We start from the raw sequence: 115,343 nt of genomic DNA, 5'->3' as shown, positions 1-115,343 counted from the left end.
TTGTGTTTAACTGAAGTTCATACATTTCATTGAAAGCTCTCGCAACAAGAACACATATAGCCGCACTTGAAGAAAGACCGCTCTTAATAGGAAGATCCATCTCGTCGATATGAATTCTTAATCCTTTTACCCTGTAATGGTCTATAACATAAGATGCGACTCCTGCAACATACGAAAAAAATCCACCTTCCTGTGCTGTTTCTCTAAGCTTTTTTGAATCCATCTCACACTCAAATGATTCATTTTTAAAGCTTGCAAGTTCGCTTTCAACTATAAATTTATCTGCCATTGAAACAGTTGCGTAAATTCCCTGTTCAACTCCCGTAACTATTGCATGTCCCGGCACAATTGCAGAATTCATAACTCTATGAAGACTTGCCCAGTCACTGTGTTCCCCAAAAAGGCATAATCTGCCCGGTACAAATAACTTTAATGTTTTCTCCATTTTTTTCTCCATTATAATTAATCTGTTTTAATACATTAGATTATTTTAACTCAAATGGAAAATTTACGCAACAAAAAACACCTGACAGTTATATAAAATAACCATCAGGCATTAACCATCCCTTTAGATTGTCTTCTTAAAATACTCTATTGTAGGAACAAGACCTTCTCTTAACGAAATCTTAGGTGCCCATCCGTTAAGCTCTCTTCCTGCAACTGTTATATCAGGCTTTCTCTGTGTAGGATCATCCTTTGGTAAATCCATGCATACAAGCTTTGATTTTGTGTCTACCATCTCAAGTACGATTTCTGCAAGTTCACGGATTGTGAATTCTCCAGGATTACCAAGATTTACAGGTCCTAAGAAATCTTCTCTTGACGCCATCATTCTTACAATACCTTCAATAAGGTCGTCAACATAACAGAATGAACGTGTCTGTGAACCATCACCGTATATAGTAATATCCTCTCCTTTAAGTGCCTGAATAATGAAATTAGAAACCACTCGGCCATCTTTAGGATCCATCATAGGTCCGTATGTGTTAAATATTCTTATAACCTTGATTCTTGTTCCGAATTCCCTGTTATAATCGAAACAGAGTGTTTCCGCAACTCTCTTTCCTTCATCATAACATGAACGGATACCGATTGGATTAACATTTCCTCTGTATGTCTCAACCTGTGGATGTACGAAAGGATCTCCATAAACCTCACTTGTTGAGAACTGCATAATCTTTGCATTATTCTTTGTTGCAAGTTCAAGCATATTAAGAATACCAAGTACACATGTTTTAGTTGTATATGTTGGTGACTTCTGATAATGTGGAGGGCTTGCAGGGCATGCAAGATTGTAAATCTCATCAAGATTGTCTATATCAAGCGGCTCAATTATATTATGGTTGATAAATTCAAACTCAGGATTATCCATAAGTTCTTCAACATTTACCATACGGCCTGTGTAAAGGTTGTCAACACAGATTACATGGTTGCCTTCTTTTATAAGTCTTTTACAGAGGTTAGAGCCTAAGAATCCCGCTCCGCCTGTAACTAATATTCTTTTCATTTTAATCTCCATCCCAAAATTGCAGCTGCCATAAAGCAGCCGCATTTTGTAATATTATTATTTATTTAACTTGCTGCTGACACCAATCTGGTAATATTCAAATCCTTTATCAGAAAGGCTGTGTGCATCAAACTGGTTACGTCCGTCAAATATAACAGGATTTTTAAGTCTCTTCTTGATTTCAATGAAATCCGGCTGTCTGAACTCTTTCCATTCTGTTACAAGAATCATTGCATCTGCATCTACAAGTACAGTATACTTGCTGTCACAGTATTCAACATTCTTATTATCTTTAAGGTAGCATACTCTTGCTTCTTTTTCTGCCTTAGGGTCATAAGCCTTAACTTTTGCACCACGCTTTGTAAGTTCATTGATGATTGTGATGGCTGCTGCCTGTCTCATATCATCTGTATCAGGCTTAAATGCAAGTCCCCATATTGCAAATGTCTTTCCTGTAAGGTCTTCGCCGAAACGCTCTACAACCTTTCTTGGAATTACATGCTTCTGTTCAAAGTTTACTTCCTCTACAGCATTAAGAATCTTTGTTGTATAGCCAAAATCCTTGCTTGTCTTAATAAGTGCCTGAACATCTTTAGGGAAGCAGCTTCCGCCGTATCCACAGCCTGGATAAATGAATGAATAACCAATTCTCTTATCTGAACCAATACCAAGACGAACCTTGTTAACGTCAGCTCCAACTCTCTCACAGATATTTGAAATCTCATTCATGAATGAAATCTTTGTTGCAAGCATTGCATTAGCTGTATACTTTGTCATCTCTGCACTTGCAATATCCATAAAAATAATATTTTCATTGTTACGTACAAGTGGAAGATAAAGTTCTTTCATTACCTTTGCTGCATTATCATTATCTGTACCAATAACAATTCTGTCAGGTCTCTGGCAGTCAGAAATAGCTGTACCTTCTTTTAAGAATTCAGGATTAGAGATAACATCAAATGTAAGACTGCTTCCTCTCTTGTCAAGTTCTTCCTGAACCTTTGCACGTACCTTCTGTGCTGTACCAACAGGAACTGTTGATTTATCTATAATATACATATGATGATCCATGTACTGTCCTATGCTTTCCGCAACGCCTAATACATAATGTAAATCTGCACTTCCGTCTTCACCCATAGGTGTACCAACTGCTATAAAACATATATCTGAATCAGCAAGTGCCTGATGAATCTTTGTTGTGAACTTTAAAGTTCCCGCCTTAAAGTTGTTCATAACAAGATCTTCAAGTCCCGGTTCGTAAATCGGAATTTCTCCATTCTTTAATGCGTTAATCTTTTCTTCATTAACATCAACGCACCATACGTTATTTCCTAAGTCCGAAAGACAAGCTCCTGTTACAAGGCCAACATATCCTGTTCCTACAACTGCTATCTTCATCATATACCTCTTTTCTTAAAGTTATATTTATTAATAAAAAACCACTTGAATTATTTTATCAAAATAAAATTAATTCTTCAACACTTTTATCAAATTTTATCGAGTTTTTTTGTTAAACTTATACAAATAGCTTTTGATAAAGTAGTTTAAACTTTTAATTATTTCTTGTTAATCCCATATTATCGTAAAGCCATTGTGTCACAGGCTCATCATATATTTCTACAACTTCTGTCGATAATCCGTCATCGCTGTTATATTTTACGAGAAGACATCTGAAATTTCCCAGATGCTGCATATTGTGATATACCCACGTCCTTCTGTCATATTCTGCATTATATTGAACAAATTTATTATAATTCAATGCGGCACATATATATCCAAACGCTTTATTATCATCAACCTGAATCACAACATCACAATTATTTTCAACTGCTATCCGCCCTGCTTCTCTTGCATTTTCAATCAGGTCATCTGACTGTTGTAAATTTATAACTTCTGAATTATACAAAACACTGTCTTCTGAGATAATTTCTTTTATTATTATATTACTCTTTATGACCATTACTGCAAGAAAACATAATACCATAACTATACATCCCGCATATGTCTTTTTTCTGTTCCACACAGATTCATCATAACATGAGCACAAAAATACGACTAATGCAATCATGTACGGAACAAACAACAGCATCCTAAGCTGGCCATATAAAAGTGTTCCCGGCATATAATCTTCCATTTTATCAAGTGACAGTATAGCAATAAATCCAAAAAAGGCAAACGCTGTCATTATAAGTGGCTTAAATGCACCTCTGTATATGCATATCCATACAATCACAAGCATTACAATAATCCATACCGCCCCTATGGTCACTGGTGTAAACCAGCCTGCTATTTCATTAAAATCTGCAATATTTTCTCTTAAAACTTCAAGACTTACCGCAGCATTATAAGCAGGATGAAGATTATAATCAGGATTATTTACATAAAACATTTTTATAAAGTACCCTGTAATAAATCCAAGCACATTACCGGCTATCAGCCCCGGAAAACGCTTTTTAATAAAATCTTTATCAATTTTATTATATAAAACCATTGCAAGATATGACATTCCTGCAATTGCAACAACTGTATTTGTTATAATGTACCCAAGATATATGCAATATGATGCTATGAGATATTTATACCATTTACCTTCTTCATTTATAAGCACACCACCTATTACTCCAAATATAAATCCTCCAACGAACGCCCTTGGAATAGATGTAAGCACATCCCAGTCATAACTCATAGCACCATATACAAACAATATAATATAAGCTGCAACCATTCTGTTATTTTCAAGGCTTTTTATACCCAGATATAAAAATGGCAGTGTTGTAAAAATTAATGTTGAAACGGGAAGTGCCACTTTAAGCGGTATATGAAGAAAATAAAACGGTACTGCCAGCAGTGATTCAATCATGCTTCCATATGACTGTCCAAAAAAACATGGCTCATGAAAATCAAAATGAGCAAACGAAACAGTTCCGTACCACATCAATGCCTGGTCATCATCAACATAATAAAATGAATATTTAAAAAGAATAACACCCCTATATACCATTACCATTAGTAACAGCATATAAAATATAGTCTTTTCGATTTTAATCTGTTTGTCTTTCATTAATATCTCCAAAAGAAATCCTCTACCTTTGATTATTACAAAAGCAGAGGATTCGCACATCTATATATTTATTTATATATAACAAGTTTTCTTATAAGGAAATTCCATATAAAAACAATACCTGTAGCTGCAATCTTACTTAATGTCTTGCCTAACGAACTGTCAAATCCCATCACAGTAACAAAAAGATACATGAGAATGAGGTTAAATAGCAATCCTATTGCACTTACAACAAATACAAGAAAAGCCTCTTTTGCTTTCTTATCTTTATACGTATTGTTATCTTTAAATGTTGTTATTCTTCCTAATATCCAGTTGGCTGTCGTTGAAAATATAAATGCAATTACTGTTGAAACAAAATAATTTATCTGCAATACATTTGCAAATATAAAGAACATCACCCACTCAACTATTGCAGCAACACCGCCAACAAAGAAATAAGATATAAATTGTTTTATGTTAGCTTTATTTAATAACTTCATTATTTTCTATATCTCCAAATGCAGTAAATAGCTCTTACGCCATCGCTGAAGCCAATCTTCTTACCTTCTTCATTTGTTCTTGGATAATATGAAATAGGTACTTCTTTAAATCTTACATTCATTTTTGCTACTTTGGCTGTAATTTCAGGCTCAAAACCAAATCTCTTTTCCTGAATATCAACAGACTGAATAATCTCACGTTTAAATGCCTTATAACATGTCTCCATATCTGTACATTTAAGATGTGTGAAAAGATTTGATAATTTTGTAAGAAACCAGTTCGCCATTCTGTTAGCAAGATAACCTTTCATCTTAGATTCTTTAAATCTTGAACCATATACTACATCAGCTTCATCATTAAATATAGGATTTACAACCTGTGGATATTCCATTGGATCGTATTCAAGGTCAGCATCCTGAATAATCACAACGTCACCTGTAGCAGCCGCAAAGCCAGTCTTTAAAGCTCCACCCTTACCCTGATTAACTTCATGATAAACAATCTTGCTTACAAGAGGTTTTACATCTCTTTCAAGAACTGTTCTTGTTCCATCTTTTGAACAGTCATCTACTACGATGATTTCTTTGTTAGGAACAGGTGATTCCAACACCTTTTTCACAAGGTCAAGTATACTGTTTTCTTCGTTATAGCAAGGAATCACTATAGACAATGTTTTTTCATTCATGTTACTCATTTTTTCTTTACCTTTCTGATTTCTAACTTTGTTATTTCTTAATATTTATTACTTATTTTACTGGTACATATTCATGCCATGTATCTGTTCCCATATCATAATAATATACTTTTAAACTTACATTTGTACCCTCTATCCAATCTGTAGCATACTTATGAATATTTTTTACATCATCGGCATTGTTTAATACCCAGCCTATCGGGAACTGACCTGAGTAACCATTCAAATTCTTAATATCATACTTTTCACATATTTCCCATGCAAAATGTTGATAACTAATCCATGAATATTTCTCTCCATAATAAGTATGTGAATCTGGTTTAGTATCTATAATATACATAGCTTCGCAATCATCAGGTGGAGCAGAAACAGTACTTATCTGTCTTTCTTCTTCAGAAATATTCCAATCTGACTGAATTCCTACAGTATTGCTGTTGCTATACCATATTAATGCAGATAAAACAAGAGGTATTGCCACTGCAAAGCCCTTTTTCCATTCAAATCCACTGCATATTTTATAACCATTAACCGCAATAACTATGGCAACTGGTATTGTCAAAAAGAAATTATATCGTACAACTGCTCTTATTGCCGAAGCACCCGGAAACAATTTATAAACGAAAAGCCAAAGTGAAGCACCATTTGATTGAACCAACAGTAAAAATGAAACAAACACAGCATATATAAGTGAAACTCGAAGCGTCATATCCTGATTATCATAAACACCCGTCTTTTCAATAAGGCTGTATTTCTGCTTTAAATATTTTCTTCTGATATAGAAGAACAAAAATACCAGAAGTCCCATTACTATAATAGAAAAGCCTACATAGAGCTCCCACACAAACATTCCTTTTGTTTCATATCGTCCGTTAAGGTTCATTTTTTCCATAAGCCAGCCAAGCATTCTGTTTCCTGTCGAAACATTAAAGAAATCAATAAGTTCAGGAAGCTGACTTACAATTTCACCATATGTTCTTTTTCCGAACATTTTACTGACTGGAATATAAAGTTTGAAAAAAGGAATTACTATACATATAGCATATATACAATATGCCACAACCTCTTTCCAGCATGTTTTTATATATTCAAAGACAACCTTTAAAACACGATTTTTATTTGAATATGATACAATAAGATATGTTAATATCAATGTAACAAAAAATAATGCTGTAAAAAATGCTGTATACCAGCTTGTGTACATGATAAGTGCATACGTTGTAATTGAAAGAACTGCATACAGGATTCTCTTTTTATTTGATTCAAATTTTTCAAAAAATGAATATATAAATATAATTAAAATAGGTATAAGACTTATAGCCATTAACTGTGTATGCCCGATTCTGACATAATAAGCACTTGAATAAGAAAAAATAACAACTCCTACAAGACTCCAGAAACTATCAATCTTAAATTTTCTTTTAAGCAGATAATAAAATGTATAACTGCCAAAAATATGAAATGCTATAAGAACTATTTTATTTGCAAGGAACATATTCATCCCAAATGCTCTCAGAATACTGTACGGAATAGCAAATCCGACAAGCATATCCGTAAAAGCAACAGTGTCCGGCATCGGGTAAAATATATTTACTACACTAAATGATTCTTTACCGGTAAATGCATGAAACCAGTGTTCCACCAAAAGGTTATTCAATCTTGAATCGTTTGTTTCACCAATTAAAGCATCGCTAAACAAAACTTTTGCAAAAAACAAATACTCGAGTCCTGCTATAATCGCCAAAACAACAACTGTACTTATAATTTTTGCCAGCCTGTTTGACTTTTCAGTTGTTTCCATTACTATATTCTCCTTATTTTTCAATCGACAAAACATTGTCGATTATAAACGAATTGTCTTAATACGTCAACAGCTTAAAAACATTACAGGTATTCATTCTTTCCTTCTTCGCGAAGTTTTGCAAGAATTTTCTTAATTTCACCAGCATGTTCTTTATCACATACAAGAGTTGCATCATCTGTATCAACAACAACTATATCTTCAAGACCAACAACCGCAATAAGCTTGTCTTTTGCTTCTATAACACAATTTTTTGATGACACAGACACCACATTACCGTTTATAACATTACCATTTTCATCATTTTTCTTAATTCTTCCGACTGCAAGCCATGAACCGACATCATCCCATCCGAAATCTCCCGGTATACTGTAAATATTTTCCGCATTTTCCATGATTCCATAATCTACTGATTCTGAACGCATTGCAGTAAATGTATCTTTTAATACAGATTCGTAATCTGCTGTTCCTATCGAATTCTTTATAACAACAAGTCCTTCATATATATCCTGCATATATTTCTTGAAATTATCTAATATTGTTGACACTTTCCAAACAAACATACCGCTGTTCCATAAATATTCACCTGATGCAAGGTATTGTTTTGCAAGTTCAATATCAGGCTTTTCAACGAACTGTTTTACCGCATTGGCAGTGCCCAGCTTAGTCTCTTTGTCGTAATGAATATATCCATATCCCGTTTCCGGATAATTAGGTGTAATTCCGACTGTAACAAGATTTTCACCCTGCTGTGCAACTTCAGCTGCACGACTTAATGTATCTGCAAAAACCTCATTATTCTTGATAAGATGGTCAGAAGGAAGCACTATCATGACAGCATCATCATACTTTGTGTTGATATGAACAGCCCCGAGTCCTATACAAGGTGCTGTATTTCTTCCTATAGGCTCACACAGAATATTTTCTTCTGGAATTCCCGGTAACTGATCCAAAACAAGATTCTTATATAAACTGTTAGTTGCAATATATACGTCTTCAAGCTCAACAAGCGGACGAATACGTTCCACAGTGAGCTGTATCATTGTCTTTCCATCGTCTGTAAGTGATAAAAACTGTTTTGGAAGAGAAATACGACTCTTTGGCCAAAATCTCTCCCCTTTGCCTCCTGCCATAATCAAAGCTGTCTTTTTCATATCGGAATATCCTTTCTTATACATTCATTAGTCTTTTTTACCAAAAGCCCACAATTTGTTCATAAAGAAATTTATCGGAATATTAATTATAAGATTAATTATCGGTGCTAACATTTTATTGATGCCGATTACACGTACCCATAAAACAAGCAGAATATTATTAAGTATTATTCCCGTAAAACCATAAGAAACATATGTCTTTAACAGAGCTTTCCATATACTTCTTTGTTCACCCTCGTTAAGCTTGAACACATACTTGTTGTTCCAGTAAAATGACCACAATACACTGAGAAGAAATGAAATAATGTTTGCAATTATGTAGTCAGTTGACGGAAATAAATTTAACTTTAAAAATATCTGCAGTGAAAGTGCATACAGGCAATACGAAACAATGGTATTTGACACACCTACAAGCCCAAATTTAATAAACTCGCTAAATGTATTTCTAACCTGTTGTGTCATCTCTTTTCTCATCAGCTTAAACAGCAGTCCAAGAAAAAAGAAGGCGATTTTTTCTACCAGGCCATATAACTTTTTCCCCATACTTCACCATATCTTTCCCGGTATTTATTATTTAAACCATTTGTCAAGGCTTGCGATGCCTTCCCATTTCTGGTCTTTATCAGAAATATTAAGCTCAGTCTTATCATCGATAGGCCATTCTATGCCAATCTCAGGGTCATTCCACGCAAGACCGCCCTCATCGTTAGGATGATAAAAGTCTGTGCACTTATATGCAAACTCTGCCTCATCACTGAGAACTACAAATCCGTGTGCAAATCCCGGTGATATATAAAACTGCTTTTTATTCTCTGCTGAAAGTTCTACGCCGAACCATTTTCCGAATGTCTTAGAACCTTTACGAATATCAACGGCAACATCGAAAACCTTTCCTCTTATACATCTTACAAGTTTTCCCTGCGGATGGTTAATCTGGAAATGAAGTCCTCTGAGTACATTTTTTGTGCTCATTGACTGGTTATCCTGAACGAATACCATATCAAGTCCCGCTTCCTTAAAATCATTCTGATTATATGTCTCCATAAAATATCCTCTTTTGTCACCAAACACTGTCGGCTCAATAACATATAATCCTTCAATATCACAAGTTGAAACTTTAATCTTGCCCATAACCGGCTCCTTTCAAATACTTACGAATTCTGACTCATCAGAATATCAACATATCTCTTTGTTGCATCCTGCCATGATGGTAATTTGTTAAATCCATTTTCGGTGAGTTTGTCTTTATTAAGTCTGCTGTTGTAAGGTCTCTTTGCCTTAGTAGGAAATTCTGTTGCCGCAACAGGTGTCACATCAACATCCATTCCCGCACACTTGAATATTTCACATGCAAAATCATACCAGCTGCAAAGTCCTTCATTTGTCGCATGATAGTTTCCATACTTTTCACTTTCAATCATGTCACAGAGCAAGACTGCAAGGTCTGCTGTATATGTAGGCGAACCAATCTGATCATTAACAACCTTTACAGCACCTCTCTCTTTTCCGAGTTTTAACATTGTCTTTATAAAATTATTTCCGTTTACACCAAAAACCCATGCAATACGCACAATAAAGAACTTTGAGACATTTTCCCTTACAGCAAGCTCGCCCTCGTACTTTGTCTGTCCGTATACGTTAAGAGGTTTTGTTACGGCATCGTCAGGTTCCCAAGGTCTTGTGCCTTCGCCGTCAAATATATAATCTGTGCTTATATACATCATCTTACAATCAAGTTTTTTGCAGACCTTAGCGATATTTTCCGTTCCATATGCGTTAACTTTTCTGCATATTTCTTCATTATCCTCCGCCTTATCAACAGCGGTATATGCGGCACAGTGAATAACAGCATCCGGTGCAGCATCTGTTATAACTTTCTCAACAGCCACCGCATCTGTTATGTCCATATCGTCAACATCAACACCTATAGGTGTATGTCCACGTTTTTTTAATTCATTAACAACGTCAAAACCAAGTTGTCCTTTAACTCCCGTAACCAAAACTTTCATTTCTGAATTCCTTTCTGCTGCAACAAATCAATCGGTTTAATTACTTTTCAAATTTGTGTGCTCTGTCGCCGTACATATTCTGATAGTAATTCTGGTAGTCACCTGAAATAATGTGTTCCCACCAGTCTCTGTGCTCAAGATACCATTTAACAGTCTTCTTTATACCGTCATCAAACTTAGTCTGAGGAAGCCAGCCTAATTCATTGTGCATCTTAGTAGGGTCTATGGCATATCTTCTGTCATGTCCCGGTCTATCAGTAACGTAAGTAATCATCTCTTCGCCCTTGCCAAGTTCTGCAAGTACAGTCTTAACAACCTGAAGATTTGTTCTCTCGTTATGTCCACCGATATTGTATACTTCACCGACTTTTCCGTTTCTGATAATCAAATCAATAGCACTGCAGTGATCCTCTACATAAAGCCAGTCACGTACATTTTCACCCTTACCATATACAGGTACAGGTTTGTCATTAAGTACGTTTGCAATCATTAATGGAATAAGCTTCTCAGGAAAATGATATGGACCATAGTTATTTGAACATCTTGAAATAGTTGTAGGAATCCCGAATGTTCTGTGGTAAGCCATTACAAGCAAATCTGCACTTGCCTTAGAAGCCGAATACGGGCTTGATGTGTGGATTGGTGTCTCCTCTGTGAAGAAGAGGTCAGGTCTGTCTAACGGAAGGTCTCCATACACTTCATCAGTTGATACCTGATGATATCTCTTGATTCCGTACTTTCTGCAAGCATCAAGAAGAACACCTGTACCAATTACATTTGTCTGTAAGAATATTCCCGGATTGTCAATTGAACGGTCAACATGGCTTTCTGCAGCAAAATTCACAACAACGTCAGGCTTTTCTTCTTCAAAGAGTGCATAAACTGCATCTCTGTCAGCTATATCAGCCTTTACAAATTTGAAATTCTTATTATCCATTACATCTGCAAGAGTTTCCATGTTTCCTGCATATGTAAGCTTATCAAGACAAATAATAAAATCTTCAGGATGCTTTTCAAGCATATAATGAACAAAATTTCCACCTATAAATCCTGCTCCTCCAGTAACGATAATTTTCATAATAAATCTCCTTATTCTGCATTTATTGTATTAATACTTAATCTTTCCTTCTGCAACTTTCTGTAAATGCTTGCCATATGGTGACTTTCCATACTTAACAGCATGCTTTTCGAGCTGTTCCTTTGTAATCCAGCCATTCTTGTATGCAATTTCCTCAATAGCAGAAATCTGTATTCCCTGTCTGTTTTCTATAACCTTAATAAATTCTGTTGCCTCAGAAAGAGCATCCATAGTTCCTGTGTCAAGCCATGCATAGCCTCTTCCGAGAGTTACAACATCAAGTTTGCCTTTTTCAAGATAAATCTTATTCAAATCCGTTATCTCAAGTTCACCTCTTGCAGACGGCTTAATCTGTTTTGCATATTCAACAACATTTTTGTCATAAAAATAAAGTCCAGTAACACAGTAGTTTGACTTTGGATGTTCAGGCTTTTCTTCAATTGATATCGCCTTACCATTCTCATCAAACTCTACAATACCGAATCTTTCCGGATCATCAACGTAATATCCAAAAACAGTAGCTCCGTCAGCCTTTGCTGCCGCATCTCTTAAATGCTGTCCCAGACCACTTCCATAGAATATGTTATCGCCCAAAACCATGGCACAAGAATCCCCATCTATGAATTCTTCTCCAAGTATAAATGCCTGAGCAAGTCCATCCGGTGATGGCTGTACCTTATAAGATAATTTAAGTCCAAGCTCGCTTCCATCCCCAAAAAGTCTTTCAAAGTTAGGTAAGTCCTGAGGTGTAGAAATAATAAGTATCTCTCTTATTCCTGCCATCATAAGTACAGACAATGGATAAAAAATCATAGGCTTATCATATACAGGTAATAACTGCTTACTTGTAACCATTGTGAGAGGATATAATCTTGTTCCGCTTCCTCCAGCTAAAATAATCCCTTTCATTTGCTCCTCCTTTCAGACGCTTTACGCCTGATATGTTATTCCTTTTTCTTTTTTGAATGCTATTTTATATGCATCTTTACAACCACGTTTTTTCTGAATATCCTTACTTCTAATTCCGTCAATATACTGTCTTATAAAATACATAAAAAACAGCTTTTTATTGAAATTCTTATATAAAAACAACAATTTGTTTCTGTATACATGATACGTAAAGAACGGAGACCATTCTGTGCTGCTTCCCGTATGAATATGTCTTACGATTGAATCCGGACAGTACATAATCTTTCCTCCACCGGCTTTCATTCTAAAAGACAAATCCGTATCTTCATAATACATGAAAAACTGTTCGTCAAAACCTCCGCATGCGTCAAAATCTTTCTTTCTCATAATTATAGACGCTCCGCAGCCATTTGTAAGCTCGTAAGTCTTTGAATATTCTTCACCGTCAGGCTTGCAAAAACCTATATCGTAACCATTGTATACATCATCAAAACCGGAACCCGCATTCTGAATCAATGTAACTTTAAGTCTGTTGACATCTTCCTGCGATAACTCTATTTTTATAACTCCGTTGTCATCGGCCTTGTATTCTTTACCATTTGCAATTATCGCATCGGTTTCGTTATTCCATGTGATTGTCTTAAATAAAAACGTGTGTGCCTTGTCCTTGTCCAATAAAGGCAACTGAACCTTTGTGTGTCCGAAGCAGACAAGCTTTTCTTTTTCGCAGAGACAATTCTCAATAAATTTCCCGTCGGCATATTGGTCATGTTCGTTTATCCTAACAGTTCTTTCAAGCTCAATCTTGTCTGATGTCTTAAAAGTAAACGGAATATAATCATAAAAGAATAACAGCTTTGAATTTGCCATAACACAATCTTTTCTGTCTCTTATAAAATGATAAAGATTTTCAAGCCACATCTCATCTACTGCTGTATCATTGTTCAAAAATACTATATATTCACTGTCGGAATATTTTACTCCAAAGTTATTTCCACCAGCAAATCCACGGTTTACATCAGACTTAACTATTTTTACCGGAATGTATTCGTCGAAATGTCTGCTTTCAAGATATTCAATTGAATCATCAGTTGAAGCATTATCTACTACTACTATCTGGAATGTAAAATCACTGTGTTTCAACTTAATTAATGATTCAAATAAATTGTCAATGTACTTTTTACTGTTATAATTAATAATAACAACCGACACATCATAATTTGTATTCATCGAATATTCTCCTGTTGGCATCATAGAATTTTTCTATGGAATAATTATTTGCAAGTTCAACTGACTTTTCAGCAAATTTCTTTCTCAAATTATCATCTTCTATAAGCTTCTTTGTATTATTAACGCACTCTTCTTCTGTATCCCATCTGAAGCCGTTTACTCCCTCGCTTACAGTCTCTTTCTGACCGCCCTTGTTAATTACAACAGGTACTGCTCCAAAACTCATTGCCTCTACTGTAGTAATTCCAAAATGCTCCATTTTCTCAGGTTCTTTGTCTTCATCAACTCCATAACCTGTTCCATGCCAGAATATCTTAGCCTGTCCATACAATTCCATAAGTTCATCATGGCTGCATGCAAGGTGGATGAATACATTATCAACTTTTGCAGCCTCTTCTCTGACTTTCTGAAGATATTCCTGATCTGCCTTATCATCCGATACCACTCCACAAAGATGATATTCATAATCTTTAAACACATCCTGATTATTTACAAAAAACTGTACCATTTCAAGCTGTTTCTTACTGTGGGCAGAAACAAAGAAACGTCCTACGCTTATAATAATATTTTTCTTTTTTGACTCATCATATCTGCCTGCAATCTCATTTTCACTGAATACTGGTGGATATACAACGTGATTCTTTGAACTCTCTCCCCAATATTCTGACTGCCATCTGTTTGTGAACTTTGAATTACTTATATATACATCATAACTTCTGTAATATAACTCATCCAGAAATGCACCAAATAGCTTATGAAAAATTGTCTTATTTAATTCCCATCTGTATCTGAGCGGTGGGAACATTACTTCATATACATTTTTCTTAGCTTTACCAATATGCTTACTTAAAAACATAAAATTAATGAACAAGTCATATTCCTTTGTAACCTTTTCAAGTGCTTTCTTATTCTCAAGATACTCTTTGTGGTTACGCACATACTGGAGTAAATCCAATTTTCTTATTTTTGTATTTTTAAGATTAAGACTGAACTGTTCATTTAAATCTTCTATAGTCACAAAATCTGGTGAATTTACATCAAACACCTCATTACTGTATACAAGAATGTCAATGTCAACATCGTAATTATAATACTCTTCCATGAACTGACATAAATATCCCATATGTTTCTCTCCGCCACCTCTTGTAGCTACATATGGATTCAAAATTGCAACCTTTTTTCTGTTTGACATAACTGTCCTCATTTCTTTCAACTTTATACCAATTTATTATTTTACATCTCTATGATTTTTTTTGCAATATAATTTATATAATGTATTAATCAAAGGCTTAGAAATAAATGCTTTTCTAAAATTAATATCTTCCGTCTGCTCATTAATCATTTGTTTTTGTTCATTAATCTTGTTCTCCAGCTTCTCTTTTTCATGTTTTGCAATATCCTGTTCTTCAACAATTGAATTTTTCAAATCGCCAGCAAGAGCATCAAGGACATCATATTCCATTTCTATTACAAGCTTATCATAATGATTCTTTGATAATTTAAAATGTATCTGACTGTCATCATTTTCAAAATAATAAAAGTCATTATTATTAAACATTGCATTGGAAGAGTCAAATTCAAGCTTTTCCTCTGTATCACCGATTATGCCGACTGCTTTTACAAGCCTTATTCCACACTTACAGTTTTCAGGATCAAATCTCAATTTTACAGCATTATTTATATCATACAATTCAAAAATATATTTATCTTTATCTGCATGTATCTCCCACCTTTTGCACTCTTCATACATATTTTTGCCATAATCCAAAAAAGCCTGTGCATAAATATAATCCTGATATTCCCTTATATAATCCTCTGTTTTATCAGGCTTTATATTTGATATAACATATACATACTGATAAACTTCACCATACTTTCTTGTCTTTAACATCTCAGCTATCATCGATGCCACATCATCATAACTGTTTTTAAATTCATTCTTACCAACTTGTGTATATGTCGCATATCTCTTATCTATATAAAGACCACATTTATCAACAAACTCATCAAGAGATTCTTTTGTATAAAAATGAACATGCGTATTGTCCATTATTCCAGTTGAAGTATACTCAAATCTATTTTTTAATAAATTAATTATAACTGAATTATGGGCAATATTCGGTACAGAAATACACATTTTCCCACCATCTTTAAGCATTTTTGCCGCAGCCTTTACAACTTTTTCCGCCTGTGTAAGATGCTCAAGTACATCTGCAAACAGGATATAATCAAATTTTATTCCAGAAAACTTTTTAGTCCATTCATAATCCTGAATATCACCAATAACATAATCTTCTGCGTCTTTTGCTGCTATCAAGCCAGCTTCTTCATCAAGCTCAACAATATATACTTTACAATTTTTTTCATTTTTAAGATATCTGGTAAGTCTTCCACTTGCCGGACCAAACTCAAGCACCACCGAATTTTCTTTAATATTATCAATAAATATTGTCATAGTATTATTAAATGAAAAATCAATTTCTGTTGCATACTTCAACGTCTTAGTCTCCTTTCAAAAGCTGATATACTGCCGCCTAGTTCCATTCATGAGGTAAAATCTCAATTCCCTCCGCAATGTATCCCATTTTAACAAACACTTCTTTATATTTTGTTCTGTAATCAAATGGTACTGATGCTGTCTGGTCATAAACTGCCACATCAAAATAATATCCACCGCCTACAAGATTAAAATTATCGTATGTTAAAGTAACTGAATTGTATCCTTTTTCCCATGGAACATCAATCTTATCAAGAAGAGTATTAAGACCGCACACATACAGATTATCAAGACGTAGAAGTGCAATGCCGACAACCGGCTTCTTAATAGTTGTATCATTGACAAAATACGTAAGTGTAAGCTTTACTTTCTCTCCATGTTCTATCTCTGTTATTTCTTCACCTTTTTCATTTTCAATCTTTAATGAGACAACTTCTGCAATCTCAACCGATGACTCAAGATTCCTGTCAGTTTTCTTTTCATTTTCGCTATTACTATTTTCGTCTTCAGGCTGTTTTTCATCCTGCTCATTAGCCGCATCAAGCATCTTGAGATAATCAAGATACTTGTCAGTAACTAAATCCACATCACCGTCGGCTTCAAGATGTCCCTCATTTATCCAGATTGCTCTGTTACAGAATCTCTTGATTGAATTAACATCATGACTTACATAAAGTATTGTTATTCCTTTTTCTTTAAATTCAAGGAACTTATCCATACATTTAAGCTGGAATCTGACATCACCTACTGCCAACGCCTCATCTACAATAAGAATATCTGGCTCTACATTAATCGCAACAGCAAATGCCAGTCTGACAAACATACCACTTGAGTATGTTTTTACAGGCTGGTTAATATATTCTCCAATATCAGCAAATTTTACAATATCATCGACACGCTTTTCCATTTCCTCATGGCTGAAACCAAGAATAGTACCATTTAAGAAAATATTTTCCATTCCTGTATATTCGCCGTTAAAGCCCGCCCCGAGTTCAAGAAGTGCCGACACTTTTCCATTTATTTTAAGACTCCCCTCCGAAGGTGTTAAAACTTCTGTAAGAATCTTCAAAAGTGTAGACTTACCCGAACCATTCTTTCCTACAAATCCGACTGTCTCACCAGGTTTAATCTTAAAACTTAAATCTTTTAAGGCATAGAAATCCTTATGATAACATTTTTTCACGGGAGACAATGCCTCCTTTAATCTGTCAGAAGGCTTGTCATACAGTTTGTAAACCTTGCTGAGATTTTCTACTTCTATACTATAATCCATACTTTTCACCTGCATATTTAATATATTTCTCTTTGAACATTACATAACATCTGCAAAATGCGGTTTCATTTTAGTGAAAACCGTTCTTCCTATAATAAACATAATTATTACAACAGCCCAGAAATACACTGTCTGCAACGGATGTTCCCAAAATCCAATATGGCGGATAAGAGAATCCCTGTATCCTTCAACAATATAATACATTGGATTAATTTTAAGAATTGGTCTCATAAACGCTGGATACTGTGATTCAGAAAGCATAATCGGAATAACCCACATTGCATACTGCATTATAATTCCCACTATCTGTGCCATATCCCTGAAAAATACATTTATCGCACTTGTCAGATAAACCAGTGCAACCGAAAAACAGAACACACCGATTGAATAATATATCATCTGGAAAGCATATGGTGTTGGAATCTTTCCATACACAATATAAATGGCAAGTACGAGTACAATAAAGAAACAATGCACAAAGGCTGCCGATACAATCTTTATAAGTGGGATTATATCTATGTTAAACTTCATTTTCTTTACAATATATCCATACTCAATGAGGCAGTTCGTACTTGTATTCATTGCGTCATTCAAAAAAAACCAAGGGCACATACCTGCTATGAGCCATAACAAATACGGAAAATCAGGCATTTCCGGGAGCGGTCTTGACCTCAATCCCTTTTCAAATACTATCCAATAAATAGATACAATAACCACCGGCTGTGCAAAGGCCCATATTAATCCGAAATATGAACCGGCAAATTTGTTTTTAAAATCATTTTTTGCCAAACGCAGTATCATCTTTCTGTCTTTAATAATCGACTTTAAACTGTTCACTTTCTTAATCTCCATTCTTCATGCGACTATTTCACTGTTGTCTTACAGTGATATTATCAAAGTTTTCCCGTAAGCACAAGAAATGCGGCTACCCTGTTATCATTCTTATTCTGTCTGAAAACAGACTTCATACATAATACCTTAATTCTCAAAAAAATATTTTTCTTTGAGGCAACCAATAACTGTGCTGTTTTTCTCTTATTTGTATCCAAATATTTACCATATATGTCAAGAAAGCTTTCTATCTGCTTATAGACCTCTCCACGCTTTGAAAACAACTGCTTAAATCTATATTTCCAAAGACTTGTCTTGTCGTTAATATCTCCATACGCATTATCGTTATGCTGTCTATATTTTATATATGGTATTTCGTCATAATACAACATTCCAAGCGAAGTTGCAATCAAATATATCCACCAGTCATGCATAACCGTATACGCAGGTGGATTTTTACGTATCATATCTTTTAATTTTTTATTTATTACACATGTACAACCTGTACATAAATTTTCTACCAAAGCATTTTCCCATACTGTTCTGGGATTTTTAAATGTACTGACAGCCGTCACCTCAAGTTTTTCGTTTGTTATTTCTTTTGCACCGCAATATGCAATCGGAATATTTTCCCCGTTTTTACTGCTCATCTGTTCAAGTCTTTCCACTGCTTTTTCGATTTTGTCTTCATGCCAATAATCGTCCTGGTCCGAAAAAGCATAGTAGCTGGCATCCGGTGCTTTTTTTATAAGTTCAAAGAAATTACCTATCGCCCCAAGATTCTTTCCCTCGTTATCTATAACTTTAATTCGATCGTCCTTTTTTTCGTATTCTTGTATTATTTTTACAGTATTGTCTTTTGAACAATCGTCTCTTATAATAAGCTGCCAATTTCTATATGTCTGCTGTATAATACTATCAAGCTGACATTTCAGATACTTTTGTCCGTTATAAGTTGCCATTAATATTACTACTTTTTTCTCTGTCATATTCACTGCCTTTCAACACCTGTGAGCCAGTCTAATATATATCTTTTCAAGTCTTTTTGCCTGACTTGAAATCTCATACCCTGCATTTTTGACATTTTGTGCACCGAGTAGTCTCTTTTCTGAATTCAGTTTATCATTAAACGACTGTTCTTTTTTTAATATAACATCTACCCATTTGTCAATATTTTCTTTGCCTATATCAACAAATCCAACATTATCGGTAAATTTAACTTCTCTTGTTATCTCACCCGACAGAACACAGTCAAGTCCCGAAGCCTGAGCTTCGACACAGACAACAGGAAGTCCTTCATATCTTGAAGGCATCGCAAACAAATCCATAGCCTGCATATATTTTGACGTATTATTGGTTATTCCCGTAAATATTACGTTTTCTTCAAACCCTTTATCCCTGACTTTCTGCTTTATGTCTTCAAAAAGCTCACCGTCTCCGATTAAGAGCAGGACACTTTTCTTGTTTTTTGCATATACTTTTTCAAATACTTCCAATAAATATTCGTGATTTTTCTGTGGTGCGAATCTTCCAACATGGCCTATAACAAATTTATCTTCAATTCCCAATTCTTTTCTTGTTTCTTTTCTTACATTTTCATCAAATTCAAACAATGATGTATCTATGGCATTGTTTATAATACATACGCCTTCTGATGTATGATATAGGTATTTTGCCGCCTTTTTGCTGCATGCGAATCTCACATTTGCATAAAGAAGACCATAGTTGTTAAGGATATAATTTCTGAACTTTTTAACTGCCAAGTCAGCACCTTTTGCATTATGACTGTGAAGTATACGACATCCGATCCCATATTTTTTCGCTGCCTTAAAATATATAAATGCTGCATTTGGTTCATGACCATGTATAACGTCATACTCTCCCTTGTGTTCCGAAATTATTTTTTCAATTTCTTTTTTTAAAGTTCCGTTTATAACATTTTTTCCACATAATTCACTTACCTGGTATATTATTGAATCATTTTTTTCACAATATTCTTTTACATCTTCCGGAACAGGCTTAAATGTTATAAAGTCGAAATTAACCTTGTCATGATTCATATACTTATAATAATTAAGCAGCATAGAGCTTACACCGCTGTTTAATCCCATATCCTCAATAACCTGTAATACCTTTATCATTTACTGATTTGTCTGCGGATGATACGTATCCACAACCTCCATAATCTTCTTTCTTATATCTGCCGAATCTTCTGCATATGCCATTTCTTTTAACTCTTCAAGCTTTTCATAGAAATGTTCTTTGTCAAATTCGATTGGTCTGCCTATGTGAATAAGTTTGTTATCTGTGTCCTGCATGCCCTCTTCATTCATGAGAAGCTCTTCGTAAAGCTTTTCACCGGGACGCAGACCTGTATATTTGATTTCCATGTCAACACCGAGCGTGTAACCCGAAAGACGTATTAAGTTCTTTGCAAGATCGTCAATCTTTACCGGCTCACCCATATCAAGAATAAATATCTCGCCGCCTTTGGCATAAGCTCCCGCCTGAAGGACGAGTGATACCGCCTCCGGAATTGTCATAAAGTATCTGATGATATCAGGGTGTGTAACGGTAACAGGACCTCCCGCCTCAATCTGTCTTTTAAAGAGCGGAATAACCGAACCATTGCTTCCAAGCACGTTTCCGAATCGAACAGCAACGAAATCTGTCTTTGATTTCTCATTAAATGACTGGATTATCATTTCACAGATTCTCTTTGTTGCACCCATTACATTTGTAGGATTAACAGCCTTGTCCGTAGAAATCATAACAAACTTCTTAACTCCATATTTATCAGCCATCTTTGCAACATTCCATGTTCCGACAACATTGTTCTTTATAGCCTCATTAGGGCTTACTTCCATGAGCGGAACATGCTTGTGTGCTGCCGCATGATAAACAATATCAGGCTTGTACTGTTCAAATACCGATTCAAGTCTTGATGTATTTCTTATTGAACCGATAAGTGTAACCACATTTGCATCAGGATATTTTATTTTTAATTCCTGTTGTATGTCATAGGCATTATTTTCATATATATCAAATATAACAAGACATTTCGGCTTGTGGCTTACAAGCTGTCTGCAAAGTTCGGAACCAATTGAACCGCCTCCTCCTGTTACAAGCACTGTCTTGTCTTTAACATAACCCATAATTGATTCTATATCAACTTTTACAGGGTCTCTTCCAAGCAAGTCAAGAACATCAACATTTCTTAAATCCTTAATGTTAATCTCGCCGTCAACCATCTGGTAAACGCCGGGAAGAATCTTTAAGTTACATGATGTTTCTTTACAGATATTAAGAATCTCCCTCTTATCCTTAGTTGATGCTGAAGGAATAGCGAATATTATCTCATCGATGTCATAATATCTTGCATACTCTTTTATATGGTCTCTTGTACCTACAATTTTGACACCTCGGATATACTTTCCAACTTTTCCTAAATCGTCATCTATTATACAGACCACCTTTGAGTTGTCGAGGTATCTCGAATTGGAAATTTCTCTCATTAGCACACTTGTTGCCTCTCCGGCACCGATAATCATTATCTTTAACTGTTCCGAGGTATGTCTGTATTCATTAATAAGCTGCCTTAAAAGCCTGTACATAAAACGGCTTGCACTCATTGCAACTATAAGAAATACTCCTGATGTAAAATAACATGAACGTGGAAGCATCCATCCCATAAAAGATGTCACGCAAAGATGTGCCAGCTCTGCAACAACGCAGGCTTCCACAATTTTATAAAGTTCTGCGATACTTGCATACTGCCACAGACTGTGATACATCCTGAAACACCAGAATATTATAAGCGTCACGATTGTAAATGGAATAACATTTACAATGTACTTTTGTATATATTCTTCCGGAACACTTGCTATATTTATCTCAAAACGCATAATCAGTGAAAGAAATACTGAACCATTTATGAGAATAATATCCGTTATAACCAAAAAAATTCTTCTTACAAGGAGCTGTATCCTGTCTTTTCTTGTATCTCCCATATCTTTTCCTATTTCCTTTCACCATCAGTCTTACTAAGTAAGCCTTTTAATGTTCCAACTCCGTAACTTACATGAAGCAATAAAAACAAAAATGGCAGTGCCACATTTGTCATATTTTTCTTTTTGCCTGCTTTCATCACCGAAAATGCTGACATTACTGCTGCCAGAAGTCCATAAGCAGACCACATCAACTTTGTAAGTTTTTTTGCAAGCCTGTTAAGCGGCATACATATTTTCTGGCCTGTTCCGATTACCGACATTATAATTGCCGATACAAAGGCAAATGGCACAAAATGATATAATGACAAACATTGCGGACATATTTTTGCTGTTTTTCCAATCCACAATCCATTGGAATATTTCTGTTTTAACATCTTAGGAAGACTGCTTCTTATATGCTGATATGAGATAATATCAGGGTCGAAGCAAAGTTTAAATCCTGCTTCCCTCATTCTGTAATGAATCTCATTATCTTCCGTGCGTGCAAGATTTTCATTAAAAAAACCGACCTTATCAAAAACTTGTCTTCTGTACGCAGCATGAAACATTGATTTTACATATGTTTTTCCCGGATTGTTCCTGTATGGAGCTATACTTGAGCCAAACATGCTGCTCTCCGCAAGCAGAAGCGTATTCTTCCACGGAGTCTCTTCGTCTATAATCACAGGTCTCTGTCCACCGCATATATCCTCTCCGCTCTCAAGAACACACACATTTTTGCTCACGAAATCCTTAGGAATCTCGGCATGTGCATCTACTTTTATGATTGCATCGCCTTTATATTCCCTGAGTGCTACATTCCAGCCTGACGGTAGTGTTCTCTTAGGATTATCAAGCACCACAACTCTTCTGAAATCATCTTTGTATTTTTCCTTGAAATTATCAAGATGTTTTTTTGTATTATCAGTTGATGCCCCATCAACAAGCACAACTTCCATATCATTATGATTGTAATCCTGTGCGGCTATATCGCCAAGAATTCTGTCAATTGCATTTTCTTCATTATATGCAATTACACACATTGTAATAAACATAATGTCTCCAATCCTACTTCCCGATTACAGAATAAAAAGTATTCCATAAAATGCTACAGTCATCAACCAGTCCAAATTTTCTTAAACTTTCAAGATTATATTGCATTTTAACAGGAAGAATCTGCTCTACATAAGTCTTATCGGCATTTTTTGCATCCTTCAAAAGCTTATCCTCATCCTTGTATGCAATGCTTGTCCTCGATGTAAGTCCTGCAGGAAGAAGCAGTGTTGCATACATCTCAGGTGTATAATGCTTAACATATTTCGGCACTTCAGGTCTTGTCCCAACAAGTGTCATATCACCAGCTATTATATTTAAAAGCTGTGGAAATTCATCAAGTCTGAATTTTCTTAAAAATTTACCAACCTTTGTTATTCTTGCGTCACCTGCCACTGTAACCTGGCTTCCGATACGTGAAGCATTATTTACCATAGTTCTGAATTTGTAAATCTTAAAAATTCTTCCATACTGCGTAACTCTTTCCTGCCTGAAAAAAACAGGACCTTTTGAGTCTAACTTTATCATTGCTGCAATAGCTGCCATAGGAATTGCAAGAAATACAAGCATTATTAATGAAACTATGACATCAAATACCCTTTTTGCACGAAACCAGCCTCTTCGCTGTGCGATTATATTATAATATTTTCTGACCTCACGCGTTCTCATACGGTCAGGCAGCTCATTCCACTGTCTTAACTCCATAATTAAATCTTCCTTAATCTGTTAAAATTCTCAATGATATACTCTGTCTGCTCATCTGTAAGACATGTGTGAAGCGGAAGTGTAATTTCATTTTTATACATCTCGTATGAATTTGGGAAATCTTTTATATCAAATCCAAGGTTCTTGTATGCCGTATGCATAGGAAGAGGTTTGAAATGGACATTAGTTGCAATACCTGCCTCTGCCATTGCTGTTATAAGGGAATTTCTCTTTTCTTCATTATATGGAAGCACTCTTACAAGATAAAGATGTCCACTTGAAATATTACCGCCATCAAAGTGTTTAAGTGTCATTATATCATCATCTTTAATCCACTCATCATAACGCTCAATAATCTCTTTTCTTCTCGCAAGAAGGCCCTTATAACGCTTCTGCTGTACAAGGCCTACAGCGGCAAGAATATCTGTCATATTACATTTGTAATAAAGTCCCTTTATGTCATATTCCCATGCACCTAACTTTGTCTTTGCAAGTGCATCTTTTGACTGTCCGTGAAGCGTAAGAAGCATAAGATTATGATAAATCTCCTCATCATCAACACCCGGCACAGGTCTCCATACAAGTCCGCCACCCTCAGCTGTCGTAAAATTCTTAACAGCGTGAAATGAAAAGCTTGTAAAATCAGCACATTCTCCACTCATCTTTCCATTCTGTGAAGCACCATATCCATGTGCAGAATCAGCAAGAATTAAAATATGTCCCAATGCTTCCTGCATCTTTGAAGAAGGTCTAAAAAGACTCTTCTTTGATTCAACAATAGCTCGTATACGGTCGTAATCAACCATAACACCGCCCAGATCAACAGGTATGATTGCCTTTGTATTTTCATTAATCATACTCTCAACCGCAGCATAATCAATGTGGAATGTTCCTTTTTCTACATCCACAAGACGCAGTGTCGCACCAACATGACATACAACACTGGCACTGGCAGTGTATGTATATGCCGGCACAATAACTTCATCTCCCGGTCCTATCTCAAACAGGCGTAGTGCCATCTCCATACATGATGTTGCCGAATTAAGGCATACACCTCTGTTTGTATGCGTAAATTCTGCCATCTTTCTTTCAAGTTCCTTAGTCTTTGGTCCTGTTGTAATCCAGCCGGAACGCATAACCTCGGCAACTGCTTCTATCTCTTCTTCTGTTATATCAGGTGGTGAAAACGGTATATTCATAATATCCTCCTTGTTTTTCAAAGAAAAATCCCAATGTGCATCTTTGATGCACTATGTCTCCTAGCGAGGAGAGGATTTATCCTCCTTCTATTCTTTCTTTGTCATATCCGGAAATGCATAATTCAAATCTCCGCTGCTGTTGGCAATAGAAATAGAATAACTAATTGTATTATATCCATTCTGCGTAAGAGTTATAGTCTTTGTACCCGACTTTTTCTCAAATGAACACGGCACAATTCCAACATATACGCTGTCTACATAAAGTGCTGCACCTGCAGGTGCTGTTACATTTACCTTGTAACCACTTGTTGATGCTGCAGTCGTTGATGAACTGCTGCTCTTAGTCGAGGCTGACTTAGATGTCATATCTATAACTTTTGTAGAATAAGCCGAACTTACTGTAAATGTCTCTGTATATGCTTCATAATAATTAGCTGCCAGTGTCAGGACATGACTGCCAAATTTCAACATAACAGGTTCTGTATAATCCACTTCCTCGCCGTCAATCGTCATGACAGCATTTGACGGAGTAACTTTAAAATTAACAGCTCCCTGCTCATCAACCGGAAGCTTATATTCACTGAAATCAACCGTTGTCTCTTTATTTTTCTCAACCGTAACAGTCTTCTTTCCGCTCATGGTTCCTGCATCAAGTTCAAGGTCATATGTTCCGGTTGCTGCAGTAACAAGCATATTATCAGTCACACCTACAAGCTGGCTCTTTCCTATACTTGCATATCCGCCCTCAAATGCACTTACTCCTGTGAACTTAATATATCCGTGTCCTACATCAACTACAATTGAGTAAACCGTACTATCAACACCTCTTAATATTACAGTATCCTGTTTTACAATCTGGGAAATAGATATCTTTTCATTATCTGACAAAATCACCGATTTCTGTGCATATACAAGATTAGTTGAACCAATCGTAATCTTTCTTGTGCTTTCATCAAAATCAAGCCCTGTAATCCCGGTTCTTTCCCACGCATCCTTTGCACCGTAGATTGTCAGTGCTGTTCCTTTTTTATCACATGTAACTTCGTATATCTCACCCGGCTTCATGTTGGATGGTGCTATCTTTGTTCCATATTTTGTCTGAATATCAGTTCCCCCCGTATATGGAACTTCATATTCTATTCCTGATGAATTTTCAACAAATCTCATCTTTTTGGCATCTTTATCTAATGAAGACAAAACACCTTCTATTGTAATTTCATTTGTTTTTGCATTTACAGGTGCATCCGTAATTGACTTTGTCGGTGCCGGAAGTATTGAGCTTCCCGGTATGACAGAACTTGTTTTTTTCGAGCCGCAGCCTACAAGACCTGACACAGAAATGACAACAATCATCATAACGGAAACTGCCTTATATATTATATTAAAAAATACATTTTTGTTCATACGTACTCCAATTCAAAATCTATCCGTACTTGTAAGCTATATTATCACAATACACCTATACTTGCAAGAAATTCCAGCCTGCGGCTGTTTACGGATGTAACTGCTTTCAGTTTTTCAACACTTTTGGGTGGTATCCATGCCTTATTCATATTGTAATAATAATTGATTATCTTCCAGAATTTTTCCGGAAATGAAAAAAGCACTCCTAAAAGCTCCAAATCAATATCAGATACCGGTTTTACTTTGTCATATTCATCAAGCATTTTGTATGCCGTCTGAATATCCCACTCATATTTTTCAAGAATTTTTCTCATAAACTGGTACAAATCACTTATCTGACATTCATTGCGGCACTTCTCAAAATTCGTGACAAATACAGTGCTTCCGCAAAAACATACATTATGATATGTATAGTTGCCATGTACAAGTTCACCGCTAAGCTGTGCCTGCAAAAAACGTTTTTTTAATTTATCATCGCTCATTTTACGGACAGCATTCACCGCCTCACTGTAAAATGAACCTATATTTCTATATGCAATATTTTCAAACTCAGATTTCTTTTTCTTATTTTTAAGATAATTGGATGCCTGTTTCAGTTCTTTCATATGACGCACATAATTATCCGCAAGCCTCATGTTTTCTGCTACAGGATTAACATCCATCTCCCTGAAACACACTGCCGCTTCATCAAGTGATGTATGCAGCCTTGCAAGCGTTGAGACACCGGCCGCTATATCCGAAATATCATTCACATTACACTCTCTTGCATCAACCCAGTTTTTCAGTATATACCGTCTGCCATCCTCCTCATTCTCACTCACAAGCCCGCCCTCTGCATTTCTTATATATGTATCAACATTAATAAATCCATTATGTGCAATGGTTTTAGTAATTATGTCTTCTCTTTCATAATATTTATCAGGATGATTACACTCGAGAAACAGCTTCACTCCCTGATTTGTAAAGAGCAGCATTCCTCCTCTTCCACGCATAGTTTTATACACATCTATATCATACTGTTTTAATACATCCAGTGATTTTTCATTCATTATAAACCTCCACACTTCCATATGTCTGTCTTATCATATGAAAGCTGTGGAGGAAAAATACCCTAAAGTTAATTAAGATGTTCTATTAATGCTATAAGTGTTGCTTTATCATTAAGACGTGGATTTTCTATTACAACGCCAAGAAGTTCATTGAGTGTCTTCCCTATTTCAGGACCTTTAAGTCCATATTCCATCAAATCATTTCCCGTTATATCAAGGTCTTTTATACAGATACAGTCACCTCTTTTTGTAATCTCATCATACATAGCCCTGAGAACGATAAGGTGTTTTTTCTTGCCAGCAAGCTTTATACCGGTAATTTCTTCCTTTGTGGCAATTATGGCCGCCTCATGCTCAAACATCATCTGTATGAGTTCTCTTCCGTATTGGTGGACTGCCTCTCTTAATGCCGGTTCATTTTCTTCTATTGTTACTTTTGAATTAGCAACAAGTTTTGTAACATGCTCCACCGTATAATTATCAAGTTTCAATTCCCTGAGCGTCTTTCTTACATTTTCCGGTTCAAGCGTGTTAAGAAGTGCTGCATATCTGAAAACAGGCTGTTTTTTAGAAAATTTCAACATTGTAAGTGCATTTCTTGAATATCTTCCGCCAAGCACCCGGCCGATATCCGGAAGCACATATTTAAACAGCCCTGTCTCATAAAATCTCATTACATAACCGGGGTTATCCGACAACAATGTTTTTACAAGCTCAACCTGTATGCGTTCCATGCTGACATGGCTTATTGATGGTGACAGCTTTGATATTGCATTGTATGTATTTTCTTCAATATCAAATCCGAGCTGGGCAGAGAATCGTATTGCACGCATCATTCTCAAAGCATCTTCCGTAAAACGCTCTTTTGCATCTCCCACACATCTTATAATACCTTTGTTCAAATCATTTATTCCGTCAAATTCATCAACAAGGCCTGTGCTGTCATTGTATGCCATTGCATTAATTGTAAAATCACGTCTTTTTAAATCATCCTTTAAATCTGATGAAAATTCGACATTTTCAGGATGACGGCAATCCTTATATTCCCCGTCAATACGGTATGTAGTTATCTCATAACCGGTTTTGCCTATCATCACGGTAACAGTTCCATGCTGTATGCCTGTATCTATTGTTCTTGCAAATATTTCTTTTATCTGTGAAGGCAGTGCTGATGTCGTTATATCCCAATCCTGCGGTGTTCTGCCAAGAATACAGTCACGGACACAGCCACCGACAGCAAATGCCTCGAAGCCTGCCGCCTCTATCTGTTTTATTATATCCTTAACCTCCTGCGGCATCACAATATTGTATTTATCCATACATTACCTCATTTCCACAAATTTTAATCTTTTATAAAAGGCGGGCTTTTGCCCGCCTTTGTCTTTATCTATATTAATAATCTTTTAGTATGCTTTACCCCAGTAAACCATCTTCTTTGCCGGCTTTCCGCAGCATACACATACATCTGAAAGATGTTCCTGTGCAAATGGCATACATCTTGAAGTAGCAGTTGTATCTTCCTTAATCTTATCCTCACATGCCTGGTCACCGCACCACATAGCCTTAACAAATCCAGGTTTATTAGCAACTATATCCTTAAACTCATCATAATTTGTTGCAACATAAGTATGCTCATCTCTGTGCTTTCTCGCACGTTCAAGCATCTCAACCTGCATTGCATCAAGAATCTCTTTAATCTTATCAGCAAGTTCAGAAATATTAACTGTAATCTTCTCTCTTGTATCTCTTCTTACAACGATAGCCTGACCAGCTTCAATATCTCTTGGTCCCATCTCAACTCTTACAGGAATACCACGCATTTCCTGTTCTGAGAACTTCCATCCCGGATTCTTATCAGAATCATCAACCTTAACACGAAGTCCTGCTGCCTTGAGTGTATCCATAACCTCAAATGCCTTATCAAGCACGCCTTCCTTCTTCTGCATGATAGGAATAATATCAACCTGAACAGGTGCAACTCTAGGCGGAAGAACAAGACCTGAATTATCACCGTGTGTCATAATTACAGCTCCGATAAGTCTTGTTGTAACACCCCATGATGTCTGATGGACATATTTTAGCTTATTATCTTTATCTGTATACTGGATACCAAATGCCTTCGCAAATCCATCACCAAAATTATGGCTTGTACCTGACTGAAGTGCCTTGCCATCATGCATAAGTGCTTCAATTGTATATGTAGCCTCAGCACCGGCAAACTTTTCTTTATCTGTCTTACGTCCCTTGATAACAGGTATTGCAAGAACTTCCTCACAAAATGATGCATATACATTGAGCATCTGCTGTGTTCTTGCTTCTGCTTCCTCAGCTGTAGCATGTGCTGTATGGCCTTCCTGCCACAAGAACTCTCTCGAACGAAGGAATGGTCTTGTCTCTTTTTCCCATCTTACAACTGAACACCACTGGTTATAAACCTTTGGCAAATCTCTGTATGACTGTACTTCATCTTTATAGAAATCACAGAAAAGTGTCTCTGATGTAGGTCTTACACACATTCTTTCCTGAAGTGGATTAAGACCGCCGTATGTCACCCATGCAACTTCCGGTGCAAATCCTTCTACATGATCTTTTTCTCTCTCAAGAAGGCTTTCAGGAATAAACATTGGCATGTATACATTCTCAACACCCGTCTCCTTAAATCTTCTGTCTAATTCATTCTTTATATTTTCCCAAATGGCATATCCAGCGGGCTTAAATATCATACATCCCTTTACGCTTGAATAAGACATAAGTTCTGCCTTCTTACAAACGTCTGTATACCACTGTGCAAAATCAACATCCATTGATGTAATTGCCTCTACCAGTTTCTTATCCTCTGCCATGTCTACCTCCGATTTTGCTGTTACTTTACAGCTTATATTTCAAGTATTTTTTAGTGTACCACGTTCAATCTCTATTTTCAAGTGAAGTATCAGTGCTTTCATTATACAATATGAAACAGGGCCTAATATAAATCCCATTATGCCATATATCATAATCCCCAGAAATATTACCATAAGCATGACAAACGGCGGAATCCCCGTTTTGTCTCCCAGGCACTTGCTCTCCATTATCTCACGCACAAAATATGTCACAACATACGCACTTACAAGAACTGCTGCCGATGTCACATTTTTATTAACAAGTTCAAATAATGCCCACGGAAGAAGAACTGTTCCGGTTCCGAAAACGGGAAGCATATCCACAATACCTATAAGTATGCCAAGCACAACTGCATACGGATTTTTTATTATAAGCAAAGCAATTATACATAGTATTGAATTAATAACCAGAATTAATGCCTCTATTTTAAAATATACATGTATAAGCCTGTATAACGAATCAGATACAGCTTTTATTTCCATGCGAAAAACATTTTCCTTTTTCCAATCCCTCACGTTGTCAATCACAACCGAAAGATACACAACTGATATAAAGCAGATAATTACCGAACCTGTAACTGTAATTGTTTTTATTACAGCAGGAACCGAAATTGTCACAACTTTAGTCATAATCTGTGAAACACCGCCATTATCGACAGTTTTTTCAAATTTTTCCATACATCGGCATATAAAATCAAGGCATTGTCCGTCCGAAAGTCCAAGCCATCCATCCATATTAAAACAGATTCTTGCGGCGGTCTGCCTGAATGTCACCATATTATACTCATAATTTTTTATAAATGACTTTATCTCAGCCAGTCCAAAATACGCTGCCAGTCCGATTCCCACACACAAAACTGCCGAAAACAAAATAACTATAACAGCCGACGCAATCATTTTTCTGCCCTTGAACACCCTTGCGAGTCTGTTTACAGGCTTTTCAATCATTACTGCCACAGCATATGCAATCACAAATGGTGCAACAAAAGGAAAAACATATTTAAAGCCAGCAATTACAGATACCGTAATAATTACGATTCCACTTATATACTGCAACTTCTGCCTGTTTGTCCAATATGCTTTTTCATAATGCTTCCCGGTTTCCTGCATCTGCCCTGCCCCTTCTATAATAAGTTCACAATGTTTTACATTCTTTATATATGTAATTATTGTCAACAGGCGGGGTAATTATTCAGTATTTCAGTTTCAAAACTGCCATGACGGCTCTATCGAATATTCATGTCCGTCAACGCTTAAAAATGCTGCACAGAGTGCTATTTCATTGTTAAATCTCTCTTCTCCGTATTTTGTATCGCCAAGAAGCGGATGATTTCTATGTGCAAACTGCACGCGTATCTGATGATGTCTTCCGGTTATCAGTGTTACTTTTACAAGCGTGTAAACCTTATCATCTTTTTCTATCTCTTTTAATGTTTCGTATAGAAGTTTTGCGTATTTCGCACCGGCTGTCCCTTCCTTTACAACCTTTGAAACATTATTCTTTCCGTCTTTTAAAAGGTAATCCACAAACTCACCGTTTTTATCAGGCAGTTTTCCGCAGCACACCGCATAATACTGTTTACAAAAGCCTTCTTCTTGCATAAGGCTGCTCAATCTTGATGCCTCTTTTTTATTTTTTGCAAACAGCACAAGCCCGCTCACCGGTCTGTCAAGCCTGTTTATAACTGCAGCATATGCTTCTTCGCCTTTTTCACGCCTGTAATTTAACACTTCGCTTGTAAGGTCAAGTTCAAATGATCTGCCGCTCTGCACAAGCTGTCCTGCCGGTTTATTTACTACAATCATATTTTTATCTTCATATATTATATCAAGCATATTCCCTCCATATTTTTTATATTTATCATACAGAAAAACATTCATCTGTCTTTAATACAATATTTTTGTCAAGCCATCCTTTTTGTGCCATATCTTCAAGAATCCCAATTGCTTTTTCATGTGTCATTCCTTTTTTATACGGCCGGCTTTCTGTCAACGCCTGATAAATATCAACACATGCCATTATTCGTTCACATTCATTCAATTCGTCTGCACTCTTTCCAAACGGGTATCCCGTTCCATCTAATCTTTCATGGTGAAAAGCTGCCCAGTCACGGATTTCGTCAAAATCATCAATATCTGACAAAATACGATATGTATATGATGCGTGATGCTTCATTGTATCAAATTCTTCATCAGTAAGCCTGTCCGGTTTTTCCAGTATGTCATTGCCTATTGCAACTTTTCCGATATCATGCAGTGCTCCGGCAAGATACATTTTCTGTACTGTTTCATCATCGAATCCCATATATCCCGAAAGTTTCCTGGCACATTCAGCCACGCCAATTGAATGTGTACTTGTAAATGGTGATTTGTAGTCTACTATTCTCGCAAAAAATCCGGCAATATTTTTTATCTGCTCAAAAGTTAATTCTATTTTTTCGCGTGGTACTTTTTCCCACAGACTCTTCTCTATCTGCGAATCTTCCATATTCATAACGGGCACTCCTGTAAATGCATCCATAAATGCATCTGCACACTCATCATCAATAACCGTTCCACGTATTTTTGAAAGAAACTCACTTATTTTCTTCCATGTCTCAAAGTCAACCGCCTTACGCAGACATACCATATCAAGCAGGTCACACATATGTATAATTCGTGCAAAAAGCGGAATCTCGTTCCATTTTTTACCAAACGGTCCACTTCCATCGGCATTTTCATGGTGATATAAAATAACATTTTTTACATCTGTATAAAATGGAATGTCTTTTATGTTTTGTTCACCCATTACACAATGTGCACCTGCATGCGGCAGTTCTTTTATACTATCTACATGTGAAATGTCATTATGAAATTCTTCCTGTATATATTGAGTAAGGGCATTGTCATGCAAAAGTGCACACACAGCCAGGTCCTGCAGTTTTCTGTCTGTGATTCCCATCTGCATTGCCGTGCATACGCTCATATATGCCACACGCTTTGCATGTTTATTCGTCACATGAACTAATTCTGCCTCAACACAGTCCAATGCATATGAGCATGCACCGATAAGCCCCAGAACATCTAATTTCATCTAATCTCTCCTGTATAAATAATTCAGGAGGCCAATCATCTGTTGACAAGCCTCCTTTTGATTATCTATAGAATAATATATTTATTTATATTTGTAAAATCCTTCACCTGTTGACATTCCAAGCTTGCCTTCATCTATGTATTTTTTAAGAATTTCTTCCATCTTCTTAAAATTATATGGCATCATCATCTTCTTTAATAATGGTGAAAATATTCCCGGAACACTGTGATACTGATGAACAATATTATATGCAGTGTTAAGTCCTACTGTATCAAATATCTGGAATGGTCCTTTAGGTGCTCCTGTTCCTCTTGTCCACGCTATATCAATGCTCTCAGGGTCAGATATGCCTGACGCATACAAATCAAGTCCGCTTAAAAGAAATGGAACAAGCATTGAATTAAGCAGATATCCACTCTTTTCCTTCCTTACCGGAAGTCCAATCATTCTTATATCATTAGCAAACTGCATAACCTCATCAAAATACCTCATGTCTGTCTGAGGCTGTGTCATTACTTCTGCCGTGTTATTCTTCCATATTGAATTAGCAAAATGAAGCGATAAATACTTATCAGGTCTTCCTGTATACTTTACAAACATTGACGGAAGAAGTGTTGATGAATTAGTCACAACAACCGTCTTTTCAGGAAGAAGCGGGGCAAGCTTCTCATAAAACGCAATCTTATCTTTTTCGTTTTCTGCCATTGACTCAATTACAAGGTCAGCATCTTTAACCGCTTTTGCCATATCAAGTTCAAGTTTTATGCCCTCATAAGCAGCTTCGACTTTTTTAAGACACTCTACCTTATCAAATGAATCTTCATCAGCAAGACCTGCACACCACGCATTTTTATCGTCTGCCATCTTCTCAATTGCTTCTGTATATGTCTTTTTAAGATTATCAATTTTTGGCTGTGTACGACCAATAGACCCCTCACTTCTTAACCATATAGTTACGTTAAAACCACAATATGCTGCCTGAAATGCAATCTGGCTTCCCAGCACCCCACCACCGGCAACTACTACATTAGAATATTTCATAAAAACACCTTCCTTATCTTTTCGACATTTTATGTCATCAACATATTAATATTATTATGAGTATATCATACAATCATAAAATTTACAAACTTATTTTTTTATTTGTTTTAACAATTTACATGCAAATGCTATTTTTATTTTACTTTTTAGTAATAAATTTTAACTTGACGTAACAGCTTATATTTATTATACTCTAAGTATAGTATGAATCATACAGAAATGGAGGAGTTTCATGGATAACTATACACCAGATCCTTTTAATGATAATTCAGGCAACAACCAGAATAATAATCAGAATAACGGTAATAATGCTTCCGGCAACGGAACTTACGGCAGCTATAATGATACATATGATGCCAATTACAGACCATCAGATGACTATTCAAACAATAGTTCAACATCCGATAATTCTGACGGCAATAATTCTTCTGACAACAATTATTACAATAACAATTCCGGCAGCAATAATTCCAATAATTCCAATAACAACAATTATGGCAACGGATATAATAATTATTATAACAACAATGGCAATTCCGGTTACAATAATGGCTATAACAGCTATGGTAATAACAACGGCTACAATAATGGCTATAATAACGGCTATAATAACGGCAACAGTTACAATAATGGTTACAATAACGGCAACAGCTACAACAATGGTTACAATAGTGGTTATGGAAACAATGGCTATAATAACTACAATAATCAGTACGGAAACCAGTATAACAACGGATATAATCAATATAATAACGGATATAACCGTCCGCCATATCCATCAAGCCAGAATGCACCATCTTTTGGCACATGGCTTACTCTGAGTATATTGTGTGCCGTATTTTTAAATAAAATATGTGGTGTAATCGGAATAATATTTATTATCATGGGTAACAACGCTTTCAAAATCGGAAACTTTGATGATTATGAAAAACAGCTCAAAAGATGTAAGATTGCTCTTCTGGTAGGTCTTATCCTCGGAATCTTAACAATCGTATTTTATGTTTTTGCTTTCATTAATACATCAGGTGGCATATCTACGTATTATTAATCATTGAAATTAAATATATTAATTCATTGAAAACAAAGGCACAGCTTACAGAAAAACTTCTGTCGGCTGTGCCTTAACTTTTTGTTCTAAACTTTTTTGCTTCAAACTTTTGTGTTTTTAATACGTTTTCTCTTTGCGGACAACCATAACAACATTTGTTATGACATATGTGGCAATATATATTTGAAGAATCACAACAAATCTTTTTACAAGACGAATTATAATCCATTGCCCTATTGTAAAAGACGGATTACACCCCTCCATAAAAGTAAGACTCATAAGTGGAGCTTCAAGGTACGGCATACCATACATTGTATACATAGTATACATATCCATGCCGTATATAAAGCAAAACAGAATTATTGTAAGCATAACACCCGTTAAAGCTCTGTGTATCTGTATCCAGCATCTTCCGTGCCTTGAGGCATTTATTATATAATTCATTCCCGTTCTGTATTCAAGCACAATATTTTCAGCTACTATAAGAATTATTGCGGCAGCAAGTGCCAAAAACAGTACAGCCTCCCTTATAATCGAATATTTTCCAAAAATCTCCTCATAGCCCCTGTCCGAAATCATGTAGCCGTCTACTCCGTATTTTTCGTTAATTTCCTGCAAATACTCCTGTTTTTTCATAAATTCGGATACCCTGCCAAGTTTAACCGCATATAACGAAACCGTTGATGAGCTCTCTGTAACCTCCTCAAGCGTTGCTTCTCCTGCATTGTAACGGACCATACAATCTTGTGCATCTTTAACCGCACACTGATAATCATTTAATCTTTCATTAACCATATCGGTTATATAATGATATTCTTTTCCACCATTGGTAATATAGATATTATCAAGTTCTTTTGTGCCGTCAGAAAATGTCATTTGTCCGTATCTCACAAAATAAACCGCCAAAATCGCCAGCACGCCTATAACAATCAATCCTCTGCCTGTTATAAGCAGTTTATGGAATTCCTTTGCCGTAATCGAATATCCCGACAATAAATGCTGATACATTTCCCATATTTTATCCGCAATTCTTGCAATCACTGATTTTTTCTGTTCCGGTCTCATATATACGGTTCCAAGAATTCCTCCCGCACATGCGGCAATAAAAAGCACCGTCGTAACTGTCAGCATTATATTTGATTCGGAAACCACAAATGTTCCTTTGCCGCGATTGGCATATGTGCTTATTATATCATTAACCTTTAACAGTCTTATAAGATTAATCTGCTTAAAAATGCCATATACGCTCTGTGGCTGTATTTTTTGATACAAAAACATTTCCACACCCATAAATACAGCAATTACCGTAACCGCTATATTGCGGTGCCTTATAAAAACAAATGCCATCCATACAATAGCCGTCAGCGTAAGCACTGCACAAAAACTATATAAAAAATCATATATTATATATTGAAGCTGACTCATCGGCAATGAAAATCTCGAAAAGCTTTCAATATTCTGAATCGGTGCATTAATTGACGCCGTTTTGTATAATATAAACGACGTCAAAAATGTTGTAAAAAACAAAATTCCCGTAATTATAAATGCAGAAGCTGTAATAATCATTGTCCTGTTAAACGCAAGTTTTGCCCTGCCGCTTTTTGATGTATGAACAATGCACCACATTCCGTTTTCCCGTTCGCCGAAAAGTTCATACAGGACAAACACATTAAGTATCAATGCCAGATAATAGATATAATAATATGTAACAAAACCGCTTACTGCTTTATTATCGGTAAGATAAAGCTGTACGCCCTCTACCCGTTTGAAATCCTTTGCCGTCTTTTGAATATTGTTATATGTAAATGAATTTTTATCTGCAAATATAGAAAAACTCTTCAGGGTATCTGCGTTATTTTGTATATTTTTTATATCCTCGGGATATTTTATTATATATTCTAATTGTTCTTTTATTTTGTTTAACTGCCTTGAATATACAGTCTGCTCTTCCGATTCCAATTCGTCATATTTACGTTTTATTACGGAATCACTTTGTATATCGGCAATTTCCAGAGCTTCCTCGGGCTGCATATCCGACAGTTCTCCGATTATCCATTGACGGTAATGTGTCTCCTGCCTTATATCGGACATACTTTTACCCTCGGAACTGCTGTATACAAACAAACCGATATTTAACAGCACCGTCACTGTAAATACCATTATAAATTTTATGCCAAAAACCCTCTTAAACTCTTCCATAATAAGTTTCTACTCCGCATTTTCCCAAACACACGCACCGTTTCCGAGACTGCTCTTATCTATATAAACAAGCTTATCACTCTTTGTCCCGAATAAATATTTTTCATCGCCGAAATATAAATTCTCTATTTCATTTCCAAGCTTAATTGTATCTATCTGTTTTCCCGTCGTATCAACAACCTGAATTTCACGTTCAACGGTCTTAGATAAATCTGTCGTACTTCCCATTCCGCCGTTACTCATATAAATATATCTTCCATCATATGACATTACCGCAGATACCATATTTTCGGACGCCTTGTATATGAGTTTATTATTCTGTCCGTCAAGCGACTGAGAATACAATCCTTTTCCAACAACAAAATAATATAACATTCCGTTGTCAGCATCGACACAGAAATCACATATATTCATATCCGAAACCTTTTTATTCTCACCGTCGGTATAATCATAATAATAAAGCTGAAAATTCATATTGGCTTTTAATGTCTGCTTATTTACGGAATACTGAAAAATTTTGTAAAAAAGTTTATCTCCGTAACTTCTCGCTCCCATCACAGCACTGTTTTCACCCTCATATTCGACTATATCCTGTGAGTTTCCATCTGAAATATTTATTTTTTTAATTATCTCTTTACCGCTTTCAGAGCTTCCTATATGACCTATATGGTCGTACGCATATACATATCCGTTATGAAACACCATAGAAATTGATGTTATCCTGTCATTTGCAAACAAATTGGCAACATCTTTTCTGTCGCTTCCGTCAGCCTTAATACTTACAAGCTTAGCCATTCCGCCTTCCACACGTACAACATATATATTATTTTTGTAATAATAAATCGGAGAACTCAGATATTCATCGGTATCCAGCCACGCATTACACGTTTTTGAATTATGACTGCACTCTGCTTTCGCACATACCGGAACAGAGCTTTTTGATGACTCGTCAAAATATTTCACTAAAAGGTCCTTTCCGTCATAATGCAGGTAATAATATCCGTTTTCCGCCTTTGAAATGCTGTGAATATCAGGATTCCAATAATTCTGCTCATTACCCGACAATTCACCTACATTCATATTTATGCCTGACTTCTTCCTGTTAATTGTAAAAATCACCGCCACACATACCACTGCTGCCAATACTACTGCCACTATGTATTTTATTTTTTTGCTCATAAATACCCCTCCGCTTGTTTCTGATTACCTACTCTAAAACACCTTTTGTTTTCCGATAGACACACTATATTTGTATTAAACATATCACCTGTAGTCAAAACATTCAAGTTTTTTGTAGCATCTTGTAATAAACAGTAAGTTTTTTCATAAACATCGGTATTTTTTTGTATACACTCCACCTTTTTAGCCACATTACATGTCAGTAAGCTCTTTTACACCTCAAATCTGCAATCTGCCGTCTCTATCGTAGACGGGCGGTGTGCTATCATAAGGATAAGCTTGTCCTTTTTCACCGACATAACAGTTTTGTTTATATATTTTTCCGTCTCATTGTCAAGTGCCGATGTCGCCTCATCAAATATGATTACAGGTGCATCTTTGAGAATTGCTCTGGCTATTGCTATTCGTTGCTTCTGACCTCCCGAAAGTGTATTTCCTCGTTCGCCCGCGGGTGTTTCGTATCCGTTTTCAAGCCCCGATATGAAATCGTGTGCTCCAGCCTGTTTTGCCGCATTGTAAATTTCTTCATCTGAAGCATTTAATTTTCCCATTCTTATATTTTCCTTAATCGAACAGTTAAATAAATACGGTTCCTGCGGTATATATGCGATTTTATCACGCACATTTACAAGTCCGAGCTCCGTTATGTCAGTTCCGTCAATAAATATGCGTCCTTTCTTTGGCTGATAAAATCCGAGCAGAAGTTTTGTAAGCGTACTCTTTCCGCGGCCGGATTCTCCCACCAGTGCATAACTTTTTCCGCTGTCAAAAAACGCACTGTAAGCTTCAAATATATTTGTATTTTTACCCGCGTAACCGAATGTTATATTTTTAAATTCTACCGTATGATAAGCTTCGCTGTTTTTTTGACAAATATTATTTTTTGTATTTTCTTTATTTTCGACGTAAAAATTCTCGTTCGGAGTATCAATAAACTCGAGAACACGCTGTGCATTTACAAGCCAGCTTGACAGACTAGGTATATACACGCCCATGAGCAGAAAATTATACTGAAACGCTCCGTATATTGAATACAGGCTTATAAGATTTCCCAGTTTTCCTCCTGTTTTGGTTGTATATAATATTCCGAGTGCAAGAAAAACCAATGCCCCTATAAGGTCAAATGCTGCTCTCAGTGCCGAAATTAAAGCCTCTGTCCGTCCCTGGATTTTCATGTTTTTGCCGCAATTTTCATTGGCATTATTATAAGAATCGCTTATAACTTTTTTAAGTGGAAACATTCTTATTGTTTCCATTCCCTGAAGCATATTTGTTACGGATTTGCTTATTTCTTTATTTGCATCTGAAATTTTGCGGCTGTATTTTTCAAGCACAGGTATCATCACAAAATTTAATGTAAGCGAAATTATACATAAAACAAGCAGACCCGCCGTAACAGGAGGGCAAAGAACAAACATAGGTATTATGCAGACAATAACCATAATAACAGGCATCATGACACGCCTTATTCTTGAACCGAACACTCCAGATGCCATGTTTGTATCATATGTAAGTTTCGACATAAATTCTCCCGTATGATGATTGTCATAGAATTCCATAGAAAGCGACAGAGCCTTTCCGTATACAGTATTACGCATATTCGCACCTGTCCGCTTTGCTTCGTCGTTATACAAAACAGCCAGCAATGTCTGTATAATAATTTTAAATATTATTGTAAGAATTATATATTTTACCAGTTGGGTGTCGCGTAAATTTCCTTTTGACACGGCAGTGTCCGTAATTATGCCTATAATTCTTGAAACCAGAACTACCGAAATTCCATCTGCTACTCCCATTCCTATTATTTCCGCAAAATAAAGAACTGCACGAACTCCCTGAAATCTTTTTATCAGCTCTTTTAATATTTTAAAATTATTCATAGGACACCTCATCTTTCGTATCGTACAGCCTTTTATATATTCCGTTTCCGGCTATCAATTCATCATGCATACCGCTTTCGGCTATAACACCGTTATCCACAACATATATGCAGTCTGCATTTTCTATTGTATTAAGTCTGTGTGCTATCGTAATTATTGTATGATTTTCTTTAATTTCTTCTATTGCCTGTTTTATTTTTTCTTCATTTTCAATATCCACGGACGCTGTCGGCTCATCGAATAATATAAGCCTGGCATCTTTAAGCAAAGCCCTTGCAATCGCTATTCTCTGCTTCTGTCCGCCCGAAAGCATATTTCCGCGTTCCCCTGCATCGGTATTGTAACCCTGAGGCATTTTCATAATATCATCGTGAATTCTTGCTTTTTTGCAACATTCGATAATACGTTCCATACTTACCGATTCGTCTCCGCAGGCAACATTCCACGCAATCGTCTCTGGAAACAGATAAGTATCCTGCGAAACAAGTGCTATATCTTTTCTTATTAAATCAATATTTTCTTCTCCAATTCTCTTTCCGAAAATCTCCACTGTACCGCCGTTTACTTCATACAAACCGCAAATCAGCTTAAAAATCGTGCTCTTTCCGCCGCCCGATGAACCGACAAAAGCAACATTTTTTCCCGCTTCTATATTAACATTGAAATTTTTTAAAACATTATTTCCCTTAACATACGAAAATGTAACGTCTTTAAATACTACTGCCGCATTATTGTTCTTCCCGATTTTGTCAGCGTTTACAATATTACTGTTCTTCCCGGTGCTATCGGATTTTTTAGAAAAATCTCCTGTGTTATCCTCGGAATTTTCCATATTTGTTTCAACAGGATAATTCATCAGCTCTTTGAGCCTGTTTTTTGAAACCAAATCAATTTTTGCGTCAATAATCATATACGGAAGATTTCCAAGAGGCTGCAAAAGCCTGTCCATAAAAAGTATGAAATATGTCATCCCGCCCACAGTCAGATTTCCCGACAAAACTCTGTGTAACGCAAATATACTCAAAATAATATAAGGTGCCGTAGATACAAGGCTTCCCGTAGCCCAGCCTATTGACGAAATTGCATTTCTTCTGTATTCAAATTTTAATATTGTTTTTAACGTATTTTTTATCTTATTTTTAAAATAATTTTCAAGATTAAAACTTTTTACAACACCGATACCGTTTATCGCGTCGTATGCAAGTTCATTCACTTCATCGTTATATTCCGTGTGTTTTCTCGTAAGCTTTGACACCATATTTCCCGTAAAACTTGTGATAACCGCCATTACGGGTATAATAACAAGAAGCAGAAGTGCCGTCACTCGGTCAACTTTTATAAGTGTAATAAAAATCGTCACGCTTGTTATTATTGTTTTTACTATATCAGGAAGAAGCTCAGAATAATATTCCGAAATTTTAGCCACATCATCAATAAAATTATTAAGCACTCTCGCCGACAAATGCGAGTCGAAATATTTAAACTGAAGCTCCGGCAGCTTCTTTCCCGCCTCTCTTCTGAAATCAGTCTGCATATTTACCGCAAATACTTTTGTCGCATATGTCTGAATATATGTAAAAATAAATCCCGCCGCAACAAGAACGGCAACATATATCCAGAATTGTTTATTGATATACTCCGAAATTGTATTATTAAACAATGCGTCTATCGCCTGCGATATTTTTGTATTTCCCAAAACCAATACTTTTGTTGCAATATACGCACTTAATATTTCAATAAAAAACAGCGGAATATTTTTTATAAAAATTTTTGTAAAAATATTTTTATTCTTCATCTTATGTTATTCTCCTTGCATTGTTCTTTAATAACATTTTATAATATAATTATATAAAAAACATTCATTATATTATTAATCCGATTAAATCATTACAATTTTCTATTATTTTACAAGGAGATTTTTATGGCAATTCCTCTTAAAAAAGGCTACAAATTCAGAGTTGAGCATGTAACAAAACCCGCTTCCAATTACATGCCTTCTTTTGACATATATGAAAAATATTACGGAATAGGTTATCTGGTAAAAGGCGACCGACAGGTCTCGACTCCCGAGCGTACTTTTTTCGTCCATGACGGATACCTCTCACCTGTCAGCATGGGCGTATATCATAAATCATCACCTTTATCGGACAGGAATTACGAGGTTTATGCGGTGCGTTTTGTCAGCTCGGTAACAACAAGAATAAAAGAAATAATAGGCGAGAACGAATTTAACGATTTAATGCTGCACACTGCTTTATCTGTTCCCGACGAAATAAAGCCAAAAATTATCGATATTTATGAACAGATGCTTATTGAATATGATAATTACGACAGCGTTGCGGAATTCGCCCTGCAAAATCTGCTCGAACAGCTCATACTTATAATGTACCGATACGGTACCGTAGCAGAAACGTCCGAAATCCACATTTCGACGGCAGACACCGAAATAATGGACATTCTTTCTTATATAGACACGAATTTTATGAATAATCCTTCAGTCTCCGAGCTTGCAAAAAAGGCAGGATTATCCGAATCTCATTTTATGAAGCGTTTCCGCGACGCAACAGGCTGTTCATACAAAACTTACGTCAACAGATACAAAAACAAAATTGCACAGACAATGCTCACCGAATCGACAAAAAGTATCCAGGAAATATCCAACGAGCTTGGCTTTTGCAATTCCAATTATTTCTGCACTCTTTTTAAACAAATAAACGGTATGAGTCCCCTGCAATACAGGAAAAAGGCGGTTAAGTAAAGAACAAATATTAACAAAACATTCAAAAGAAGAGCTCGCAAAAGCTGAGGCTGCTCTGGCTGCCAAGCCATAACCATAAGAAGCATCCCCTGTGTTATATGCAGTGCTTCATGCACATAACAACAGAGCGGGATATAATTGATAAACCATATCCCGCTCTGTTTATTGTCTTAAATTATATTCAGGCTTTTAGCCCAGTTTACAAAAAGCTGTTTCCATTCTCCAGTCTGTCCGTTATCATCTCCACAACCGAAACCATGTCCGCCTTCTCTGAAAATATGCAACTCAGCAGGCACTCCTGCTTTTCTGGCAGCCATGTAAAATCCAATACTGTTTTCTGCCAGTGTTGTCCTGTCATCATCTGTTTCAAATACAAATACCGGTGGCATTTCCGGTGATGCCAGCTCCTCCGGATTGTATTTTTTCAACATATTTTCCTCATATGAACGCACATTTGCAATTATCACTTCTTTTGGAAAATACCTCTGTCCGGCTTCTATACTTTTATCATAACTTATCACTGGATAACCGCATATGCAAAAATCAGGTCTTGCCGACAATTCGTCAATATCGTCTTTTTTGTCATATACATTTTTATCAAATGCTGTAGATAAAAGTGCCGCAAAGTATCCTCCTGCTGAAAATCCCATAACACCAATCTTATTTGCATCTATGTTAAATTCATCAGCTCGTGCACGTATTATTCTCATACTTCTCTGTGCATCAATCAAAGAAACATTATATGAGTCATTATGCTCATCTGCCGGAAGTCTGCACTTTAATACAAATGCTGCTATTCCAAGACTGTTGAGCCATTTTGCAACTTCTTCACCTTCAAAATTGTATACAAGCCTTCTAAATGCACCGCCCGGAATTATAAGTACCGCCGGAATTTTTTTATCTTTAGATGAAGATGGAATATATGGAACCATCTCAGGATTAAGGACATGTTGTACAACCTTCTTTATCCTGCCATCTTCCATTTTCTCCTCATAAAATATCTCCTCAAGTTTAATACCTTCAGAGCCGGGAGCCTCACAATTAAAAAGTCTTATTGCATTATCTTTTTCAAGTCTCATTATTAAGCACTTCCTTATACTTTAAATCTGTATCCAACACCCCAGATTGTCTCAATATACTGAGGTTTAGATGTATCATACTCTATTTTTTCACGGATTTTCTTGATATGAACAGTTACAGTTGCAATATCTCCAATTGAATCCATATCCCATATTTCCTTAAAAAGTTCATCCTTTGTAAATACATGATTCGGATGCTCTGCGAGGAATGTAAGCAGATCAAACTCTTTTGTTGTAAATACTTTTTCTTCGCCATTAACAAATACACGCCTTGCTGTCTTGTCAATTTTGAGACCTCTTATTTCTATAATGTCATTAGCTTCTTTTGCACTGCTTACAAGTCTTTCATATCTTGCAAGATGTGCTTTTACTCTTGCAACAAGCTCACTTGGGCTGAATGGCTTAGTCATATAATCATCAGCTCCAACGCCGAGACCTCTTATCTTATCAATATCTTCTTTCTTCGCTGATACCATGATAATAGGTGTATTTTTCTTTTCTCTTACCTGTTTGCAGATTTCATATCCATCAACACCCGGAAGCATAACATCAAGAATCATAATATCAAACTCTTCCTCAAGTGCTGTTGCCAGACCACTTGTTCCATCTGATTTAATTACAACTTCAAATCCACTAAGTTCAAGGTAATCCTTTTCAATTTCTGCAATTGCATCTTCATCTTCAACAATTAATACTCTGCTCATACTATTTTTTCTCCTTTTTTCTGTTATCTTCTATGCAAATGTAGTTGCGTTTATCCATATCTTTCAAAAGATTAATATGCATTGTAGTACCTTCTCCTTCAACGCTTTCTGCCCATATCTTTCCCTTATGGTCCTCTATAATCTTCTTTACAATAGCAAGTCCGATTCCACTTCCGCCTTGTTTGCTGTTTCTGGATGAATCAGTACGGTAAAATCTGTCAAAAATATGTGGAATCTCATCCATGCCAATTCCTTTGCCGTTATCTGCGATAATTATATGAACATAATCTCCTTCATCATAAATATCTATGCTTATTTTACCTTTTCTTCCCGGCTGCATATATTTTATAGAATTACTGACAATGTTATTAACAACTCTTTTAAGCTGTTCTGCATCAGCCACAACAGTACAATCTGAAGTTGCATGAAATCTGTATTCCAAATCTATGTCCTGGGTTTCCAAATCCATTCCTATCTCTTCGCAACAGTCATCAAAATAATTTTTCAAATTAATTTTTGCAAATGAATACGGAACCCTGTTAGTGTCAAGCTTTGAATAAATTGTAAGTTCATCTATAAGCTTATCCATATCATTAACTTTATTTGCAACTGTCATAAGATATTTATGCTGTTTTTCAGGTGTATCTGCAATTCCGTCAAGAATTCCTTCAACATATCCTTTTATTGCTGTAAGCGGCGTCTTTAAATCATGTGATATATTTCTTATAAGTTCTTTTTCTTCTTTATCAGAATTAAGCTTGTCTTCTGCCGTTTTTTTCAGAATAACTCTCATTTCTTCAAAGTCGCGGCACACATCTCCAATTTCATCATTGGAGCTTTTAGGCATTTCAAAATCAAAATTACCATATTTTATATTTTGCGTTGCAAGCTTTAATCTGTCAAGTGGTTTTATAATTGAGCGATAAATCCATACATTAAGCAGAAGACTTGTCAATATAAGTATAAATACACCTGATATAAGAACCTGTATGAAAAACTTCTTTATCTGAGGTATAGCCTGCTTTAAAGGTGTTATAATCGAAACACTGTACTGATTTCCATATGAATCACAAAAATCTATCTGTTTTACAAGACACTGGTAATCGCCACCTTTATAAATCCCCTCATCTGATATATTTTCTCCCGCTTCATAATCAGGAAGAACTACATCAAGCTTTTCTATATCAAGATTATCAGATACATATGTATAAAGGCCGTTACGTCTGACAACAATACTCGAAAGTTTGCATTGTAATTCCTCATCAAGCTGTTTCACAAAATCCACCGAATTATACTGCCATGGTGACGTCTCAGCAACTTCTTTCATTTCATTGTATATATTTTCTGTCATCCTTCCCATAAGAACAACCGGAGAATAAAAGTTATCAAGCAGTTCACCGCTGTCAACCTCATATAACTGGTGTATTGTTGTTGCCTGATATTTAAAAAATGCATATGCAAATATCGAACACATTATTACAGGCAATATAACCATTATGCAAAATGATATTTTTAACTTATTTCTTAACTTCATATAAATTCCTTTAACCAACACATTGCACAAGTGCATCATCCATGTCTTATCCATGAATGATGCACTTTAATATTTTTATCCTATTTTAAGGCGTGCTTTTAAAGCCTCACGCTCTGAGTCAACACGTTCTATCATGGCACCAAGACCTCTGAGTTTACCTTCAAAATCTTCATAACCACGCTGTATATATTCAATGTCTTCTATTTCAGATATACCGTCTGCCGAAAGAGCAGCAATAACCAACGCCGCACCGGCTCTTAAATCAGGGGCAGACATCTGTGCACCTGTTATTTTATCAACGCCTTCTATATATGCTGTATTGCCCTCTACCTTAATATGGCATCCCATACGATTTAACTCATCTACATATTTGAATCTGTTTTCAAATATGCTCTCTGTTACCATACTTGTTCCATGTGCAAGTGCAAGAACAACTGCCATCTGTGGCTGCATATCTGTAGGGAATCCCGGATATGGTAATGTCTTAACATTAGTGCTTTTAAGATTGCCTTTACTTATAACTCTTACCCAGTCATCACCTTCTATAACTTCACAGCCAACTTCAATAAGTTTAGCAGATAATGATTCAAGATGTTTAGGTATTACATCTCTTACAACAACATCACCGCATGTTGCAGCTGATGCAAACATAAATGTTCCAGCCTCAATCTGGTCAGGAATTATTGAATACGTTGTTCCATGAAGTTTACTTACACCTTTAATTCTGATAACATCTGTACCGGCACCTTTTATATTGGCACCCATAGCATTAAGGAAATTGGCAACATCTACTATATGTGGCTCTTTTGCCGCATTTTCAAGAATTGTATCACCCTCTGCAAGACAGGCTGCAAGCATAAGATTAATTGTCGCACCAACTGTCACGACATCAAAATAAACATGACCACCAACAAGATGCTCTGCCTTTGTACTAATCTTGCCATGCTCAATCTCAACTTCTGCACCAAGTGCCTTAAAACCTTTAATATGCTGGTCAATCGGTCTGCTTCCAATATTACATCCACCCGGCAATGCAACCTGTGAACGTTTATATTTTCCAAGCAATGCACCTAAAAGATAGTATGATGCACGAATCTTTTTTATATACTCATAATCGACATTAATGTCACATATACTTCCACCGTTAATCTGAACGGTGTTGTTATATACATATTTAACCTTAGCTCCAATTCCCTCAATAGCCTGAAGCAATACTCTCGTATCCCTTACATTTGGCACATTTTCAATTGTAACTGTCTCATCTGTCATAATTGCTGCTGCAAGAATTCCTAACGCAGCATTCTTTGCACCACCGATGGACACCTCCCCGTTAAGTGGGACGCCTCCCTTAATTACATATTGTTCCATCTATGCACCTCTAACAATCAGATTAATCTCAAAACTACTCATTACTTATTATTATAAGTATTTCTTCTATATTTGTAAATATTCACATTTAAAAAGCTTATATTTATTTATTTTCAACTGCAATATTATAACACAAAGATACCCTTTGTAAAGATTATTTTTTGATAACCTCTAAAAACCGTACCATTATTCTATAACAAACACCCCACAGCATGTCAATTCATACTGCGGGGGTAAATATCACAATATATAATCCTAATTTTTATTTACATAGTATAAAGGATTAACAGGTGTTCCACCTATCCATATTTCAAAATGAAGATGTGGACCAGTGCTATAGCCTGTATTTCCTGAGTAAGCAATCAAATCGCTCTGATTTACATACTGACCATTAGAAACCGTAACAGAATTAAGATGTGCATATCTTGTCATAGAACCATCTGAATGTCTTATATCAACACAATATCCATATGTTGAATACCAGCCTGCTCTGATAACAGTTCCTGCTGCCGCAGCTCTTACAGGAGTACCAACTGATACATACCAGTCAACGCCTGAATGAAGTGTTCCCCATCTGTAACCAAATTCTGATGAAACTGAACCACCTGAAATCGGTCTTAAATATGTTGGAGGTGTAAGTGTACCAACTGATACAACCTGCGGTTGTGATTCAACCATAACCTCTTCATTAACATAAGAAACATCCGTCTTTACTCCGTTAACAAATGTAACATCAGCTGTAACCTTATGATGACCGGTTGTTCCTTCAGATATAACTGTATTTGTTCCTCTGTAAGCTGTGTTATCATCTACATACTGAACAGGAGCATTGTAATCTTCTTCATAAGTCATTCTCTGTGTTACAACAACTGAAATCTCTGACTTAGGGACTGTTACAACAAGTTCATCTCCCGGTATTATAAGTGACTCTTCTGTAAGTCCCTCATTAAGTGCAAGCAAATCATTAAGTGCAATATCACACTTGCCTGCTATAAGTGAAAGACAGTCTCCTTCTTCGACCACATACATGGTCTTCTCCTCTTTTTCCTTTGTTATCTCGTCATATGCCTGCTGTACACTCACAATATTAGCTCCTGCTGCAAGTGTCTCATTAACTACGACATTCTGCTCAAAACTTATTCCTGTTATTCCATCCTTAGCTGTATCACTGTCAGTGGCAACTGATGCCATCTGTCCGTTGAGAGCAGCTGCTACTATATCTGTATCTGTATTCTTTAACTCTGACTGGACAACATCTACAGAATATGCACCATAGCTTCCGTCTCCTGAAGAAAGCTTAACCTGAAACTCTTTCTTTGTATCATACTTATCTGTAACTTTCTCCATGAGTTCAACAACATCATCTTTTGATGCAAGTGTAACTGTAAAATCATTGATTCTTACAGTATATGCAGTTGCATTCTCCTTATCTGTAACACAGTTGAACAGACTGCTGTAAATAGCTGTCTCAAGCTCGTCCTGTGACATTCTTGATGCAACAAGCTTATGCTCTTCTACAATATCAATATTGTTATCCATATATACAACAGAATCATATTCCTTACTGAACTTGAGTCTGGCTGCTGCCATTGCCTGCTCAGCTTCCTGTCTTGAGTTGGCACTGCCAATCTCCTCACCGTTAAATACAATGCTGTAATATCCAACTTTGTTATTAAACTTATTCTCTGCAAATGGTATAGCAAATATGCATGCAAAACATGCTGCTGACATTCCGGCTATAAGAGTCATCTTAAGTCTTCTGCCATACCTGGTTAAGTGTGTCATATATTCCTCCAAATAATGTTATTTTATAATTCCATATTTGTAATTTTTCTGTAACATTTTTGTAACAAATACATCTTAACACTAACATGTCCCTTTGTAAAGTACCATTTTGTCAAATTTCACAAAGTTATATCATTTTATCTTCTTCTTGAGTCAAAATATACAAAGCCATCAATTTTATCTAAAATATCAGCAAAAATTTTTCTCGGTGCAAGTTCTATATATCGCGAAAGCACATCATTCTCATTTGCCTTGAATCTTCCGTAAAAAATATCATAAAGATTATGTCCTCTGACATAAATCCTTATATTTTCTATATTTGCAATTAAATCATTGCGTGAATCAATACTTATATCCAGCTTGCTTAACATTTTCTTTACACTTGTCAGTTTGTACAAATATTGATTGTATTTCTCCCACAAAATATCATAAAACTCGTCAACACTCTTAACAACACCAACCTTTTCCATTATTTCAGGAAACAGAAAATAATTTTCAAATGAGTAATACTTTAATATAAGTACATTTCTATCCGTAACTCTTGGCATATTCCCTTTATCTTCTTTTGCACGCTCACCATAATAGCGACACAGCTGTTTGCCCAGCATCTGTTTATCCTTGCCGTCGCTGTCACGAATCATCATAAACTGATCTTTAAGATAGAGAGTGTTAATATATTTCAGATTGGCATACGTTTTGATATTGGTACAGCTGTTGGTAGAAATAATAGCTATACGCCTTAAACGCCCATTTTCGTCATATACTTCAGAATAATACTTGTTAAGAAGAAGTGGCAGCCTGCTCCTGTCCTGCTTTCCCTCAACAATAAACACAAAGCTCACATTCATCATATCATTTGCCGTAAAACCAAGGTCATTTAAAATATCATCTATATCTGTATCTTTTCTGACGGCTGTCATATGAAATTCATCGCAGTAAATCTGCCTTATCTGTTTTGTTGTAAAATTAAAAAGCATCTCCGGTTCATGAGTTGAAAAAATAACCTGATTCTTTTTTGACAGTCTGTACAAAATCTCACTGGCGATTTTCTGTAGTTGTGGATGAAGATATGTCTCGGGCTCTTCAATCATAATGATATATGGTGCCGTATCATTATCAGAATTTATATATGTTTCAAGCAGCGACAAAATATATATACTCCTGAATCCTTCTCCCATTGAATCAAAACTGTCGTATGTTTTTCTTGACGGATTTTCAACTATTGTTTCTATATTAAACAGTTCATCCGCATCAAATTTAATTTCATAACGGATTTTCAAATCTCCCCCACCGTTTTTTGAAAAATACGAATTAAGCCTGTCCGCAAATGTGTTAAGGTTCAGGCTGAACATTTTATACTGCATGAGTCTGCTTGTCTCAACAAGTGTAAGCTCCTGCGGCTTTTTTCTGTTGATTACGCCCATACAGTCAAAGCATTGGCTGCATTTCTTTGCACTGTCGAATATGCATCTGTCAGCCTTAAATTCCGCAAAGTTATCATCATTAGAAAACATCATAATATCTTTTAAAATATCAATATTATTTCTATAATGATCAACAAAATAAATTCTCGGAAGCACATTTCTTATATATGTATTATTTTTCTTTATTCCATCGCGGTATTTCTCATTTCCATTCCTGTCAAACACATACTCAAATGTCAATATTCCACCGCCCTCTTCATCAGGAATAAATGACGGCAGTCTCTGGCAGAAGCTTTTGAGCCACAAATCATAATTTTTCATTTTTTTAACAATCCCGTTGCCATGAAGAAAACTCAGGTCTTCATATGCAAACTCCAGTTCCATTCCGATTATAATATTTCCCTCCGGGCCATTAAAATCCGGCATATTAACTGTTTTATCGCCAAGAGCAACACGGATTGCATCAAGAATTACTGACTTGCCCGAATTATTTCTTCCAACAAGAATAAGTGCATCCTGTGCATCATCTATTTCAAGTTCTTTTATCGACTTATAGTTTTTAATATGAAGCCTTTTTATTTTCACTATGACACCTCCGGATTACTGATTACCGCATTATTTCTTCTTTGCTACTGAAAAACCAAATTTGCCTATTTTTTCCCCAAGTTCAAAATATTCACCATGTGAATATGCCAGAAGATTAGCATCTTCAAGTCTTAATCTTCCCTTATCATCAAGAAGTTTTTCATCTACATGCACTGCTTCAACTTTTGCTATAAACATATCATGTGAGCCAAGTTCAATAACATTAACCACTTTACATTCTATATTAACCGGACTTTCTGCGATTGCCGGAGCATTGATTTTTGATGATTTCTGTGGTGTGAGGTTCATTTCTTTAAATTTATCAACATCTCTTCCCGAACGCACTCCGCAATAATCTGTTGCACGGCATAAATCCTTTGTTGTAAGATTGACAACAAATTCCTTTGTCTCTGATATTATCCGGTGTGAATATCTTTCTTTTCTGACTGAAATTGATAACATAATCGGGTCTGAGCATATTGTTCCTGCCCATGCAACTGTTATAATATTCGGTTTCTCATTTTCTCTCTGGCAGCTTACCATGACTGCCGGAACCGGATAAAGCATGTTTCCCGGTCTCCATTCCTGTTTTTTATTCTGCATAAAATCCTCCTTAATGAAAACGGCAGCCACAGCCGGAATCACCGGACTACAGCTGCCGCAACTGTTTTAATTTATCATTTAAATAATAATCCAAGAATTGTTGAAAGAACTGCTGATGCGAGTGCCGCAAGACCATATACCAGAGGCATATTATTATCATCCTTCTCTATTTCCTTGATACCGATAAAAGTTAGTACAAGTCCTGCACCATTTGCAAATGAAATCATCCATGATTTGAGATATCCGAAAAATGATGCCGGAATCATTGCGATTATTGTTCCTGCAAACGTAAATGGAATTGTTACAAGAATTGATAAACTTGCTATTGCAAGAGTCTGTTTATATGTAACCTTTTTGTCTTTTTCAAATGCATTGATTATGAGCATAATAATTGCAGCTGTTAGTGCAGCAATCGCAATAACTTCCACAAAATGTGTGAAAAATCCTGCAGCAATCTGTCCTGCAGAATAAGCTTTTGTCTTTCCCGAAATAAGATTAGCAAGGTCTGCGAGGCTCTTTAATGAACTTTTTGTTGTAAAATTTATATATAACATTCTTAATAATTCACCTAATGCACTTATAAATGCAAGAACAAGTATAAGAATTGCCGGTGCTTCCATTGATGCATTGGAAACATACTTTTTCACGGCATCTGCCGGTTTCTTAAATATTCCCGATAATAAATCTGTAAGTTCTTTTACCATAGGCAATGTCTGCTTCGGAGCCTGCTGTGTACTTTGTGTCTGTGCGTCAGGCTGTACCTGCTGTGTATTTTGTGCCTGACAGTTACAAACCTCTCCATCGGATAACTGTCTGCCACATTTAGGGCAAAAACTCATAATTTTCTTCCTCCTCAGAAAATATTTTATATTGTATTTTATATACTAACACAAATTATAATTTCTATCAATTTATTTTATTTGTCTTTTTATTTTTGTATTTTTTCCTGAAATACTTATCAAGGACTTCTCCAACACTGCACAGTTTATCTGTCATAACTATTACATATGTTTCTTTATATGATGGCGGTGTCAGTGTGAGCGGGAACATATGCTTGGTAATCATATCTCCTTCTTTTTTTGTAAGAGAAAAGTTATCATGTGCATTTTTCAAGGCTTTATTCGGATGTTCAAATCCATGCATGCGTTCTCCCTTTTCAGGTTTGTGCCCATGCCAGTCATAAAGAAACAAATCGTGCAAAAGTCCTGCTTTTGCTGCCGCATTATCGTCCAATCCAAGTTTTTTACATACTATGTAGTTCATATACGACACATGGACAGAATGTTTAAAGCAGCTTGTCTGACTGTGATGATTAAACTTCTTCATACTCTGAACAACCGGTTTTGTCGCAATTGGTCTTACAGTCTTTCTGTATTCTTTTGCCGTTAATCGTCTCTGTTCATTTTTTTGTTTTATATAGTTTTTTACAGCACCCGTCATCTGTCCCATAACAGATTTATCTCTTCCAAGTGCATTTTTTCTATATATATATCTTTTACTATTATTGCTTACTTTTGTCTGCATATTATTAAACCCTCCGGGTTATTTATTACTAACTATATCATAACACCTGACGGCGAAAAAGTCATGCTTGTACCTTTTATAAAAATATGGTAAAATCTTTTTAGAATACTTCGTGCAGTAATATTATATTCTATAATGTCCGGGCGTATGTTTTATAGAGGGTATTTTTTTGTCCGGATTACACGGGTATGTTCCGCACAGCGGATAAATAAAGGAGGATTTTATGGTTGGAAATGTTATTGTTGGTCAGTCAGGCGGCCCAACAGCGGTAATTAATTCAAGTCTTGCAGGTGTATTCAAGACTGCTAAAGACAGAGGTGCTAAGAAGGTTTATGGTATGCGTCATGGCATCAAAGGTCTTCTTGATCGTCAGTATGTTGATTTATCTGAAAAAATCAAGACTGATATTGACATTGACTTATTAAAGAGAACTCCATCTTCTTATCTTGGCTCTTGTCGCTACAAATTGCCTGAAATCAGTGAAGGTAAAGAAACTTATGAAAAAATATTTGAAATACTTAATGAACTTGACATCAAATATTTCTTCTACATAGGCGGTAACGACTCAATGGATACTATTAAGAAGTTATCCGATTATGGTATTCTTATCAACAGTGACATCAAATTCATGGGTGTTCCAAAGACTATTGATAATGATCTTGCCGTTACTGACCACACACCTGGATTTGGTAGTGCTGCAAAGTTTATTGCCGCAACAATGAAAGAAATTATCAGAGATGGTCTTGTATATGACTATCCTACTATTACTATTGTTGAGATTATGGGACGTAATGCCGGATGGCTTACTGCTGCCGCTGCTCTTGCAAAGGGTGAGGACTGCGAAGGCGTTGATTTAATTTATCTTCCTGAAAAGGTATTTGATATTGACCATTTCATGGAACGTGTTAAATCTATCGTTTCAAAAGGTCGTTCTATGGTTATTGCCGTATCTGAAGGTATCCGTGTTATGGATGGTAGATATGTATTTGAACTTTCAGACCATGTAGAATTTGTTGATGCTTTCGGTCACAAACAGCTCGCAGGTTCTGCTAAGTTCCTTGCAAATAAGATTGGTTCAGAGCTTGGAATCAAGACTCGTGCCATTGAACTTTCAACACTTCAGCGTTGTGCTTCACACATGTCATCACGTACAGATATTACAGAAGCTTACAATGTTGGTGGTGCTGCGGTTAAGGCTGCATTTGAAGGTGAGTCAGGCAAAGTTGTTGTATTAAAGAGAGTTTCTGACGACCCATATATGTGCATTACAGAAACACACGATGTTCATCAGATTGCTAATATTGAAAAGAAAGTTCCTCTTGAATGGATTACAGAAGATGATTTTGTAACAGATGACCTTATCCATTATATCAGACCATTAATTCAGGCTGAGCTTTCACCGATTATGGTAGACGGTCTTCCAAGACATCTTAACGTAGATATGTGATTATGTTCAGATTGTGGTGTAAATTATTCGACGAAAGCGGACATCTTTTAAAAGATACCGTTATTGCAAACGATAACCCTGATTTGAATCGTACAAGAAAAATTTTTGATGGAATACATGATGCATGTTATGCGTTTGATTTAAGCGAGCCTATATGGCTTGAATCAAATATCGAAACCTTTAAGCGTCATTCCAAAGTACGTTTTAATCATGATAATTTTATTGATTCGATTGATTTTTCCTATATGGAAATTGAAGTAATTGAAGAAGACTAGATTAATAAAAGGGGCTGTAAAAAACAGCTATAAGATAGGGCATCTGTTCACGAGAGTGGGCAGATGCCTGTCTTTATCTTCAAAACTACGGAAAACTGTGAATTTTAATCATTTTCTTCGTTTCACTTGCAACGTTTCTTTTTTAGCAACGAACCCATCAGCATACCAATTGCTGAGATTATTACTCCTGCAACAACAAGTCCCCACTCCGGAGCATTCAGCTTGTCAAAAGCAATGTTATTTGCCATTGCGAATGTGCCGTATTCAGCAAGCATATACATCACTCCAAAAAATAGAGTAAGTGCCCATTTTCCTTTTGCCCAAAAATCATTTTTACCGATTATGAAGGAAACGATAAATGTTGTTACAGGAAGAAGAATCCATAAGTATACTAAACTATATCCCATCGCATCACTTCCACTTGTAAAGAACCAGAACGCAATCATAGCAATTGCCCATACAAGCATATAGGACAGGATTGTAATAATTTTGTTTCTGTTGGTATTGCTTTTTACAACATTTGTACTTTCTTCGAGATAATCATAATATGTATTCATTTTTTGTTCTCCCTTCAATAAATAGTCAAGGGAAGCCTCGTAGTAATCACTCATTTTAATGACACTGATGATATCTGGATAGGATTTTTCATTTTCCCAATTTGAGATGGTCTGACGACTCACTCCCAATAATTCAGCAACCTGTTCTTGTGTCATCTTTTTTTTAAGCCTAGCTGCCTTTATTTTACTTCCGATATCATACTCCATGTCCATTGTACCTCCCTTGTACTTTATTATAGGAAAACCACCCTTCATAGTCTATCAAACGGCTTTGACATCACAGAAAATGCGTGTCAAAATGCTTTGACATATCTCTGCAAAATTCAAATTCGCCATTGCTTTCAACTCACCAGAAGACTGAAATTTGTTACTTAGGAACCGACAGTTAATATCCCCAAGTCATTAATTTCCATGTTCCGCCTTCGCTACGTGCCAACCACCATGACCATGTGTATTCTTCATTAGCGTTCCACGCTCCACCTCCATTTTTAGGTGACCTGAAACTACTATCAAACGAAATACATTGTGTGAAACTCTCTTTATTGTCGTTTGCTTCCTCCAATTCATTCATCCAGGCAATATTATCCTCATTATTGCACGCATCATCAGATGTATAAGATAGGCTGTGCAATTCACACCCCTCAAAAGAACTAAATTGTTTCTTTATAACATCAATAGCTTCATCCATGTCATCTTTTGTGTATATAGATGATGTCCCATAGTCAATAACTAAATTTTTTGTATTTCCTTTTCCACAACCAGCTAAAGATATAACAAATAAAAGACAAAGAACCATTGCTATCAATCTTTTCATAATCACTACCTCCACAAATCCAAATTTTCTTTAGTGTAGCACTGTTTAAAAAGTGCTACAAGTGTATGATCGTCAATCAGCTTATTTCCATCAGCAAACAGGATGCCATTTTTATCAAGGAAATATAGAAACATTGTTGCTGCGATTCGTTTGTTGCCATCGGCAAATATTTGTTCAATTGTATCGGTTAATTCATTACGAATAAAGTTACCGAACGTGGCAAAGGATGGAGCTTTCATTTCATCAAGAAGATACATATACCGGATGTCCGTTCTACAGAGTTTTTCAATCTCCCGGAGAGAACAGAATCCGTGATTCATAACTTCACAAAAAGTATATACTGGATCAGAAATATTAATTAATTTTTCGATTTCTAATGGTAATTTCAGCTGACGAGCTGTATAATTACCATTAGGTTTATTAATTAGTAGCATAATTAATTATACCAAAAAATCGCTTAAACCTCACGGCCTAAGCGATTTTTCTTTAAGGGGAGTTTTTTTACAGCCCCTTTTATTTACTTTAAAATATAGTAATTACGCTTTTATAGCATTACTGAAGAAGTGAAAGTACGCCCTGGTTAGACTGGTTAGCCTGTGCAAGCATTGACTGACCTGCCTGTGTAAGGATACTATTCTTGCTGTATGCAACCATTTCTTCAGCCATATCTGTATCACGAATAGCAGATTCAGCTGCTGTTGTATTTTCAACAATATTATCTAAGTTAGCAATTGTATGCTCAAGTCTGTTCTGAACGGCACCAAGAGCTGAACGCTGTGAAGATACTTTCTTTATAGCTTCACCAATTGTATCTACAGCTGCATCTGCATTTGTAGAATCATCTCCTGTTACAGAAATACCTTTGACACCAATACTTTCAGCACTCATGCTCTGCATAGAAACAGAAATTTTATTATTTGCTGTAGTATCAGCCCCAACCTGAAAACTGAGAACAAGGTCTTTAACAGCTTCATATTCTACTGTTGTCTTATCTTTTGCAGCTGTCACTGTTACATAATTAGCAATCTGTTCAGCACCAATTTCTTTAAATGTCGCATTAGCACCTGTCGTCTTTTTGTAAAGTGATTGCTTTACTGTTCCATCTTCATTAAAATAATTTTTTAAATCCTCATCTTTTACCGCTGTCGTTCCCTGCGCGTCTGCATATAAAGCTGTTGATGCAACACCATAACTCTGCTTTACAGTAGTTAATGCAACAATCTTATCTTTTGTCTGTGCACCATACTGATCTGTTGTATTTGCTGCTCCAGAATACATTTCCATGCCATCTTTAATCGCTACATTTCCATTTGCATCAACTTCAAGACGTTCTAATATTTGATCTGCTGTCAAAGCTGTTGCAGAGCCTTTAGCATACCAAGTAGTAGGTGCGTTTGTTGCTGTTAACGCAACTGTAGATGTAACAGGTGTTTTATATGTAGCTGTCATAGCTGTAGCTGCAACTTCTTTCTGTCTTGTTTCCGTTCCGTTACCCTTTAAAAGATATGTTTCGTTGAACTTTGTTGTCTCAGAAACTCTGTCAATTTCAGATGTAAGCTGGTCGATTTCGTCCTGAATATTCTGACGGTCATCTTCTGACATTGTTCCGTTACCTGCCTGAACTGCAAGTTCATTCATTCTCTGAAGCATTGAATGAACTTCTGTTAATGCACCCTCTGCTGTCTGTACACATGATATTCCATCCTGTGCATTAGAAGATGCCTGACTGAGACCACGAATCTGCTTTCTCATCTTTTCTGAAATTGAAAGTCCTGCTGCATCATCTGCTGCACGGTTAATCTTATAACCTGAAGATAATTTCTCTGTTGATTTTGCCTGTGCTGAAGTTGTTACGCCAAGCATTCTGTTAGCATTCATTGCTGTTAAATTGTGTTGTACTACCATATTTTTGTACCTCCGTGTGGTTAATTTTTATGGAAACTCCGTTTCCCATTTTTATTTATAATAAGTATGTCTTTTATTAAGCATGCTTTCCCGGGATGAAATATTTACGACATGCAAAATATCAGTTATACATTATTACCTCGATTTTTACGCTTCTCACGCATCAGAATATCTACAATTTCTTTTTGTGCTTCCTGCGATATTCCCTCTTCTTTCTTATATTCATCAACTTTTTCACCGGCTGCTTTTTTACCGAACTTCTTACAATGTTGACCTCTCTCGGTGCATCAACCAGCAGATGAATATTGTTTGCCGAACCTCCCGAAAATATAACTTTGATATTGTCTCCAATATCTATATACTCTCCGGGTTTTAATGTGAGTTTTAGCATTTTTACCTCCATGTATCAGTTAGAATTTTTCCTTTTCAAAATGTAACTATTTATTACAAAATGTTGCATTTTTAACTTTTTATTTGTAATAATTCATCTGAACTATAAAAATTATGATTGGAGAATATTTATGATTACAGAACCGATAAAAGATAACAAAGAATTGCAGGCATTTCTTAATTTCTACGCTGACAAAAAACCGAATCTGCGAAATCATTGCCTGATTGTTTTTGGATTAAATACTGCATTAAGAATAAGTGATATTTTAAATATTAAATGGAATATGATTTATGATTTTGAAAACAAGAAATTCATAAAGAGGCTCACCATAAGTGAACATAAGACAGGAAAAATAAATATTATCCCTATAAATGACAATTTATCTATTGCTCTTCAAAAACTTTTTTCCAAACAGAATCCTTAATACAACGATTACATATTTACAAAATCGACAGACCACACAAGACCGCTGAGCCGTACTCAGGCATACCGCATAATAAAAACCGCAGCTGACAAATGTAATATTACAGGAAACATTAGTTGTCATTCTCTCAGAAAAACTTTTGGATTTTTTGCATGGAAATAAGGAACACAGCCGGCTTTACTCATGGCAATCTATAATCACTCCTCATACAATATAACAAAACGATATCTTAGAATCACACAATGCGAAAAAGATGATATATATGCATATTAAATTCCCTCGCTAAACCATTTTTATAATATCAATTATAGATTTAAAAAATTCTTATTTTTCAGAAAAAAGGGGTTAAGGAAAATCGCTTACAGCTGATGTAATAAATTTAAATAAAAATACAACATTTTGTAATAAAAGGTTGTATTTTTGTTTTTTATATGTCAAAAAAGGTATCCAATACACAACAACATATCGGATACCTTAATTTTTATATTTTATTTATTTAACTACAGACACGTCAACGCCACATCTACTGTCTCTTTATCAATCCCGCTTGCTATAAGTTCCTCTGTCCTCTAATCTTTGTGCCACATCACACATATTGCTCACTCCTTCCGATTCTCCCAGTAATTTCTCATATCTTCTGTCACCTGTCATCACTGAATAAGTGTCTAATGCTTGTAAGTTACTTTGCATTATGCCTGACACACATTACTTATTTCTTTTTTTACGTTTTTTTATAATAATTACTGCAAGCACAATTATACATGCTGCAGCACCGCCACATATATAGTAAATCATATTGCTGCTTTCTTTATGAATCACCGCAAAATCTGCTTCGTAAGGAATTTCAGCAGTCATATAACTTCCATGCTCTTTCGCATCTGCCTTAACCCAGCCTGAATCTGCGTTGTCACGATACCATACTTCGCTGCTTCCCGAAGTATTTTTTATGTAAAAATGGCATGTTTTTGTACCTTTATCTTTTACGTCTGTGCCTCGCATTTTCCATGCATATGAATATTCTATATCCCCTGACAGATTATCAGTATCACATTTTGATAATGTAATTTTATTATCATCATAGAATTTTCCTTCCGCAATAAAAAGCGGTTTATCATTCTGCGATGCAATGTCACCGGCAACACTTTCTATCCACACATGATATTCTGCTTCAACAACAGTATTCTGCAATATTGGTTTTGATACTATATTTTCCGGCCATTGTGCATAATATCCATCCTTATCAGGAATTGAGGGAAGTTCCGATACACCAAGATTTGCATTATATGCAATATTTTTTGTATCAATAACATTTCCATCAGCTTTGAATACAAGTGTTACACGATGAAATCCATCAGGTATATTCTCCATTGCCATAACAGCTTCATAGCTCGCACTGTCAGCCTTACCGCTATAATTAATATCATCAATTCCGCCATATATATCATTTACAAATATATTTGTGCTTACTTCACCGTCAGATTCAATTATTCCTGCAAGGCTTCCCTTTGCTTCACCATCACCAAGAATTGCCGGAATCGAAATACAATTTTGCATTGTATAACCTTTTCCACAAATTCCGCCTGTATAATCTTCACTTTCCACATTGCAAAGACTGTAACTGTCTGTTATTGCACTTGCACTGTTACCGGCTATTCCTCCGGCATAGTTACCCGTCTCCGACTTTACTGTTCCATAACCCTCGCTTCCATATACAAGTCCAAGTTCCTGTAATCCGACAATTCCTCCGGCACAGTCTTTTTTTGAATTAACCTCACCATAATTAATACAGTATATTACAACATCACTGACAGTTGAACGAAGCCTTACATTTGTAGTCTCAGTTATGTCAAGATCATACTCTGGATCAACATCATATTCAACGTTCATTGTTCCGGCTATTCCTCCGGCATTAATATCTCCATGCACTGCTCCCCTGTTTACTGACTTTGCAATAACACCATCTGAATTTTGTGCACTGTCAGCAGATGATATATCTTCTATATAGTCATCATCACTTGTCACAACATCCATTGTTTCTGTTACTGTATTACCAATATTTTTAATCTGTGCAGAGATTCTTTCAATACTATCTGCAATTGTTCTTATTTCACTGTCAACTGTGTCCGCAACGCCATGTATATCATCTGCAACAGTGCTGTTTTCAATATCTTTTGAAATATCATCAACAAAATCTTCTATTTTTTCATCGTTATCGTTATTTCCATTAAGCTTATCCTGTAACTTATCAAGCAGTTCTTTATACTGGTCAATAATATTTTCTGTATAAGACTTAACATCAGATGAAGCATTATTCATCGATGATGACATGTTATTTAATGTACTGTTAATAATATCTATTGAACTCTGCACATCATCAACACGGTCATTCAGATACTCAGACTCAATATCCGGTTCTGCCTGTCCGACAATTCCACCGACATCTTTTCTTCCATAGATTTCACCTTCATTAGAACATGTTATAACTTTACCGCTCTGTTTTCCGGCTATTCCACCGACATTATACCCTGTATGTGCAAATCCAATCTTACCATAATTAACACAATCCGATATTATTCCTGTTGACTCACCGGCTATTCCACCCATATCATTACGGTCTATGACATTCTGCGTAAGATTGAGAGTTCCTACATCAACACCACCTATGTCAAGTGTTGTATCCAGTTCCTGCGTATTAACACGGCTCTTTGATGTACAGCTGCTTATAAGTCCATCATTAACTCCGGCTATTCCGCCTGTCTGATTTGTTGCTAAAATATCAGCATCACTGGTACAGCTCACTATTTTGGCATTTTCATGATTATAGCCTGCAATTGCACCTGTTGCAGTAGATGCATTTACTTTACCCGAAAATGAGCTTTCATTTATTACCCCTTTGTTTATACCTGCTATTCCGCCTATATTTTCCTGACTTCCGGTAACATTAATACTTCCTGAAATATTAAGATTAGTAATAAAACCACTCTCTGCTATATAACGGAAAAAGCCAAAATCCGAACCTTTATAATCAACATTAAAACCACTTATTATATGAGAACCGCCATCAAATGTTCCGGCAAAATATGATATTCCTTTAAAATCTGAGCCCGAAACATCTATATCGGCAGTCAGTTTCACAATCTTGTCTTTGCTATAACTGTCATATTTGCATTTATTGGCAAATTCAATAAGTTCATTTACTCTTGAAATCTCAATAACATTCAAAGAATCTTCAGCTGACACATTAATCGGCATGATGCTTATTACTGTCATTATAATAAGGATTAGAGAAAGTCCTGCCGGTATTATCCTTTTCTTTAAATATTTTTTCATTGTCATGACTCCTCATCTCCTTCCTGTGCTTTATTGTCTTCAATATCATCATCTTCTGATATCTGTTGAGAATCCAAATCATTCTGCTCAATCTGACCCTGCCTTCCTGGAATCACAGAGTCTACAGACACTTTCATCTGTCCCTGGAATGTACCCTGTATATCAGCATCAATTTCACCTTGTACATATCCACGTACATGTCCCGTTACTCTTACTCTTCCTGCAACTTCTCTCTGTGGTCTTGTAATATTCATTGTAAGTGCTGTCTTTTCTATAATAATGTCTCCCATAAGAAGTATTTGAGGCAGTACAAATAATACAAGAATTATTGAGATTAAAGTTCCTCGTCCAAGTGCCACACCAATTGAAGCAACTGTGGCATCTGATGCAATTTCACCAATCAGAAAACCGGCACATGTAAGTATTGAACCTGATGTAAATATTGTCGGAAATGACTGGTTAAGTGTCTCGGTTATGGCTTCTTTAAGCGGCATCTGCTGTTTAAGTTGCAGGTATCTGTTAGATATAACTATCGCATAATCAATTGTAGCACCCATCTGAATTGCTGATACAATCAGATATGCTATGAAAAATACAGTCTGCCCCTCAATTGACGGAACTGCAAAGTTTATCCATATACTTCCCTGAATTGTAAGTACGAGAAGTACAGGAAGACCTGCCGACTGGAATGTAAAGAACAATATTATCATAACAAATAACGCTGTCAGCACGCTTATTATAATATTATCTGACGCAAATGATGACTCAAGGTCATGGTCACTCGTTGAATTGCCTACAAGAATAACACTGTCTTTTGAATAATATTGTGCAGCGATTCCTCGAATTTCCTCCAGTGCATCATATGTCTCCTGACCTTCAACAGGAAGCGAAATATTAAGAACAAGCCGCGAATAATCCGAACCCTGAAGCTGGAGCTGTGCATCATGAAGTGTGTCATATAAAGTTGTAAGCTTTTCATCCAGATTGCTGTCAAGAGTCACATAACCTTCCTTATATTGGTCATATAAGAACAGAAACATATCAATAATCGGAACATCGTAATCATCAATTCCTGTTACAACCGGCCCGTACTGCTCCTGATTATATGCATATGCCATATATAAAACTTCAACAACTTCCCTGTCAATTCCCACAAGTTCCGAAAACTGTCTTGGACTTAATTTATCTGTAAGTACATACTCATCATTTATTGAAACATTGGAAAGAGCCAGTGCAGATGTCACGTAATCAAGATTCTGAAGTTTTTTTACAACCTTATGCTCAGATTCATAATCACCCTTAGGTACCATTACTACAAGCTGGTTACTTGCACCAAAAGTTTCTTCTATCGTCTCCTGTGCAATCTTTGATTCGCTCTTTTTTGCACTTACAATCGAACTTGTATCATAAATATACTGACAGTTATTTGATTTCATAAATGCAAATACAAGACATATTATAAAAAGCGGAGGTATAATATATTTTGTCTTATTGGCAAACTTACCAACAATAGTAATCTTTGGAACATAACATTTGTGATGCGTCTTATCAATTCCTTTTGCAAAAATTAAAAGCACCCCCGGCATAAGGAAAAATACCGAAATAAGACTTAAAATAATCGCCTTTACAAGAATTATACCCATATCATATCCAAGTCTGAACTGCATGAACATCATTGCAACCATACCTGAAATAGTAGTAAGTGATGACGAACTTATTTCCGGAATAGCCTTTGAAAGTGCTACCTTTACAGCCTCTTCAGCATCAAGCGTCTCATGCTCTTCCATAAATCTGTCGCACAGAATAATAGCATAGTCAATAGCCAGTGCCAGCTGCAATACAACCGCAATAGAATTAGTGATTGATGAAATCGTTCCAAACCAGTAGTTAGTTCCCATATTAAGAATAGCCGCTACCCCAAATGTAATCAAAAGTACCGGTATCTGCAGATATGCCTTAGTTGAAAGCAAAAGCACAGCAACAATGACAACTACAGCAAGCACAAGAATTATATTCATATCCTTCGCAAGTGATTCGGCACTTGACTCTTCTGAACCAACTTCAGTTGAAACATAAACATCATAATCCGCCAATATATCCTTGACAGAATTCAATGCGTCCTTACTTACCTGTTCATCCGATGTCCCACTGAAAGTAATGTCAAATAATGCATTAGTCCCCTTAAAATGGTCAGATGAATCATCAAATGCAACTTCCTTGACACCGTCCACATTTTCAAGACTATCGACAAGCGAATCCGCCTGATTAAACGTGACATTTGCAAGCATAACCTTTGCACTTCCATATGTCATAAACTGTTCATCCATTATAGACAGACCTTGTCTTGTCTCACTGTCAGCCGGCAGATAAGATGTTATATCCTGATTGACCTGTACCTTATTAATACACAGCACACTGTAAATAATTGCCAGCACAAAAAGAATCTCTATGGCTTTACGCTTATTTACAATAAATGTTGCCACCGTAAGCCACAGATTTCCTTTCTTCTTTTTTTCCTGTTCTTTCATACGAATCTCCTGTTTTCTTAACATTGTGTTGATTATTTTTGTGATATAATTGTATATAATATCATAAAAATTGCTCAATAACAATTTTTAATCAAACTTGTCTCAACTCAACCGGAGCGAAATCACCTTTGTAATAAAAAACGGGACAAAACACTTTCACATGTTTTGTCCCATAAATTTTATACTACTGCATTACGGCTTTCTCCTGCCTCAAATGCTTTAATATTTTCATATACCTCGTCCATCAGACGAACGCGTGCTTCATAAGTTGCCCATGCAATATGAGGTGTAATAATAAGCTTGCTGCTGTCCTGTATCTCAAGAAGAGGATTATCTGCTGCAATCGGCTCTTTGTCGATAACATCAAGACCCGCACCGGCAATTATATTCTCTTTTAATGCTTTTGTTAAAGCTGCATTATTTACAATAGGGCCTCTGCCGAGATTCAGAAGAACAGCATTCTTTTTCATCTTTGCAAATGCTGCATCATCAAAAAGATTATTTGTTTTATCATTAAGTGGTGCATGTATTGATATAATATCTGAATTTTCAAGAAGTTCATCAAAGGAAACTCTCTTAAATTCAGTATCATATGTATGTCCGCTTGCCGAAAAATATACCACCCTGCATCCAAACGCTTTGGCTACATCTGCAACTCTTCTTCCTATGCTTCCAAGTCCGGCAATCCCCCATGTCTTTCCACTGAGTTCATTAAATACTTTGTCAAAATGTGTAAAACACGGACTTTTGACATACTCTCCGGATTTTACATATTCATCGTAATATCTTAATTTTTCGTATACATAAAATAAAAGTGCGAATGTATGCTGCACAACTGATTCCGTTGAATATCCTGCAACATTAGCAACCCTTATTTGGTGAGCCTTTGCATATTCAATGCCAATATTATTATATCCTGTTGCAGTCTCAGCAACCATCTTTATATTTGGTGATGCTTCAAACAATTCCTTTGTAATCACAACTTTATTAGTCACAACCACATCAGGCTGTATTTCCTTAATACGCTGTAACGCTTCCTCCTGCGTACTTGTCCGGTATGTTATAACTTCACCGAGTGTTTTAAACTTATCAAGCGAAATATCATCACCATATGTAATTGTATCAAGCATTAAAATTTTCATGATAAATTCCTCTTATTGTTAATTGTTAAAATTAAATTCTCTTACGGAGTTCTTCTCCTTCTGCTTCATACCCCGGCTTTCCAAGAAGTGCAAACATATTCTTCTTATAGCTTTCAACACCAGGCTGATTAAACGGATTAACACCGAGCATATAACCTGAAAGTCCACATGCAAATTCAAAGAAATAGAATAATTCGCCGAGATAGAATGGTGTCTGCTCAGGAATATCAACTCTTAAATTTGGTGTATTTCCATCTGTATGTGCAAGAATTGTACCATTCATGGCACATTTATTTACAAAATCCATCGTCTTTCCTGCAAGGTAATTAAGTCCATCAAGGTCTTCATCTTCTTTTTCAATAACAATTTCTCTTGATGTCTTCTCAACATTAAGAACAGTCTCGAACATAATTCTTGAACCATCCTGTATAAACTGTCCCATAGAATGTAAATCTGTTGTCAAATCAACACTTGCCGGGAACAATCCCTTGTTATCCTTGCCTTCTGACTCACCCATAAGCTGCTTCCACCACTCAAGTGTATAATGAAGACTTGGCTCATAATCACAAAGAATTTCTACTGATTTGCCTTTTCTTAACATAATATTTCTGAGTGCTGCATATTGCATTGCATCGTTATTGTCAAAATCATTCTCAATGCAGCGTTTTCTTGCTGATGCTGCTCCTGCCATAAGTTCGTCTATATCAACACCGCTTACTGCAATTGAAAGAAGTCCTACTGCTGTAAGAACAGAAAAACGTCCGCCTACATCATCAGGTACAACAAATTCTTCATAACCTTCTGCGTCAGCAAGCTTCTTTAATGCTCCTTTAGCCTTGTCAGTTGTAGCGTAAATCCTCTTTGCAGCCCCGTCTTTTCCATACTTTTCTTCAAGCATTTTCTTAAACACCCTGAATGCAATAGCCGGCTCAGTTGTAGTTCCTGACTTTGAAATAATATTTACAGAAAAATCCCTGTCACCGATTACATCAACAAGCCCAGCAAGATAATTTGAACTGATTGAATTACCTACAAAATAAATTTCCGGTGCTTTCCTTAAATCCTTAGAAACTGAATTAAAGAAATTATGTCCAAGAAATTCAATTGCAGCTCTCGCACCGAGATAAGAACCACCGATACCAATTACTACAAGCACATCTGAATCTGACTTAATCTTTTCTGCTGCCTTCTTAATACGTGCAAACTCTTCCTTATCATAATCAACAGGAAGGTCAATCCATCCGAGATAGTCATTACCTGCACCACTCTTAGAAAGAAGAAGCTTTCTTGCACTCTCCGTAAGTGCTTTCATTGATTCAACTTCATGTTCATGTACATAACCTGCTGTCTTAGAATAATCAAATTTTACCTGTCCCATATATAACCTCCATTTCTTTACTTTTTAAGTAAAGTCCACAAAATAATAAAATACTATCTTATTTAATTATACTTCCTGCCTAGGTATTTTTCAAGATTTGCTTGTACTGTTTATTAAGCCTGCCAAACTCAGCTGCTGCCTGTCCCCTCAGCTTTTCCGTATATATTCCTCTCACATTTTCCTTCAAAAGTTCCGAATATTTTTCAAAGTGCAGGAGTTCATTCTGCATTATAATAATAATATTCTTTTTATTTTCATTATAATCAGTCATTTTTTCCGAAACTCTTAAAGCAATTACCTCAAGGAGAGTCATTGATATATATACAAAACATTCCTGTAAATTATTAATATGAAAAATTACACTCAGAATTCCCATTACCATAATTATATTACCGGATTTTTTTGACACATCAGCAATCAAATCCGGCGAATATCCACCATAAATACACGAATCAAATGTGTTTTCCACAAATCTTTTTACATTATCAACCGGAATTCCCAGCTTTGTACACTCTTCATATCTTAAAATCGTATTTTTCACGAATACCGTTCTCATCATTTTACGGCTGCAGTCCTCTTTTATGTACGCTATAATCGTATAAACCACAAGCTGTGCCGTCATCCCCAGTAAAAATATAATTAACATCCCCAATAAAATTATTTTCATACAACCTCCATTTATTTATCTGTAACATTAAGAAGTTTATGACAGCATTTCTTCCATATCACTTAAAAATATTATAATTCAGGCATCATATTTTTTAAAGTCCTCATATTAACAATCGTTTTACAAAAAATACGGCAATGTGCCTTTTTCTGACACACCACCGCATAAAAATCATATAAACATACCGTCTTAGACACCGCTGTATGCACTGTATCCGCCGTCAACCGGAAGAACAATGCCATTTACAAAACCTGACGCTTCATCACTTGCAAGAAAAAGTGCTGCACCTATAAGTTCTTCCGGATTACCAAATCTGCCCATCGGTGTTCCGGCAATTATCTTTCCTGCTCTTGCAGTATAACTTCCATCCTGATTAAATAAAAGAGAATGATTCTGTTCTGCTGCATAAAATCCCGGTGCAATTGCATTACATCTTATTCCGCTCTCTCCAAAATGAACTGCAAGCCACTGTGTAAGATTAAAAATTGCACTTTTTGCATTGCCATATGCAACAACCTTTGTAAGCGGAAGAATTGACGTTACAGATGCTATATTAATAATGCTTCCACTTCTTTTTTCTACCATATCTTTTGTAAAAACCTGAATCGGAAGAAGTGTTCCCATATAATTAACATCCATTACATCTCTTATTTTATCTTCATCAAGATTCCAGAACGAATAATCATCTTTTCCTTTTTCCTTCTTTAACATCTCTGTTGAAGCTATTGCACCCGGCTGGTTTCCACCTGCACCGTTAATAAGAATATCACACGTTCCAAGTTCACTGCTTATTAGACTGTACGCTTTTTCCAGTTCATTTTTATCAGTCACATTACAGCTGTATCCCTTTACGATAACATCTTTGCCATACTCATTTAACGCATCTTCTGTCAGTTTATTAACTACATTCAAAAGCTTTTCCTGATTACGCCCTATTATGGCAGTTTTTGCTCCACTAACGGCAAGCCCATATGCCATAGCTGAGCATAATGTTCCGCTTCCTCCCGTTACAATTGCTGTCTTTCCCGTCAAATCAACCTTAAATGGTATTTTCATACGATAATCCTCCTGTATTTTTTAAGATTACCTTTTTTCCGTTTTATATTATACTGCAACAATTCTATAATTTAAAGTTCTGCTGCCATATTACCTCATGTGGATTAGCATTATGCTCCCCAATCATTTTTTCCATCCATATCATATCAAACCACTGTCCGAATTTATAACCACTGTTATGAAAATGTCCGGCCTCAGTAAATCCCATATTGTCATGGAAACGTATGCTGTCATCATTAAGATATCTTCCCTCCTGTACCGGGCAGGCAATACATGCATTCATATTAAGTATACCCATATCTTTAAGTTCCTGTTCAAGTACCTCGTACAATGCCTTGCCAATACCCATTCTCTTACAGTTATTTTTTACATAAATTGTTGTTTCAACAGACCAGTCATAAGCTCTTCTGTCTTTAAAGCTTGCAGCATATGCATATCCGACTATTTTTCCTTCATGTACAGCTTTAATATAAGGATATTTTGCAGAAATATTCTTTATTCTTTCTTCAAATTCATCTTTTGATGGAACATCATATTCAAATGTTATTGCTGTATTTTCAACATATGGTGCATATATCTCTAAAAGTTCTTCTGCATCTTCAACTGTCACTTTTTCAATCTTCATAATTCAATACACCCCCGCAAAAATCTTTTCTGTATCTTATAAATTACATGCTGAGCGTATGTACTACATCTTCATACCTTTCCGTTTTTTCCATGATATCCCGTGCGGACACCCCATAATATCTGTATATATCTTTGTATATGCAGTTAAATTTTTTTACCATTTTATCACTGCCACATACTCCACCGCTTATTGAAGAATAATTTTTTTCAATATCTATATGCATATAATCATTTTTATCATTAAATCTTTTTACAAGCTTGTGATAATCTATGTCAAACAGGTCTTTAGGCACATTTTGTGCTCTTTCCATGCGTTTTGCGTTCTGCTCCATCAATTCAAGCATATCCTGTTCAGATGTGCCTTTCAACTCAGGTTCTGATGTCAAATCACCCAACAACTCAGGTTTATATTGGATTATAAAAGAGGAACGCATCTGATTATACTCTTCTTTATACTCGTCAGAATCTTTATCAGCCTCTTCAAATCCGTATTTATTTTTTGCATAATAAATAACCTCATCAACAGTGTGCCCTTCCGGTTTCAGGCTTTTTTCGACAAATTTCATTTTTCTATTAAATATATATTTCTTTATTTTCTGTCTGAGCGTATATCTATGATTTTTTCCCGCCAAAAATACTGCCGTCGGACCATCAGTCCCTTTAATTATTGTAATATTTTCTACCATATATTCACCAACCTTTATTTTTGTATACTGATTTTTTCATATCAAATACTTCTAAAATAAGTCCAGCATATTATCAAGATATACTTTTTCTCTCACATGAACATGATACTCTGGCTTTGTCATATAATAAAGCAAAAATTCAAGAATTAATGCACTTCCAAGTCCTCTGCCCTCTATCTTAAAGTTGGAAAATCCCATAGAAATATACTTATCTTTTATATCATTAACTCCAATAAATCCCGGATTTTTCATTGCTTTGGAAAATCTATAACCTTCGTTAGAACCGGGAGCACTGCATATATGTTCAGATATATTCTCCCCAAGATTTTTACGGCTGACAGCTTCATAGCATTTTTTTCTGTCATTGCATCCAAACCAGCAACATTCATTACACAAAAACTCCACTTTGTCCTTTTGCCCGCATGTCATACTGCCAAGCCTGTCAAATGTCTTATTCAGGCGGAAATCCGGCACAACATACTTAAAATCATCCCTGTCAGTTTCCATAAGAAACTCATCAAAATCAGTAATCACCTTTGTTGTAGATGATACCAGATATAATTCCGGATAATTATTTTTCAGATAATCAAGTAATAATTCAGAATGAACAATTACACCATTTTGTACTTTATTATTTTTCTCAAATAATCTACAAAGTTCATTACATTTTCTATCTGACAAATGCTCTTTTTTCAAAAGTGAATTACTAAATGTAAGCCTTGATGAAATCCCATATTCTTCTAAAAGAGTAAGAACTTCTTCAGGATTACTATCTCCGTCTGAAACACGTCCGCCACCCCATATACAGTCTGATGGTGCACCATATATTGAACCAATATCACACCAGTCATAAAAATATTCTCTGTGTTCATAAAATAACGGCAAAAACACCCGGTAAAAGTCATAAAATTCAAACAATCCCGGAAGATGATAGTAAACTGTGCCTGTTAATGAACTCTCTATATTTTTAACTTCCAAAAAGTTCATATATTTATCAATTTCCTTATTAATTAAATTCTTGAAACAAGTTCCTTTAATAAAAGGACTGAATTGGCAATTGCCTGCTTCTCAAAAGTTGGATAATCCATTGTTGCACTGTCATCTGCCTTATCCGAAATCGCTCTCAAAATCACAAATGGAACCTTATTAAGATATGCTGCCTGTGCAATAGCCGCACCTTCCATCTCTGTACAGTATCCTGCAAATTCAGACGAAATTCTTTCCTTTACTGCCTTATCCGAAATGAACTGGTCTCCACTTACAACTCGTCCAACATGAACGCCTACTGAAGTGACTGCCTTCGCACACGATTCCTTTGCAAGCTCGATAAGTCTATCATCTGCTTTAAATGAAAGTGTATCCATTCTTGGAATCTGACCAAGTGGATATCCAAATCCTGTCGCATCCATATCATGATGAAGAACATCTGATGATATAACAATATCCGCAATATCAATCTCAGCCTTTAAAGAACCGGCAATACCTGTATTGATAACATAATCAACGCCAAAATCGTCAACAAGAATCTGTGTACATACAGCAGCATTAACTTTACCAATACCACTTCTTACAATTACAACATCCTTACCGGCAAGAATTCCCGCCTTAAATGTCATACATGCCTTAGTCTCTTCTTTTTTTATATCCATAACTGCCACAATCTGTTCAACTTCTTCATCCATGGCTCCAATAATACCTATCATATAATCCTCCTTAATTTGTAACGAAAACAGCAGCTGTCAGCATCCTCACCGCATATTCTCATTTATGTATTCATTAATATATGTTTATAATAATAGATTTTTCACATTTTTGCAAGACCTTGCGGCACATTTTTTGATGTGATATACTTAGCATAAATTTCAAAGGAGGATTATAAAATGAAATATAAAACATCCGGTGTATGTTCCCGCTCAATTGATTTTGATGTTGTTGATAATAAAGTAACTAATGTGCATTTTGAAGGTGGCTGCTCAGGCAATACACAAGGTGTTGCAGCACTTATAGAAGGCATGGATATAGATGAAGCAATAAAAAGAATGTCCGGCATCAAGTGTGGATTCAGACCGACATCCTGTCCTGACCAGCTTGCCAATGCATTAACACAGTACAAGGAGCAGGCGTGAAAAAATACCGTGTCACACGATTCAAACGTATTTATATAGAAATAACAAGTTCCTGTAATCTTACATGTTCATTCTGTCAGGAAACAAAACGTGACAAACGCTTCATGAGCATCGATGAATTTTCTCATGTAATAGAACAGGTCAAGCCTCTTACAGAATTTATATATCTTCATGTAAAAGGTGAGCCTCTTCTGCATCCGCAGCTTGGTGATATTCTGCAGATATGCCATGATGAAGGTATGCGTGTAAATATCACAACAAATGGAACGCTTTTAAAAAAACAACTTGATACACTTATTGTTCATCCGGTTCATCAGATAAATATTTCAATGCACAGTGCTGATGATAATGACTGTATTGATATGGACACGTATTTTAATAATATAACTGAATGTTGTAATATGCTTAATGAAAAAACTGACACGGAAATATCACTTCGTCTTTGGACAACACTCGAAAAACCTACTCTTTTTGGTCAAAAAAATCTTACAATCAGAAAAAAATTATATATAAATGTACAGTCACCATTTGAATGGCCCGATATTAATAATTCATACTATAATGACAGAGGATTTTGTCAGGGATTACGCACACATATTGCCATACTTTCTGACGGAACAATAGTTCCATGTTGTCTTGATGGCAATGCATGCATTTCGCTTGGAAATATATTTGTGCAGGATATTTCTGAAATCTTTGAACAGGAACGCACGCAGAATTTCATTCAGGGATTCCGTGACAAACGTGCTGTTGAGCCACTTTGCTGCCATTGCAGTTTTAAGGAAAGATTTTCACATAAAATGTAATTGAATTGAAAGGAAGTTCCAAAAAATGAAACAGATAATTTTAACCGGTGGTGGCACTGCCGGACATGTAACACCTAATATTGCATTACTTCCAAGTCTTGCGGCTGCCGGATATCAGGTAACTTATATAGGTTCTTATACAGGTATTGAAAAACAACTTATTGAAGACCTTGGAATAACTTATTATGGAATTTCATCCGGTAAATTACGCCGTTATAAAAGCTGGAAAAATCTTACTGATCCTTTTCGTGTTATTGCAGGATATTTCCAATCAAGAAAATTAATCAGAAAAATCAAACCCGATATAGTTTTTTCAAAGGGTGGATTCGTATCCGTTCCTGTTGTTCTTGCAGCAAGCCATAAACATATTCCTGTAATAATACATGAATCTGATATGACGCCCGGTCTTGCCAATAAAATAGCAATGCGTGGAGCCACAAAAATATGCTGCAACTTTCCTGAAACACTTAAATATCTGCCAAAAGACAAAGCAGTTCTTACCGGTTCTCCTATAAGACATGAACTTCTTCTTGGAAATAAACCTGCCGGACTTAAATTATGCGGTTTTAACACATCAAAACCAATTATTCTTGTTGTCGGTGGAAGTACCGGTGCTGTAAAAGTAAATAATGCCGTGAGAGCAATCCTTCCGGAGCTTCTCAAAAAATATCAGGTTGTCCACCTCTGCGGCAAGGGAAAGACTGATGCATCTTTAAACGGAATTGATGGCTATATCCAGTTTGAATATATAAGTGACCAGATGCGTGATTTATTTGCTATAAGTGATATAGTAATCTCGAGAGCCGGTGCAAATGCAATATGCGAACTCCTTGCTCTAAGAAAACCTAATATTCTGATTCCGCTTTCTGCCAATGCGAGCCGAGGCGACCAGATTCTCAATGCTAATTCTTTTAAAGAACATGGCTACTCAAGCGTCATGACCGAAGAAGAAATCACTCCTGAAAAACTTCTTGCTGCTGTTGATGATTTGTATAAAAACAGACAAAAATATATTGATGCAATGGATTCAAGCCCTCAAAGCGAAGCCATTGATAAAATTATGTCTCTTATTAAGGATTGCAGTAAATAATATTTTCTATTATGAGCATATTAACCATGTAATGTCAGTAAACGATAATTTTATATATTGACATTACATGGTTTTTTCTTTAAAATAATAATAGTAATAATTATCATTATTAGAAGAGGTATATATTATGGCTACTACAAAACACAGTAAGCAGCGTGATGCAATTAGAAACTTTCTTATTTCAAGAAAAGACCATCCTACCGCCGAAGTAGTATATGCTAATGTAAGCAAAGAATTTCCAAATATAAGCCTAGGGACCGTATATCGGAATCTCTCATTTCTCGTTGACAATGGTCAGGCTGTTAAAGTGCCTTGCGATGATGGCTCGGTTCATTTTGATGGAAATGTTATGCCTCATTACCATTTTCAATGCACAGAATGTGGAGCTATTATTGATTTAGACTTTAATGATTCCAAGCCTGAGAAAGCTCTTGTTTCTGCTGCATCAAACCAGTTCGACGGAATAATCGAAGGAAGTGTTTCGTTTTTCTACGGAAAATGTCCAAAATGTTCCAAGAAGCAAAAATAGGAATTATTACTATTTAGTGTTGACAAACAATAAATAACGTGATATATTAGTTGCATAGAAAACAGTAACAATTACTATTTTTAAAAATTTAAACGTAAAGGAGATTAATATTATGAAATTTGTATGTTCAGTATGTGGTTATGTTTATGAAGGTGATACAGTTCCTGCAGAATGTCCAGTCTGTCACGCAGGCTCAGATAAATTTGTTGCTCAGTCAGATGAAAGAACTTGGGCTGCAGAACATGTTGTAGGTGTTGCAAAGGGCGTAAGCGAAGATATTCTTTCTGATTTACGTGCTAATTTTAATGGCGAATGTTCAGAAGTAGGTATGTATCTTGCTATGGCAAGAGTTGCCCATAGAGAAGGTTATCCTGAAATTGGTCTCTACTATGAAAAAGCTGCATGGGAAGAAGCAGAACATGCTGCTAAATTCGCAGAACTTCTCGGCGAAGTTGTAACAGACAGCACAAAGAAGAACCTTGAGATGAGAGTAGAAGCTGAAAATGGAGCCACAGCTGGTAAGACAGACCTTGCAAAGAGAGCAAAGGCTGCTAACCTTGATGCAATCCATGATACAGTTCATGAGATGGCTCGTGATGAGGCTCGCCACGGAAAAGCTTTTGAAGGTCTTTTAAAGAGATACTTTGGTTAATTAAAAAATTATTTGAGCGGGCTGTATTTCCTGTTGGGAATACAGCCCCACATATTTTCTAGTCTTTTAATTCCTTTATAATATCATCCACATTATACTCGGGTGCTGACCTGATTACAGCATCATAAACCGGCTTGATGTCACTTTCCTCCTCTTCAAGTTCATCTGCTATCAATGCAACAGACTTTTCCTTTTTTACTTTTTTAATAACAAGCTTAATTTTGCTTATCAATTCATTTTTCTCTGCAAGCTCTACAGCCATCTCTACAGCCATCTCTTCCGCCATATCTCTGGCTACAACCATTCTGACTTCCTCTTCATCATAATCATATATACTCACTTCAACGACCTCCTCTCTGTGTTTCTCAAAGAAATCGACAAGTATATTCTCCTCTACACATTCATCTATTGCCTCTGTAACTGCTGTTTTAACATCTTTATCTTCAACATCTGTCTTATATCTGGTTTTTTCAACAAATGTCATATAATCCCGAAGCGTCTTGCACTTATTCAGGATATCTGCATCACCATTAATATTTATTACCCGTACCTTTAACTCCATTTCGGGATTGTCTGTATATTCTTCAAACATATCTGACAACTTGATTATCTCTTCTTTTTCAATCCACTTTTCTTTTCCATTATAAAATGTAATGAAATGCGGAACCGGAATTTTCAGCATACTTCTTCTATGAAGTGTACTGTTACTAAATATCTGTCTCATTACATCTGATACATAATGAAGAAATCTTAAAGGCATATTCGGATTCTTTGACGACTGCTGCTCAAACATATATAAATTCATGCTTAGCAGAAATGAAGCATCATTTTTATACTTCATATACGAGCCGCCATTTAATGTAGTTACCTGTAAATCATCCACATTTTTATAAGATGAATTGTTAAGTGCATTGTACAAATCCAGCAAATTAGCTTTGTCGGCATACAACATGCAGAATACATTATCCTTAAATTTTGCTGATACATTGTCTTTTTTCTCTGCCATAGATATCCTCCTTTTGTTTAACAGGCTGATATCCACACACATACTAATATTATTATTTATTAGTATATTATCATTTGCAGATAATGAAAACAAGCCTGCTGTAGTCCAATTAATTTTTGTGGGATTCATGCTGAATGAATACTCAGCTCTGATAGACAGCTAAATAGAAATATATTTATAATTAAAATACATATGCTGTCTGCAAAAGAATTCTTTTAATATATTAATATCACATATAATTATATATGTCAATAATTTATTTATAAAATAATAAAAATAATCAGGCTGTGTCCAAATACATTTATACATGGAACAATCAGCCTGATTGACTTTATCATAATCTTATTTGAATATATTTCATCTTATTTTATTCTGCCTGCTGCACATCTTCATTTTCTGTATCAGTAGACTTTCCTTTAATCTTATCCTTTAATGCAAATGCTCCGGCAAGTAATGTACCTGAAATTGAATGCCATGTACATGATACTGCACAGATAATAGCTGATTCAGGTGTTGAAGCAAACTGGGCTGTAGTAGTTGCAAGATTAGTTGCAAGTCCTGCATTCTGCATACCAACTTCAATAGATATTGTTCTCTTCTTTGCCGTATTCATTCCTACAAGCTTTCCGGCACCATAACCAAGCAGATATCCAAGTCCGTTATGTAAAAGAACAGCTACAAATATTACCGCTCCTGACTCAAAGAATTTAGCCCCCTGTGATGATACAACGCCGCCAACAACACATGCAAGTCCAAGAACAGCTATACCCGGCATGATTTTCTGTATTTCTGCAAATATTTTTTTCTTTCCAAATAAATAATTAAATAAAAATCCAACGGCAACCGGAAGTATTACTGTTTCAACAATAGAAACAAACATCGGAAGTGCCTTAATTGAAATATGTGTTCCACTTGCAAGAAGTGATACAAGAAGTGGTGTCATAAATGGTGAAAGTATTGTTGATACCGTAGTCATTCCAACTGAAAATGCTACATCACCACCACAAAGGTATGACATGATATTTGATGAAACACCTCCAGGACAGCAGCCTACAAGTATAAGTCCAAGACCTATTGCATCTGAAAGTCCAAGAACCTTTGTTATAGCAAATGCTAAAAATGGCATTATAAGATATTGTGCTATTGCACCAACACATATATCAAATGGTCTCTTTGCCAATATTTTAAAGTCCTGTGTTGTAAGCGTAAGCCCCATGCTAAACATAATAATGCCTATAATTATTGACTGGCTTGTGAATTTGTTTGATGCAAAATCGACAAACAACTTGTGATTTACCCATGACATCATACCCGGTACAAAAAATGTCACAACTGCAATTGCGATAACCACTATTGAAGTGTAATCTGATAAAAATTTACTAACTTTTTGTAATGCTTTCATTACGTCCTCCTTGTTTTCCGAAGGAAAATGCGAGCTTCTTCTGTGAGCAGAGGGCTTACACTCCCCTTGTTTTTGTCCACTAAAAAAGTCCCTTTTCCAGCCATTAAGACTAAAAAAGGGACGAATATAATCCGCGTTACCACCCTGATTCTGCAGTATCACTACAGCACTTTACATACCAGCATATGCTATCCATATAACGGTGGAGCCCGGCGAGGTTTACCAGCACAGCATATACAGCTCTGCTTTCAGCCCGCTTCTTAGAGAGGATATCCTGATATGACTATTACCTGTTTACACCAGCCACAGGCTCTCTGAAAATAAATCAATAACAGACATTGTTCTCTTCAACGAATTTTGGTGAACATATTTTGTTTTTCAATAAGTATTATAGTCCTCATTTTCTATATGTCAAGCACTAAATTATAAAAATATGGACTGTATAAAAATACGGACTGCACACCATATTGATGTACAGTCCGTATTCATGTTGGAAAAAAGGTATTTATTACACTAATCCCAATATCCTAGGTAAGAACATAGATATTGCAGGGAAGTATGTAACCAGTAATAAAGCTACAAATATAATTGCGAAGTACGGTAACATGTACTTAATAACACTTTCAATAGTCACACCGCCAACACGGCATCCTGTAAAAAGAATTGTTCCAACAGGTGGTGTAATTGTACCAATTGATAAGTTAAAGCAGAGAAGGATACCAAAATGTATCGGGCTCATGCCAAATGCTGTACAAAATTGAAAATGATTTTCATATTCTCTTTTTATATTTTAGAAAAATAAGGTAAACAACATTTAATAAAATTCCGAATATTGTCGCTGCCGGTGCTGCAAATCCAATCTTTGTAAGACTTGCGTCAGGCTGAATACTCATATAATAAGCAAGCGGAAGACGCACAAGAAGTGTCTGTATAAGTCCCTGTGCCATAACCCATATAGTCTTATCATGTCCGTTAAAATATCCAATCATGCTGAAAAGAATAGCTGTCACTATTGTTTCCAATGCAAATCCTTTAAGATAATCATATCCCTTTTGTACAACAGCTGCATCCGTTGTAAATATTCCTGTGAGTATGTCACCTTTAAATATTATTAATAAAAATGCAATACACCCTATAACAAGTCCTACACCAATGCCTGTAAACATCGCCTTTTTGGCTCTTTTCTCATTACCAGCACCGACATTCTGTGACACAAATGATGCCATTGACTGCATAAGTGAACTTGGAATCAACATTGCAAAGTTTACAATTTTACAGGCAACGCCATATCCCGATGAAGCCTCAAGTCCAAGTCTGTTGATGAATGCACATAATGCCAGAAATGAAACCTGAGTAAGAAACTCCTGTAATGCAAGAGGAATCCCGATTTTTAATGCTCTTTTACAGTGCATATTTATCTTGAAATCACTTTTTGTCATCGTAAATATCTTATTCCTTTTTACAAGCATAAATAATGCCAGCATAACACTTACCGCCTGTGCAAATACTGTTGCTATTGCTGCACCTGCCGCATCCATTTTAAGACCGGCAACAAGCAAAAGGTCACCCACAATATTTATAACACAGGCAACTGCAACAAATATAAGCGGAGATTTACTATCGCCAAGTCCTCTGAAAATTGCAGATAAAAGATTATATGCCACAATAAAAAATATTCCACCGCCACAAATCTTCACATATACCGATGTAAGCCCTACAGCTTCTGAAGGTGCTTGCATGACAATGGCAATGCGGCGTGAAAAACATATCATCACAAAAAATAATACTGCTGAAATTATCGCAAATATTATAATTGAACCACCTATAACCTGCCCTATCAGCTCCTGCTTCTTTTCACCTATATATCTTGCAATAAGCACCGTTATGCCCATTGCAAACTGTGTAATTACAAATGTCACAAGATTAAGTACCTGGCTTCCTGTTGAAACGGCTGACAATCCGGAAGTCGTACCGAATCGTCCAACAACAAGCAGATCAACTGCACCATACGCAGCCTGCAGTATCAGTGCACCGAGTATAGGCATCATAAACGGAATTAACTTGCCAAGTATGCTTCCCTGTGTAAAATCCGATTTTGAATTATTCAATGTCAACTCTCCTTTCACTCATTACTTTATAAAACTTTTCTATTGTATTAATCATGCAATCAGCCTCTTCCTCTGAAATACCATCAAGATATCTGCATAAGCGGCTGTAATAATTTTTATCATATTTTTCAGACAGTTCTTCACCTTTAACTGTAATCTCAATATATGTTATACGTGCATCCTCATCAGACGAAATCTTCTTCAGATAACACCTTTCTTCCATCTCTTTGACCGTCCTTGTAACACCCGGACGTGGTATTGCAAGGGAATCGCTTATGTCAGAAATCTTGACCCTCTGCACTCCATTTCCCTGCAATTTGTGAATTGTATCCATATACTGTATATATGCCGGCTTTACTCCATCTGGCAGCTCCGGGAGAAAATCACGGATTCTTTTTGCCAGAAAGCACGCATCTAACATTCTTTTTATTTTTTCTTCTGTCATAAATACTCCTTTCATTTTATCCGCATATAGTTATCTTTGGTAATTACCTTTGATAATTATATATTTAAAAAATATAGAAGTCAATAACAATCTATGCACATTTTATTGACTTCTAATAAAATTATTCTTTTCAGCATGCGGCCTTTATAAATCTTGCCTTTAATATCTCATCAGTTTTTTTGTACACAGCATCCGCAAATATCTTATGTGCCTGTGCGTCAAGATGTTCCTGATCCGTCTCACTGCATGAAACAAAATCCTGTGCCCTAAGAAAATGTATATTATTTTTTAATGCTATTTTTTCATAAACTGCCTCAAGATTTTTTGATACCTGTATAGATTCTTTTGAAAATTCAACATCAAAGCCTTCTTTATACACATTTTCACCAAGATATATCGGAGAAATCAACAAAATATCGCTGTCAGGACTGTACTTTTTTACCTGTTCAAGAAGCGTCTCCACTCCTTTTCCGATTATGCCCGCAGTTGCTCCGTAAACGGTCTTGCAGTCATTAGTTCCAAGCATGATTATAATAAGGTCAAGCGGTGTGTGACTTTCGAGAATTGCAGGAAAACTCTCACTTCCGTTGCGTCCAGCACGGAATACATCGTCAAATATTGTTGTCCTTCCGCACAATCCCTCTTCTATAACATTGACATCTCTTCCAAACTTTTCTGCCAGAATACTGGTCCAGCGTACACCCCACGAAAATCTTCCGCTCTTATCAGGTTTATATCCATATGTATTAGAATCTCCAAAGCACAATATCTGTTTCATAAAACCCTGCCTTTCCACAGCCTGCCGCTGTCTCCCAATAAATTTTGACAATTACGTATGTATAATATATTCCGCTTTCAGCGTTTCAATTCATACTTATTTGGTAGGGTTAGTATAGATTAAATTCTATATATTGTCAATACTGAATTTAAGAATATGGCAATTCTTATAAAAACGATCTGCCTCGTTAATATATGCAACTAACTCAAAATACAGGCAGGCAAAATAATGTACCAGCAGAAAAAAGAACATTATTCGTCAAAAACAGATTTTGTATAAATTTATAAATAATGCTGTCGCATATTGGAAAACTTAATCATTTCTATGCGACAGCATTATCTTTTTATTTTGCAAGATATGCAACAGCTGAAAGAGCCGCAACATTTCCTTCCCCCGCAGCTTTCACATACTGGTATGGTGCTCCTGTTATATCTCCACACGCAAAAAGTCCTTTGATATTAGTTGACATGTCACGCTGTACCAATACCTTGTTTTCTTCTGTTTTAAGTCCCGGAACAAGTGTCTTAGGAGCTACATGTTCCCTCATCACAAATATTCCATCAAATTCATAGCTGCCGCCTGCCTGCGTTTCAAGAATAACTTTCATTCCGTTCTTTTTTATTCCAACAGGTTTTACAGCAGACAATACCTCAATATTTTTGATTCCAGCAAATGTACCCTCAACACCATTTGAATCTTTATACATCTTTATATATGTCACTTTTTCAGCAATCTCAGCAAGAAACTTTGCCTCTGCCTCTTCTTTATCCGAAAATGCAATTACTGCAGCACTTTTCCCACGATAAAATGCAGCATCACATGTCACACAGTAGCTTACTCCCTGTCCGAGATATTCTTCTTCACCCGGATATGCATTTACATTAGAAAGCCCTGCTGCCAAAATCACACTATCTGCCTCATAACTGCCATTTTGCCCCTGTAAAGCAAAATAATTTCCAAGCGAATAAACTGCATTAATTTTATCCTCAGTTATTTCAATCCCCATGCTGTCAATATGTTTTAAAAATGCTTCTTTTAGCTGCTCACCGCTCACAGCCGGAATTCCCGGATAATTATTAATAAGTGACGCTTTTTCTATTTTAGTGCTAAGTTCACGGCTTCCTATAAGAATAATATTTTTATTTCTCACTCTTGCTGTTATCGCCGCTGATATTCCAGCCGGTCCTGTACCTATAATTGCTATATCATATCTATCCATATTATCTCCAATCACCTTTTATAAGAATCTGTTTTTTCATATATTTTTATAATAAAACATAAATTTATAAAGAAATCAATATTTTATTAATCATAACAGGAGGCTCCGTTTGAATCAACAATTAAAACATACCTTAAAAACTTACGGCAGGGAACTGATATATGCCCTTATAATACCACTTGCTGCCGGTGCTTTTTCATCTGTCCTTACTCCCGACAGCTCAGAAATTTTTAACATGCTTAACAAACCACCGCTATCACCTCCCGGCTGGCTTTTTCCTGTTGTATGGACTGTCCTTTATATATTTATGGGGCTTGCTTCTTTTCTTGTATACACATCCGATAAATACACAAAACCCGCACTTACATTATATTGTACCCAGCTTTTCCTTAATTTTATGTGGTCAATTATATTTTTTAATCTGCAAATGTATCTCGCAGCATTTTTCTGGTTATTTTTGATGTGGTTTCTTATAATAATCACAATTGTTCTTTTTTATGAAATCTGTAAACCCGCCGCATATCTTATGATTCCATATCTTGTATGGGTAACATATGCCGGATATCTTAATCTTGCAATATATATGCTAAACTAAAAAAAAATACAAAACCGGTCTTAGCTGTAAGATTATTTCCTACATTACTAAGACCGGCTCTGTTGCTTTTATATTCATTAAAATTAATTATTTAAAAATAGTTTTAATGAACTCTCTAAGCTCTTAATCCTCTTTTTTTGTTCTTGTCATGAGAACATATGCAGCTCCGATAAGAGCAATTCCCATAACTGTTACAAGTGGCATGATTGTTCTCATTGCCATATCACCTGTTGAAGGTGATGAAGGTGTTGTATTTGCATCACCTGTTGTACTTCCTGAGTTGTTACCATTATCAGCTGATGGTGTATCAGGTGTTGATGGTGTGCCTGGTGTTGATGGTGTACCAGGTGTTGATGGTGTGCCTGGTGTCTTATCAGCATCTGTGTAAACAATAGCATATGTTGAGAATTCACTTGTACTGAATGTAATTGTTCCATTCTCTACTGTTATCGGAGTCACTTCTTTTGCTTCTCCATTATGAATTCTTACGATTGCATATGTTCTTTCCTTTGTCGCATCTGTATTAACAAGTGACTCCGGAATTGCTACTGTAAACTGGATAGCATTTTTTGTTTCTTTTACTTCTGTTGATACACCGTCTACTGTCTTTTCAATTGTAATATCGAAGAGCTTGCCGATTGTGCTGCCTTTAATAACTGCTGCAATCTTTTCTTTTACTGCTTCTTCTGTTGTTTCATCAGCGTTTGCAACTTTTACCTTAACAGATATGTCTTTTCCATCTGCTAATGCAGCCTTATCTTCTTCTGTAAGAACCGCATCTGCAACCTTTTCTGTATCTACATCTGTCTTTGGTGCATCTTCAGCCTGGTCAACATCAGGTTTAACTTCACCTTTCTTGAAAGCCTTAATCTCATTTGTTGTGAGACCCTTATTTGTCCAGTTGAAACCAGCCATCTTATCGAATGTTCCCATTGTTGTTTCAGCTTTCCACCATGTATCGCCGGCCTGAATTGTAATTGTGTGAGCCTTTGTCATGTCAAAGCCTTCAGGAAGTTCTGACTTCTTGATTGTGTAAGTTGTTTCTGTTGTTGTCTTAGCACCGTTTACAGGGTTGAAGTATTTCTCTGAACCGTAAGCTGTGCCGTCTACATATACACGGTATCCGCCAACTGCTGTATCATCTGTTGCTGCATCCCATGTAATCTCAAGGTCACCGTCTTTTGTTTCCTTCGCTGTAACCTTAGCATCACTGCCCCATACAGGTGCTTTGTAATCATAGTTTTCTAATGTCTTAACTGTTGCTTCAGGATACTTGTATTCAACGCCTGCATCTGTAAATGCTACAACCTGAATCTTGTTATCAATACCAGGTGTAAGACGTCCAACCTGATTGCTCATCTTATCTACTGAAGCGTAGTTCTTAATCTGGTAGTTGTAAAGTGTCTTAACAAGATTTCCGTTAGCATAAATCTTATAACCACGAACTCTTGCATCGTCCTTTGAAATTCCTGTCCATGTACCCTGTGCACATGTGTAAATTGCACTTGCAAGTGATACACTTGTTCCTTCAGGAGCTGTAATAGCTGCTGTATCCTTTGTTCCTTCTGTTGTAAATTCTGTTTCACCGATAAGTGTCTTGTTGTTTTCTGCCTTTAAGCTGTTAGCAGAATCACCTTTTTCACTTACATATACCTTAAATGTATATTTAACACCTGATGAAAGTCTGTTAATTATTGTATTTGTATCTGTGATACCGTCAACCATGTCTACCTTAACACCGTCAACATATGTATCAACTCCGTAGAATACGTCTGTATCATTATTTACTGCTGTCCATGAAAGCTCAACTGACTTTGCTTCTGCTGTCTGTGAAGGAGTTGATGGAGCTTCTGTTGCTGTGCTTTCTTTAAGAAGTGAATCTGCTTCTGCAACAGGTGCATCAAAGTAAATTCCATAAACCATTGGCCTAGAGCCCTGGCAGTAGTAGTAATATGTCTTACCAGCCTTTAAGTTAAATGTCATAACGTCTGCTACCATTGTATCTGTAGCTCTATTAGTAACATTTGCTCCGTCAGGTGATTCAAGGAAATGCCATACCTTGCTTGTTGCTCTGCTATGTAATGTAACTGAGCAGTCAACCTTAGGGCTGAATACAAATGTAGCTGTTCCATTACCAGGAATAGCTCCGTCTGCATTTGCTGCTGTTGAAGCCTGAACAAACTGTTTATATGTAACACCTGCTATTGTTACAGGTTCTTCTGGTGTATCAAGCTCTGCAAGTACATGAGCTGTTGCATCTTCAAGTGACTTAACTGTACCATATTTACCACTTGTATTATATTCTGTTCCTGCTGTCATTCCATTAGAAATGTCTACTGATTCTCTTGCTAATGCTGTTGATGACTTTACACCTGTTAAATCTCTTACATTAGCTACATAATTTGCTGTGCTTCCTGTAGATGTAAATACTAAGAAAATCTTATGTGTCTTAGATGTATCAACACCTTCAGGTAATGTAACAGGCATTTCGATATTAACATATCCATCAGCCTTTGCATTTGTAAGTGTTGCAGAAGCAATCTCTGTACCAGTCTTAGAATCAAGACGTACTGAAACTTTCTGTGTACCATTATCTGTCTGTCTTGCAATTGGAACTATAAGTTTTTCAAGACCTGCAACATCGCAGTCAGGGAATGCAAAGCCCTGTTCATATCCTGGAGCTGGTGTTTTACCCTTATTGTGCTCATTGTCATAAATGAATCCAATGTTGTGAATTGTATTCTTTGTCTCAACCTTTGGAAGTGATGTTTCTACTTTCTTTGCTTCTATTGCATCATTGAAGAAATCTAAGCATTTATCAACGCTTACTGTCCACTTTTCACCTGTTGTCTCATCACCCTTTGATGGTTCATCAGGAGTCTCTGTCTCAGCCTTATAATCCTTTGCTGTTACTGTTTTATCTGTTACTGTGATTCCGCTCATTGCTGCTTTCATCTTTTCTGTGCAGGCATTGAGTGAATCCCATGTTGTTCCCTGGAATACAAGGTTGTTACAATACTGAATATTGTTCCATGCCTTATTTGTATTCTTTGATACTGACTTACTGTTGTATGACTTTGTAACTACGTTATAGAATACTGAGTTATCACATCCGATAAGTGTCTCCCAGCCATTCTTGTTCTTATATGAACCATTATAACCTACATTACCAAATGTAATATCCTGGAAGTACATATTATGATGTGAATGTAAAGGCTTGCTTGTATCGCCTACAGGGTCAACATCTGCAAGTACCTGGATTGTATTCTGGTTAGCACCATATACCGAAACATTGTATGATGCAAAGTTGTAGAACTCACCAATCTCTGCATGCTCTGTTGAAGATGCTGAGTTAGGGTCACCATAGCTTGTTGTAAATACCCAGCCCTGATTTGTATCAGCTACTGCACAGTCACGCATTGTGATGTTAGCACCGAAACCGCCGTTTGTAGGAGCTGACTTGAAACGGAATGCCATATCAATGTGGTTCATTACAGTATCTTCAAAGAGAACGTCCTGAATACCGTTACCTGTGTGGCTTCCTGCTGCAAGTCCGCCGTGACCTTCACGAAGGAAGTTATCAAACATCCAGACTTCTGAGTTTGTCTGAATCTCTGAATCTCTTGCACCCATACCAACCGAAGCACCGAAACCTAAGTTATCATCACCTGTATCTGTGAAGTTACCCCAGCAGATTACGTTCTGTGAACATCCGTATCCAAGACCATCACCATTGTTACCGTCATATGAGAATACTTTTACGTTTGTTGTCGCAATATTTCTTGAATCAAGAATATTTACTGAATGGTTTGATGGATTCTCAATTGTGATATCACCAACATATACATTTTCACAGTTTCTCATAATGAGAAGGCTTGAACGTGTTGCATAAGCAAATTTCAAATCGTCTTTGGAAATTCCTTTAGCTGCTTCTGTAGCTTCTGCTGATGTTGTAGCTGTGCGTAATGATTCAATCTTTGCATCATCATATTTACCTGTGTTTTTAAGGTACTTATAAGCTGAATCCTTAGACTGGATTCCCTGATAGAATACATTAACATTACCGCCACCCATGTATCTTGGGAGTCCCCATGTCTCTGTATCTGTAGGGTCACCTGCCTGTGTATTCTTACCCTTGTTAGATGTAAGACCATCACCATACATTGTTGAACCTGCACCATACTTCCAGCCATTACCATAAAGAGTACCTGTACCTGTTACTCTTACATTCTTAATAGGATTTGACTCGTCTGATGTCATAGCATTTACAAGTCCCCATCCTCTTGTATCTGTGTAGAAAGGATACATAAGGAAGCCGATTTCAAAATGGTCACTGTTTGGTGATGCCCAAAGTGTACCATTTACTTCGAGTGTCATATCGCTCTTAAGCCATACAGCACCACTTACGAATACCTTTCCGTCTGTATTTTCAGGAATTACAACCTTTCCGCCTTCAGGACATGCATCAATTGCTGCCTGAATAGCTTTTGTATTCTTCTCGATGATTGCATTCTTTTCATCATCGTAAGATGTATATCCCTCTGTCTCTACGGCACCGAAATCCTTAATATTAAGGACCTCTGCCTTGGCAGTTGTTTTCTGTTTAATTTCCTGTGGAGTTCCAAGTTCCTTGCCGTCTTTATCAATGGCAACTACCTTGAATGTATATTCTGTGTCAGGCTGAAGACCTGTGGCTCTGTAAGCATGGATATCTACATTTACCATGTCTACATCGCTCTTACCTTGTGTTGTATAGTAATCATAAAATGATTCCATGTACTTTGCAGCCCATGCTGCGTTTACTTTGTAATTTTCTCTTGCTGTACCTGCAAGTTTTCCGTTAATGTAAACATTATAATCTGCTACATTGTCATATTTCTCAGGCTTCTGCCAAACAAGTCCGATGCTTGATTCGTCATATGCAAGTGTTGGCACCTGCAAATCTGTGATGTCGTTAGAACCTTTTGTCTTATCAAATAAAGGACTTTCCAGTTCCTTTGTTCCAAACGAATCACTTGAAATTACGTCAAATACGTTTTTATTAACGTATTTGTCATGTCCGTCTGTAGTAGGCAGACCAGCGGCTCCGGTGGTAATACCTGCAAAGTTTACCGAACCGACGGCCATCAGTGCAGCAAGACCAAGAGCTGCTGCTTTTCTGAATCTCCTCATAAATCCTCCTATCCGCACATTGCTGTGCTAAAAACAACTTTTACATAAGTGCTTTATTTAAGTAAGTTAAAAATATAACATTTAGGTCTTTTTGTCAATATAATTTATTTTTTTCTTATCTTTTTGTGCATTATGTATATTTTTTTACATATTTTTCGTTTGAAAGCACTGTTTTTTTGTTATTTCATCTAACAAATATATTACACATTATTTACAAAAGAAGTCCGCCGCCGACAGCCTGAATTAACCGGCTGCCAGCGGCGGTGGGAGATAGAGTTATTTATATAATTGTTTAACTTATACGCTTTCCCAAAGATTATATATTAATCTTCTTTCTTTGTTCTTGCCATGAGAACATATGCTGCACCAAGAAGTGCAATACCCATAACTGCTGTGAGTGGCATTATTGTTCTCATTGTCATATCACCTGTATTTGGTGATGATGGTGTTGATGTTGTTGTTCCTGCACCATTTCCTGTATTATTTCCATTGTCTGCTGATGGTGTATCAGGTGTTGATGGTGTACCAGGTGTTGATGGTGTGCCTGGTGTTGATGGTGTGCCTGGTGTCTTATCAGCATCTGTGTAAACAATAGCATATGTTGAGAATTCACTTGTACTGAATGTAATTGTTCCATTCTCTACTGTTATCGGAGTCACTTCTTTTGCTTCTCCATTATGAATTCTTACGATTGCATATGTTCTTTCCTTTGTCGCATCTGTATTAACAAGTGACTCCGGAATTGCTACTGTAAACTGGATAGCATTTTTTGTTTCTTTTACTTCTGTTGATACACCGTCTACTGTCTTTTCAATTGTAATATCGAAGAGCTTGCCGATTGTGCTGCCTTTAATAACTGCTGCAATCTTTTCTTTTACTGCTTCTTCTGTTGTTTCATCAGCGTTTGCAACTTTTACCTTAACAGAAATATCTTTTCCATCTGCTAATGCAGCCTTATCTTCTTCTGTAAGAACTGCATCTGCAACCTTTTCTTTATCTACATCTGTCTTTGGTGCATCTTCAGCCTGGTCAACATCAGGTTTAACTTCACCTTTCTTGAAGGCCTCAATCTCATTTGTTGTGAGACCCTTATTTGTCCAGTTGAAACCAGCCATCTTATCGAATGTTCCCATTGTTGTTTCAGCTTTCCACCATGTATCACCGGCCTGAATTGTAATTGTGTGAGCCTTTGTCATGTCAAAGCCTTCTGGAAGATCTGATTTCTTGATTGTGTAAGTTGTTTCTGTTGTTGTCTTAGCACCGTTTACAGGGTTGAAGTATTTCTCTGAACCGTAAGCTGTGCCGTCTACATATACACGGTATCCGCCAACCTTTGTATCATCTGTTGCTGCATCCCATGTAATCTCAAGGTCGCCATCTTTTGTTGCCTTAGCTGTAACCTTAGCATCATTTCCCCATACTGGAGCTTTGTAATCATAATTCTTTAATGTTTCAACTGATGTTGTCATCTCATATTCAACACCAGAATCTGTAAATGCTACAATCTTAATAGCATTTTCAACGCCTGGTGTAAGACGTCCAATCTGTTCTTTAACAGTTGTTGTTGCAGCGTCTTTATAAGACTTTATCTCATAGTTATATACTGTTGTCTTTAATTCGCCATTAGCATAAATCTTATAACCACGTACTCTTGAATCTGTTAAAGCTATATTGCTCCATGTGCCCTGTGCATGTGTATAATATGCACTTCCGGCAGTTATCGCTGCTGCTGCACCCTCAGGAGCTGTAATAGGTGTTGTATCTTTTTCACCTGTTGTTGTAACTTTTGCTTCACCTACATATGTCTTATTATTACCTGATTTTTTAAGCTTACTCTGTGTATCGCCTTCTTCGCTCACATATACTTTAAATGTATATTCAACACCCGGTGATAATCTATCAATAGTTGCTGTTGTTGCTGAGATACCATCTTTGATATCTACCTTTGTATCTCCGATATATGTATCTACACCATAGAATACCTTTGTGTCATTTTCTACTGCATTCCATGTAATATCTGCTGACTTTCCGTCTGCTGCACTTACTGCTGTCACTGCATTATTCTTAACAGCCACAGGTGACATTAATGCTTTCATCTGTTCTGTGCGGGCATTAAGTGAATCCAATGTTGTCCCCTGGAATACTATATTCTTGCAATACTGAAGATTGTTCCATGCTTTATTTGTCTTCTTTGATACTGACTTACTGTTGTATGACTTTGTATATACATTATAAAATACTGCATTTTCACAACCAATTAATGTCTCCCAGCCATTCATATTCTTAAATCCACCATTACCGCCGACATTTCCAAATGTGATATCCTGGAAGTATAAATTATGGTGTGTATGCCATGGTTTCTGTGGATTTGCAACCGGGTCAACATCTGCAAGTACCTGGATTGTATTCTGGTTAGCACCATATACTGAAACATTGTATGATGCAAAGTTATAGAACTCACCAATCTCTGCATACTCTGTTGAAGATGCTGAGTTAGGGTCAGAATAACTTGTTGTAAGTACCCAGCCCTGATTTGTATCAGCTACTGCACAGTCACGCATTGTAATATTGGCACCAAAACCACCATTTGTAGGTGCTGACTTAAATCTGAATGCCATATCAATATGATTCATTACTGTATCTTCAAAGAGAACGTCCTGAATACCATTACCTGTGTGGCTTCCTGCTGCAAGTCCGCCGTGACCTTCACGAAGGAAGTTGTTAAACATCCAGATTTCTGAGTTTGTCTGAATTCCACAGTCTCTTGCTGCCTCACCTACAGAAGCACCGAAACCTAAGTTATCGTCACCTGTATCTGTGAAGTTACCCCAGCAGACAACATTCTGTGAGCATCCGAATCCAAGACCATCACCATTGTTGCCATCAAATGAAAATACTTTTACATTTGTTGTAGCAATATTTCTTGAATCAAGAATATTTACTGAGTGGTTTGATGGATTCTCAATTGTGATATCACCAACATATACATTTTCACAGTTTCTCATAATGAGAAGGCTTGAACGTGTTGCATATGCATTCTTTAAATCTGTATCAGAAATACCTGTTGCATTTTTATCAAGTGCTGCAATCTGTTCATCTGAATATTTACGTGTTCCATCTTCGTTAAATACATTTGCAAGATATTTTCTTGCTGAATCAGCAGCCTGAACGCCATAATCAAATACCTTCTTATTATTACCACCTACATATCTTGGTGTACCCCATGTCTTTGTGTCTGCAGGGTCGCCTGCCTGTGTACTCTCACCCTTGTTAGATGTATAGCCGTCTCCTTTTATTGTATCTTTAATGCCATACTTCCAGCCATTACCATAAAGAGTACCTGTACCTGTTACTCTTACATTTGTAATAGGATTTGACTCGTCTGCTGTCATTGCATTTACAAGTCCCCATCCTCTTGTATCTGTATAGAACGGATACATAAGGAAGCCGATTTCAAAATGGTCGCTGTTTGGTGATGCCCAGAGTGTACCATTTACTTCAAGTGTCATATTGCTCTTGAGCCAGAGAGCACCACTTACGAATACCTTTCCGTCTGTATTTTCAGGGATTACAACTTTGCCGCCTTCAGGACATGCATCAATTGCTGCCTGTATAGCCTTTGTATTCTTTACAATTTTTTCATTTATTTCATCATTATAAGTTACATAACCTTCTGATTCCTCAGCACCAAAATCCTTAATATTAAGAACTTCTGCTTTGGCAGTTGTTTTCTGTTTAATTTCCTTGGCAGTTCCAAGTTCATTGCCATCTTTATCGATTGCAACAACCTTGAATGTATATTCTGTATCAGCTTCAAGACCTGTAGCTCTGTAAGCATGGATATCTACATTTACCATGTCTATATCACTTTTGCCCTGAGCTGTATAATAATCATAGAAAGAATCCATATACTGTGAAGCCCATGCTGCATTTACCTTATAATTTTCTCTTGCTGTACCTGCAAGTTTTCCGTTAATGTAAACATTATAATCTGCTACATTATCATATTTCTCAGGCTTCTGCCATACAAGACCAATACTTGACTCGTCATATGCAAGTGTTGGTACCTGTAAATCTGTAATATCACTAGAACCTTTTGTCTTATCAAACAAAGGACTCTCAAGTTCCTTTGTACCAAATGTGTCGCTTGAAATTACATCAAATACGTTCTTATTTACGTACTTGTCATGTCCGTCTGTTGTTGGCAGACCAGCGGCTCCTGTCGTAACTCCAGCAAAATTCACTGAGCCGACCGCCATCAGTGCAGCAAGACCAAGTGCCGCTGCTTTTCTGAATCTCCTCATAAATCCTCCTATCCGCACATTGCTGTGCAAAAACAACTTTTACATAAGTGTTTTATCTAAGTAAGTTAAAAATATAACATTTAGGGCATTTTGTCAATATAATTTATTTTTTTCATATCTTTTTGTGCGTTGTATATATTTTTTACATACTTTTCGTTTGAAAACACTGTTTTTTTGTTATTTTATCTAACAAATATATTACGCATTATTTACAAAAGAAAAACTGTCTCTGATATCCGCAATATAACCCGGATACCAAAGACAGAAAAAATTAAAATATGCCTGTTTTGTTTATTTAATTTTTTATAATAATGTATTGATTTTTTATACTTCTTGATGTATTATCATTACACCAACACGTAGTTTTAATTACCACTTGTCGTCGTTTTAATGAAAGGAATGATTTTTATGACTAATTTTACAAGTAACAGTAATCACTTTAAGATAAAAGATCCCGGCAGTGCAATTACACATTTTATAGGAATGCTTATGGCTGTATTTGCAGCAACGCCTCTTATAATACGTGCCTTGTCCGCACCTGACACTGTGCATGTTATTTCTCTTACTATATTTATAGTAAGCATGATTCTTTTATACGCGGCAAGCACAACATACCACACATTCGACCTTTCTCCAAAGGTCAATATGATTTTAAAAAAGCTTGACCATTGCATGATATTTGTGCTTATTGCCGGTTCCTACACACCAGTATGTTTAATTGTACTTCATGGACACATCGGACTTGTTCTTCTTGCTCTTGTATGGGGAATTGCCACTCTTGGAATCATTTTCAAGCTCTGCTGGGTAACATGTCCAAAATGGGTTTCTTCAGTATTGTATATTCTCATGGGCTGGATTTGCGTTCTTGCATTTACACAGATTATTAATGCACTTCCAAAAGCCGCATTCAATTGGCTTCTTGCCGGTGGAATTATATATACAATCGGCGGTGTCATTTACGCACTGAAGCTTCCTATATTTAATGCACAGCATAAATATTTTGGGTCACATGAAATCTTTCACTTATTTGTTATGGCAGGAAGCATATGCCATTTTATTATGATGTTTAAATATGTAGCGATAATGCCTATTTTATAATATTTGTTAATATAAGTGCATATAATGGCAATGTTATTATAGAAAGAAGTGTCGTAAATACAACCGAACCTGATGCAAGATTCTCATCATGTCCGAATTCTATTGAAAACATTGTTGTTATAGCTGCACAAGGACATGCCTCAAGCATAAGTGCAACCATTGCTGTTGTACCGTTACCACCGATAAGATACATTACAAGAAGGCATGCTGCCGGAATAAGAAAAAGCCTTATTCCTATAACTTCAAACAGACGCTTGTTTTTTAAAAGAACAGCCATACTGCTGCCCGCAATAGTTACACCTGTAATAATCATTGAACCCGGTGTATTTATTGCGGCAATCATTGAAAGCGGAGTGCCTATAATATCCGGCACATGCACATTTAATCCATATAAAATAAGTCCTATAAACACAGCAATTATACACGGTGCTGTAAGTATACTCTTTGCAATCTCCTTTACATTTACTTTTTTCGTGACAAACGAATATCCAACCGTCCACAACAAAATATTGTATACAGTAACATATACGCTTGCATAAAGTATTCCCTCCGCACCGAAAAGTGCCTGAATAAGTGGAAATCCCATATATGCCGCATTGGAAAATCCACATGCAAACCGCATAATTCCTCTGTCTTTATTTTTCTTTGAAAACAAAACTGCATAAGTAATTACAAGACCTGTTCCGACCATAAGTATACTATATATAAGCATTCTGACAAGATTTCCTGTCATTGATGAATCATGTTCTACAAGATACGAATTAACAATCATTGCAGGTACCACAAGATATAAAAGCAGATCAGACAATGCTTTTTTACCTTCTTCCTTGATTACTCCTGTTTTAAAACATATGAAACCAGCAAGTATCATAAGAAACATCTCAAGCACCTGCTTTACTGCTATAATTGCTAAATCCATAATTTCTATCTCTCCGTTTTCCAAAATACACATGAATATGGCTGTAAATCACTTCCACCGCCAAAATCATGCTCTTTTCCTGTTATCAAATCAACTGCTTTTCCCGATCTTGCATCAAAATCAGCATGATATACATTGCTGTCAGAATTAACAGCAACGATAACTCTTTCTGTATCACATTCTCTTTCAAATATAAGCTGCTTCGGCATTGTAAGAAGATTTCTGTAACCTCCGTAACACAACGCCTTGCTTTTTTGTTTCGCATTTGCAAGAGCTGTTATCCAATCTGTAAGTTCATTATGTTCCGGCTTTTCTATTGCAGGACGCAATGTGTTGTCGCCATTACATTTTTCTCCTGTAATTCCCCACTCACTTCCATAATAAACACCGGGAACTCCAGGCATGCCAAACAAAAGACCATATACAGGAAAAAGATTATTTTTATTTTCAAGAATACTTGCAATTCTTGTAACATCATGATTGTCAACAAAAGAAAACAGATGTTTTCCACGGTATATGCACCACTGTTCATTACCAAATTGTCTGTTAAGGCTATATGCTATTTCGTGCATGTTGGAAGAATTAAAACTTGAATAAATGCCTTTATAACATTCATAATTTGTAACGCTGTAGCATGCGTTATCATTAACCCATTGGTTATAATCTCCGTGAAGAGTCTCACCCATTAATACAAATTCGTTCTTCAGCCCATCGGTAAAATGTCTCAATTCTGACAAAAACTGCCTGTCCAGACAATATGCAACATCAAGCCGCAAGCCGTCTATGTCATATTCATTAACCCAGTTTTTTACCGCGTCAAACAAATATTCTTTTACTTCAGGATTTGACAGATTAAGTTTTACAAGCTCATTACAGCCTTCCCAGCTTTCATACCAGAATCCATCATTATAATTGGTATTTCCATCAAACGATATGTGAAACCAGTCCTTGTATCTGCTGTCCCATTTTTTCTGTCTTACATCTTCAAATGCAAAAAATCCACGTCCTGCATGATTAAACACTCCATCAAGCATAACTTTCATGCCTGATGCATGAATCGCATCGCAGACTTTCTTAAAATCTTCATTTGTTCCGAGACGCCTGTCCACTTTATTATAATTCCTTGTATCATAACCATGTGCATCACTCTCAAATAATGGATTAAATAATACGCATGACGTTCCCATTGACTTAATATGGTCTATCCAATCCAGAATTCTTAAAATTCTATGATTCCCGGCCTCTTCCTCACATTCACCACCATTATTTACCAACGGTGCTCCACATAAGCCAAGTGGATATATCTGATAAATTACTGCTTCGTCAAACCACATATTAAGGACCTCCTTTTTTCAACACTTATAAAACAACTTCTATTTACTATTTTTCTTTAAATTTTCTATTTCCTCTTTTAAACGTGTATTTTCGTCTTTCAAGCTGTCATTTTCACCCTTCAGGCTGTCAACCTCTTCTTTTAATCTGTCTACCATTAGATTCGCCGTATTTCTGTCTAATATTCTTAATGCTTCGGAAAACATATTAAGGACCTCCTTTGGTCTAACCAGATATTCATTAATATCATGACGTACCGATTCCAGATCCGGAAATAATGCAACTAATCTATCTATCTCTTCAGGTGTCTCAGCAACGAATAACGACATATACTTAATTCTGTCCGACACCATTTTATCTGATATTCCATCACTATATTGTGTTTTATCGCAATCATACTCAGTCACATTTGTACGCCCTGTGATAATATCAGAATATCTGTATTTTTTAAAGGTGTCAAGGCTTATAAGCAGGAAATCCTGTAGAAGATTAATCTTTATACCTGTATTAAACACTGTTTTCCCCACGTGAAAATAAAATTTTTCATCAAATTCGCTTTGTAAATTTGCACTGCTCTTTTCAAAAAGTATTATTGTATGAACTTTTCTCATACTCTTATAAGAAACTTCCTCCCCCACATCGTCCCCATCATCACTATCATTTTCAGATTCAATTTCATTTTTTGAACCCGTAAGCATTTTATACTGCCTCAACACAAGGTCCGCTGAATAACATGATATTCTTTCAGCAGGAAAATCATACGGAACTTTTTGAATTTCAATATTTGCAATACTGCCATCCGACATACGCACAACCATATCCATAATGACAAATATTCCAATAAATTGAGAATCCTCCGCCGGATAAACTTCAAGAACTGTTACCTGCTGTCCTAACAGGCAGCTGACAAGTTCTGAAAGACGTTCTCTATGTTCTACAGGACTAAATATTTTTTTAAAAAACGGATCATATAATAACGGTAATGTTTTTTTACCTTTCAGAAATGCTCTGAATCGCTCAAACCATAAACGATTGTTTTTAAGATACCCATACATCCCTTTACAATATGGGTCATTATCAATGACATGCATTGCTGCATCAAGATATGTATTTTCTTTTTCTGTCTCCAATATTCTTTTATTACATCGATGTTTTTCTCCCTTTTAATATAAATATGCATATTTATATTATATATATCATAAACTCAATAAATATGCAACGTAAAAATATTTTTTATTGTATAAATATTGCATATGTACCGCGGGAGCATATCGCCCCCACATCTATATAAAGCACCCGGCACATCCTATATATCCACCCAATACAACAAAATTTCTGCATTTACAGCAATGACAACCCTTACAGCCTTTTTGTAAATTTTTAACCGGATGCCGATTATCTTACGTTATTCAAAATAATCCACCGGATTAACAGGTATTCCGTCTTTTGTAAGTTTAAAATACAAATTTGCACCCTCTTTTACATAATATGCACTTGGTTCTGCTACTGTTCCAAGATGCTGTCCTTTGTATACACTATCACCGGATTTTACGTTGACGCCGTCAAGCAAACCATATGTCGCCTCATAGCCATCCCCAAGTCCTACGGTAACTGTTGTTTTTGTCTCTTCACTATCAACTACTGACTGGACAATTCCATCTGCTGCAACAGCAACGCTGTCCCCCACATTTGCCGCAATAGAAATTGCCGGATTACACTTGTATACATTAAGTGATTCAAAATAAATCGTACTGTCCATGCTGTACTTTAAAACAACATCTCCATTTACAGGACGTAAAAGACTGTCTGACTCTCTAAATGAATATGCATCAAGAGGATTCTTTTTTACCGAAGCCGCCACCGGAACCTGTTCCTGCTTGTCATCTGCCTGTAAATCTTCATTTACACTATTTTCATTTACGCTATTTGACGAAACATCTGACGTACTTCCTGTGCCGGAATTATTAACCGATGCTATTTCATTACCCATAGGGTCATCATCACCCGTGGCTGCATCTTCTTTAGAATCTGACGAGTCGGTGTTTTCAGGCTCTACTCCTCCATCCTCCGTTCTTATTGCAACATTATTCTGCGTTCTCTCATTAAGGTCAACTACATTATTTTTATTATCATTGGCACGCCTGCTCTCTTTCACAACTGAATAAACACCTACCGAAAGCGTAAGTATAACCGCACAGGCAACTATTGCAGAAATAATTTTCTCTTTTCCCCAACCTTTACTCTTGCCTTTCATATTAACATAACCTCCATTGCTACAATTTATGTTAATATGTTGCCCGATTTATACAGGATTATTCAAACTGTCTTTCTTCATTATTATTACACGAACCGATACCACAGTGTCCTTTATATGATTTTATCTGCTCACAATTGCTACACCGGAATAAAATTTATTAATTATATCTTCATATGTACTGCCCGAACGTGCCATAATATTTGCAGTATAAAGGCTGACTCCGAATCCGCTTCCCTTTCCTTTGGTTGTAATTTTTCCATCTTTAATTGCAAAAAAAGGCGAATTAAGTCCCAGTATTTTTGCAAATACATCACCCGACATTACAACATTTCCCACTTGAATTTTTGTCACATACCCCATATTAGTCTGTGAAACCACCTGAATATCGCCAAACGGATTATTTTCATCCAGCCCGGAATCCTTATATGCGGTATTTATTTTTTTTACAAACTGTTTTTTTGAATATTCCTCAGTTTTGAGAAAATCAGGGCTTGTCATATCTTCCGGGCAGTCTGCCGGCACCAGATATGCATAATCCGCTCCCAGAAGTTCCGTGCCGGAAAGCGTCTTTTCATTGCACACACGCGAATATTTTGCATCAATCAGATTATTATTATATGTTATAACCATCTGACCTGTTGACATTACACTGTCATTTACATGATTATAATATTCCTCGAAATTATTCCCCCATTCATTTTTCATCACATTTTTTGTGAAATACTCCATGCCAAGCGTTTCGCTGTCAACACTCATCTCATCCCCCATAACACGGTAAATATCTGTTCTTATCATTATACCCATAGCCTTTAACGTTTCCGTCTCATCACCTGACTCAAATCTTTTTGCAAGAACCATTGTGACATATTCATTTACCGATACAGATTTTGTTCCATTTTTATATTTAACATTAACCCTCGGTCCATAAATATTTTCCTGAGATACCCCCTGCGAATCATCAGAATTAACCGACAAAGTTATCACAGCCGGCACAGCAACATATATACAAAATATCAATATGACCGTAAGTATTTTTTTCATATCTGCAAAAAATCCCCTCTTAATCAAGAATTCATCAAGCCGGAATAATCCAACATAGAATCATAGAAATAATCCGGCATAGAATCATATGATATAAAAGCATATGCAGCTAAAATAAAAAATATGCCCCGCACCGTCAAAACGATAAACGAGGCATACTCATTATAAATTTTTATAAAATTATTTCACATCCGGAATGTGAACTTTTTCAAGCTTCCAGATATCATGAACATATTCTTCAATAGTTCTGTCTGATGAGAACTTACCGGCACTGGCAATATTTAACATCATTGACTTTGCCCATGCCTTTTCATCAGAATATCTTTCGTTAATAATCTTCTGTGCATCCGCATATGAACGGAAATCCTTGAGTATGAAGTATGTGTCCGCTCTTCTGCCGCCCTGATTATTAAGGAGTGAATTGTAAATATCTCTGAATCTTTCTGTATCATCAGGAGAATATTTGCCATTGATAAGTTCCATCAATACCTCACGGATATTCTGGTCATTATTAAATATCTCCATTGGGTCATAACCGCCCTCATTTTCATATCGGATAACTTCATCAGATGAAAGTCCGAATATTACAGCATTTTCAATTCCGACTTCCTGAACAATCTCAACATTAGCACCATCCATTGTACCAAGTGTCATGGCTCCGTTGAGCATGAACTTCATATTACCTGTACCTGATGCTTCCTTTGATGCTGTAGAAATCTGTTCGCTTACATCTGCTGCCGCAAATATGATTTCGCCGTTTGAAACTCTGTAATTTTCAATAAATACTACCTTAATCTTGCCATTAATTGAAGCATCGTTATTAATTACATCTGCAACGCTGTTGATAAGTTTGATTGTCTGCTTTGCAATCTTATAACCTGCGGCTGCTTTTGCACCAAAAATAAATGTTCTTGGCTTAATATCCATATCAGGATTCTTCTTTACTTCATTGTAAAGATACATTACATGAAGAATATTAAGAAGCTGTCTCTTATATTCATGAAGTCTCTTAACCTGGACATCAAAAATAGAATTCGGGTCAACATCAATTCCATTATGCTCTTTTATATATTTTGCAAGGCGAACCTTATTTTTATACTTAATCTGCATAAGCTCCTGCTGGCATTTTGCATCATCAACATATACTTTAAGCTTTTTAAGCTGTGTTAAATCTGTAATCCATCCATCGCCGATTTTGTCTGTAATCCATGCTGCAAGAAGCGGATTTGCATGAAGAAGGAATCTTCTCTGTGTGATACCATTAGTCTTATTATTGAACTTCTCCGGCATCATTTCATAGAAATCTTTAAGTTCCTGCTTTTCAAGAATCTCCGTATGAAGTTTTGCAACACCATTTACAGAATATCCTGCACATATTGCAAGATTAGCCATCTTAACCTGACCATCATAAATAATTGCCATCTTGCGGATTTTATCCTGATTGCCCGGATACTTAGCCTTTATTTCTTCTACAAAACGACGATTAATCTCCTCCACAATCTGATAAATTCTAGGAAGAAGTCTTGAGAAAAGCTCAATTGGCCATTTTTCAAGTGCTTCTGCCATAATTGTATGATTTGTATATGCAACAGTCTTAGTTGTTACATCCCATGCTTCATCCCATTCAAGACCTTCTTCGTCCATGAGAATTCTCATAAGTTCCGCTACAGCTACTGTAGGATGTGTATCATTAAGCTGGAAAGTTACCTTTTCATAAAGCTTTCTTACATCATCATGTCTTTCCTTATACTGTGCAATCGCACGCTGTACGCTGGCTGATACAAAGAAATACTGCTGTTTTAAACGAAGTTCCTTACCTGCATAATGATTATCATTAGGATAAAGTACCTCAACAATATTCTTTGCAAGGTTCTCTTCCTCAACCGCTTTCTGATAATCACCCTTATCAAATGAACTTAAATTAAATGTATCTACCGGTTCTGCATCCCATATTCTTAATGTATTAACTGTATTTACGCCATATCCAACAACAGGAACATCATAAGGAATAGCTGTTACAGCTCTGTAATCCTCCTGAACAAACATATCTCTTCCTGTCTTTTCATCTCTGTATGAACGTACATATCCTCCGAACTTAACTACTGTCGGATATTCAGAACGCTTAATCTCAAACGGATTACCGTCTTTAAGCCAGTTATCAGGAACTTCTACCTGATAGCCATCTTTAATCTCCTGCTTAAACATACCATATTTATAACGTATTCCGCATCCATATGCCGGATATTCAAGTGTTGCAAGTGAATCAAGGAAACATGCGGCAAGTCTTCCCAGACCACCGTTACCGAGTGCTGCATCAGGTTCCTGGTCCTCTATGACATTAATATCCATGCCAAGTTCTTCAAGAACTTCCTTCATTTCATCATATGCCATAAGATTAATCATATTGTTACCTAAAGCCCTGCCCATAAGGAATTCCATAGACATATAGTAAACAGTCTTTTTATCCTGTTTTGCATATTCCTTCTGTGTCGCAATCCATCTATCAATTATAATTTCCTTTACAGCATATGCTACAGACTGGAAAAGCTGCTGTTTATCTGCCTCATCAATATTTTTTCTGAATAAGGATTTACAGTTGCTTATAATATTTTTCTTGAATTCATCTTTATTAAACCATGAAGTATTACTCATTCATTTTTCCTCCTGAAATATGGTATTGATAAAATGTTTAAAGCATTATAATTATACTACATTAATTACTTAAAATGCAAATAAGTGCCCGGTTTATTTTTACCAAAACCGGACACTTTTATAATCTGCTGTTTAATTACTGTTTTTCAACGCCTAAAGTTACATCTTCGCCGTTGATATTCCAATCCTTTGTAAATCCTTTTGCTTCACCGGCAATAATATTGTCAGCAAGTACAACTGCTTTAACCTGTTCTGCATTTTTCTCCATAAGAGCTGCAATCTTATCATTTCCAGAAACATATACATTGATTCTGTCCATAACTTCAAATCCTGCATCCTTACGCATTGTCTGGATTTTACTTACAAGTTCTCTTACAAAACCTTCCTCGATAAGTTCAGGTGTAAGCTTTGTATCCATAACAACTGTAATTCCCTTATCAGAATTGGCAACATATCCTTCTGCCTGAACCATCTCGATAAGGAGATCTGCCTTTTCGAGCTGAATATCCTGTCCATTTACAGAAAGTGTGATATATCCTGCATTGTTAAGGTCATCCATAGCCTTATTGCCATCAAGTTCTGAAAGCTGCTTTCTGATTTCACCGAGGAACTTGCCATACTTAGGTCCCAATGTTTTAAGCTGCGGCTTGAATGTGTATGATGTGAAATCTCTTACATCATCCTTATATTCAACGCTCTTTACATTAAGCTCATCTGCGATAATATTTGTAAAGAAATCATCAAGTTTCCATGGTGCCTTGATAAACATCTTTCCGATTGGCTGTCTGTTCTTGATATTTGTTGCATTTCGGCATGCACGTCCGATTACAACTGCATTAAGGACATCTTCCATGTTCTCTTCAAGTTTTGTATCAATCCAGTCTTCATTTACCTTAGGGAAATCGCAAAGGTGAACGCTTATAGGTGCTGTCTTGTCAATGCTGCATACAAGATTTCTGTAAATGCTCTCTGTCATAAACGGAATCATTGGAGCTGCTGCTTTACAAAGTGTAACAAGTGTTGTATACAATGTCATGTAAGCATTAATCTTATCTTGTTCCATTCCCTTTGCCCAGAATCTCTCACGGCATCTTCTTACATACCAGTTAGAAAGTTCATCAACAAAATCTTCAAGAACTCTTGCAGTCTCTGTAATCTTGTAGTTGTTAAGATTGTCATCAACAGTCTTAACCATTGTATTTAACTTTGAAAGAATCCATTTATCCATTACTGGAAGCTTATCATATTCCAAAGTATATTTTGTTGCATCAAAATCATCAATATTTGCATATAATACGAAGAATGCATATGTGTTCCAGATTGTACCCATGAACTTTCTCTGACCTTCTGTAACAGCCTTGTCATGGAAACGGTTAGGAAGCCATGGTGCTGAATTTTCATAGAAATACCAGCGGATTGCATCTGCTCCGTGTTTCTGTAATGCATCAAACGGATCTACTGCATTGCCCTTTGATTTACTCATCTTCTGGCCGTCAGCATCCTGAACATGTCCTAAAACGATAACATTTTCGTAAGGTGCCTTGTTAAATAAGAGTGTTGAAATAGCAAGAAGTGAATAGAACCATCCTCTTGTCTGGTCAACAGCTTCTGAAATAAACTTGGCTGGGAACTGCTGTTCAAATAATTCCTTATTTTCAAATGGATAGTGATGCTGTGCAAATGGCATTGAACCTGAATCGAACCAGCAGTCGATAACTTCCGGAACTCTCTTCATTGTGCCGCCACACTTGCCACACTTGCATGTAACCGCATCGATATATGGACGGTGCAGCTCGATATCATCAGGACAGTTGTCTGAATGTTCCTTGAGTTCTGCAATGCTTCCGATTGAAAGCATTTCGCCACAATCCTCACACTGCCAGATATTAAGCGGTGTACCCCAATAACGGTTACGGCTGATACCCCAGTCCTGGACATTTTCAAGCCATGCTCCAAAACGTCCTGTTCCGATTGTCTCTGGAATCCAGTTGATTGTCTTATTATTAGCAATGAGATTAGCCTTAACTTCAGGATCTGTCATCTTGATAAACCATGACTCTCTTGCATAATAAATAAGAGGTGTATCACATCTCCAGCAGAATGGATAATCATGTTCAAACTTAGGTGCGTCAAAAAGCTTTCCTTCCTTATCAAGGTCTTTTAATACTTCCGGATCCGCTTTCTTAACAAATAATCCGGCATAAGGTGTTTCTTCTGTCAAATCACCCTTGCCATCAACAAACTGAACAAATGGAAGGTCATATTTTCTGCCTACTTTGGCATCATCTTCACCAAATGCAGGTGCAATATGAACGATACCTGTACCATCTGACATAGTTACATATGTGTCACATGTAACAAAATGTCCCTTCTTGTGCTGTTTTGCGGCACAATCAGCTGCACACTGATATAATGGTTCATACTCTTTATACTCTAAATCCTTACCTTTGTAAGTCTCTAATACTTCATAATCAATACCGGCACCATTTGCGTCTTTTGCATCCTCATCAAGAGACTCGCCTTTTACAGTCTGTCCCGCCTTAACTGCAAGTCCGCCTAATACTTTGTCAAGAAGTGCCTCTGCCATATAATAAGTATATCCGTCAGCAGCTTTTACCTTAACATATGTCTCATCAGGGTTTACACAAAGGGCAACATTAGACGGAAGTGTCCAAGGCGTTGTTGTCCATGCAAGGAAATAAGCATCTTCACCGACAACCTTGAAACGTACTACTGCTGAACGCTCTTTTACAGCCTTATATCCCTGTGCAACCTCATGAGAAGAAAGAGGTGTGCCACATCTTGGACAGTAAGGAACAATCTTAAAACCTTTATAAAGAAGTCCCTTATCCCAAATCTGCTTTAAAGCCCACCATTCAGACTCGATAAAGTTATTGTCATAAGTAACATAAGGGTTATCCATATCAGCCCAGAAACCTACAGTAGATGAGAAATCCTCCCACATGCCCTTATATTTCCATACACTCTCTTTACAATGCTTGATAAATGGCTCAAGACCATACTCTTCAATCTGTTCCTTGCCATCAAGTCCGAGCTTCTTTTCAACTTCAAGCTCAACAGGAAGACCATGTGTATCCCATCCTGCCTTACGTGGAACCATGTATCCTTTCATTGTACGGTATCTTGGAATCATATCCTTAATAACTCTTGTAAGGACATGACCGATATGAGGCTTACCATTAGCCGTTGGAGGACCATCATAGAATGTATATGTCTCTCCCTCTTTACGATTTTCAATACTTTTTTCAAAAATGTCATTTTCTTTCCAGAACTTCTCGACTTGTTTTTCTCTATCAACAAAATTAAGTTCCGGTGATACCTTTTCGTATACCATCTTAAAAATCCATCCTTTCATAATTGTGCCAATTCTAATAATCTGCGTCACCAGCAAATGTTCCATGCACATAAAACAATCTGATATCCGCATTAAAAAAGCCCCTGCCGTAATAAACGACAGGGGAATTATCGACCTAATCTTAATTACGACATACCAGCATATGCGTCCCTTTTAACGGTAGGATTTCCGTCCCGGCTTAATTGAAGCACTTTCATGTTCCGCTACGCTTACACGCCCGAAACAAACTCCGTTCAGCCCGGATGCTTGGAAGTGATGTTCAGATATAAGCTACTCGTACCGGCTCTCACCGCCCCGGCTCGCTGCGACTTTTCCTTATATCCTACTGTCTTCGTCATTGCAGTTGGCTTTATTGTATATAACAAGGTCTGAAATGTCAAGCACTTGTATGCCTTGCTCTTATCTTAGTACAAATTGTACTAAAAATCACATAATTATCTTTGTACATCAAATGAAGCGTTGTTCATAAGTCTCTTAATCTGATCTACACTTGTGATATTTGTATCGCCTCGGATAGCATGCTTCATTACAGAAGATGCAACAGCAAAATCAACTGTCTCCTGTGGTGTCATATCATTCTGCATAAGTGCATAAATAAGACCTGATGAAAATGCATCACCACCACCGACACGGTCAACAATTTCAAAGTTAATCGTCTTACTCTCATAAGTCTCTCCATTAGTATAGAAGAAAGCTTTGAGAGAATTGTTGCTGCCTGAGTGGACATATCTTACAGTTCTTCCGATTGCTTTCATATGATACTGCTCATCAATAGCCTTAAATACTCTGTCCATATCCTTAAAAGACGGATCCATTGTAAGACCATCTTTGACATCTGTTCCGTCCGGATTGTATACATGAATAGGTTCTATACCAATCAATACATCTACATATGGAAGATACTTACTAAGAACATCTCTGGCTGTACTAAATGACCATAATGTACTTCTGAAATTAGGGTCAAAACTTACAGTAAGTCCAAGCTTCTTTGCAGCCTTAACAGCCTTGTCTATAAGGCGGCGGCAGTTATATGAAAGTGCCGGTGTAATACCGCTTAAATGAAGCCAGTCATAATCTTTTAATATATTTTCAAAATCTACATCCTTATAGTCATATTCAGCAAATGCAGAACCTGAACGGTCATAGATTACCTGTGAAGGTCTTACAGATACACCCTCTTCAAGATAATACAGTCCCATTCTTCCGTCTGCCTTGATAATATGCTTTGTATGTACATCATTTGCCTTAAAATAATTAATAGCAGACTTACCAATATCTGAATCCGGAAGTACAGTAAAGAATGTACTGTCAACTCCGAGATTTGCCAAAGATACTGCCACGTTTGCCTCAGCACCGCCATAATTTACAATATAATTATGAGTAGATACAATCTTTTCATAATTTGGCGGAGATAATCTTAACATCAATTCTCCGATTGCTATGAACTTCATATATTTCTCCTTTTTAGTAACGAACTACATATACGTATTTATGATACTACGTAAGGCACAAAAAAGCAAATCAAATTCATTGCAAATAGGACTTATTTCGTATATACTATAGAAAAAGATTCGTATTTTATTATTAAAACATATTACAAAGAAAGAGCAGGTGCTTCTTATGGATACATTTGAAGTTTTGAATAATTTACTTGTAAAACTGTTTAATGACATTTTAGACGTAGAGGAAAAAGCCATCATAACTGATGAATTCAAAGACATTTCCGTTACAGATATGCATATTATTGAAGCCGTCGGAACAGAAGAACCACGTACAATGACTGCCATCTCCAAAACACTCGGAGTTACAATGGGAACACTTACTATAGGAATGAATGCACTTGTCAAAAAGGGATATATAATACGTACACGCAATCCGAAAGACAGAAGAATCGTATTTGCCACACTCACACCAAAAGGCGTGAGTGCATACAAACATCATGCTGCATTTCACAAAGACATGATTGACAGCGTTATGGATAGTCTGAACGAAGAAGAGGCTGCCGTTCTTACAAAGTCTCTCAACAAACTTGAAGACTTTTTCGGTCAGTGGAAGTAATCCGGCACTACCGTTCTTATTCTACTTTCCCCATACCTCTTCTGCGATTTCTTTAACAAGTTTAAGTTTTGCCCACTGCTCGTCTTCTGTGAGCTTATTTCCGATTTCGCAAGATGCAAATCCACACTGCGGACTAAGATATAATCTGTCAAGAGGGGCAAACTTTTCTGCTTCACGGATTCTTGCTATCACCTGTGCTTTATCCTCAAGTACAGGTGATTTTGTTGTTATAAGACCAAGCACAACCTTCTTATTGCCTGAAACCTTTGCAAGAGGCTCAAATCCACCTGAACGCTCATCATCAAATTCAAGATAATATGCATTTGCATTTTCCTCGCCGAAAAGCACGTCTGCAACGGGTGTATACGCACCGCTGCTTGCATATGTAGAATGGAAATTGCCACGGCACACATGTGTATTAATAATCATATCCTCCGGTGCCTGGTCAATCACTCTGTTATTAATATCTTTATATAATTTCTGGACTTCTTTTAATCCTTCAAATGTCTTTTTCCCATATACCAAAGTTGCTGTCTTATCTGCCAGCATGCCCCATGTACAGTCATCAAGCTGAAGATTGCGGCAGCCTGCTTTGTATAAATCATCAATAAATGAAGCATAAGCCTTTACAATATCATCTGCAAGTTCATCGTCAGATGAATAATACTTTTCTGTCTCAACTCTGTTGAAAGGCATTGTAAACTGTGCAAGGAACTGTGCCGGTGCAGGAATTGTCTGTTTTGCAACTGTTTCTTCGTCCTCAAACTGCTTTACAAATCTGAAATGTTCCACAAAAGGGTGCTCCTTTGATACTTTTACCTTTCCAACAAGAAATGTATCATCAATCATTGCAGCTTCGCCATGGAACGGAAGTCCTGTCTTTGTCTCAACATGTCCTACTCCGTCAAATCCCCACATAAAATCAAGATGCCATGTTGCTCTTCTAAACTCACCATCCGTGATAACATGGTATCCTATTTCTTTTAATTTGCCTACAAGTTCTGTAATAGCTTCATCTTCAACCTTCTTTAACTCCTCATATCCGATATCACCATCATCGAACTTTCTTCTTGCCTCCTTTAATTTTTCAGGACGCAAAAAGCTTCCAACATGGTCATATCTGAATGGTGTTTCTAATCTGCTCATCTATTTTTCCTCCAAATTTATAATAATTTTCTGTTTTCTGTGAGTCTTATTATAAATTGAAGTTTTGTCATCTGTATAATACATAAAAATATATGTTTGACATAGTTTAAAACTATGTCAAATTATTCTATTTGATATTACTTCCCATTATTGCAGATACTTTTTTAATGCTTCAATATATGTATTTCCAAGCCTGCTTATCATGCCTTTTCTATGTGTGATATATCCTATACGCATATCTTTTTCATCTGCAAGCGGAACTGCAATTATATCTTTTCCATTAAGTTTTTTGTCAATAATTCCGCTGCATACCGTATATCCGTTTAATCCTATAAGCAGATTAAAAAGCGTTGCACGGTCTCTCACCCTGATATTTTTCTTTCTTTCATAAGTTGAAAATATTTCCTCTGAAAAATAAAACGAATTGTGCTCTCCCTGTTCATATGACAAATACGGATATGCTTCCAGCTGTTCATTTGTAATAATTTGCTTTCCAGCCAGTGGGTGCCTCCTGCTTATGAAAACATGTGGTTTTGCCGAATAAAGCTGATGGAATTCCAAATCATTGGATTTTAAAATTTTATTAAGAACGACATCATTAAAATCATCCATAAAAATAATTCCCAACTCACTGTTCATCTTAGCAACATCTTCTATAATCTCATACGTCTGCGTCTCACGTATGCTGAAATCATATTCATCCTGTCCGTATTTTTTTATCAAATCAACAAATGCATTAACCGCGAATGAATAATGCTGCGTTGAAATACAGAATTTCTTCTTTCCACCACCGCCACCTTTATATTTATCTTCAAGAACCTCTGCCTGTTCCAGCACCTGCCTCGCATATCCCAGAAAATCCTCACCGTCTTTTGAAACAATTATTCCTTTATTAGTTCTTGTAAATATTTCAATATTCATTTCTTTTTCAAGTTCGTGTATTGCATTAGTAAGGCTCGGCTGTGAAATATATAACTTTTCTGCAGCCTCTGTAATCGTTCCTGTCTGTGCAACTGTTATTGCATATTTTAATTGTTGAAGTGTCATATTCTACCTGCCTTCCATAATAACTTTCTGCAATTCTCTTGCCGCAGAATTGAGGGGATGTCTTGAATCGTATACCATACAGATATTTCTTCCGGGAATTTCATCTCTTAACTGGATTCTGACAATTTCATTTTTATTAATTGCCTCTGCCGCCATCGGCTCTGGAATAAATGCAAGCCCAAGTTCACTCTTCACAAGAGGAAGTATCTGGTCTGTCGTTGCCGCCTCCGTGTCCGGATTAAGTTCAAGTCCATGCGACAAAAATATTTTGTTATAAAAATCATACGTTGCTGTCTCTCGTCCAAGACATATAAGCGGATAATCCTTTAATTCGCTGAGCGAAAGTTCCTGGCTTCCAAGTGCCGTAAATGTTTTTCCACCTATAAGAATCTCCCTGAACGGAACTAATTTCACGCTTTTTAATGGTGACTCAACATCTGCTGGCGTGGATACAACCGCAAAATCAATTATTCCATTCTTAACTGCATCTATCGCCTGAGGTGTTGAGTGATTATATATTTTCAGCCTTATTCCCTGATACATCATATGAAACGATTTCAATTTATCAAGAAGAAATATATTAAGAGCCGTCTCGCTCGCTCCGATAGAAATACTTCCGTGCGAAAGGCTCATGCTGTCAGAAAGTTCCTCCTCTGCCTCAAATATCTGTGCCATTGCCGCTGAGACCCTTATGTACAGTTTTTCACCCTCAGGCGTAAGCTCAACTCCTCTGTTTGTTCTCACAAACAAAAGTGTGTTAATCTGCTGTTCCAGACAATTCATTGCTCTCGTAACATTTGGCTGGCTGTTTCCAAGTACATGTGCGGCTTTTGTAAAATTATGATACTTCGCCACATAGAAAAAAATCTTATAATACTCAAAATTTACATTCATAACCCCCTGCCTCCTGTTTATTCTTATTATGTCAGAAATCTGCAATCGCTATAAACGTTCATCTGTCATATCAATTGCTTATGTTTATTATATCAATTATAGTTTTTACTTATCGCAAATTCAATAGTATAATTTAGCCAATTCTGAAAAAGAAAACAAGGAGGAAAAGCCTCTGCTCCCATAGTGGTCGCATTTTCCTTCGGAAAACAAGGAGGAAAAGCCTCTGCTCCCATAGCGGTCGCATTTTCCTTCGGAAAACAAGGAGGAAAAGCCTCTGCTCCCATAGCGGTCGCATTTTCCTTCGGAAAACAAGGAGGCTAATATGCTTACAGCAGTAACAGGAATCAACTGGGGCGATGAAGGCAAAGGCCGTGTAATCGATCTGCTTGCCGAAAATGCCGATGTTGTTGTCAGATATCAAGGCGGAAACAATGCCGGACATACAGTCGTAACAAACAATTGTAAATTTGTACTTAATCTTCTTCCATCAGGAATATTACATCCAGATGTCACATGCGTTCTGGGTGATGGCATGGTTGTAGATTTAGACCATCTTGAAAACGAGATTGAAAGCATAAGAGAAAAAGGAATTGTAATTTCTCCTCAGAATTTAAAGCTCTCAAAGCATGCTACTATATCAATGCCATGGCATAAAATCCAGGATGAACTTGAAGAAGACAGACTTGCAAAAACAGGTTCTGCCTTTGGTTCTACACGCCGCGGCATTGCATACGCATACAGCGATAAATATAAGAAAAAAACATTGCGTCTCGGCGACCTTCTACATCTTGACAAACCACATATTCAATCAAGATTAAAAACTATGCTTGAATACAAAAATCTGGAACTGGGCGGCTGCTACCACCAAGCTCCAATGTCTTATCCGGCTCTTTTATCATGGTGTGAAAAAAAGGCTGAACAATTTGCTCCATATATTACAGATACCGGAAATTACATTGCAGCTGCCCTCTCCAATCACCAAAAAGTTGTTCTTGAGGCTCAGCTCGGTGCCATGCGTGACATCGATTATGGAATTTTCCCATACACCTCAAGCTCATCAACTATCTCCGCATATGGTCCTATCGGTGCCGGCATTCCGGGAACTTTGCCTGACCACATCGTCGGTGTGTTAAAGGCTTATTCTACATGTGTCGGTGCAGGACCATTCACGGCAGAAAAAGCAATGCCGGAAAAATGGATGGAATCACTAAGAAAATCCGGCGGTGAATACGGTGCTGCAACAGGACGTCCTCGCCGTGTCGGTCCATTTGACGCCGTAGCCTCTGCTTATGGTCTGAAATGCCAGAATGCTGATAAAATCGCACTCACAAAACTCGATGTATTAAGCCATATGGATGAAATTCCGGTAATCACATCATATAAATTAAACGATGAAATCATAACGGAATTTGACCCATTAGACGATTTAGACAGCATGACTCCTGTCATCCAAATGCTTCCTGGCTGGAATACTGACATTTCAAAATGCAGGAAATATGAAGAGCTGCCTGAAAATGCAAGAAAATACATTGAAACTCTTGAACATCTTTTGAATCATGAAATTCAGTTTATTTCTGTAGGAGCTGAACGAAATCAATATTTAACAAAGGGAGAATGGTTATGAGACACTTAATTGACCCACTTGATTTTACACTTGAAGAAACTAAAAATTTATTAGATCTTGCTGACAGAATCAAACAAAATCCTGATGCCTACAGCCATGTTGCCGACGGAAAAAGAATTGCAACACTCTTTTATGAGCCAAGTACAAGAACACGTCTGTCATTTGAATCAGCAATGCTCAGCCTTGGAGGTCAGGTAATAGGATTCGCCGGTGCTGAAATGTCAAGTGCAAGTAAAGGTGAAACAGTTGCCGATACTTCCCGTGTTGTAAGCTGCTACGCTGATATTATTGCAATGAGACATCCAAAAGAAGGTGCACCGCTGGTTGCATCAATGTATTCTTCAATTCCTGTAATAAATGCCGGTGATGGCGGACATAATCACCCGACACAGACTCTCATCGATTTAATGACCATAAGACAACTGAAAGGCCACCTTGATAATATTACTATCGGATTCTGCGGCGACTTAAAATTCGGACGAACTGTACACTCACTCGTAAACAGTCTTGTGCGTTACAAAAACAACCGTTTTTACTTTATCTCTCCAGATGAATTAAAAGTGCCCGCATATACAATAGAAGACACATTAAAACCTTATAATTCAGAATATTATGAGGTTTCAAGCCTTGAAGAAACACTTCCTAAGCTTGATGTACTCTATATGACACGAGTACAAAAGGAACGTTTTTTTAGCGAAGATGAATACTTACGCCTCAAAGATACATATATTCTCAACCGTGAAAAACTTAATCTTGCCAAGCCTGATATGCCGGTTTTACACCCACTTCCAAGAGTTGATGAAATATCAACAGACGTTGATGACGACAACCGTGCTGCATATTTCAAGCAGGTACAGAACGGAAAATATGTACGTATGGCAGTAATTATGGCCTTACTTGAAATTACCGACCCACTTACCGGTCAAAAAGTGTTATAATGTTAAAACATTACCAAAAAAACACTTTACGGAGGAATATAAAATGAAACACAAAATACACGGACAGATGTCTGACTCATTCTTAACCGCTGCATTTTTATCAGTTTCAGGTGGTCTACAGGACGCATACACATACATATTCCGTGGAAAAGTATTTGCCAATGCACAGACAGGAAACATTGTTTTGTTAAGCCAGAGCATTGCAGAAAAGAACTGGCATCTTGCACTTCATTATCTTGTGCCGCTTGTATTTTTTGCTTTTGGCATTGCCTTCTCGGAATTCGTACACATCAAATACCGTAAAATTCAAAAATTCCATTGGCGGCAGCTTGTGGTTCTCAATGAAATAATTCTTCTTTTTGTGGTAGGTTTCCTGCCTCTGGAATGGAATCTTCTTGCCAACGCAATTGTTTCATTTTCATGTGCAATGCAGGTACAGGCATTCAGAAAAGTAAACGGATATGCATTTGCAAGTACAATGTGCATCGGCAATATGAGAAGCGGTGTTGAATCACTTTGTGCATACGTTAAAACAAAGGATAAAAAAATCCTTCATAAATCGCTTTGTTACTGGGCTATTATCATAATGTTTGCAATTGGTGCAGGACTTGGCGGATATTTCATTAAGTTATTTAACATGCGTACCATCTGGGTTTCATGTGGACTCTTATTTGTAAGTTTTATGATTATGTTTATAAAAGAAGATGTTCCCGAAATAGAAAAAGATGTGCGTAAACTTGAAAAAGATATTAAAAAACAGTAAAAATCACCCCCGGTAGTCAGCACTTACTGACTGATATGCTACCCTCATATAGGACAATGAAATATAAAAGTCCTATATGGGGGTATTTTCATGTCTAGAAAAAGTAAAATCAATTCAGCAGAAAAGGTAAAAATAGTTGAACAATACCTT

At 36.4% G+C, this 115,343-nt stretch carries 93 protein-coding genes, 3 pseudogenes and 1 other annotated feature (1 of these 97 running past the window's edge); of the genes and pseudogenes, 16 read left to right on the top strand and 80 right to left on the bottom strand.

Annotation, left to right across the window (positions count from 1 at the left end; translation table 11 throughout):
* From H8S01_RS10565 to H8S01_RS10410, 32 genes are all read right to left on the bottom strand, one after another.
* Positions 1 to 445: the start of a sugar phosphate nucleotidyltransferase gene (locus H8S01_RS10565; protein ID WP_186837174.1), read on the bottom strand. The gene continues 1,484 nt to the left of window position 1, outside the view; 445 of the gene's 1,929 nt are visible here — the first part of the coding sequence; its start codon is at positions 443 to 445; its stop codon lies beyond the left edge, outside the window.
* Between the two features lie 123 nt (positions 446 to 568).
* The gene (locus H8S01_RS10560) at positions 569 to 1,507 is read right to left on the bottom strand and encodes a UDP-glucuronic acid decarboxylase family protein (protein WP_186837173.1); all 939 of its coding nucleotides are present in this window, start codon (positions 1,505 to 1,507) and stop codon (positions 569 to 571) included.
* A gap of 57 nt (positions 1,508 to 1,564) precedes the next feature.
* On the bottom strand, positions 1,565 to 2,908 hold the full coding sequence (locus H8S01_RS10555) for a UDP-glucose dehydrogenase family protein (protein WP_243204345.1): 1,344 nt from the start codon (positions 2,906 to 2,908) through the stop codon (positions 1,565 to 1,567).
* Positions 2,909 to 3,059: 151 nt separating this feature from the next.
* Complete coding sequence (locus H8S01_RS10550; RefSeq protein ID WP_186837172.1) at positions 3,060 to 4,568, bottom strand: hypothetical protein; 1,509 nt, start codon at positions 4,566 to 4,568, stop codon at positions 3,060 to 3,062.
* A 68-nt stretch (positions 4,569 to 4,636) separates the two neighbouring features.
* Positions 4,637 to 5,050 (bottom strand): GtrA family protein, encoded by a 414-nt coding sequence (locus tag H8S01_RS10545; protein ID WP_186837171.1) that lies wholly within the window; start codon positions 5,048 to 5,050, stop codon positions 4,637 to 4,639.
* Entirely contained in the window at positions 5,050 to 5,745 is a 696-nt protein-coding gene (locus H8S01_RS10540) for a glycosyltransferase family 2 protein (RefSeq protein WP_207723052.1), read from the bottom strand. The genes H8S01_RS10545 and H8S01_RS10540 overlap by 1 nt, the downstream gene beginning before the upstream one ends.
* Positions 5,746 to 5,797: 52 nt before the next feature.
* Complete coding sequence (locus H8S01_RS10535) at positions 5,798 to 7,543, bottom strand: hypothetical protein (RefSeq protein ID WP_186837170.1); 1,746 nt, start codon at positions 7,541 to 7,543, stop codon at positions 5,798 to 5,800.
* Between the two features lie 83 nt (positions 7,544 to 7,626).
* Complete coding sequence (locus H8S01_RS10530) at positions 7,627 to 8,697, bottom strand: mannose-1-phosphate guanylyltransferase (protein ID WP_186837169.1); 1,071 nt, start codon at positions 8,695 to 8,697, stop codon at positions 7,627 to 7,629.
* Positions 8,698 to 8,724: 27 nt separating this feature from the next.
* On the bottom strand, positions 8,725 to 9,240 hold the full coding sequence (locus H8S01_RS10525) for a GtrA family protein (protein WP_243204344.1): 516 nt from the start codon (positions 9,238 to 9,240) through the stop codon (positions 8,725 to 8,727).
* Positions 9,241 to 9,267: 27 nt separating this feature from the next.
* Positions 9,268 to 9,828: a dTDP-4-dehydrorhamnose 3,5-epimerase gene (rfbC, locus tag H8S01_RS10520; protein WP_186837168.1), complete on the bottom strand. Its 561-nt coding sequence runs from the start codon at positions 9,826 to 9,828 to the stop codon at positions 9,268 to 9,270.
* 20 nt (positions 9,829 to 9,848) lie between these two features.
* The gene (rfbD, locus tag H8S01_RS10515; RefSeq protein WP_186837167.1) at positions 9,849 to 10,706 is read right to left on the bottom strand and encodes a dTDP-4-dehydrorhamnose reductase; all 858 of its coding nucleotides are present in this window, start codon (positions 10,704 to 10,706) and stop codon (positions 9,849 to 9,851) included.
* Between the two features lie 40 nt (positions 10,707 to 10,746).
* A complete protein-coding gene (rfbB, locus tag H8S01_RS10510) occupies positions 10,747 to 11,784 on the bottom strand; it encodes a dTDP-glucose 4,6-dehydratase (protein WP_186837166.1) in 1,038 nt (345 codons plus the stop codon).
* Between the two features lie 30 nt (positions 11,785 to 11,814).
* Complete coding sequence (gene rfbA / locus H8S01_RS10505; RefSeq protein WP_186837165.1) at positions 11,815 to 12,693, bottom strand: glucose-1-phosphate thymidylyltransferase RfbA; 879 nt, start codon at positions 12,691 to 12,693, stop codon at positions 11,815 to 11,817.
* Between the two features lie 21 nt (positions 12,694 to 12,714).
* Positions 12,715 to 13,923, bottom strand: a complete 1,209-nt coding sequence (locus tag H8S01_RS10500; RefSeq protein ID WP_186837164.1) for a glycosyltransferase family 2 protein — start codon at positions 13,921 to 13,923, stop codon at positions 12,715 to 12,717.
* Positions 13,907 to 15,115, bottom strand: coding sequence for a glycosyltransferase (locus tag H8S01_RS10495; RefSeq protein ID WP_186837163.1), 1,209 nt, complete (start codon positions 15,113 to 15,115; stop codon positions 13,907 to 13,909). Before H8S01_RS10495 ends, H8S01_RS10500 begins: the two co-directional genes overlap by 17 nt.
* 36 nt (positions 15,116 to 15,151) lie before the next feature.
* Positions 15,152 to 16,420: a class I SAM-dependent methyltransferase gene (locus H8S01_RS10490; protein ID WP_186837162.1), complete on the bottom strand. Its 1,269-nt coding sequence runs from the start codon at positions 16,418 to 16,420 to the stop codon at positions 15,152 to 15,154.
* 37 nt (positions 16,421 to 16,457) lie between these two features.
* Positions 16,458 to 17,693, bottom strand: coding sequence for an ABC transporter ATP-binding protein (locus tag H8S01_RS10485; protein ID WP_186837161.1), 1,236 nt, complete (start codon positions 17,691 to 17,693; stop codon positions 16,458 to 16,460).
* A gap of 39 nt (positions 17,694 to 17,732) precedes the next feature.
* Positions 17,733 to 18,530: an ABC transporter permease gene (locus tag H8S01_RS10480; protein WP_330605588.1), complete on the bottom strand. Its 798-nt coding sequence runs from the start codon at positions 18,528 to 18,530 to the stop codon at positions 17,733 to 17,735.
* A gap of 56 nt (positions 18,531 to 18,586) precedes the next feature.
* On the bottom strand, positions 18,587 to 19,513 hold the full coding sequence (locus H8S01_RS10475; protein ID WP_186837159.1) for a glycosyltransferase family 2 protein: 927 nt from the start codon (positions 19,511 to 19,513) through the stop codon (positions 18,587 to 18,589).
* A gap of 12 nt (positions 19,514 to 19,525) precedes the next feature.
* A complete protein-coding gene (locus H8S01_RS10470) occupies positions 19,526 to 20,665 on the bottom strand; it encodes a glycosyltransferase (protein ID WP_186837158.1) in 1,140 nt (379 codons plus the stop codon).
* Positions 20,666 to 22,534, bottom strand: a complete 1,869-nt coding sequence (locus tag H8S01_RS10465; protein ID WP_186837157.1) for a polysaccharide biosynthesis protein — start codon at positions 22,532 to 22,534, stop codon at positions 20,666 to 20,668.
* Between the two features lie 8 nt (positions 22,535 to 22,542).
* Positions 22,543 to 23,568 carry a glycosyltransferase family 2 protein gene (locus H8S01_RS10460; RefSeq protein ID WP_186837156.1) on the bottom strand — a complete coding sequence of 342 codons (1,026 nt, stop codon included), beginning with the start codon at positions 23,566 to 23,568 and terminating at the stop codon, positions 22,543 to 22,545.
* 13 nt (positions 23,569 to 23,581) lie between these two features.
* Positions 23,582 to 24,271 (bottom strand): sugar transferase, encoded by a 690-nt coding sequence (locus tag H8S01_RS10455; RefSeq protein ID WP_186837155.1) that lies wholly within the window; start codon positions 24,269 to 24,271, stop codon positions 23,582 to 23,584.
* A gap of 2 nt (positions 24,272 to 24,273) precedes the next feature.
* Positions 24,274 to 25,470, bottom strand: a complete 1,197-nt coding sequence (locus H8S01_RS10450) for a DegT/DnrJ/EryC1/StrS family aminotransferase (protein ID WP_186837154.1) — start codon at positions 25,468 to 25,470, stop codon at positions 24,274 to 24,276.
* 87 nt (positions 25,471 to 25,557) lie between these two features.
* A complete protein-coding gene (locus H8S01_RS10445; protein WP_186837153.1) occupies positions 25,558 to 26,874 on the bottom strand; it encodes a PEGA domain-containing protein in 1,317 nt (438 codons plus the stop codon).
* Between the two features lie 44 nt (positions 26,875 to 26,918).
* Positions 26,919 to 27,923, bottom strand: coding sequence for a hypothetical protein (locus H8S01_RS10440; RefSeq protein ID WP_021866480.1), 1,005 nt, complete (start codon positions 27,921 to 27,923; stop codon positions 26,919 to 26,921).
* A 68-nt stretch (positions 27,924 to 27,991) separates the two neighbouring features.
* Positions 27,992 to 29,221: a CCA tRNA nucleotidyltransferase gene (locus tag H8S01_RS10435; RefSeq protein WP_420323506.1), complete on the bottom strand. Its 1,230-nt coding sequence runs from the start codon at positions 29,219 to 29,221 to the stop codon at positions 27,992 to 27,994.
* 105 nt (positions 29,222 to 29,326) lie between these two features.
* A complete protein-coding gene (gene proS / locus H8S01_RS10430) occupies positions 29,327 to 30,766 on the bottom strand; it encodes a proline--tRNA ligase (RefSeq protein WP_186837151.1) in 1,440 nt (479 codons plus the stop codon).
* A 39-nt stretch (positions 30,767 to 30,805) separates the two neighbouring features.
* Entirely contained in the window at positions 30,806 to 31,915 is a 1,110-nt protein-coding gene (locus tag H8S01_RS10425) for an AI-2E family transporter (protein WP_186837150.1), read from the bottom strand.
* A 96-nt stretch (positions 31,916 to 32,011) separates the two neighbouring features.
* Complete coding sequence (locus H8S01_RS10420; protein WP_186837149.1) at positions 32,012 to 32,641, bottom strand: RluA family pseudouridine synthase; 630 nt, start codon at positions 32,639 to 32,641, stop codon at positions 32,012 to 32,014.
* Between the two features lie 25 nt (positions 32,642 to 32,666).
* Positions 32,667 to 33,878, bottom strand: a complete 1,212-nt coding sequence (locus tag H8S01_RS10415; RefSeq protein WP_186837148.1) for an HD-GYP domain-containing protein — start codon at positions 33,876 to 33,878, stop codon at positions 32,667 to 32,669.
* Positions 33,879 to 33,959: 81 nt separating this feature from the next.
* Positions 33,960 to 34,919, bottom strand: coding sequence for a 3-hydroxyacyl-CoA dehydrogenase (locus H8S01_RS10410; RefSeq protein WP_186837147.1), 960 nt, complete (start codon positions 34,917 to 34,919; stop codon positions 33,960 to 33,962).
* 232 nt (positions 34,920 to 35,151) lie between these two features.
* Between H8S01_RS10410 and H8S01_RS10405 the strand changes: the two genes are divergently transcribed.
* Positions 35,152 to 35,967 (top strand): hypothetical protein, encoded by an 816-nt coding sequence (locus H8S01_RS10405; protein ID WP_186837146.1) that lies wholly within the window; start codon positions 35,152 to 35,154, stop codon positions 35,965 to 35,967.
* Between the two features lie 117 nt (positions 35,968 to 36,084).
* Here H8S01_RS10405 and H8S01_RS10400 read toward each other — a convergent pair whose 3' ends face one another.
* The 4 genes from H8S01_RS10400 to H8S01_RS10385 form a co-directional block, all read right to left on the bottom strand.
* A complete protein-coding gene (locus H8S01_RS10400) occupies positions 36,085 to 38,166 on the bottom strand; it encodes a hypothetical protein (protein WP_186837145.1) in 2,082 nt (693 codons plus the stop codon).
* A gap of 9 nt (positions 38,167 to 38,175) precedes the next feature.
* Positions 38,176 to 39,345, bottom strand: a complete 1,170-nt coding sequence (locus tag H8S01_RS10395) for a YncE family protein (RefSeq protein WP_186837144.1) — start codon at positions 39,343 to 39,345, stop codon at positions 38,176 to 38,178.
* A gap of 212 nt (positions 39,346 to 39,557) precedes the next feature.
* The gene (locus H8S01_RS10390) at positions 39,558 to 41,225 is read right to left on the bottom strand and encodes an ABC transporter ATP-binding protein (protein ID WP_186837143.1); all 1,668 of its coding nucleotides are present in this window, start codon (positions 41,223 to 41,225) and stop codon (positions 39,558 to 39,560) included.
* Complete coding sequence (locus H8S01_RS10385; protein ID WP_186837142.1) at positions 41,218 to 43,020, bottom strand: ABC transporter ATP-binding protein; 1,803 nt, start codon at positions 43,018 to 43,020, stop codon at positions 41,218 to 41,220. The genes H8S01_RS10390 and H8S01_RS10385 overlap by 8 nt, the downstream gene beginning before the upstream one ends.
* Before the next feature lie 126 nt (positions 43,021 to 43,146).
* Here H8S01_RS10385 and H8S01_RS10380 point away from each other — a divergent pair, with 126 nt between their 5' ends.
* Complete coding sequence (locus tag H8S01_RS10380; RefSeq protein ID WP_186837141.1) at positions 43,147 to 43,983, top strand: helix-turn-helix domain-containing protein; 837 nt, start codon at positions 43,147 to 43,149, stop codon at positions 43,981 to 43,983.
* Positions 43,984 to 44,153: 170 nt separating this feature from the next.
* Here H8S01_RS10380 and H8S01_RS10375 read toward each other — a convergent pair whose 3' ends face one another.
* The 9 genes from H8S01_RS10375 to H8S01_RS10335 form a co-directional block, all read right to left on the bottom strand.
* A complete protein-coding gene (locus tag H8S01_RS10375; protein ID WP_186837140.1) occupies positions 44,154 to 45,062 on the bottom strand; it encodes an alpha/beta hydrolase in 909 nt (302 codons plus the stop codon).
* A 14-nt stretch (positions 45,063 to 45,076) separates the two neighbouring features.
* A complete protein-coding gene (locus H8S01_RS10370; RefSeq protein WP_186837139.1) occupies positions 45,077 to 45,766 on the bottom strand; it encodes a response regulator transcription factor in 690 nt (229 codons plus the stop codon).
* Position 45,767: 1 nt separating this feature from the next.
* Complete coding sequence (locus H8S01_RS10365; RefSeq protein ID WP_186837138.1) at positions 45,768 to 47,300, bottom strand: sensor histidine kinase; 1,533 nt, start codon at positions 47,298 to 47,300, stop codon at positions 45,768 to 45,770.
* Between the two features lie 75 nt (positions 47,301 to 47,375).
* Entirely contained in the window at positions 47,376 to 48,668 is a 1,293-nt protein-coding gene (locus H8S01_RS10360) for a UDP-N-acetylglucosamine 1-carboxyvinyltransferase (RefSeq protein WP_186837137.1), read from the bottom strand.
* Positions 48,669 to 48,923: 255 nt separating this feature from the next.
* The gene (locus H8S01_RS10355; RefSeq protein WP_186837136.1) at positions 48,924 to 50,453 is read right to left on the bottom strand and encodes a M23 family metallopeptidase; all 1,530 of its coding nucleotides are present in this window, start codon (positions 50,451 to 50,453) and stop codon (positions 48,924 to 48,926) included.
* A 137-nt stretch (positions 50,454 to 50,590) separates the two neighbouring features.
* Entirely contained in the window at positions 50,591 to 52,462 is a 1,872-nt protein-coding gene (locus tag H8S01_RS10350; protein ID WP_186837135.1) for an ATP-dependent nuclease, read from the bottom strand.
* 30 nt (positions 52,463 to 52,492) lie between these two features.
* The gene (locus tag H8S01_RS10345) at positions 52,493 to 53,065 is read right to left on the bottom strand and encodes a flavin reductase family protein (RefSeq protein WP_186837134.1); all 573 of its coding nucleotides are present in this window, start codon (positions 53,063 to 53,065) and stop codon (positions 52,493 to 52,495) included.
* 74 nt (positions 53,066 to 53,139) lie between these two features.
* Positions 53,140 to 53,904: a hypothetical protein gene (locus H8S01_RS10340; protein WP_021866501.1), complete on the bottom strand. Its 765-nt coding sequence runs from the start codon at positions 53,902 to 53,904 to the stop codon at positions 53,140 to 53,142.
* A gap of 67 nt (positions 53,905 to 53,971) precedes the next feature.
* Positions 53,972 to 54,589, bottom strand: coding sequence for an HDIG domain-containing metalloprotein (locus H8S01_RS10335; protein ID WP_021866502.1), 618 nt, complete (start codon positions 54,587 to 54,589; stop codon positions 53,972 to 53,974).
* A 223-nt stretch (positions 54,590 to 54,812) separates the two neighbouring features.
* On the opposite strand from H8S01_RS10335, the gene H8S01_RS10330 reads away from it, so the two are divergent.
* Together H8S01_RS10330 and H8S01_RS10325 are read left to right on the top strand one after the other, a co-directional pair.
* Positions 54,813 to 56,036: a 6-phosphofructokinase gene (locus H8S01_RS10330; protein ID WP_021866503.1), complete on the top strand. Its 1,224-nt coding sequence runs from the start codon at positions 54,813 to 54,815 to the stop codon at positions 56,034 to 56,036.
* Between the two features lie 2 nt (positions 56,037 to 56,038).
* The gene (locus H8S01_RS10325) at positions 56,039 to 56,311 is read left to right on the top strand and encodes a hypothetical protein (RefSeq protein ID WP_186837133.1); all 273 of its coding nucleotides are present in this window, start codon (positions 56,039 to 56,041) and stop codon (positions 56,309 to 56,311) included.
* 122 nt (positions 56,312 to 56,433) lie between these two features.
* On the opposite strand, the gene H8S01_RS10320 is transcribed toward H8S01_RS10325, so the two are convergent.
* The 5 genes and pseudogenes from H8S01_RS10320 to H8S01_RS10300 form a co-directional block, all read right to left on the bottom strand.
* Positions 56,434 to 57,075 (bottom strand): helix-turn-helix transcriptional regulator, encoded by a 642-nt coding sequence (locus H8S01_RS10320; RefSeq protein WP_186837132.1) that lies wholly within the window; start codon positions 57,073 to 57,075, stop codon positions 56,434 to 56,436.
* A gap of 178 nt (positions 57,076 to 57,253) precedes the next feature.
* Positions 57,254 to 57,682, bottom strand: a complete 429-nt coding sequence (locus H8S01_RS10315; RefSeq protein ID WP_021865125.1) for a hypothetical protein — start codon at positions 57,680 to 57,682, stop codon at positions 57,254 to 57,256.
* A gap of 143 nt (positions 57,683 to 57,825) precedes the next feature.
* Positions 57,826 to 58,116: pseudogene (locus tag H8S01_RS14120) on the bottom strand (transposase); the annotation flags it as partial.
* 118 nt (positions 58,117 to 58,234) lie between these two features.
* Positions 58,235 to 59,587 (bottom strand): flagellin, encoded by a 1,353-nt coding sequence (locus H8S01_RS10305; RefSeq protein ID WP_186837131.1) that lies wholly within the window; start codon positions 59,585 to 59,587, stop codon positions 58,235 to 58,237.
* A gap of 172 nt (positions 59,588 to 59,759) precedes the next feature.
* A complete protein-coding gene (locus H8S01_RS10300) occupies positions 59,760 to 59,978 on the bottom strand; it encodes a carbon storage regulator (RefSeq protein ID WP_330605584.1) in 219 nt (72 codons plus the stop codon).
* 130 nt (positions 59,979 to 60,108) lie between these two features.
* On the opposite strand from H8S01_RS10300, the pseudogene H8S01_RS14535 reads away from it, so the two are divergent.
* Positions 60,109 to 60,564: pseudogene (locus H8S01_RS14535) on the top strand (tyrosine-type recombinase/integrase).
* 543 nt (positions 60,565 to 61,107) lie between these two features.
* Here the strand turns inward: H8S01_RS14535 and H8S01_RS10290 are convergent.
* The 10 genes from H8S01_RS10290 to H8S01_RS10245 form a co-directional block, all read right to left on the bottom strand.
* A complete protein-coding gene (locus H8S01_RS10290) occupies positions 61,108 to 63,732 on the bottom strand; it encodes a hypothetical protein (protein WP_186837130.1) in 2,625 nt (874 codons plus the stop codon).
* Positions 63,733 to 63,734: 2 nt separating this feature from the next.
* Positions 63,735 to 66,260: an efflux RND transporter permease subunit gene (locus H8S01_RS10285; protein WP_243204336.1), complete on the bottom strand. Its 2,526-nt coding sequence runs from the start codon at positions 66,258 to 66,260 to the stop codon at positions 63,735 to 63,737.
* A 179-nt stretch (positions 66,261 to 66,439) separates the two neighbouring features.
* Positions 66,440 to 67,402, bottom strand: a complete 963-nt coding sequence (locus H8S01_RS10280; protein ID WP_186837128.1) for a D-2-hydroxyacid dehydrogenase — start codon at positions 67,400 to 67,402, stop codon at positions 66,440 to 66,442.
* Positions 67,403 to 67,433: 31 nt separating this feature from the next.
* Positions 67,434 to 68,780, bottom strand: a complete 1,347-nt coding sequence (locus tag H8S01_RS10275) for a glucose-6-phosphate isomerase (protein WP_186837127.1) — start codon at positions 68,778 to 68,780, stop codon at positions 67,434 to 67,436.
* A 79-nt stretch (positions 68,781 to 68,859) separates the two neighbouring features.
* Entirely contained in the window at positions 68,860 to 69,447 is a 588-nt protein-coding gene (locus tag H8S01_RS10270; protein WP_186837126.1) for a hypothetical protein, read from the bottom strand.
* A gap of 189 nt (positions 69,448 to 69,636) precedes the next feature.
* The gene (locus H8S01_RS10265) at positions 69,637 to 70,503 is read right to left on the bottom strand and encodes an SDR family oxidoreductase (protein ID WP_186837125.1); all 867 of its coding nucleotides are present in this window, start codon (positions 70,501 to 70,503) and stop codon (positions 69,637 to 69,639) included.
* A gap of 64 nt (positions 70,504 to 70,567) precedes the next feature.
* Positions 70,568 to 71,128: a GNAT family N-acetyltransferase gene (locus H8S01_RS10260; RefSeq protein ID WP_186837124.1), complete on the bottom strand. Its 561-nt coding sequence runs from the start codon at positions 71,126 to 71,128 to the stop codon at positions 70,568 to 70,570.
* A gap of 43 nt (positions 71,129 to 71,171) precedes the next feature.
* Positions 71,172 to 71,816, bottom strand: a complete 645-nt coding sequence (locus H8S01_RS10255) for a hypothetical protein (protein ID WP_186837123.1) — start codon at positions 71,814 to 71,816, stop codon at positions 71,172 to 71,174.
* Positions 71,817 to 71,867: 51 nt separating this feature from the next.
* Positions 71,868 to 72,803: a hypothetical protein gene (locus H8S01_RS10250; protein WP_186837122.1), complete on the bottom strand. Its 936-nt coding sequence runs from the start codon at positions 72,801 to 72,803 to the stop codon at positions 71,868 to 71,870.
* Between the two features lie 23 nt (positions 72,804 to 72,826).
* Entirely contained in the window at positions 72,827 to 73,519 is a 693-nt protein-coding gene (locus H8S01_RS10245) for a 5'-methylthioadenosine/adenosylhomocysteine nucleosidase (RefSeq protein WP_021865112.1), read from the bottom strand.
* Between the two features lie 177 nt (positions 73,520 to 73,696).
* Here H8S01_RS10245 and H8S01_RS10240 point away from each other — a divergent pair, with 177 nt between their 5' ends.
* From H8S01_RS10240 to H8S01_RS10220, 5 genes are all read left to right on the top strand, one after another.
* Complete coding sequence (locus H8S01_RS10240) at positions 73,697 to 73,942, top strand: TIGR03905 family TSCPD domain-containing protein (protein WP_021865111.1); 246 nt, start codon at positions 73,697 to 73,699, stop codon at positions 73,940 to 73,942.
* A complete protein-coding gene (locus H8S01_RS14315; RefSeq protein ID WP_186837121.1) occupies positions 73,939 to 74,748 on the top strand; it encodes a radical SAM/SPASM domain-containing protein in 810 nt (269 codons plus the stop codon). The genes H8S01_RS10240 and H8S01_RS14315 overlap by 4 nt, the downstream gene beginning before the upstream one ends.
* Positions 74,749 to 74,773: 25 nt before the next feature.
* Positions 74,774 to 75,838 (top strand): undecaprenyldiphospho-muramoylpentapeptide beta-N-acetylglucosaminyltransferase, encoded by a 1,065-nt coding sequence (locus tag H8S01_RS10230; protein WP_021865109.1) that lies wholly within the window; start codon positions 74,774 to 74,776, stop codon positions 75,836 to 75,838.
* Positions 75,839 to 75,965: 127 nt separating this feature from the next.
* On the top strand, positions 75,966 to 76,367 hold the full coding sequence (locus tag H8S01_RS10225) for a Fur family transcriptional regulator (RefSeq protein WP_186837120.1): 402 nt from the start codon (positions 75,966 to 75,968) through the stop codon (positions 76,365 to 76,367).
* Positions 76,368 to 76,476: 109 nt separating this feature from the next.
* On the top strand, positions 76,477 to 77,019 hold the full coding sequence (locus H8S01_RS10220) for a rubredoxin-like domain-containing protein (RefSeq protein ID WP_186837219.1): 543 nt from the start codon (positions 76,477 to 76,479) through the stop codon (positions 77,017 to 77,019).
* 58 nt (positions 77,020 to 77,077) lie between these two features.
* On the opposite strand, the gene H8S01_RS10215 is transcribed toward H8S01_RS10220, so the two are convergent.
* The 7 genes and pseudogenes from H8S01_RS10215 to H8S01_RS10185 all read right to left on the bottom strand — a co-directional run bounded on the left by H8S01_RS10215 (position 77,078) and on the right by H8S01_RS10185 (position 83,977).
* On the bottom strand, positions 77,078 to 78,025 hold the full coding sequence (locus H8S01_RS10215) for an Rpn family recombination-promoting nuclease/putative transposase (RefSeq protein ID WP_186837119.1): 948 nt from the start codon (positions 78,023 to 78,025) through the stop codon (positions 77,078 to 77,080).
* Between the two features lie 367 nt (positions 78,026 to 78,392).
* Positions 78,393 to 79,427, bottom strand: coding sequence for a bile acid:sodium symporter family protein (locus H8S01_RS10210; RefSeq protein ID WP_021865105.1), 1,035 nt, complete (start codon positions 79,425 to 79,427; stop codon positions 78,393 to 78,395).
* Between the two features lie 113 nt (positions 79,428 to 79,540).
* Positions 79,541 to 79,787, bottom strand: a binding site (T-box leader).
* Positions 79,788 to 79,935: 148 nt separating this feature from the next.
* Positions 79,936 to 80,181, bottom strand: a pseudogene (locus H8S01_RS14470) (TRAP transporter large permease subunit); the annotation flags it as partial.
* Between the two features lie 16 nt (positions 80,182 to 80,197).
* Positions 80,198 to 81,535: an MATE family efflux transporter gene (locus tag H8S01_RS10200; RefSeq protein WP_186837117.1), complete on the bottom strand. Its 1,338-nt coding sequence runs from the start codon at positions 81,533 to 81,535 to the stop codon at positions 80,198 to 80,200.
* Positions 81,528 to 81,980 (bottom strand): MarR family winged helix-turn-helix transcriptional regulator, encoded by a 453-nt coding sequence (locus H8S01_RS10195; RefSeq protein ID WP_186837116.1) that lies wholly within the window; start codon positions 81,978 to 81,980, stop codon positions 81,528 to 81,530. The genes H8S01_RS10200 and H8S01_RS10195 overlap by 8 nt, the downstream gene beginning before the upstream one ends.
* Before the next feature lie 130 nt (positions 81,981 to 82,110).
* Complete coding sequence (locus tag H8S01_RS10190; protein ID WP_186837115.1) at positions 82,111 to 82,758, bottom strand: GDSL-type esterase/lipase family protein; 648 nt, start codon at positions 82,756 to 82,758, stop codon at positions 82,111 to 82,113.
* A 343-nt stretch (positions 82,759 to 83,101) separates the two neighbouring features.
* The gene (locus H8S01_RS10185) at positions 83,102 to 83,977 is read right to left on the bottom strand and encodes an NAD(P)/FAD-dependent oxidoreductase (RefSeq protein ID WP_021865100.1); all 876 of its coding nucleotides are present in this window, start codon (positions 83,975 to 83,977) and stop codon (positions 83,102 to 83,104) included.
* Between the two features lie 109 nt (positions 83,978 to 84,086).
* Between H8S01_RS10185 and H8S01_RS10180 the strand changes: the two genes are divergently transcribed.
* Entirely contained in the window at positions 84,087 to 84,572 is a 486-nt protein-coding gene (locus H8S01_RS10180; RefSeq protein WP_021865099.1) for a TspO/MBR family protein, read from the top strand.
* Positions 84,573 to 84,695: 123 nt separating this feature from the next.
* Here H8S01_RS10180 and H8S01_RS10175 read toward each other — a convergent pair whose 3' ends face one another.
* Together H8S01_RS10175 and H8S01_RS10170 are read right to left on the bottom strand one after the other, a co-directional pair.
* A complete protein-coding gene (locus H8S01_RS10175) occupies positions 84,696 to 89,744 on the bottom strand; it encodes a fibronectin type III domain-containing protein (protein ID WP_186837114.1) in 5,049 nt (1,682 codons plus the stop codon).
* 323 nt (positions 89,745 to 90,067) lie between these two features.
* Positions 90,068 to 94,048, bottom strand: a complete 3,981-nt coding sequence (locus tag H8S01_RS10170; RefSeq protein WP_186837113.1) for a hypothetical protein — start codon at positions 94,046 to 94,048, stop codon at positions 90,068 to 90,070.
* A 408-nt stretch (positions 94,049 to 94,456) separates the two neighbouring features.
* Between H8S01_RS10170 and trhA the strand changes: the two genes are divergently transcribed.
* A complete protein-coding gene (trhA, locus tag H8S01_RS10165) occupies positions 94,457 to 95,146 on the top strand; it encodes a PAQR family membrane homeostasis protein TrhA (protein WP_186837112.1) in 690 nt (229 codons plus the stop codon).
* Here the strand turns inward: trhA and H8S01_RS10160 are convergent.
* The 8 genes from H8S01_RS10160 to H8S01_RS10125 all read right to left on the bottom strand — a co-directional run bounded on the left by H8S01_RS10160 (position 95,136) and on the right by H8S01_RS10125 (position 108,174).
* The gene (locus H8S01_RS10160; protein WP_186837111.1) at positions 95,136 to 96,065 is read right to left on the bottom strand and encodes an AEC family transporter; all 930 of its coding nucleotides are present in this window, start codon (positions 96,063 to 96,065) and stop codon (positions 95,136 to 95,138) included. The two genes, trhA and H8S01_RS10160, sit on opposite strands and share 11 nt — an antisense overlap.
* A 5-nt stretch (positions 96,066 to 96,070) precedes the next feature.
* Positions 96,071 to 97,399, bottom strand: coding sequence for an alpha-amylase family glycosyl hydrolase (locus H8S01_RS10155; RefSeq protein WP_186837110.1), 1,329 nt, complete (start codon positions 97,397 to 97,399; stop codon positions 96,071 to 96,073).
* Positions 97,400 to 97,438: 39 nt separating this feature from the next.
* The gene (locus H8S01_RS10150; RefSeq protein WP_186837109.1) at positions 97,439 to 98,527 is read right to left on the bottom strand and encodes a hypothetical protein; all 1,089 of its coding nucleotides are present in this window, start codon (positions 98,525 to 98,527) and stop codon (positions 97,439 to 97,441) included.
* Positions 98,528 to 98,802: 275 nt separating this feature from the next.
* On the bottom strand, positions 98,803 to 99,651 hold the full coding sequence (locus H8S01_RS10145) for a M23 family metallopeptidase (protein WP_186837108.1): 849 nt from the start codon (positions 99,649 to 99,651) through the stop codon (positions 98,803 to 98,805).
* A 123-nt stretch (positions 99,652 to 99,774) separates the two neighbouring features.
* Positions 99,775 to 100,695, bottom strand: coding sequence for a SpoIID/LytB domain-containing protein (locus H8S01_RS10140; RefSeq protein WP_186837107.1), 921 nt, complete (start codon positions 100,693 to 100,695; stop codon positions 99,775 to 99,777).
* A gap of 180 nt (positions 100,696 to 100,875) precedes the next feature.
* Positions 100,876 to 103,347, bottom strand: coding sequence for a glycogen/starch/alpha-glucan phosphorylase (locus tag H8S01_RS10135; RefSeq protein WP_186837106.1), 2,472 nt, complete (start codon positions 103,345 to 103,347; stop codon positions 100,876 to 100,878).
* A gap of 136 nt (positions 103,348 to 103,483) precedes the next feature.
* On the bottom strand, positions 103,484 to 106,702 hold the full coding sequence (gene ileS, locus H8S01_RS10130) for an isoleucine--tRNA ligase (RefSeq protein WP_186837217.1): 3,219 nt from the start codon (positions 106,700 to 106,702) through the stop codon (positions 103,484 to 103,486).
* Between the two features lie 455 nt (positions 106,703 to 107,157).
* Entirely contained in the window at positions 107,158 to 108,174 is a 1,017-nt protein-coding gene (locus H8S01_RS10125; RefSeq protein WP_021866676.1) for a sugar kinase, read from the bottom strand.
* Positions 108,175 to 108,343: 169 nt separating this feature from the next.
* On the opposite strand from H8S01_RS10125, the gene H8S01_RS10120 reads away from it, so the two are divergent.
* Positions 108,344 to 108,781, top strand: a complete 438-nt coding sequence (locus H8S01_RS10120) for a MarR family winged helix-turn-helix transcriptional regulator (RefSeq protein WP_021866677.1) — start codon at positions 108,344 to 108,346, stop codon at positions 108,779 to 108,781.
* Between the two features lie 21 nt (positions 108,782 to 108,802).
* Here the strand turns inward: H8S01_RS10120 and H8S01_RS10115 are convergent, their stop codons facing one another.
* The 3 genes from H8S01_RS10115 to H8S01_RS10105 form a co-directional block, all read right to left on the bottom strand.
* Entirely contained in the window at positions 108,803 to 109,927 is a 1,125-nt protein-coding gene (locus H8S01_RS10115) for a 5-methyltetrahydropteroyltriglutamate--homocysteine S-methyltransferase (RefSeq protein WP_186837105.1), read from the bottom strand.
* 147 nt (positions 109,928 to 110,074) lie between these two features.
* Positions 110,075 to 110,974: a LysR family transcriptional regulator gene (locus H8S01_RS10110; protein WP_186837104.1), complete on the bottom strand. Its 900-nt coding sequence runs from the start codon at positions 110,972 to 110,974 to the stop codon at positions 110,075 to 110,077.
* Between the two features lie 3 nt (positions 110,975 to 110,977).
* The gene (locus tag H8S01_RS10105; RefSeq protein ID WP_186837103.1) at positions 110,978 to 111,868 is read right to left on the bottom strand and encodes a LysR family transcriptional regulator; all 891 of its coding nucleotides are present in this window, start codon (positions 111,866 to 111,868) and stop codon (positions 110,978 to 110,980) included.
* Between the two features lie 322 nt (positions 111,869 to 112,190).
* On the opposite strand from H8S01_RS10105, the gene H8S01_RS10100 reads away from it, so the two are divergent.
* Genes H8S01_RS10100 through H8S01_RS10090 form a run of 3 tightly spaced genes read left to right on the top strand, consistent with a single transcriptional unit; the run spans position 112,191 to position 115,193 of the window.
* A complete protein-coding gene (locus tag H8S01_RS10100) occupies positions 112,191 to 113,492 on the top strand; it encodes an adenylosuccinate synthase (RefSeq protein WP_186837102.1) in 1,302 nt (433 codons plus the stop codon).
* Positions 113,489 to 114,430: an aspartate carbamoyltransferase gene (pyrB, locus tag H8S01_RS10095; RefSeq protein WP_021866682.1), complete on the top strand. Its 942-nt coding sequence runs from the start codon at positions 113,489 to 113,491 to the stop codon at positions 114,428 to 114,430. Before H8S01_RS10100 ends, pyrB begins: the two co-directional genes overlap by 4 nt.
* A 43-nt stretch (positions 114,431 to 114,473) precedes the next feature.
* On the top strand, positions 114,474 to 115,193 hold the full coding sequence (locus tag H8S01_RS10090; protein WP_186837101.1) for a YoaK family protein: 720 nt from the start codon (positions 114,474 to 114,476) through the stop codon (positions 115,191 to 115,193).
* The last annotated feature ends 150 nt before the right edge of the window (positions 115,194 to 115,343 follow it).

This window comes from Lachnospira hominis (ex Liu et al. 2021), from assembly GCF_014287955.1.
GTDB lineage: Bacteria > Bacillota > Clostridia > Lachnospirales > Lachnospiraceae > Lachnospira > Lachnospira hominis.
This window is presented reverse-complemented; position numbering and strand designations above follow the sequence as displayed.

What these genes read in the sequence shown, in the direction of transcription:
- H8S01_RS10215 (WP_186837119.1), bottom strand. Translation starts at nt 78,025, where the DNA reads ATGGCAGAGAAAAAAGACAATGTATCAGCAAAATTTAAGGATAATGTA.
- rfbC (WP_186837168.1), bottom strand. Translation starts at nt 9,828, where the DNA reads ATGGGCAAGATTAAAGTTTCAACTTGTGATATTGAAGGATTATATGTT.
- H8S01_RS10355 (WP_186837136.1), bottom strand. Translation starts at nt 50,453, where the DNA reads ATGACACACTTAACCAGGTATGGCAGAAGACTTAAGATGACTCTTATA.
- H8S01_RS10415 (WP_186837148.1), bottom strand. Translation starts at nt 33,878, where the DNA reads ATGAAATTAGATGTTCTGGGGCTTATCGGTGCATGCTCATATGCATTG.
- H8S01_RS10115 (WP_186837105.1), bottom strand. Translation starts at nt 109,927, where the DNA reads ATGAGCAGATTAGAAACACCATTCAGATATGACCATGTTGGAAGCTTT.
- H8S01_RS10270 (WP_186837126.1), bottom strand. Translation starts at nt 69,447, where the DNA reads ATGAAAATAATTTTATTGGGGATGTTAATTATATTTTTACTGGGGATG.
- H8S01_RS10320 (WP_186837132.1), bottom strand. Translation starts at nt 57,075, where the DNA reads ATGGAGTATGATATCGGAAGTAAAATAAAGGCAGCTAGGCTTAAAAAA.
- H8S01_RS10370 (WP_186837139.1), bottom strand. Translation starts at nt 45,766, where the DNA reads ATGAGCAGAGTATTAATTGTTGAAGATGAAGATGCAATTGCAGAAATT.
- H8S01_RS10100 (WP_186837102.1), top strand. Translation starts at nt 112,191, where the DNA reads ATGCTTACAGCAGTAACAGGAATCAACTGGGGCGATGAAGGCAAAGGC.
- H8S01_RS10265 (WP_186837125.1), bottom strand. Translation starts at nt 70,503, where the DNA reads ATGAAAATACCATTTAAGGTTGATTTGACGGGAAAGACAGCAATTGTA.
- H8S01_RS10325 (WP_186837133.1), top strand. Translation starts at nt 56,039, where the DNA reads ATGTTCAGATTGTGGTGTAAATTATTCGACGAAAGCGGACATCTTTTA.
- H8S01_RS10495 (WP_186837163.1), bottom strand. Translation starts at nt 15,115, where the DNA reads ATGTCAAACAGAAAAAAGGTTGCAATTTTGAATCCATATGTAGCTACA.
- H8S01_RS10420 (WP_186837149.1), bottom strand. Translation starts at nt 32,641, where the DNA reads ATGCTTGATATAATATATGAAGATAAAAATATGATTGTAGTAAATAAA.
- H8S01_RS10395 (WP_186837144.1), bottom strand. Translation starts at nt 39,345, where the DNA reads ATGAGCAAAAAAATAAAATACATAGTGGCAGTAGTATTGGCAGCAGTG.
- H8S01_RS10105 (WP_186837103.1), bottom strand. Translation starts at nt 111,868, where the DNA reads ATGAATGTAAATTTTGAGTATTATAAGATTTTTTTCTATGTGGCGAAG.
- H8S01_RS10155 (WP_186837110.1), bottom strand. Translation starts at nt 97,399, where the DNA reads ATGTGGTTTGACGAAGCAGTAATTTATCAGATATATCCACTTGGCTTA.
- H8S01_RS10450 (WP_186837154.1), bottom strand. Translation starts at nt 25,470, where the DNA reads ATGAATATACCGTTTTCACCACCTGATATAACAGAAGAAGAGATAGAA.
- H8S01_RS10305 (WP_186837131.1), bottom strand. Translation starts at nt 59,587, where the DNA reads ATGGTAGTACAACACAATTTAACAGCAATGAATGCTAACAGAATGCTT.
- H8S01_RS10170 (WP_186837113.1), bottom strand. Translation starts at nt 94,048, where the DNA reads ATGAGGAGATTCAGAAAAGCAGCGGCACTTGGTCTTGCTGCACTGATG.
- H8S01_RS10275 (WP_186837127.1), bottom strand. Translation starts at nt 68,780, where the DNA reads ATGGGACAGGTAAAATTTGATTATTCTAAGACAGCAGGTTATGTACAT.
- H8S01_RS10285 (WP_243204336.1), bottom strand. Translation starts at nt 66,260, where the DNA reads ATGAAAGAACAGGAAAAAAAGAAGAAAGGAAATCTGTGGCTTACGGTG.
- H8S01_RS10190 (WP_186837115.1), bottom strand. Translation starts at nt 82,758, where the DNA reads ATGAAACAGATATTGTGCTTTGGAGATTCTAATACATATGGATATAAA.
- H8S01_RS10160 (WP_186837111.1), bottom strand. Translation starts at nt 96,065, where the DNA reads ATGGATTTAGCAATTATAGCAGTAAAGCAGGTGCTTGAGATGTTTCTT.
- H8S01_RS10375 (WP_186837140.1), bottom strand. Translation starts at nt 45,062, where the DNA reads ATGAGACTTGAAAAAGATAATGCAATAAGACTTTTTAATTGTGAGGCT.
- H8S01_RS10110 (WP_186837104.1), bottom strand. Translation starts at nt 110,974, where the DNA reads ATGACACTTCAACAATTAAAATATGCAATAACAGTTGCACAGACAGGA.
- H8S01_RS10185 (WP_021865100.1), bottom strand. Translation starts at nt 83,977, where the DNA reads ATGGATAGATATGATATAGCAATTATAGGTACAGGACCGGCTGGAATA.
- H8S01_RS10345 (WP_186837134.1), bottom strand. Translation starts at nt 53,065, where the DNA reads ATGCAGAATAAAAAACAGGAATGGAGACCGGGAAACATGCTTTATCCG.
- H8S01_RS10525 (WP_243204344.1), bottom strand. Translation starts at nt 9,240, where the DNA reads ATGGGGAAAAAGTTATATGGCCTGGTAGAAAAAATCGCCTTCTTTTTT.
- rfbB (WP_186837166.1), bottom strand. Translation starts at nt 11,784, where the DNA reads ATGAAAATTATCGTTACTGGAGGAGCAGGATTTATAGGTGGAAATTTT.
- trhA (WP_186837112.1), top strand. Translation starts at nt 94,457, where the DNA reads ATGACTAATTTTACAAGTAACAGTAATCACTTTAAGATAAAAGATCCC.
- H8S01_RS10425 (WP_186837150.1), bottom strand. Translation starts at nt 31,915, where the DNA reads ATGCAGGAAACCGGGAAGCATTATGAAAAAGCATATTGGACAAACAGG.
- H8S01_RS10455 (WP_186837155.1), bottom strand. Translation starts at nt 24,271, where the DNA reads ATGGAGTTAAGACAGTGGAATGAGCTGCCTGACCGTATGAGAACGCGT.
- H8S01_RS10125 (WP_021866676.1), bottom strand. Translation starts at nt 108,174, where the DNA reads ATGAAGTTCATAGCAATCGGAGAATTGATGTTAAGATTATCTCCGCCA.
- H8S01_RS10385 (WP_186837142.1), bottom strand. Translation starts at nt 43,020, where the DNA reads ATGAAGAATAAAAATATTTTTACAAAAATTTTTATAAAAAATATTCCG.
- H8S01_RS10540 (WP_207723052.1), bottom strand. Translation starts at nt 5,745, where the DNA reads ATGAGTAACATGAATGAAAAAACATTGTCTATAGTGATTCCTTGCTAT.
- H8S01_RS10195 (WP_186837116.1), bottom strand. Translation starts at nt 81,980, where the DNA reads ATGACAGAAGAAAAAATAAAAAGAATGTTAGATGCGTGCTTTCTGGCA.
- H8S01_RS10470 (WP_186837158.1), bottom strand. Translation starts at nt 20,665, where the DNA reads ATGATAAAGGTATTACAGGTTATTGAGGATATGGGATTAAACAGCGGT.
- H8S01_RS10485 (WP_186837161.1), bottom strand. Translation starts at nt 17,693, where the DNA reads ATGGATTATAGTATAGAAGTAGAAAATCTCAGCAAGGTTTACAAACTG.
- H8S01_RS10360 (WP_186837137.1), bottom strand. Translation starts at nt 48,668, where the DNA reads ATGGAACAATATGTAATTAAGGGAGGCGTCCCACTTAACGGGGAGGTG.
- H8S01_RS10135 (WP_186837106.1), bottom strand. Translation starts at nt 103,347, where the DNA reads ATGAGTAATACTTCATGGTTTAATAAAGATGAATTCAAGAAAAATATT.
- H8S01_RS10445 (WP_186837153.1), bottom strand. Translation starts at nt 26,874, where the DNA reads ATGAACAAAAATGTATTTTTTAATATAATATATAAGGCAGTTTCCGTT.
- H8S01_RS10405 (WP_186837146.1), top strand. Translation starts at nt 35,152, where the DNA reads ATGGATAACTATACACCAGATCCTTTTAATGATAATTCAGGCAACAAC.
- H8S01_RS10090 (WP_186837101.1), top strand. Translation starts at nt 114,474, where the DNA reads ATGAAACACAAAATACACGGACAGATGTCTGACTCATTCTTAACCGCT.
- H8S01_RS10240 (WP_021865111.1), top strand. Translation starts at nt 73,697, where the DNA reads ATGAAATATAAAACATCCGGTGTATGTTCCCGCTCAATTGATTTTGAT.
- H8S01_RS10290 (WP_186837130.1), bottom strand. Translation starts at nt 63,732, where the DNA reads ATGAAAAAATATTTAAAGAAAAGGATAATACCGGCAGGACTTTCTCTA.
- H8S01_RS10560 (WP_186837173.1), bottom strand. Translation starts at nt 1,507, where the DNA reads ATGAAAAGAATATTAGTTACAGGCGGAGCGGGATTCTTAGGCTCTAAC.
- H8S01_RS10410 (WP_186837147.1), bottom strand. Translation starts at nt 34,919, where the DNA reads ATGAAATATTCTAATGTAGTAGTTGCCGGTGGTGGGGTGCTGGGAAGC.
- H8S01_RS10380 (WP_186837141.1), top strand. Translation starts at nt 43,147, where the DNA reads ATGGCAATTCCTCTTAAAAAAGGCTACAAATTCAGAGTTGAGCATGTA.
- pyrB (WP_021866682.1), top strand. Translation starts at nt 113,489, where the DNA reads ATGAGACACTTAATTGACCCACTTGATTTTACACTTGAAGAAACTAAA.
- H8S01_RS10175 (WP_186837114.1), bottom strand. Translation starts at nt 89,744, where the DNA reads ATGAGGAGATTCAGAAAAGCAGCAGCTCTTGGTCTTGCTGCACTGATG.
- H8S01_RS10555 (WP_243204345.1), bottom strand. Translation starts at nt 2,908, where the DNA reads ATGATGAAGATAGCAGTTGTAGGAACAGGATATGTTGGCCTTGTAACA.
- H8S01_RS10535 (WP_186837170.1), bottom strand. Translation starts at nt 7,543, where the DNA reads ATGGAAACAACTGAAAAGTCAAACAGGCTGGCAAAAATTATAAGTACA.
- H8S01_RS10440 (WP_021866480.1), bottom strand. Translation starts at nt 27,923, where the DNA reads ATGAATGAAAAATCACTGGATGTATTAAAACAGTATGATATAGATGTG.
- H8S01_RS10475 (WP_186837159.1), bottom strand. Translation starts at nt 19,513, where the DNA reads ATGACAGAGAAAAAAGTAGTAATATTAATGGCAACTTATAACGGACAA.
- H8S01_RS10545 (WP_186837171.1), bottom strand. Translation starts at nt 5,050, where the DNA reads ATGAAGTTATTAAATAAAGCTAACATAAAACAATTTATATCTTATTTC.
- H8S01_RS10250 (WP_186837122.1), bottom strand. Translation starts at nt 72,803, where the DNA reads ATGAACTTTTTGGAAGTTAAAAATATAGAGAGTTCATTAACAGGCACA.
- H8S01_RS10400 (WP_186837145.1), bottom strand. Translation starts at nt 38,166, where the DNA reads ATGGAAGAGTTTAAGAGGGTTTTTGGCATAAAATTTATAATGGTATTT.
- rfbD (WP_186837167.1), bottom strand. Translation starts at nt 10,706, where the DNA reads ATGAAAGTTTTGGTTACGGGAGTTAAAGGACAACTTGGTTTTGACGTT.
- H8S01_RS10140 (WP_186837107.1), bottom strand. Translation starts at nt 100,695, where the DNA reads ATGAAAAAAATACTTACGGTCATATTGATATTTTGTATATATGTTGCT.
- H8S01_RS10530 (WP_186837169.1), bottom strand. Translation starts at nt 8,697, where the DNA reads ATGAAAAAGACAGCTTTGATTATGGCAGGAGGCAAAGGGGAGAGATTT.
- H8S01_RS10335 (WP_021866502.1), bottom strand. Translation starts at nt 54,589, where the DNA reads ATGCAGACAAAAGTAAGCAATAATAGTAAAAGATATATATATAGAAAA.
- H8S01_RS10435 (WP_420323506.1), bottom strand. Translation starts at nt 29,221, where the DNA reads ATGCCGCAGGAGGTTAAGGATATAATAAAACAGATAGAGGCGGCAGGC.
- H8S01_RS10230 (WP_021865109.1), top strand. Translation starts at nt 74,774, where the DNA reads ATGAAACAGATAATTTTAACCGGTGGTGGCACTGCCGGACATGTAACA.
- proS (WP_186837151.1), bottom strand. Translation starts at nt 30,766, where the DNA reads ATGGCAGAGGATAAGAAACTGGTAGAGGCAATTACATCAATGGATGTT.
- H8S01_RS10500 (WP_186837164.1), bottom strand. Translation starts at nt 13,923, where the DNA reads ATGAATACAAATTATGATGTGTCGGTTGTTATTATTAATTATAACAGT.
- H8S01_RS10255 (WP_186837123.1), bottom strand. Translation starts at nt 71,816, where the DNA reads ATGGTAGAAAATATTACAATAATTAAAGGGACTGATGGTCCGACGGCA.
- H8S01_RS10465 (WP_186837157.1), bottom strand. Translation starts at nt 22,534, where the DNA reads ATGGGAGATACAAGAAAAGACAGGATACAGCTCCTTGTAAGAAGAATT.
- H8S01_RS10225 (WP_186837120.1), top strand. Translation starts at nt 75,966, where the DNA reads ATGGCTACTACAAAACACAGTAAGCAGCGTGATGCAATTAGAAACTTT.
- H8S01_RS10120 (WP_021866677.1), top strand. Translation starts at nt 108,344, where the DNA reads ATGGATACATTTGAAGTTTTGAATAATTTACTTGTAAAACTGTTTAAT.
- H8S01_RS10315 (WP_021865125.1), bottom strand. Translation starts at nt 57,682, where the DNA reads ATGAAAAGATTGATAGCAATGGTTCTTTGTCTTTTATTTGTTATATCT.
- H8S01_RS10365 (WP_186837138.1), bottom strand. Translation starts at nt 47,300, where the DNA reads ATGAAGTTAAGAAATAAGTTAAAAATATCATTTTGCATAATGGTTATA.
- H8S01_RS10210 (WP_021865105.1), bottom strand. Translation starts at nt 79,427, where the DNA reads ATGAAAGCATTACAAAAAGTTAGTAAATTTTTATCAGATTACACTTCA.
- H8S01_RS10280 (WP_186837128.1), bottom strand. Translation starts at nt 67,402, where the DNA reads ATGAAAATTTTAATGCTTGATACAATTACATATGGTGATGATATTTCG.
- H8S01_RS10340 (WP_021866501.1), bottom strand. Translation starts at nt 53,904, where the DNA reads ATGAGTTTTTGCCCTAAATGTGGCAGACAGTTATCCGATGGAGAGGTT.
- H8S01_RS10245 (WP_021865112.1), bottom strand. Translation starts at nt 73,519, where the DNA reads ATGATAGGTATTATTGGAGCCATGGATGAAGAAGTTGAACAGATTGTG.
- H8S01_RS10300 (WP_330605584.1), bottom strand. Translation starts at nt 59,978, where the DNA reads ATGCTAAAACTCACATTAAAACCCGGAGAGTATATAGATATTGGAGAC.
- rfbA (WP_186837165.1), bottom strand. Translation starts at nt 12,693, where the DNA reads ATGAAAGGGATTATTTTAGCTGGAGGAAGCGGAACAAGATTATATCCT.
- H8S01_RS10460 (WP_186837156.1), bottom strand. Translation starts at nt 23,568, where the DNA reads ATGTTTATTACAATGTGTGTAATTGCATATAATGAAGAAAATGCAATT.
- H8S01_RS10145 (WP_186837108.1), bottom strand. Translation starts at nt 99,651, where the DNA reads ATGAAAGGCAAGAGTAAAGGTTGGGGAAAAGAGAAAATTATTTCTGCA.
- H8S01_RS10330 (WP_021866503.1), top strand. Translation starts at nt 54,813, where the DNA reads ATGGTTGGAAATGTTATTGTTGGTCAGTCAGGCGGCCCAACAGCGGTA.
- H8S01_RS10550 (WP_186837172.1), bottom strand. Translation starts at nt 4,568, where the DNA reads ATGAAAGACAAACAGATTAAAATCGAAAAGACTATATTTTATATGCTG.
- H8S01_RS10260 (WP_186837124.1), bottom strand. Translation starts at nt 71,128, where the DNA reads ATGAAGATTGAAAAAGTGACAGTTGAAGATGCAGAAGAACTTTTAGAG.
- H8S01_RS10390 (WP_186837143.1), bottom strand. Translation starts at nt 41,225, where the DNA reads ATGAATAATTTTAAAATATTAAAAGAGCTGATAAAAAGATTTCAGGGA.
- ileS (WP_186837217.1), bottom strand. Translation starts at nt 106,702, where the DNA reads ATGGTATACGAAAAGGTATCACCGGAACTTAATTTTGTTGATAGAGAA.